Source organism: Acinetobacter sp. F9, assembly GCF_019195275.1.
Taxonomy (GTDB): Bacteria; Pseudomonadota; Gammaproteobacteria; order Pseudomonadales; family Moraxellaceae; genus Acinetobacter; species Acinetobacter pseudolwoffii.
The window spans coordinates 2,003,798-2,119,140 of sequence record NZ_CP078068.1; the positions used below are offsets into that span (position 1 = coordinate 2,003,798).

Consider the following 115,343-nt stretch of genomic DNA (forward strand, 5'->3'; position numbering starts at 1 on the left):
GAAACACCCCCCTGCATAAGCAGGGGGGTGTTTTTTTGTGCGTGAAGAAAGGCTTAGGTGATCACTCAGATGAAATCTCCACAGAAAAAATGAGCGAAAGGCGTATACTGGATCTATCTAAGGAGCGGATATGTCCTCAAATTCATCTTCTAGCCATATTGAATATGGTACTACCGCATTTAAAGCAGTACTTTTTTCCTTATTTCTTGCCGGCTTTGCCATTTTCTCATCTTTGTATTGCCTACAGCCGATGATGCCCATTTTGGCAGATTATTTTCAGGTCAGTCCGACTCAAAGTAGTTTTCCCTTATCACTTTCTACCCTTGCCTTAGCCATTGGTTTGCTATTTACCGGACTGATTTCAGACCGTTTCGGACGTAAACCGGTGATGGTCTGCTCCTTGGCATTGATTGCAATTTTGTTAATGCTCAGTTCGATACTATCTCTTTGGTCGGTATTCTTATTGATTCGGATCTTGATTGGTCTCTGTGTCAGTGGTGTGGCGGCAGTCGCCATGACTTATATCGGGGAAGAAATTGCCGGAAAAGATATCGGTTTCGCCATGGGCTTATATATTTCTGGCACGGCAATTGGCGGTATGGGAGGGCGTTTGATTGCCGGAGTTCTAGTTGATTTTATCTCCTGGCAATCTGCTACTCTGATAATTGGTATTTTAAATATCTGTATTGCAGGATTATTTTATTATCTATTGCCGGCATCGCAACATTTTAAGGCTTATCCGATCAAGTTTAATCGATTCAAAAACTCATTCAGGCATAATCTGGCCGATCCGAAACTTCGGATTTTATTTCTGCAAGGTTTTATCCTGATGGGCTGTTTTGTTTCGATATTTAATTATCTCAGCTATCGTTTGCTTCAGGCACCTTTTGAATTATCACAGGCCTGGATTGGTTTAATTTCGGTGACATATTTGGCTGGTATTTATAGCTCCCCCCGAGCAGCACATTGGGGTCGGCATTACGGTAAATTCAAGACATTGGTCGTCATGATGCTGATGATGCTCCTTGGATTAACGCTCATGCTGCTCAACCAGCTGGCTCTGGTCTTTATCGGATTACTAATCTTCACTTTTTCATTTTTTGCGGCGCACTCTACTGCAAGTAGCTGGGTGTCGATCCAGTCGCTACAATATCGGGCAGTCGGTTCTTCGCTATATTTATTCTGTTATTACCTCGGTTCCAGTGTGTTGGGCAGTTCGAGTGGACTGGTCTGGGAAAATTATGGTTGGAGTGGATTAACCGTATTTATTGCGCTACTGTTGCTGAGTGGTCTGGCATTCAGTTTCAAGCTCCGCTCAGATTAGAACATCGTATTTAGATTTTTCTCTATAAAATAAACCCTGTGCATTTATCTTGCGGATTATTTTGCTTTCAATTCTGATGATGACCAGGTTTTGATTTGCTTAGTTCCTGATTTTGTATAAATTATAATCAAGCAAGCTGGGCCTAATTCATGGTAAAATAATCGGCTTTCATCTTTGATCTTATTTTAGATCTCCTATCATCTGCCAGCCGAGAATTGCTAGCCATGTCTACTGCTTATACCATGCAGACTGCGCCAAAAGCGTTGTTTGATTACGACAAATATTGGGCGTCTTGTTTTGACCCTGCGCCTTTTTTGCCGATGTCACGCGAGGAAATGGATCAACTCGGCTGGGACAGCTGTGACTTTATTCTGGTCTGTGGCGATGCCTATATTGATCATCCGTCTTTCTGTTCAGGTATTATTGGCCGGGTATTAGAAGCCCAAGGCTTTCGTGTCGGTATTATTGCACAGCCAGACTGGACCAACGTGGATGCGTTCCGCGTTCTGGGTAAACCGAATATTGCTTGGGGGGTAACGGCAGGGAACATGGATTCCATGATCAACCGTTATACCGCCGACCGTAAAATCCGCTCGGATGATGCCTATTCCCCAGATAATCAGCCAAATAAACGTCCAGACCGTGCAGCAACTGTATATTGTCAGCGTGTCCGTGAAGCATATCCAGATGTGCCTGTATTATTAGGTGGAATTGAAGCTTCTCTGCGTCGTATTGCACATTATGATTACTGGTCAGATAAAGTCCGTCGTTCAGTGTTGATGGACTCAAAAGCCGATCTTTTGATGTACGGCAATGGCGAACGCTCAATTACCGAAATTATGCATCGTCTGGCGCGTGGCGAAAAAATTCACGAGATTACCGATGTTCGCGGTACTGCGTTCATTGTCAATAAACATAACCGTGCATCGAAAGCAAAGTTTGTCGAAATTGCCTCGAATGATGTTGATGCGATTGGCCGTGTCGATCCAATCATTAACCCTTATGTGATGACTGAAGATCTGGAAGGTTGTGAAATTGAAAAAGACAAAGATAGTCTGACTCAATATCAAGGTTTCCAGAAAGAGCCTGTCGCCAATCCGATTGTGCGGGCCGGCGATGAGCTAGATCCTGATACGCAAATTGTGCAATTACAACCTGCTTCAAAAGCAATTAAACATAAATTACCACCGCGTGAACTGGCTGTAATTCGCTTGCCTGCATTTGAAGAAGTGGCTGCAGATCCGGTGCTTTATGCCCATGCCAACCGAATTTTGCATTTAGAAACCAATCCGGGCAATGCCCGTGCCATGGTACAAAAGCATGGTGAACGTGATGTCTGGCTAAATGCGCCACCAATTCCGTTGACCACGGAAGAAATGGACTATGTGTTTGACCTGCCTTATGCACGTTTGCCACATCCTGCTTATGGTGAAGCGCGTTTTCCAGCGTTTGACATGATCAAGTTCTCTGTGAACATCATGCGTGGCTGTTTTGGTGGCTGTACCTTCTGTTCGATTACAGAACATGAGGGTCGTATTATCCAGAACCGTTCTGAAGAGTCGATTCTGCGTGAAGTGGAAAAAATCCGTGATACGGCGCCGGGCTTTACCGGGATTATTTCAGACCTAGGTGGCCCGACAGCCAACATGTACCGTCTGGCTTGTAAAGATCCAGAGATTGAAAAGAACTGCCGTAAACCGTCGTGTGTCTTCCCGGGCGTTTGTCAGAACCTGCATACCGATCATGCACCATTGACCCAGTTATACCGTAAAGCACGTTCTTTACCGGGTATTAAGAAGATCTTGATTGGTTCTGGTTTACGTTATGATTTAGCGGTTTTAAACCCTGAATATGTCAAAGAACTAGTAACCCATCACGTCGGTGGTTATTTAAAAATTGCACCGGAACATACCGAAAAAGGCCCACTCAATAAAATGATGAAGCCGGGGATCGGGACCTATGATCGTTTCAAACAGATGTTTGAACGTTATAGTAAGGAAGCCGGCAAGGAACAGTATCTGATTCCTTATTTCATCGCGGCGCATCCGGGTACGACCGATTACGACATGATGAACCTTGCGATTTGGTTGAAGAAGAACGGTTTTCGTGCTGACCAAGTGCAGACCTTCTATCCATCACCGATGGCAACGGCTACCACCATGTATTACACCGGTAAAAACCCGCTTGCCAAAGTGGCACGTTATACCGAGCAAGTAGATATTGTCAAAGGTGATAAACGTCGTCGTCTGCATAAAGCTTTCTTGCGTTACCATGATTCAAACAACTGGCCGTTGTTGCGTGAAGCTCTGAGAGAAATGGGTCGTCAGGATTTGATTGGTAACTCCAAACAGCATTTGATTCCGACTTATCAGCCTGCTGGCAGTGCAGAAGGTCAATACCAGTCTGCGCGCAAGAAAAACTCGACAGTGGCGGGTGATTCGCAGAAACGTACCGGTGAGCAGGGAAATCGTGGCAAGGCTGCACAAGCTCAGTCCCGTCCTTCAAATACCAAGAAGCGTCCTGAGCGTGGTCAAATCCTGACCCAGCACACAGGCCTACCGCCGCGTGAAACAGGGGATGCCAAAAAACCATTTGGTGGATCAAAGCCGAAAGCAAAGCCTAAATCACGTGCATAATTGAGTTAATAAAAAAGACACTTCGGTGTCTTTTTTTAGCACTTAGGTAAAGTAACGTAGCTTGAAACGAGGACTGAAAAATGTAAAAGGATGTATTATTTACATTAAGTCTGGCTTAAAAGTGATATAAAAATAACACTTTATCGGAATTGTTCTACAGTTGGGCAGATTTGTATTGCGATCAATTCTAGGGATGTTTTAGAGTGCATTATCAGTACTTTAAATCCACTTTCATTGACATAGGGAAAGATGTCATTTTAGGTAACGCAGAATCAGGTTTTGATACCGGTTGTATGGGTATCTAAGCAGATTAGTTGTAAGACCTATTTAAAATAAAGTGTGAGTTTATACTGCACCACAATAAAACAAAAATGATGATAAGAATGCAAGGATTGAGGCATGACCACCTATATTATGATTGGGAGTTTCCTGCTCTTCTGTGTCGTGCTCATGGCATGGAAAACGCTCGGAAATAATTCCAAACCACAAGACAGCGCGTTAAAGCAGCGTGCTATTTTTAACCTGAATGAGCAATTGACCTTCACGCGCTTGAAGGAAGTATTACCTGAATATATTGTTTTGGCCCATGTGTCCTATGACGCCTTAATGACCACCAAATTTAACCGGACGCGACATAAATATCGCAACCTGACTGCAGATTTTGTGATTATGGATCAACAGCATCAGATTATAGCCATTGTGGCTGTGGATGATCCTTTAATCTTGAAGCGTCCACAGCAGACTGGTTTTCAGGATGCCTTGTTGAGTATGGCCGGTTATCGGGTGATTCGCTACGATGATGTGCCGGAATATTACCAGTTGCGGCAAGATTTTCTGCAGGAGCAAGCGCAAATGAAGAAAATGCCCAAATATACGGTCAGCAATGATCTGAAAAAGTATTATTTATATTCAGATTTAGAGCGTAGTAAAATCAAAGCAGTAGGTTAAAATAAAAAAGCATGCCATGAGCATGCTTTTTTATGCATATCGATTTTGCCACATTATTCTGGTTTGACGGCCACGACTGTCATTTCAACCAAAACCCGTGGATCATAAAGTTTTGCCTCGACACAGGTACGAGGTAATGCTTCGATATCAGCCACCCATGCATCCCAGATTTCATTAAATGCCGCATAATCTTTTTCAATGTCTTTTAAATAGATGGTCACCGACATGATGTGACTTTTGTCTGTACCGGCATCTGCCAGAAACTGGTCGATAATATCTAAAGTTTGTTGGGTTTGACCTTTGATATCCAGCTCAACATCTGTGGCCAGTTGCCCGGCAAGATGTACCAGATTGCCCGTAATGGCAATTTCCGAAAAGCGTTTCGAGATATGTAAGCGTTCCACTGTCATATTATTCATCCTGCGTTTTGGGCATCAGGGCTGCGACCAGTGCAGTCAGCAAGCAACCCACTGCCAGATAGAGGGCAATATAATGCCATGAACCGTCTGCCCAAATCACCCATACTGCTGCAATAAATAGGGTAAAACTACCACCAATAGTACTGGCCATCTGATAGCCAACGCCGGCACCGCTGTAGCGATATTCGGTACCGAACAGGGAAGTGAAAATCGGTTGATGAACCTTGACCACCCTGTCGTATACAACATTTGCCAGTAAAATTGTACCAACAATGATCATTCAGGTGTTTTGTGCATCGAGTGCCATAAAGAATGAAAAGGCCGAGAGCGCACCAATCAAACCACCCCAGACACATATTTTTTGATGATGAAATGTATCCACCCGTCAGGCAAAAAAACGGAATGCTGAAACAGCGGATTGCACCGACCATCAAGGTGATATTCCAGAAGAACTGTTTGTCCATGCCAGATGACTGCTAAAAATTCCCATCAGGACGACGGTTAAGACCTGCATTTTCTTATGGCCAAGCTAGTGACCAAAGATCATGCCATCTAAGGGCAAAACAGAAAGCCAACACCAAAAGTGGCCAATGCCGCCAGAGTGTCCATATTCTCACCAATGCTGTGAAAACTGATCTTTAAAAATTAAGGTTGCAACAATGTCGTAAAGGAGAAAATCATATCAATCGACAACAGCACCCACAAAACTAGACAGCGCAGCTTTACGCGTGTTGTTTTTGAACTACAGAAGATTTACAGAAGACATGCAGGAAGGAAGTCCATGAGTTACATCAGAGTTGCCCTGTAATATTCGGATTTGATCGTCACGCCAATCACAGGACAGCATGCTGAAAGTAAAGGTGATTTTCAGCATCTCAGCATATACATGGATAATGCATTGCACAGATAGAGTACTCTAAAAAATCAAAATATAAAAATAAAGTTGCTGTATTTTTAAACTGATGTTCAAAACATGAACAAAAGTCGTTTAGAGCAGTAATAATTGGGTTTCAGTCTCGGGGGCGCTGAGTTGATAGACGCCGACACCGATCAGCCGGAATTGCATCTGCGGCGCGATATGCAGATCATCCAATAGTAAGTCCAAGGCTTGTGCTAATTCCTGCGGACTGCGCAAGAGCTGCTTAAAACTTTTACTGTGCTGCATCACCTGAAAATTCTTGAGCTTTAATTTGACCGTAACGCCGCGAGCTGAAAGCTGTTTTTTTTGCAAGCTTTGCCACAGTTGTGTAACTAAAGCTTCCCAATAGGGATGGCACTGATTTAAATAAAGATCATCATCAAAGGTGGTCTCTTTGGAAATCTGCTGGCGTTCCCGTTCTACTTCGACCGGTCGTTCATCAATGCCTTGCGCATATAAAAACAGCCGCCGTCCATATTTACCAAAATGCTGAATCAGGATGGCTTCATCCATCTGTTGTAAGTCACCCAAGGTATCCAGATTCAGGCTTTTCAGTTTTTCCTGGGTGACTTTACCCACCCCGGGAATTTTCTTCAGCGGCAGATTCTGAATAAAACGCTGCACCTGTGAGGGCTTGATCACACAGATGCCATTCGGTTTGTGCCAGTCCGAGGCAATTTTGGCCAGAAATTTATTCGGTGCCACGCCGGCAGAAGCAGTCAGTCCAGTCACTTGAACAATATCCTCCCGAATCCGCATGGCGACCTCGGTAGCACTCGGAATCTGTTGTAAATTTTCTGTGACATCCAGAAAGGCTTCATCTAGCGATAAAGGCTCAATCAGGGCGGTATATTGCTGGAAAATTTGATGGATCTGTGCAGAAACTTGACGGTATTTGGCAAAGTCCGGCTCAATTACGATGACCTGCGGACAGAGCTTGCGCGCCTGTCCCATCGACATGGCAGAACGTAGACCATATTCGCGTGCCGGATAGGAGGCAGCCGCAACCACCGCCCGGGGATGATGCGAGGCAATCACCACAGGCAGGTGTCTGAGTTCTGGACGTTCACGCAGCTCGACCGAGGCATAAAACGCATCCATATCGATATGAATAATTTTGCGCATAGCCGCTATCTTAAGGGGCTTTAATCGGATTGGGAAGCGACGGCTGAGTTGAGTAAATAGGGTTGCGGTCCGCTGAGCAGAACGACTTTTGTTCCTTGTGCCTCGGCGGCCTGAATCAGAAGATTCAAACTTTTTGGAGTGTCATCGGCAAGACGGGGTAAAAATTGTAGCGGCTGGCTTAAAGGCTGGAAAAAATCATCCCAATGTATCGGGATGACCACTTTGGGTTTGAGCGTTTGCAGGGTTTCAGCCAGATAGTGCCGCTGATAGTCATTGGATTGTCTGGAGAGCTGGGCAATACCCAAAAATAACGTATCGACCTGCAGGTTTTTAAATTGATCCGGGATAAATCCGGTACTGGCCTTGACCAGAATCTTGTGTCCTGAATGCTCAATCAGGTAATCAAAACTGCCGCCTTCCTTAAATTCGGAAAATTTGGCCGGCAGGGCTAAAGGTTGGAATAACTCTTCGCCTAGGTCATCATTTACCGCTGTGGCTGGCGTATGTTGTGAAGGAATTGCGGTTACTTGAAATTTGTTGACGTGCTGTATTTGCCTAGGCGTGACGGAGTGTAACTGCTGCGGACTTACTTTGGGATTTGCCCGGGCGATATTCAGGCTAGTGGGTGAACCGATGACAGCGGTTTCAGGAAGCATTTCCAGTAAAGCCGGTAGATCCAGAACATGATCATAATGCGAGTGACTGACCAGAATGGCTTTGGCCCGGTGCAGTTCATGCTCTTGAATTAGCTGCCTTAATAGCACGCTATCACTCTGAATTGGACCGCTAAGCACTTGCGACAACGACGGCCGGCTAAAGAAACCATCTATCAGGATCTGATCCTGACCATCATCCAGCAACAGGGTGGAAACACCGAAAAATTTAACGTTTAGTCCAGAACGAGAGGAACTGCTTTGCGGCTGCCAGTTCTGAAAGTCACTGAGCTTGCCTGAAGGTTGCAGTAGATAAGCCAGCGCACCCGCTATGAGCAGCAGAACAATCACCAGACTGAGTAAAATACCTTTAATCCATTTCAAGATTTTTATTTCCTTATTTTTCTACTTTTATAAAGCGCTTGTTTTCAAGCGATCGATTTTATTTGGCCTGATGAGTAGATGATGGTACTGCAATTGCATTCATTTTCAGAAAATCCAGCCACTGCTGTTCTGAGCCATAGAACACATTCAGATCCACAGTTGTACTAATGCCGGGAATTTTACCCTGATTGCTATGTTGCCAGAAGGTCCATTTGGGCTGGTTGTTTAAATCGGGCAGACCCTTATACTCGCGTACCCAGAGTGGCACTTCGGGAAAATATCCTGCCAGTACAATATTATAAAATGCTTTAGAAATATAGAAAATTGGCTGTTTGCCATAATGCTTTTGCAGGGCATCGTGCATGATCTGGATTTCGTTTAGAAGCTGCTCTTTGGAATAGGTATTGATGCAATTGCTGTCATATTCCAGATCAATCACCGGCGGTAAAGCATTGGCTTGCTTGGGGACGGAGTCGATAAAGTTCTGTGCCTGAATGCTGCCATCGCGACAAAGCCGATAGAAATGATAGGCACCGACCAGAAAGCCGCGTTCCCGCGCCTTGAGCCAGTTCTCTTGAAAACGCGTATCTTTAAAGTCACCACCTTCTGTGGCTTTCAGATAGACAAAACGGTATTTTTCCGGCGAAATCTGCTGCCATTGAATTTCTTGTTGATGGTGTGATACATCGAAACCCTGGATCGGATAATCTGCTGCATGCGCAGAAGGGGCTTTAATCAGGCAAAGATAAATCATGGCGATAATCATCACGGCGATCAGAATGCCAAGCCCGATGAAAAGCGGCTGTTTGAATCTGTTCAGAGCCAGATTTTTTTGCATTTTCAGTTCTTACCTGTATCTAAACCTGAGCTTAAAGGCTGCATTCGCCTGGCGTTAATATATCGTATTAAACAGGGGTGTTTTTAGGAATATGCCAGAAAATATAAGCCGCAATAATATTGATACAGCCTAAACAGATCAGTGACACATGAAAAGCAGCCACCAGATTGTCAGCGCCGTAATAGGCACTCAGCATGTTGACCAGGGTGCCTGCCAGCGCCACCCCAATACTCATTGACAGCATCATGATCATCGACAGGAAACTGTTGCCGCTACTGGCATCCTGCTGGCTTAAGTCCTTTAAAGTCAGGGTATTCATCGATACAAATTGTAGGGAATTTAAAATGCCGAAGATAAAGAAATGAATTGCACGCAGCCAGATCGGGGTGTCCGCCGTGGTCAGGGCAAAACTGGCAATACACAGACCCACCAATAAGGTATTGACCAGCAAAACCCGACGATAACCAAAACGCTGAATGATTTTTCGGATAATCGGTTTAGACGCCAGAGAGCCGAGTACGGTTGGAATCATCAATAGACCGGTAATAAAGGGCTCAAAACCAAAGGCGACTTGCAACATAAGGGGGAGTAAAAATGGAATCGAGTTACCGCCAAGACGGGCAAAAAAATTCCCCAGAATGCCAATCGCATAAATTTTATTTTTAAAGAGCCGACTGCGGAACAGGGCGTTGCTATGCGTATGCGAATGATAGGCATACATCAGGGCCGCCAAGATTCCGGCCAGAATCAGACTCAGACTCCACCACAGCGAATTTTGTGGACTGGCAAAATTTTCAATTCCCAGACAGAGTCCCACCATGGCCACAACCAGCAAGACAAAGCCCCAATAATCAAAGCGAGCGACCAGCGGTTCAATGACATTCGGCATGGCCTTAAAAGTAATCAGCGCTCCCAGTAAGCCAATCGGCAGATTGATCAGGAAAATCCATTGCCAGGACAGATATTCCACCATCCAGCCCCCAAGAGTTGGACCAATCAGGGGGCCAATCAGGCCGGCCAGACTCATCAGGCTCATGGCGGCCAGAAACTGGGTACGGGGAATGATCTTGAGCATGGCCAAACGGCCGACGGGGAGCAGTAAGGCGCCACCCATTCCTTGCAAGATCCGATAAGCCAGCAATTCATTCAGACTATCTGACCAGGCACAGCCCAAAGAGGCCAAAGAGAAAATAATAATTGCAGCAAAATAGATATTTCTGACGCCGAAACGGTCTGCCAGCCAGCCACTCAAGGGAATACAGGCTGCCACAGACAAGACATAAGCCACCACAACACTGTGCATGCGTAAAGGATCGGCCTGTAGGTTATGTGCAATCGCGGGCAGAGCTGTATTAATAATGGTGGTATCCAGCCCCTGCATAAAAAATCCGATCGATACCAACAAGACCAGCAGTCTGAATTCGGGATCTAAGGCTTGATGCATAGGCGTGGCATTCATAATTCTGGAAAACTGAAAATTTTGAATAGTTTAAAGGAAGAGTAAGGCACAGGTGTAGTGAATACGTGTGAACTTTTTTTCAAGATATAAATCAGTTATAAGTGTAAAACTCATAAGAAAGTGAGTATTTATCAGATCGGTGCCTCATATCTGTAAAGAGCGATAAAAATAAAATTAAAGCAGTACTTTTTGTTTATAAACAGCTTTCTCTGTCATTTTCATCTTTATCAAATGAAAATATGACAAAATTGTCATGAAAATGAAATAAAACCGTCATAATCTTGGGCCAACTTTTCAGCAATGCTGAAATCTCCTCGCGTATAGGTTTGTTTTTATGACAATCGAGATTTTGATGGTGATCGGCTTCTGTTTAGCCGCTTATTCTATTGTCGGAAATGATGTGCCTCAAACCTTAGGGACATTTATTTCTTCGAATGCACATCGTCCCTGGTGGGTGTTGTGGATTTATATCAGCTCAATTCTAATTGTCGTATTGGTCTATGGTTGGTATGCATCCGGGGTGGGTGATGCCTCATATGGCCGTTTAGAAACGATTCCTTTCCCTGAAGGTGGCATTACCTGGCTGTACATTGTGCCGCCTATTCTCCTGTTAATGCTCACCAAATACGGGATTCCAGTCAGTACCACCTTCCTGGTTCTTACGATTTTCTCTCCTGCCAGTCTAGGCTCGATGATGGTGAAATCGATGATGGGCTATGCGGTGGCCTTTGTGGTGGCGATTGTCATCTATCGTTTTGTGGTCAAGCAACTGGCACAACATTTTGCCAAGACACGTCATCAGGAGCACTCCAAGGTCTGGATGGGCTTGCAGTGGGTCTCTACCGGTTTCCTGTGGAGCCAATGGCTGATTCAGGATCTGGCCAACATCTTCGTGTATGTACCACGTCAGGTGCCGTTTGAATTCCTGATGTTTGCGATTATGGTATTCGTGGTCTTGCTGGGCGTGATTCTGTATCAACGTGGTGGGGCCATCCAGAACATTGTCGACACCAAAACTGGTGTCACCGATATTCGTGCTGCGACGATTATCGACTTCCTGTATGCCATTATCCTGTTGATCTTTAAAGAATGGAGCAACATTCCAATGAGTACCACCTGGGTGTTCCTCGGGTTACTCGCAGGTCGTGAATTTGCCATGTCGATGATTCTGGATGAAGTCAACAAACATCGTACTTCACGTAATGTCAGTGCAGATGCGATGAAACTGATGTTCGGTCTGGCCATGTCTGTGATTCTGGCAACAACTTTGCCGATGTTTTACGAGTTCGTGACGAATTATGGTCAATAAGTCCTGATATTAAAAATCCAATAAAAAAGCGAGCCAGGTGCTCGCTTTTTTATTAATTGGAACGGTTTAAACCACAAATCTTTGCGGATGGCCTAAATTGGTTAAAGTTGTATAAATTTCTTCTTCGTGTTCGCAAATGATCAGTTTGGCGCGATGCTGTGGTGGTAAAAAACCATCTTCGACTGCACGGTCCAGCTGCGCAATCAAGGCATCATAGAAACCATTCACGTTATACAGCATCATCGGTTTCTGGTGCTGGTTCAGCTGACCCCAGGTGGCAATTTCCAGAATTTCCTCAAACGTGCCCAGTCCGCCCGGTAGTGCCACAAAGGCACAGGCCCGCTCAGCCATCATAGCCTTACGTTGATGCATGCTGGTCACCACATGTAATTCAGTGAGCTGGTTATGGGCAATTTCATAATCCAGCATAAATTCGGGAATCACCCCAACGGCTTCACCGCCATGCTGGATCATGGCATCCGCGACCTGTCCCATCAGGCCAATACTGGCGCCACCATAGACTAGCCCGAAACCATGTTCTGCCAGTCCTTGCGAGAGATGAATGGCTTTTTCTAAATAAACCGGTTTGTTGCCTGCACGTGAACCACAATAGAGTGCCACTAGAGGGCGAGTTGTTTTTGGGGAGTTGTCTTTAAAATAATCTGTCATTTGAATTACGCTTTGCATTTATTTTCTTCACCTTATCATTTTTCTTTCTGGTGACTCTAGCTTAATTAATAAATATGACAATTCTGTGTGCGGCTACATTTTCACTGCAATAGGGCTCAGCAAAATTCATCGATAAACAGCCATGAAAACAGGTGAATTTCAAATTGATCTTGATATACTGAAAATTGGTTTCACAACAATAGAACGAAAATGGGTAGTGGTAGTTGGCCGTGTAACGCTATAAATCGCCATCAAATAATTGATATTATTCAATATCAAAAAGATTATGCTGTTTCATTTCAGCCTCAGTTCATTCAGTACAGCAGTCCTGAGTTTCAGGAGCCAAGCGTATGATCTTTGAATGGATGTCTGACCCCTCAGCCTGGGTCGGTTTACTCACATTAATTATTCTTGAGATTGTACTCGGGATCGATAATCTGGTTTTTATTGCCATTCTGGCGGAAAAACTCCCACCAGAACAACGTAATACCGCACGGGTTGTGGGCTTAATGCTGGCCCTGTTGATGCGTTTGATCTTGCTGGCTTCGATTGCCTGGGTGGTGACGCTCACCGATCCACTGTTCCAGATCTTTGATCATGCTTTCTCGGGCCGGGATCTGATTCTATTGTTTGGTGGGGTATTCCTGCTGTTCAAAGGCACCATGGAACTGCATGAGCGTCTGGAAGCCAAACCTGTCATTAAAGAAGAAAATCCGGTCCATGCGGTATTCTGGATGGTCATTGTCCAGATTGTGGTCCTGGATGCGGTATTCTCGCTCGACAGCGTGATTACTGCGGTGGGCATGGTCAAAGACCTGTCCGTGATGATGATTGCCGTGATTATTGCCATCGGGATTATGCTCTGGGCATCCAAAGCCTTGATGGATTTCGTCAATAAGCATCCGACCGTGGTGATTCTGTGTCTTGGCTTCCTGATGATGATTGGTTTCTCGCTGGTGGTAGAAGGCTTTGGTTTCCATATTCCAAAAGGTTACTTATACGCAGCGATTGGCTTCTCTGTCATTGTCGAATTTATTAACCAGACCATGAAACGCAATCAGGAAAAAATGGTGACCACCACGGATATGCGCTACCGAACTGCTTCTGCAGTGATGCGGATGCTCGGTGGTAAACCTGCTCAGGACAATGATTCTTCGGAGCCGGAAGATGTTCTGGCAACCCGTGCCTTTGCTGATGAAGTCTTTAATGATGACAACGGCATCTATCACAGTGTCATGGTGCAGGGAGTTTTGGGTCTGTCTGAACGTCCGGTAAAATCGGTGATGACGCCGCGTCCCGAACTGGAATGGATCGATCTGGACAATGATGCCGACAGCATCAAAGCACAATTGTTGCAGATGAGCCATTCGCGTTTGATCATCGCTCGCGGCGAACTGGACAATATTGCCGGTGTGGTGCTGACCCATAAAGTCCTGAATGAATATATTGAAACTGGGGTGCTGGACTTTGAAAAGCATTTACGTGAGCCAGTCATCGTGCATGAAAATGCTCAGGTACTGATGGTGATGGATCAATTGCGTCAAGCACCCTTACAGATGGCAATTGTGCTGAATGAATATGGCTCAATTGAAGGGATTGCCACGCCGATTGATATTCTTGAAGCGATTGCCGGTGAATTTCCAGATGAAGATGAGCTGCAAGTGGCAGCAGAAAGTCTGGATGATGGCAGCCTGATTCTGGACGGTTCCACCGATATTCGTCACGTTTCCTTGCTGCTGGATCGTGATCTGGTCAATGAAACTGAAGAATATTCGACCTTATCTGGCTATGTGTTATTCCATATGGCACGTTTACCGCACAGCGGTGAAAAGTTTGAAGCAGACGGGCATATCTTTGAGGTGGTGACCATGGACGGTCATAAGATCGATAAAGTGCATATCATTCCGCAGCTTCCTGCACAGGACTAGACTCTAGCCAGTGTTTGGCCTGTAAAGTTTGCTAAAATAGCCCGCATTGTCGGGCTATTTTTATGGAACTGAAATGTCAGAAGCATGTCCATGTGGACAAGGCGAATATCACAACTGTTGTCAGCCGCTGCATGCAGGACAACAGGTCGCAGAGACTGCACAGCAACTCATGCGTTCCCGTTATAGTGCCTTCGCCAAGCATGAAATCGATTACATCAAAACCACCACCGCGCTGGGTCAGCAACAGGCACTGGACCTGCAAGCGATTAGTGATTGGAGCAAGGCCAATCAGTGGTTAAAACTTGAAATTGTTCAAACCAATGAAAAACTAGATAAAAATCATGCCTTAGTCGAGTTTAAGGCGCATTTTCATGATGGTAAGCAGGCACAAGTGCATCATGAAGCTTCGCATTTTGTAAAATTTGAAGGCCACTGGTATTTTCTGGACCCGACCACGGAGCAGAAACTCAGCATGAAACAAGTTTGCATTTGTGGCTCGGGGAAAAAATTTAAGCAATGTTGTGCGGGATTTTTATAACTTTCACATAGATTTAGCTTAGAATAAGCGCCATCTCAAAGCCTCAGGTGGAAGCAGGGCGATGTTACTGACCGTCATCTATATTATTGCAATTACCGCTGAAGCGATGACCGGGGCACTGTCCGCTGGCCGGCGCAGCATGGACTGGTTTGGTGTCATGATCATTGCCTGTGTTACGGCACTGGGTGGTGGGTCGGTTCGTGATGTTCTGCTGGGACATTATCCTTTAACCTGGGTCAAACACCCCGAATATCTGGTGCTGACCTGTTGCGCTGCTTTCGTCACCATCCTGATTGCAAAATGGATGCGCCAGTTACGTAATGTCTTCCTGGTACTGGATGCCTTGGGTCTGATTGGTTTTACCATTATTGGCTGCCAGATTGCTCTGGAAATGGGACAGGGCTTTGTGGTCAGCGCCGTTGCCGGGGTCTTGACCGGCGTGTCTGGCGGGATTTTGCGTGACATTTTATGTAATGATGTACCTTTGGTTTTCCGTCGTGAACTGTATGCCAGTATTGCTTTTGTTTCAGTGATCTTTTACTGGCTCTGTAGCCATTACGGCTTGTCGCAGGACCTGACCATTCTTTCCACCCTGATTTTCGGCTTTAGCTTGCGTTTGATCGCCATCTATTTTGGACTGGAAATGCCAAAATTCATTTATAAAGAAGATGATGAACATTCGGCATCTTCCAAAGACGAATCCTGATTTGTAATCGTCATGAATGCGGCTATAAAAAATAGCCGCATTCAGCTTAATTCATAGTATAAAAAATACAAAGCAGCCTACCTGTTGAGAAAGCAGCATCTCCCGTTCCACCTGATCAGAGATTTTTGTTATGGATTTAGTTTCTCGCATACAACGCTTACCGATTGGTCGGTTTCATTACACCTTGCTGGTGGTGATTGGACTCGGTTGGATGTTTGATGCCATGGATACCGGATTGATTTCGTTTATTCTGGCAAAAATGGCTGAAGACTGGCAGATGACTGCGGATCAAAAAAGCTGGGTAGTGTCGATTGGTTTTGTTGGTATGGCAATCGGTGCAATCTGTTCAGGTGGTCTGGCAGACCGTTTCGGCCGTAAAACCGTATTCGCTGTGACACTGGTGATTTATAGCTTGGCTACAGCGGCCTGCGCTTTTGCACCGAATTTGACCTGGTTGTTGGTGTTTCGTTTTATCGTCGGTTTAGGTCTGGGTGGACAGTTACCCGTGGCAGTGACGCTGGTCAGTGAATATATTCCTGCGCATGTGCGTGGCCGTTTTATCGTATTGCTGGAAAGCTTCTGGGGACTGGGCTGGTTGGTTGCGGCTCTGGTATCGCGCTTTGTCATTCCGGATTTTGGCTGGCAAACCGCTTTCCTGATCGGTGGTCTGCCTGCGCTATATGCGATTGTGATCTGGAAAATGGTGCCGGAATCTATTCCATTTCTGATTAACCGTGGCCGTGTAGAAGAAGCTTCGGCACTGGTGAAAAAGATCGAGCGTCAATGCGGCGTTGAAGTTTATGAAATCTTTGAAGTGAAGCCGGTCGCAGAGAAACAGCATATTTCATTTACCCAGTTGTGGTCGGGTATCTTTGCACGTCGTACCCTCATGCTGTGGCTGATCTGGTTCGGTATTATATTTTCTTATTATGGCATCTTTACCTGGTTGCCAAGTTTGCTGGTCAAAGAAGGCTATAGCATCGTCCAGTCCTTTGAATACGTGCTGATTATGATTTTAGCGCAGTTGCCCGGTTATCTGGTGGCAGCATGGCTGGTCGAAAAACTCGGTCGTAAACCGACCTTGGCAGGTTTCATCGGCATGTGTGCCATCTCGGCATATTTCTTTGGCCAGTCGGGCAGTGTCACCGAAATTGTGATCTGGGGCTGTCTGATGTCCTTCTTTAATCTGGGTGCTTGGGGCGTGCTTTATACCTATACACCAGAACAATATCCAACCAATATCCGTGCTTTTGGTTCAGGCTGGGCTGGCGCAGTAGGCCGAATTGGGGGCATCGCAGCACCTTTTGCTGTCACCCATCTGATGGGCATGCCAAATGGTTTCAGTTATGTCTTCACCATGTTTACTGCGGTTCTGGTTGCCGTTGCAATCGTGATTCTGGTTTTGGGTGAAGAAACCAAAGGCAAGACCCTTGAGTCGATGGGCTTATAAACTTGATGAATTTTTAGTTGCTTAGGGTCTATAAAGTGGATATTTTTAGGCCATAAGACACAAATTGTCGCGCTGAGGCATTTGATGCTCTTGTGTCATCCCCAGCCGCGACATAGCATAAGAAACATTGATACAAAAACGAATTATTTAGGACTATAGGTTGTTATGACAAGCCTTGCGCATCATGCGACAGAAAACCGCTCCGTAGCAGAATTTACCGAACAAGCTTATCTGAATTACGCCATGTACGTGATTATGGATCGGGCATTACCGCACATCAGTGATGGCCTGAAACCGGTACAGCGCCGTATTGTCTATGCCATGAGTGAGCTGGGCCTGAAATGGACTAGCAAACCAAAGAAATCTGCACGTACCGTCGGTGACGTACTGGGTAAATATCATCCGCATGGTGACTCGGCCTGTTATGAAGCCATGGTGCTGATGGCACAGCCGTTTAGCTATCGTTATCCGTTTATTGAAGGACAGGGCAACTGGGGCTCACCCGATGATCCGAAGTCTTTTGCCGCAATGCGTTATACCGAAGCCAAACTGTCTCAGTACAGTGAACTGTTACTGTCTGAACTGGGTCAGGGTACCTGTGACTGGCAGGACAACTTTGACGGTTCGATGAAAGAGCCGGTGAACTTGCCGGCACGTGTACCGAATATTCTCTTAAATGGTACAACGGGAATCGCCGTCGGTATGGCCACCGACATTCCGCCGCATAACCTGCGTGAAGTGATTAAAGGCACCATTGCCCTGATTCGTAACCCGAATCTGACCGATGAAAAAATCTCAGAATATATTCCTGCGCCGGACTTGCCGACCAAAGCAGAAATTATTACCCCACCTGCTGAACTGTTAAAAATTCAGGTCACAGGTCGTGGTAGTTATCGTATGCGCGCGGTCTATACCGTCGATAAAAATGAAATTGTGATTACCGAACTGCCATATCAGGTCTCAGGCTCCAAAATCATCACCCAGATTGCCGACCAGATGCAGGCCAAGAAACTGCCTTTGGTCAGCGATGTACGGGATGAATCGGATCATGCCAATCCAACCCGTTTAGTGATTGTATTGCGTTCTAACCGGATTGATGCCGAAGCGGTGATGAGTCATTTATTTGCCACCACTGATCTGGAATCGAGCTACCGTGTCAACATGAATATGATTGGTGCCGATGGCCGTCCACAGGTGAAATCGATTCGTCGCATTTTACTGGAATGGATCGAGATCCGTAAAACCACGGTGACCCGTCGTCTGCAATATCATCTGAACAAAATCGAAAAACGCCTGCATATTCTGGGGGGGCTGATCATTGCCTACTTGAGTATCGATGAAGTGATTCAGATTATTCGTGAACAAGATCAGCCCAAGCCCGTGTTAATGGAACGCTTTGGCATTGATGAGATTCAGGCCGAAGCCATTCTGGAGCTGAAATTGCGTCATTTGGCCAAGCTTGAAGAAATGGAAATGCGCCGTGAGCAGGACGAGCTGGAAGCGAAGGCTGCGGTGATTCGTGAACAGCTGGCCAATCCGGAATCTTTAAAAGCGCTGATCATCAATGAACTGAAAGATGATGCCAAGAAATTTGGCGATGATCGCCGTTCGCCACTGGTGCAACGTGCCGAAGCTGCTGCGATTAATGAAAATGAAATGTTACCAGCCGATCCTGTGACCGTTATTTTGTCGGAAGCTGGCTGGATTCGCTGTGCCAAAGGCCATGATGTTGACGCTGAAAATCTGAATTTCCGTGCCGGTGATCAATATCTCAGCCATGCACAGGGCAAATCCAATCAGCGTGTCTATATATTAGATGAATCGGGACGTAGTTATGCCTTGCCAATCAATAACCTGCCGTCGGCGCGTGGTCTGGGTGAACCTTTAAGTTCAAAATTATCACCTGCCAGCGGCATCGGTTTTAAACAGGTCTTTGTTGCAGAGGATGAGACGGAAGTCCTGGCGCTGAGTAACAAGGGCTATGGTTTTAAAACGCAGGCCAAACAGCTGGATACCAATGCCAAAGCAGGGAAGGCCTTCCTGAACTTATCCGATGGGGCGCAAGTCATGAGCCTGCAGCCACTCGAAGATGCCACGCATGTTGCACTGCTCAGTTCAGCAGGACGCCTGTTGATTGTCGATTTGGCAGAATTGCCTGTATTGAACAAAGGTAAAGGAAATAAATTGATACAACTTGAAGGTGGTGATCAAATTTTGTCCATAACAATATTGAAGCTTGATGAAATAATTCAAGTGCTTGCAGGACAACAGCAGTTAAAATTAAAAGGGGATGATTTGCAGAAATATATCGGCAAGCGCGGTGCAAAAGGACAGCTTTTACCACGCGGATATCAAAAAGCAAATAAACTGTTGATTCAAAGATAAGACTAGCATCCATCCTGTAAAATACGTTATATATGAACAACGATTCAACAAGATGGATGCAATATTGCACATATACAAGTCTAAAAATGGCGTGTGATATTGAAAAAAACAGTTGAAAACACTAAGGATTATGATTGGAGAGATGGGCATTATGGAAAAAATTTGGTTGGCTGAATACCAAAAGACAGGGATTCCAGAAACAGTAGAATTACCGGCAGAGAATACTTCTCTAGTCGATGTTTTTGAACGTAATTTCCAAAAATTTGGTTCGCGTGATGCCTTTATCTTTATGGATAAGGCCATGACTTTCAATGATCTGGAAGAGGCGAGCCGTAAGTTTGCAACGTATTTACAAAGCTTGGGGTTGGCAAAAGGTTCACGTGTGGCGGTGATGATGCCAAACGTTCTTCAGTATCCGGTCGTGGCACTTGGGGTTTTCCGCGCAGGGTTGGTACTGGTCAACGTCAATCCACTTTATACTTCGCGTGAACTTGAGCATCAACTCAATGACTCAGGTTCCGAAGTTCTGGTGATTATTGAGAACTTTGCCTCTGTTTACCAAGCGATTCTGGGTAAAACCCCGGTAAAACATGTGGTTATTGCTTCTGTAGGCGATATGCTGGGTGCTTTGAAAGGAACTCTGGTGAACTTTGTCTTGCGTTCTGTGCGTAAGCAGATTCCAGCTTGGGACATTCCAGGCCACGTGAAATTCAATACGGCATTAAATAAAATTAGCCCGAGCAATTACAAACGTCCTGAGTTGAGCCTGAGCGATACTGCGGTTCTACAATATACTGGTGGTACTACCGGCGTATCGAAAGGGGCTGAACTGACACATCGTAACCTGGTTGCGAACATGTTGCAGTGTGACGGGATCTTCCAGAGTAAGTTTGGTGCACAAGATGGCCAGCCAGATGACCGTATTTTCTGTGCCTTGCCGCTTTATCATATCTTTGCATTCATGGTGTGCGCACTTTATGGCATGTATAAAGGTCAGGCCAACGTCCTGATTCCGAATCCGCGTGATCTTCCTGCGGTGATGAAGGAACTACGTAAATACCAGCCGACTTTCTTCCCGGCAGTGAATACACTATTCAATGCGCTGGTGAACAATGAAGAGTTCAAACAGCTTGATCATAGCAAGTTGAAAATGGCGATGGGCGGCGGTATGGCGGTACTTCCTTCTACAGCAGCAGCATGGAAAAAGCTCACTGGAACCAATATTGTTGAAGGTTATGGCTTGTCTGAAACCTCTCCGGTTGCAACGGCAAACCCGCCTGCTTCTGAAGAATTCAGTGGCACCATCGGTATTCCATTGCCATTAACTGAAGTGGCGATTCTGGATGATGACGGCAATGAAGTTGCACTGGGTGAGCAAGGTGAAATTTCAATCCGTGGTCCTCAGGTCATGAAAGGCTACTGGAACCGCCCAGACGAAACTGAAAAAGTCATGGTTAATGGCTTCTTCCGTACTGGTGATATCGGTGTCATGGATTCACGTGGTTATGTGAAAATCGTAGACCGTAAAAAAGACATGATTTTAGTGTCTGGTTTTAACGTGTATCCATCTGAGATTGAAGAAGTTGTTGCAACCCATCCAAAAGTACTGGAAGTGGCTGCGATTGGTGTGCCAGATGAAAAATCTGGTGAAGTACCGAAACTGTTTGTTGTGAAAAAAGATCCGTCTTTGACAACAGAAGAAGTCTTGGCCTTCGCTAAAGAAAATCTGACCGGTTATAAACGTCCACGCTATGTGGAGTTTATGGACGAATTACCGAAATCGAACGTGGGTAAAATCCTGCGTAAAGATTTACGTAAAACAGCTTAAACTCGATATTAAAAAAAGCGCCTGATGGCGCTTTTTTTATTTGCAGGTTTTTATTTTTTCATCAGCCAGCGGTCAAAATAAGGACGTCCTACACCGACTACTCCCAGAAAAATAAACATGGTGCCAAATTGGCGGGTAAATCCTGTCTGGTTAAAGTTGCCATAACTCAGAATATTGTCGACCACACAATAGACCAAAATGGCTACCATCCAGTGCCAGATTGGCATGCGCTTGATGCCGACGGCATAAAAGGCAATCCATAAAATGGCAAAGCTAAAGATCGGCGACCAGATATTCATATTGGCACAAATCACGGCCATCAAAAAAGCCACAATCGGCAGCACGATTTTTAATACGCGATCCACTTGACGTTGATGCTGGCGCTGTTTATCGAGGACATCGAACATTTCATTTTGCTCAGGCGCGACCATAGTGAATCCTTCTTAAGTAATAAAAAACACTCTATTTAACAAAATTTATTCACGAAACACCATGCTATGATAGATATAAAATTTTCATGAGAAAAAACAGATGCACAGCATTAGTGGGGTGATTTATCTCATTTTAGCCGCTTGTCTTTTGCCTTATGTATTTACTTTGATTGCAAAGAAATCGGCAGGCTTTAGCGCGAAAGACAATCAGAACCCACGAGAGTTTTTAGCAAAATCAACCGGGCTCTCGAGCCGTGCCAATGCGGTTCAACAAAATAGTTTTGAAAGTTTACCATTGTTTATTGCCGCTATTTTAATGGCTGAATATATGGTGGTCTCTCAAACCCTGGTCATGACCTTCGGGATAGCCTATCTGGTATTTCGTGTGTTGTACGGCATTTGTTATCTGGCCAATTGGGCGACTTTACGTTCGATCGTCTGGCTACTTTCAATCTTATGTCCTGTGGCTTTATTGCTGCTGATCATCAAGATCGTTTAAGCAATCAATTACAGTTCGCGGACATATTTACAGTTCGATATTTTAAAATCCAAACATTTCTTTAAAAACCGTTATAATTGTCGCGGTTTTTTAAAAGATATAACTTGTTAAAGAGTGATGCTATGAGCTACAGCAATATCCCAGCGGGTAAAGATGCGCCAAACGACATCTATGTCATTATCGAAATTCCTGCCAATGCAGCACCGATCAAATACGAAATTGATAAAGATTCTGATGCATTATTCGTAGACCGTTTCATGGGTACAGCAATGTTCTACCCAGCAAACTACGGTTATGTACCTAATACACTTTCTCTTGATGGTGATCCACTTGACGTATTGGTTGTAACGCCACACCCAGTAGAGCCAGGTTCTGTGATCCGTTGCCGTCCTGTTGGTAAACTGAACATGGAAGATGATGGTGGTGTTGATGCGAAACTGGTTGCAGTTCCACACGACAAATTGACTCCAATCTACAAAGATATTCAGGAATATACTGATCTTCCGCCATTGTTGATTAGCCAAATTGAACATTTCTTCCAGCACTACAAAGACTTAGAGCCTGGAAAATGGGTTAAGTTAAGCGGTTGGGAAGGTGCTGATGTTGCGAAACAAGAAGTATTGGACTCAATTGCTGCATATGCAGAAGCAAACAAATAATTGCTTTACGGTTTAGGTTTTAAATTTTTAAAGCCTAAAATAAAAAACCTGCACAATGTGCAGGTTTTTTTATGGCTTGAAATTCGAGTGAATTAGAATAATTTCACAGGAATGTCTAAGAATAAACGCCATTCGTTAGTATCTGGCATGTAAACATCATTATAGGCTTGGTCAGCACGGTAATATGAGTGACGTACACGAAGGCTCGCGTCTTTGGCAAAACCAGATTGAACGGTATATTTCACTTGGTTAAAGAATTCACGTTCTTGTGCATCATCAGTTGTAATAGTACGGCCAAGTAGAGCTGAATCACTATCATTTGGGTCTACACGAACAGCACGGCTTGCATCAATATCCCAGCCATATACAAATGCAGAAGTCCAAGATAGGCCAGGAACATTTATTGCACCAAAATCAAAAGTATATTGAAGTTGAACAGATTTTTCATCATTGCCTATGAAGTCAGATAGGTATGAGTTCGGCATATAAATAGTTTGATGACCATCACCTACACCTTGACCTAGACCGTAGTCATAACCTGTATTACCCGTATTTTGTTGGTAAGCAAGCATGACATTGTGTGGGCCTTTATTATAAGTTGTTGAAATCGCCCAGATTGAATTTTTGAATTTATCGTCTACAGAACCGATATATGAATAAAGACTATTATTAGCTTCACGATCCCAGTTCGTATGATAACCACTAAAGTCATGAGTTAAGGTGCTGTCATTAGCAAGTTTATAACTATAGTTGGCATTGACATAATGACGCTCTAGGCGGTCTTTAATGTCTGTACCGTAATAAGAAGCATTAACTGCATCATTAAATTTATATTTCGCACCCCAAACGATTGCGCGATCCAGTTCATTACCATCAGATTTGATCTGGCTTGAACGTTGATTTTCAGTAAATTTACCAGCAACTAAGTTTAAGTTTTCAATTTCATTGCTTTCAACTAACACACCTGTGAAGTATTCAGGAACCAAGCGTGCTGTATTACTTGCCAGCACAGGCAAGTCTAAAACTTGAGTACCATAAGTTGCAGTCGTGTTTGAAACACGTGCTTTTACATATGCGCCACCACGTGCCCAATGATCATAAGCATCTACACGACCTTGCGCATCTTGACCACCGTGTGTCGGGATCATGTCATTACCAGCATGTGCATTTTCACCTAGTTTGAAAGATGCATCGCCAATAATACCGGCACCAAAGCCTACGGTACCTTTGGTGAAGCCTGAGTCTAATTTTACAATTGCTGTCTGAGCAAATGAACTGCGATCTGAGCCAGGTGTAGTATCTTTATAGTCACGGCTGATATAACCGGTACGGAACAGTACAGAACCTTCAGCATCTTCTACAAAACCTTTCGATTCACTTTGCTCGCTAGCGAAAGCAGTAGAAACCAAAGCAGCCTGAATCAAAACTGCTAATGTTAATTTTTTTGAATTTTGCATTGGGAAGAGAGCCTTATACAAATTGATCGGAATTTTTTAGGAATTGTATAAGAAATGCTAAAAAAATGTCATTTTTTATTAGATATATTCCACTAAAGTTTAGATTTTTTTAACTCAATTAAACAATAGCAAGGATTTGAGGTGATTAATTTTTAAACTGTCGGTAAAAAGTGAGTAAAAACATAATTTTATTGGAAGATATAAATGATATTTCTGAAGGGGTGAAATGAACATAAGCAGCTTATTTATTTTAGAACGTGCAAAAAATGTGATCAAAAATTACGCACTATTTTTTAGCACAAATTTTAATCATTACAAAAATAGAATCAAAATGGGGCAAATTGTAAATGATTATGTATAAGTATTAAAAAATTGATGAAATACCCTTAACTACATTTATTTAAAAGAAAGCTTAGATAATTCATTTTTTCATAATTTTAATTTTTATTTAAAAACAATGGTTTAAATTTTATTTGTCTTTTTAGATTTATTATTTTGGTTCCTTTTATCCAGATTGGCATAGCTTTTGCAAAGTTTATCCCGAGTGCAATAAATGATCATAAAAACGTCTGAGGACGGTCTTGGGGAGCCATATAATGAAACTAATTTTAAAAGCCTTATCCGTTGCTGTGCTGGGTGCTGCATCTACTTTCACTTTTGCAGCTGAACCTGCATCGGAACATACATTCTCTGGAAATATTAGCGTACTTTCGAGCTATAACTTGCGTGGTATCACCAATGTACCTGAAAATAAAGGCGCGACATTACAAGGTGGACTCGATTATAACCATGCCTCTGGTTTTTATGCAGGATGGTGGGGTTCAACCCTAGATTATGGCAGCGATAATGGTAGCGAATTCGAAAATAACTTTTATGCAGGTTATAACGGTTCAATTAATGAAGATTTGGCTTATACCGTCGGTTTAACTTACTATTATTACTATGATGTCGGAAATACAGACTCGAATGGCTTTGAAACCATGTTAGGTCTGAGCTACAAAGATTTCGGTATAAGCGCTCAAACACTTTTGGAAGATACCGCTTGGGGCAATACTGGCGATACCTACATCAAAGGCAGCTATAGCTATGCCTTACCTCATGATTTTAGCCTGGATACCGCACTGGGTTTGTATATTTATAAAGAAAGTGGTGATTATATTCCTGACTCAACTGAAAGCTTTGGCTTCCGTCATTTTGATATCGGTTTAAGCAAGCCGCTTGCCGATACAGGCGTAACGGCAAGCATGAATTATATTCTGGGTGGTTATGATCGTAATGATGTAAAACAAAATAATAAAGTGGTCTTCGGGTTGGCTTACAGCTTCTAATTTCCTCCAGATAAAAAGCGACCTCAGGTCGCTTTTTATCTGTTGATTTAGATCTGTTGCTGTCCCCGATAAGACAAAGCTTCAGACAGATGCTGACTCTGGATTTCTGTGCTTTGATTTAAATCAGCAATGGTACGTGCCACCCGTAATACCCGATGATAGCCACGTGCGGATAAATTCAGTTTTTGTTGAGCCAGTTCAAGCATATTCTGGGCAGTCTGATCCAAGCCAGCATAATGTTCTAACTGTTTTGGACTCAAACTCATATTCAAGCTATTTTGCCGTTGCATCTGAATCTCATAAGCTGCTATCACGCGTTGTCTGACCGTTTCAGAGTCCTCTGTCGGCCGATTATCCTGTAACTCATACGCCTGTAAGGGCGGTACATCAATATGTAAATCAATCCGATCCAGCAGCGGCCCTGAAATCCGGTTCTGATAGCGCTTGATACTGTCAGGCGAACACTGGCAGCGAATATCCTGATTAAAAGCATAACCGCATGGGCAAGGATTCATGGCAGCCACCAGCTGAAAATTGGCTGGAAAAGTGATCTGACGTGATGCACGAGAAATCACAATTTCTTTGGCTTCCAGAGGCTGGCGCAAAACTTCCAGTACCTTTCGATCAAATTCAGGCAATTCATCCAGAAATAACACGCCCAAATGCGCCAGCGTAATTTCACCCGGTTTGGGGTGTGAGCCGCCACCGACCAGTGCAACAGCAGAAGCGGTATGATGCGGTGCTCGAAACGGCCGCTGGCCAAAAGGATGATTGGCATTGGCGACTGAATAAATACTGGCAACTTCCAGATTTTCCTGGGTTTTTAAAGGCGGTAAAATACTGGCTAATCGAGATGCGAGCAAGGTTTTTCCTGTCCCCGGTGGTCCTCGAAACAGCAGGGAATGGCCACCCGCTGCTGCAATTTCCAGTGCACGCCGTGGCCGCAATTGGCCTTTGACATCGGCAAGATCACATTTATAAAAATGGTTGGTATCGACTGGGATGGTTTGTATTTCTGCTAAGCACTGCGTCTGAGCAAGATGCTCACACACCTCTTTTAGATGATTGGCAGCAAAGACCTTAAAGTCCGGGAGTTGGCAGGCTTCTTGTGCATTCGGACCCGGCAGCATCAGTTGATGCTGATCATGTTGACAGGCAATCGCAATGCTCAGGATCCCTGTGACTGGGCGAAGTTGACCATCGAGAGCCAATTCTCCAATAAACTCAAGATCATCGGTGCAGTTTTCCGGAAGCTGTCCGGAGGCGACCAAAATACCTAAAGCAATCGGTAAATCCAGACGCGAACCATCTTTCGGTAGATCTGCTGGAGCCAGATTAATGGTCAGGCGTTTGGTCGGAAACTGAAAGCCACTATTTAAAATGGCAGAACGCACCCGGTCTTTACTTTCCCGGACTGCGGCTTCAGGAAGCCCCACAATCGTGAGTGAAGGCATGCCGGAACTGACATGAACCTCGACTTCAATTAAAGGCGCGTGCAGGCCAAGCAAGCCTCGCGTATAAATTTTGGCAAAAGACATTATTATTGTTCCAATTTAGTGCATTATTCTTATCGGTCTTAGGTCTTTTGTGCACTGTACTTGTGCTTATTTTTTATTCGAAATTTTATCTTCTAAGGCTTCAACCTGTTTCAGCAAATCATTGAGGCGATGATTGGCATTATCGAGGGCAGTACGTTGACGTTCAATTTCTTCTTTGGACACCAGATCCATTTTTGTCACAGCTTCATTTAATAGAGCACGAATATTCTGTTCCAGATCTTTTTTAGGTTGTTCAACTTGCTGCAAAATTGCTTGTAATAGGGTTTCAATCATTGTCTGATCCATCGCCATCGAAAGGAAGCGACAGTTTAGCATTGCTCGAATACAGACCCTAGTATTTCAGACAAAATATAGGCTTAATCGATAAGAGATATTGTAAAAATCCACATAAAAAATGTCGGTTTTTTAAAGATTCAAAACCTTTATAAGTATAAAATAAGGTATAAATAAACCGCATGCCGGGCTTTCTAATTTCCCCCGACCTTAGGAATCTTGGCATGAAATTTGAACGTAAAACCTTACTGGTGAAATAAGCCGAAGGAAAACAAACATGAAGCTCGTAACTGCAATCGTAAAACCTTTTAAATTGGATGATGTTCGTGAAGCATTGTCTGAAATTGGTGTTCAAGGCATCACTGTAACTGAAGTGAAAGGCTTTGGTCGTCAAAAAGGCCATACTGAACTCTATCGTGGTGCTGAATACGTTGTAGATTTCCTGCCGAAAGTCAAAATTGAAATCGCGATTAGCGATGACATGGTTGACTCCGTCATTGAATCTATTACGCGTGTTGCTAGCACTGGAAAAATTGGTGACGGAAAAATTTTCGTGACGAACTTAGAACAAGTCATCCGTATTCGTACAGGTGAAACAGGTGCAGACGCTGTTTAACTTGGCACGAAGTTTGCTGAGTACCTAAGAACTCACAAAAACTTGGTTGGGGGATACGAATGAAAAAAATGCTACTTGCGTTCGGCATGGCCGGCGCACTTTTTGGTGGTTCTGTTGCATGGGCTGAAAATGCTGCAACAGCAACACCACCCGCAGAAGACATTGTGCTTGTTGAAGAAACAGGCGAAATCACACTGAATAATACGGCAGATACTCCAGCAGCAATTGCTGAAGCAGCGCCAGTTGAAACAGCAGTACCTGCAGAAGAAGAAGCAACATTAGATACAGGTGATACTGCTTGGGTTTTAACGTCCACCGCATTAGTTTTACTCATGACCATTCCGGGTCTAGCACTCTTTTATGGCGGTATGGTCCGTAAGAAAAACGTCCTGGCGACCATGGCGCATAGCTTTATTGCCGCTGCAGTCGTCAGCATTGTCTGGGTGATTATCGGTTATACCCTGGCCTTCGGGGAAGGGAATGCCTTCATTGGTAGCTTGGACAAATTTATGTTGGCCGGTATTACCACAGAGGCGCTTTCAGGCACCATTCCTGAAATTCTGTTTGTCATTTTCCAAATGACTTTTGCCATCATTACTGTTGCAATTATTAGTGGTTCGATCGCAGAACGGATGAAATTTGGTGCTTTCGTTGCTTTCATTGCACTTTGGGTGGTGATTGTCTATGCGCCGATTACTCACTGGGTCTGGGGCGGCGGCTGGTTGGGTAATGACGGTGCGCTCGATTTTGCTGGTGGTACAGTGGTTCACATCAACTCGGGTGTTGCCGGTTTGGTAGCAGCGTATATGCTGGGCAAACGTATGGGCCTGGGCCGTGAATCGATGGCGCCACACAACTTGACCCTTACTGTGGTGGGTGCATCTTTACTTTGGGTGGGCTGGTTCGGTTTCAACGGTGGTTCTGCCCTGGGTGCGAACGGCTCTGCAGGTTATGCGCTGGTGGTGACTCAAGTGGCAGCGGCAGCGGCAGCGATCTCTTGGCTGATTACTGAAAAACTGGCACGTGGCAAAGCATCTGTATTAGGCGGCGTATCGGGTGCAGTTGCTGGTCTGGTGGTGATTACGCCAGCCGCAGGTTTCGTGACGGTCGGTGGTGCATTGGCGATGGGTTTGATCGGTGGTGTGGTGTGTTTCTGGGGAATCACTGCGCTGAAACGTGCCTTGAAAGCCGATGATTCTTTAGATGCGTTTGGCCTGCATGGTGTAGGTGGTGTGGTCGGTGCAATTTTAACCGCTTTTTTTGCCAGCGAATTCATTATGGGGGATGCTGCACCAGCCAACATGATGAGCCAGCTTTGGGTTCAGGTTGAAGGTGTACTGGCGACCATCGCTTACTCTGCCATCATGACGTTCATTATCCTGAAAGTGATTGACTTGATCATTGGTATCCGTGTCGCATCTGATGATGAGCGCATGGGTCTGGATTTGAGCCAGCATGGTGAACGTGTCGAATAATAATAAACACACAATAATCAATATATAGTGCAAAACAGCCCAAATGGGCTGTTTTTTTTCTATATGTTGCGTAAGACTCTACAAAGTTTGCAATTTTTGCTACACTCGGAATCCATCTGGATTTGTTCAATTAAACCGCTATGCATTGCCCATTTTGCAATACTGCAGACAGTAAAGTGATTGATTCACGCCTGGCAGCTGAAGGCTGTCAGATTCGTCGTCGCCGTGAATGTGTCAGTTGTAATGAACGTTTTACGACTTTTGAAAGTTATGAAGTGGTGATGCCGCGCGTGATTAAATCGGATGGCAAGAATGAACCCTTTGATGAAGCCAAATTACGTCGTTCCCTGATGCATGCCTTGCAGAAACGTCCGGTAACCCAAGAGCAGATTGAAACAGTTTTGAGCGATATCCAGTTACAGATTCGCCGTTTGGGTGAGCGTGATGTGAAATCGCGTACCATCGGTGAAATTGTCATGCAGTCTTTATTCGCACTCGATCACGTGGCCTATGTGCGTTTCGCTTCGGTTTATCAGGATTTCCAGGATGTTGAAGCTTTTCGTCATCAAATTGAACAGATGCAACAGCGAGAATCACAAGAATAAGCATGTCTGAACTGAATCAAGATCAAGTCTGGATGCGCCGCGCAATTCAGCTTGCCCAGCAAGGTCAATACTCGACCAAGCCCAATCCGAATGTCGGCTGTGTCATTGTCAAAGATGGCGTCATTATCGGTGAGGGTTTTCATCCTCAAGCAGGGCAGCCGCATGCTGAAGTATTCGCGCTGCGTCAGGCTAGTGAGCAGGCACGTGGTGCAACCGCGTATGTCACTTTGGAGCCGTGTGCGCATTATGGGCGAACGCCGCCATGTGCCAAGGGTCTGGTTGAAGCTGGTGTGGCTAAAGTGGTCGTGGCCTGTCCTGATCCAAATCCGCTGGTGGCGGGCAAGGGTGTACAGATTTTAAAAGATGCCGGTATCGATGTTGAAGTCGGGATTGGTCAGGAACAAGCGCATCAGCTGAATCAAGGTTTCCTGAAAGCCATGGCGACCGGCATGCCGTATGTGCGACTTAAAATTGCATCCAGTCTGGATGGCCGTACGGCGATGGCATCCGGTGAATCGAAATGGATTACCGGAGCCGAGGCGCGTCAGGACGTGCAGTATTGGCGGGCCATTTCCGGTGCAGTCATCACTGGGATTGAAACAGTTCTGGCCGATGACTGTCAGCTGAATGTGCGGCAACTCGATGGCATTGAAGATATTGAAACAGTAGTACAGCCCAAGCGTATCATTTTGGATCGTCAGGGGCGTTTGCCATTAACGGCGAAAATTCTAGCGCAAGCCGACACCGTGTTGGTGATGGGACCTTTTCGGCAAGAGCTGGCCGATCTGGGTGTGTTACAATTGCCGGTACAGCCTTTAAAACAATTATTGTCCCAGCTGGCTGAGCAGCATCAGATTTATGATGTCTTGGTGGAAGCAGGGGCGACCTTATCTACGGCATTTTTACAAGAACAATTGGTTGATGAACTGATCAGTTACGTTGCACCGACCTTATTGGGTCAGTCTGCACGTACTATGTTTAATGCAGAATTCAGCCTTATGGCAGAACAACTCCGATTTAAGCTGCGCGATGTGACCCGCTTGGGTGATGACGTGCGCTTCAGGTTAATTCCTTTTCAAGAGACACTATGAGTTCAGAGTCTACGGTTTATCATAAACGTCGCCATGCGGCACGTACCACCGATGAATATCTTTTCCATCAGCTGGTTCCTTATCTGGGCAACAAACGCCGTTTATTACATTTGATTCTGGAAGCACTTGAAATTACAGGAACTCTGAAGCGTGAAGATGGCCGTGCGCCGATTTTTGCTGATTTTTTTGCTGGTTCTGGTGTGGTATCACGCTTAGCCCGTCAAAATGGTTATCGCGTGATTGCCAATGACTGGGAACCCTATAGCCATGCATTGAATCATGCGGTGCTGGCCTGTACTGAAGCACCGGCGTTTAAAGAATTGGGTGGCTATCAGAAAGCCATTGATTATCTGAACCGTCTGCCGGAAGTGAAAGGCTGGGTCACGCATAACCTGTGTCCGCGCAATGATGAAATTTATGATCCCGCCCGTGACCGTTTGTTCTTTAAACGTCGTAACGGCATGCGTATTGATGCGATTCGTCAGCAGATTGCAGCTTGGCAGGCCCAAGGTGCCATTGACGATGTAGAGATGTCTGCCTTGCTGGCACCATTACTGTATTCAGCCAGTTTTGTCAGCAATACCTCGGGCGTTTTCAAGAGTTTCCACCACGGCTGGGGCGGAAAAACCCAAACGGCGCTGGAACGGATTGAATCTTTACTGTGGCTGACCCCAAGCCGCTTTTGCGAGTCGGATCAGAAGAAAGGTATGGCTGCCGAAATGTGGTGTGTCGATGCCCAGCATCTGGCCAATCAGATGAGCGGTTTTGAAGTAGATGTGGCTTATCTGGATCCACCGTATAATCAGCATGCCTATAGCAGTAATTACCATGTCCTGAATGCTTTGACCTTATGGGATCAGGCCGATTTACCGACGCCAGATACCAAGGGCTTCAAGAGCGGGATTGACCGGGCATGGCGCAAAGAGCGTCCGAGCCAGTACAACTCTTCCAAATATGCCAAAGAAGCCTATGAAAACTTGTTGGCGACCATCAATGCGCGTTTCATTCTGACCAGTTATTCAACGGATGGTAATATCAGCGCCACTGATTTATTGCAGGCCAACCTGAAACGTGGCCGGGTGACCTTGCTGACTCAGGATGTACCACGTTATCGGGTCAGCAAACAGCGCCAATCTGAACGTGCACGCGTACTGGAATTTATTGTGATTACCGATACCCATGCCAGGTCAGGTCCACCGATCCGTCAACTCCTCAGCCAGTTGCATCATTATGCAGAATTGGGCGGTGTGGATACCACTGGTGTCAGTACCCAGTTGGCACTCTGGTAAAAGAATAGAAAAGGAAATAAAAATGTTTACAGGTATTATCGAAAGCCTCGGCAAAGTAGACAGTCTGCGAATTGTGGGTGGTGATGTACGTTTACGTATCCAGACTGACCTGGACATGTCGGATGTACATCTGGGTGATTCTATTGCTACAAATGGCATCTGCCTGACAGTCATCGACTGGGGCGAAAACTGGTATGCAGCTGATGTGTCCCGTGAAAGTCTGAACCGGACGACACTGGGCAACTGGAAAGCCGGTCAACCTGTTAACGTCGAAAAAGCCATGTTGCCGACCACGCGTTTTGGCGGCCATATTGTTTCAGGTCATGTCGATGCAGTCGGCGAGATCACTTTGGTGCGTGCAGATGCACGCTCGATTTATTATGAAGTCACTGCACCGGCTGAAATTGCCAGATATCTGGCAGAAAAAGGTTCGGTCACAGTCGATGGTATTAGCCTGACCATTAATCACTTGCGTGGCTGTGTGATTAGTCTGAACTTGATTCCGCATACGGCTGAACGTACCAATATCGGTACCTGGAAAGTGGGTAGCAAGGTCAATCTGGAAGTGGATGTGTTGGCACGTTATATCGAGCGTTTATTGCTCGGTGATAAAGCCGCAGATACTACTGAACAGTCTAAGATCAGCATGGATTTTCTGGCTGAAAATGGCTTTTTAAAATAAGCGGAATGCTTAAATACTGAACAGTCTGATTGAAAAATTAGACTGTTTTTTTATTTTTCGGGATAATCAGCAATTCAATTTGCAAATATTGCCTTGGTGGACGGGTCGAATGCTCGATTTTTTACTCAACTTGGAACAGTCATTACCGCTATTGCTTGATCAATATGGGGTATGGATCTACGCGATCCTGTTTCTGGTGATTTTTGCGGAAACCGGCTCAGTATTTTTCTTTTTTCTGCCCGGTGACAGTTTATTGCTGGCTGTAGGAGCTTTATGTGCCAGCAGCGATATATTGACCCTGCATTCGATGGGATTACTGCTCTTTACTGCATCGGTACTCGGCTACACCGTGAATTATTACACTGGAAAAGTGCTGGGCCTAAAATATTTTAATCGGCATTCACGCTATTTCAAGCCAGAATATATGGTGAAAACCAATCACTATTTTATGAAACATGGCGGTAAAACCATTCTGATTGCGCGTTTTATTCCTTTTGTTCGTTCATTTGGCCCTTTTGCTGCCGGTTCAGCCCATATGAGTTTTGCCACATTCAGCTTTTATAATATTACGGGTGGTATTCTCTGGATTGGTACTTTATTAAGTATTGGCTATTTGCTTGGAAATGCTGCCTTTATGCTGGCCGATGTGCTCTAAAAGATCAAATTAAAAATCCGAATCAGCCGGATGCCAGTTAGTTAAGCAATTGACTGGCATTTTCTTTTTTAAATTCATGATTATATTTGATGGGTGGAAAAGTCATCCGCAACTGTTTGAGGCATGCGGTGTATTGCACCGCAAGATATCTTCCTTGCGAAGCTCTGCTTCTCATTTGGACAAAACCAAATTAACCAATGCTTTACAGATGTTTGATGTAAAACCTTAAGGTTTCGTCGTGAACGACTAAACAGTTAAAGGGTCTATTTCTAAACTCCTTAACTGATCAGCATTACCGAATGAGCGGGCTTTTTATATGAGTTGGGATTTTTAATCAGGTCTCACTTGCTCGGAAAATTCTGAATTTTTCAGTATATAGTCGATTTCTTCTTGGGCCGCCACACGCATTTGTTCTCTTAGTGCATTGATGGTCTGTTCAATCACCGTTTCTGCCTCCAGTTCCAGACGCAAACGCACACTCTCTAATTCAGATAAAATGGTGTGGTCTTGAATCTGGATACGACCTTGGGCAAAGTCAAAACTATGCTCAGGATTTTTCTGATAACGGGCAACATAGTGCTGCATTTCTGTCTCTAGACTGAGGTTTATGTCAGCGAGGGCTTGGGTCTGCTCAGTAAATTTACGCTGTTCATCCTGATATAACTGTGCAATCGCAGCCTGCTCTGCAGCACGTTTATCGGCCAAGGCCTGTTCGAGTGCCAGCTGTCTGCGAATACGTGCAGCCTCAATCAATTCAGCCTTGCGCTGCGCATAGGCTTCTTCAATCTTGCGTTCAGATTCCTGCTGTAAGCGCTGATCACGAATCTGCCATTCTTCTAAAGAGGTTTCAGGCTTTAAAATGTCACAGATCCGAGAGAGGTCATCGATAAAGGTCTGACGTACAGCTTCTGGCACATTTAACCAGCGCTGTTTAAAATCTGGACCTACATTTAATGCCACATGCCTCTCCTTGTGGGTGATATCGGTTAAAGCTTATGGGTGTTGGGCTCAATACCTAAACGACGATATTGTTTGAATTTTTCACGACCCAGCTGTTTAGCCGTTTCATGGTTTTCAATGATCTCAATAATGTGACTAAATTTTGCGTAAGGTTCAAGTGCTTCTGGATTAAAATTGAAAATAATCCAGTCGGACTGTTCAGGCAATGTTGCCGAAATACACACGCTAGCCTCAGGCTGATCAATACCATGCGGAATAAAACTCGCGCGATCAAAGCTCCACAGGCGTTCATCCAGCTGCTGTTGTAACGCTGCATCGGCACATAGTAACCAGATCCGCGCCGGCTGGCGCAGAATCTTGCGGCATAAACGACAAGCACTTTCGACTTGTCGTTCAGGACTTTTTTCAAATAAATAAAAGCTGACCTTAGCCATTCGTTTGAACGCGGTTGGCCAGGAACTGCATCAATAATGGCACTGGACGCCCGGTTGCACCTTTATTGGCACCTGAGTTCCATGCTGTACCTGCAACATCCAGATGTGCCCAGCGATATTCACGGGTAAAACGCTGCAAGAAGCAGGCTGCAGTGACAGAACCGGCTTTTGGGCCACCGATATTGCCAATATCGGCAAATGGTGAATCGAGTTGTTCCTGATAGTCATCTATGACCGGCATACGCCATACCCGGTCAAATGAATGCTGGCCGGCAGTTTCCAGTTCTGCTGCCAATTTATCATCTGGTGTGAACAGACCTGTCAGCACGGAACCCAAAGCCACCACACATGCACCGGTCAAGGTCGCAATATCAATCACCAGAGCAGGGTTGAAACGTTTCACATAGGTCAGGGTGTCACATAACACCAGACGACCTTCGGCATCGGTATTCAGGATTTCAACCGTTTGACCGCTCATCGTCGTGACGATGTCACCCGGACGAGTGGCTTTACCTGAAGGCATATTTTCTGCTGCGGCAATGGTTCCTACCACATGCAGAGCTAAGCGGGACTCACACAATGCACGCATGGTACCCAGTACAGAGGCTGCACCGCACATGTCGTATTTCATTTCATCCATACCTGCGCCAGGTTTGAGTGAAATACCACCGGTATCAAAGGTAATGCCTTTACCGACCAGTACCACTGGCGCTTCACTACGCTCTGATTGATATTCAATGCTGATAATACGACCCGGACGCTCTGAACCCTGGCTGACTGCAAGGAAGGCACCCATGCCTAAATCTGCCATCTGTTGTTCATCCAGTACCGTGACTTTCAGTAAATCCGGATATTCAGCAGCCAAGGCGATGGCCTGATCTGCCAGATATTCCGGGAAACAGATATTGCCCGGACGGTTGCCCAGATCACGTGCCAGGTTTTGCCCGCTCTGTACTGCTTGAACCAGTTGCAGCTGTTCTGTCGTTAAAACGCTATGCGTGGCAATCAGGTCGATCTGTTCAAGTACAAATTCATTCTTTTTCGACTTATATTCATCATAACCATAGCTGGCTTGAGTCAAAGCCAGAGCAAACAGATAATGCAATTCTTGTGGAAGTTGTGTCAGGTCTACAGAAATCTGTTTGAATTTTTTTTGAGTGGCCTGAATAATAGTCTGGGCAATTTTTGCGAGTTTTGCTGGTTGCAATTCAGCGACTTTGCCTAAACCGATCAGTGCTGCATGGCTGGACTGGCTGACTTGGCCAATCAGGCTCAGACTTTCAGCCAAAGCTGCTTTGAACTGAGATGCTTCAATTAATCTGTCTAAATTGTTGATTTGATAGGTTGAGGTGGTATTTTGAAGTTGTTCTGAGTCAACTAAAATCAACAAAGATTGACTTGATCCATTCTCTGGGAATGACGTATTAATTGTAAGTTTCATATTCTGTTTTCACGCCTGTCTAGATTTGTAAATCATTCAGTCATTGAACCATTTATCTGAATAGAGTTTCAATGGGTAGGGCCGTCTAGGTTTTATATTTTTGCTATTCGGGTAAACTAGCACTCGTTTTATAGACCTTATTTTGGAAGAATTAATTTGATTATTCGGCGTTATCTGGTCAAGCAAGTTGTCTCGACATCCTTGGTGGTGATTGCCTTATTGACCTTGATCATGATGGGTGGCCGACTGATCAAGTATTTTGGTGTCGCAGCGCAAGGCCGTCTGGATGCAGGCATTTTATTTAGCATCATTGGCTACCGTTTGCCTGAGTTTTTAACCTTAATTCTTCCGCTCGGTTTCTTTATTGGCCTGATGCTGGTATTTGGCCGTTTATATGTCGACCATGAAATGGCGGTGATGAATGGCAGTGGTGTCAGCCGGCATCAATTGGCGCGCCTTCTGGTGCCGATGACCTTGGTGTTTCTCATTGCCCAAGCCGGCTTGATGCTCTGGGCAGCGCCATGGGGAATCCGCCAGTTTGAAGCGCTGACCACCAGTCAGGCGGTACGCACCGGCTTTGATCTGGTACGACCCAAAGAATTTATTTCCTCTGGCCCCTATACCATTTATGCCGGTGATCTGTCTGAAGACCGTAAAAACTTAAAAGATATTTTCTTCTATCAGCGGGCAGAAAAACCCGGTAAACCGGATGTGATGATTCTGGCCCAGGAAGCCACCCGCATCGAGGTGCCAAATGATGCGGCCAATGTGGTCGATCTGGTTCAAGGTCGCCGTTATGAAATTTATCCGGGCACTCCGCAATATACCCAGGCTGAATTTGCAAGCTATCGTCTGCGTTTAGAAAATGATGAGGAAGCACAGTTTGCCAGTGCTGAAGTTGAAGCCCTGCCAACCTCGCAATTGTGGCAGAACCGTCAGGATCCTGTGGTGGCCAGTGAATTAGGCTGGCGGGTATTTGTACCATTTGCGATTCTGGTTGCTTTGATTCTGGCCGTGGCCTTGTCTGAAGTGAGTCCACGCCAAGGTCGTTATCTCAAGTTATTTCCGGCGCTCATGATTTTTGCCAGTCTGATTGTGGCGTTAATGGCCGTGAAAACCCGGATCAGTAAAGAGGAAATGGGGATCTGGGCTTATCCATTGATCCTGATTGCTTATGCGATTGCGGGTGCCTTGTTCTCACGTAAACAGAATTTGGCCCCGAAAATCAAGAAACAGATTCAGCGAGTGAGGTCTTAATAATGTTGGCACGTCGTATAGTTGCAAAACATGTGACCCAAACCACTGCGCTGGCGATGCTGGGTGCAACCGCTGTGTTGGCGGGTTTACAGGTGTTATTTACTTATCTGGGTGAGCTGGGTTCACTAAAAGAAGGTTATGGCGCCTGGGATGCCTTGAAATATGTGCTCTGGGGTGCTCCGAATTATCTTTATGAAATTCTGCCGATCTCGGCGCTGATCGGTGCGGTTTTAGGTTTGGGCACATTAGCCTCAAATAGTGAACTGATTGTGATGCGCTCGATCGGGATCAGTCTGTGGCGGATTGTTGGCTGGGTGATCCGTTCAGCATTACTGCTGGTGGTCTTGTCATTTGCCTTGAGCGAGTGGGTGATTCCTTATACCAATGAACAGGCCAAGAGCGTAAAAAGTTCGAGTAAAGCCGCGCAACTGGGCGAAGTGCGGGGTTACTGGACACGGGAAGGGCAGCGCTTTATTTATATTGATTATGCCAATTCGCAAGGTCAGCTGAAAAATGTGCAGATGCTGGATTTTGATGAAAATTATCGCTTACGCGGCACCTTGCAAGCGGATCAGGGCGAATTCGTCACAGATGGCTCCTGGACATTAAGCAATACCGAGCAGTTCGATATTCTGCAAAATGGTAGTGCTACCCTGATCAAGCAGGAACAGCAACCTTTGGCACTGGCATTACAGCCAAAATATGTGCATATGGTCACCATCGATCCTGAAGACTTGTCACCGAGCCAACTGGTCAGTTTCACAAGTTATATGCATGAATATAGTCAGGTGCCAAAAACCTATCAACTGGCTTTCTGGCAGAAACTCGGTTCTCCTTTTGCCCTGATTGCACTGGTGGTGATTGCCTGTTCATTTATTTTTGGGCCGCTGCGTCAGCAATCCATGGGTTTTCGTCTGGTGATTGCCTTATTTGCCGGTCTGGGCTTTTTCTATCTGCAGGATTTCCTCGGTTATGCCAGTCTGGTCTATGCACCATCTCCGGCATGGTTTGTCTTTATTCCGATTCTGATCATGTTCGGTATTGGGGGTTACCTGCTGTATCGGGCACGCTAAGACCCAGGAAAATAGAACAAATCAATCGCGATGAGTGGCTTAAACCATACTCTGGTCATGGCCTCTTTTTGCAAACTTCGCTAAAATAGAGCGATTAATTCGTAGACGAACAGAGTATTTCATTATGACGGATGCAACTGCTGGCAAAATCCCTCACGTTTTGGTGATTATGGATGGTGTGGGTCATCGCGAAGCGGTCGAAGACAACGCGTTTTTAGCAGCTAAACGACCAAATTTAACTGCAATGCAGGACAAGCATCCGCATGGTTTGATCTCGGGTTCAGGCGAAGATGTTGGTCTGCCAGATGGCCAGATGGGGAACTCGGAAGTCGGACATATGAACCTCGGTGCAGGTCGTGTGCTGTATCAGGATTTTACCCGGATTACCAAAGACATTCGTACCGGTGATTTCTTCAATCATGAAGTACTCGTCGATGCGGTGGAGAAAGCCAAAGCTTCAGGTGGTGCAGTGCATTTGCTCGGCCTTTTATCTCAAGGCGGTGTGCATTCGCATGAAGACCATATTGTTGCGATGGCTGAACTGGCACTCAAACGTGGTGTCAAAGTTTATTTGCATGCTTTCCTGGATGGTCGTGATACGCCGCCACGAAGTGCCCAGCCGTCATTGGAAAAACTGGATGCGCTGTTTGCACAATATCCAGGTCAGGGTCGTATTGCCAGCATGATTGGTCGTTACTTCGCGATGGATCGTGACAACCGTTGGGATCGCGTCGAACAGGCCTATCGTTTATTGACTGAAGGCGAAGCGGCCCGTACAGCTGCCACCGCAGTTCAAGGTCTGGAACAGGCTTATGCCGCAGATGAGTCGGATGAGTTTGTCAAAGCCACCCGCATTGGTGAGCTGGCAAAAATTCAGGATGGTGATAGCGTGGTCTTCATGAACTTCCGTGCTGACCGTGCCCGTGAAATTACCAAAGCCTTTGTTGAAAAGGACTTTGCTGGATTTGCACGTAAAGTGGTGCCGAACTTAGCCAAGTTTGTGATGTTGACGCGTTACCAAGCAACGATTGATGCGCCTGTGGCCTATATGCCAGAAGCGTTGGTCAACTCGATTGGTGAATACCTGTCAAATCTGGGTAAAACCCAATTGCGTATTGCTGAAACTGAAAAATATGCACACGTGACGTTCTTCTTTAGTGGCGGTCGTGAAGATGAATATCCGGGTGAAAAACGTATCCTGATTCCATCACCAAATGTAGCAACTTATGACCTCAAACCGGAAATGAGTGCTTATGAAGTGACTGATGAGCTGGTCGCTGCGATCAATTCAGGCGAATTTGACCTGCTGGTGGTGAACTATGCCAATGGTGATATGGTCGGTCATACCGGTGTTTTTGATGCCGCAGTGAAAGCGGTCGAAGCGGTCGATACCTGCTTAGGCCGGGTTTATGAGGCGGTGATGGCGCAAAAAGGTCATATGCTTATCACTGCCGATCATGGTAATGTAGAGCAGATGCAGGACTATCACAGTGGTCAGGTGCATACTCAACATACCACTGAATTGGTTCCATTTATTTATGTAGGTCCAACTCAGGCCACGATCGCAGAAGGTGGCGTATTGGCAGATGTCGCACCGACCTTATTAAGTCTGATGCAAGTTCCAGTCCCTGCGGAAATGCAAGGTCGCAACCTGATTGAACTGAATCAATAATTTTCGATAAGATTTTAAAGAAAGGTAAAAAATGGCAACAACACATTGGAAGTCTGTCGTTATACCATGCTTACTGATGTGTTTGAGTCATTCGGCCTGGGGTGCGGGCTCAAAAGAGCCGGTATTCGATGATATGGAAATGGATGGTCAGGTTTATACTGAAATTCCTGTGGCATCCATTCAAGAATTTGTACAAATTTACGGCATCGTCAAAGACAATTATATTCAAGACAAAAATGACGACGCCTTGTTCCAACAGGCAATCCAAGGGCTGGTCAGTGGCTTAGACCGCTATTCGCGTTATTTGTCTCCTGAAGATTATAAGCAGCTACGTGAATATACTGAAGGTGATCTGGCCAGCATTGATTTCGATCTGCAATTTAACTCGCAGATGAAGCAATGGATGGTGCAGGGATTGAGCGCCGATGCCGACTCTGCCAAGCAGGGACTGCGTAATGGTGTCACGGTCTATAAAATTGATGATCAGGTACTGAGTAGCCTGAATCAGGAGCAGGTGCGACAGTTATTGAGCGGGGCGGTCGGCTCTACGCTGAGCATACAGCTTTCCCCGCAAAGTCCGGTGGTTCGTCTGGTAAGGAATACCAAGCTTGATACTGAAATTAAATCCAGTCTGCACAATAATCAGGTACTGGTATTGCAGGTCAAAGTTTTCCAGCAAGATACAGCCAATGAAATCAAGCGCCTGATTGAAAGCTATTCTGACAGACGCTTAAAAGCGGTGATGTTTGATCTACGCAATAACCCGGGTGGCTTACTTTCTGCCGCAGTAGAATCGGCCGATTTATTTTTGAATCAGGGTGTGATTGTCTCGACCCAAAGCCGTTCGGAAGGCAATCAGCAATTTCAGGCGCTGCCAAGTTTTGAATTTCAGAATCTGAAAGTGGGCGTTCTGATTAATAACCGTTCAGCTTCGGCAGCTGAAGTCTTTACGGCAGCATTGAAAGAACATAGCCGGGCTTGGGTGGTCGGTGAGCAAAGCTATGGCAAAGGTGTGGTACAAAAGCTATTTCCACTGAGTAATGGTTCTGCTTTACAAATGACAGTGGCACAATACTTCAGTCCGAGTGGTCAGATGATTGAAGGGCGGGGCGTGCAGCCACATTTCAGTTATCCGTTTAAGCAGGAAATGCGTGAGGAGAGCTATCTGGAACACGTCACAGACCTGCTACTCCTGCAAAAATAATTATTCGTCTTCCTCAGTATCCAGTCCGAACTTTTTCAAACGATAACGTAGGGAGCGGAATGACATACCGAGCTTTTTCGCGGCCAGTGTGCGGTTCCAGTGCGTTAGATTCAGCGCATTGAGTAGAACTTCTTTTTCAATCTTTTCTAAATATAGCTCTAGGCCTTCTTCTGGGAGCTTTCTCGGGGCAATCAGGGTGTCAGTCGCAATAATCTCGCTCGTGAGCGTATTCATCTCCTGAGCGCTATTAAGAGCCTGACGTAACGGTGCACTTTGCAGGTGCTGAAGATCAATCCGCTCTTCATCACTCAAGGTAATTGCACGTTCCATAATATTACGCAATTCACGTACATTACCCGGATAATATTGTTCCAATAAAAATTCTTTACTGCGTTCTGTCAGTTTTTTATTGGCAATGCCCCATTCCTGGCAAATCTTCTGAATAAAATGTTCGGCGAGTAAGAGAATATCCTGACTCCGTTCACGCAGCGGCGGTAAAGTCAGATCCATCACATGAATACGGAAATATAAATCCTGACGGAATTTGCCTTGTTGTACCAAGGCTTCCAGATCCTGATGAGTGGCACTGATGACGCGGAAATCCACATCAATTTCAGTATCTGAACCGAGTGGACGAATACGCTTTTCCTGTACGGCACGTAACAGTTTGACCTGCATGGAAAGTGGCAGTTCTGCAATTTCATCCAGAAACAGGCTGCCACCATGTGCCGATTGAATCAGCCCCTGTTTGTCCTGAGCGGCGCCAGTAAAGCTGCCTTTCTTATGCCCAAACAGTTCGCTTTCCATCAGTTCAGTGGGAATCGCACCACAGTTAATTGCAATAAAAGGGCCTTCATTACGGTTGCTCAGGCGATGGACCAGATTGGCCACCACTTCCTTGCCAGTTCCCGATTCGCCAGTAATAAAAACCGGTGCCTGTGAGCGGGCAATTTTTTGTAAGGTAATACGTAAGTGCTGAATCGGTATCGATTGCCCAATCAGCATTTTATGTTCTAAAGCATCATTTGGATTATTATGGGAATAATCCACCGGTTTATTCAGTGCTTTTTGTAGCAGCTGTTCCAGATGTTTCTGATTGATCGGTTTGCTGACAAAGTCAAAGGCACCGGCCTTGAGTGCAGCAATCGCGATTTCCATGTTGCCATAGGCGGTCAGAACCGCGACCGGAAGTGCAGGGTAGAGATGGCCAATCCACTCCAGTAACTCCAAACCATTGCCATCGGGCAAGTTCAGGTCAGTTAAACAGGCATCATATTGATGATCTGCAAGACATTTTTTAGCATCTTGCAGACAATGTGCGATGTGCGTACGAATCCCCATCCGCAGCAACGACATTTGCATGAGGGTGCATAAATCTTCTTCATCATCCACCAAGAGCACCAGTGGCTGTTGTTCCACACTCATTTCCCTTAAACCCCTTTATACCGTAATACGTTGGCAGCTAATGCGAAAGCATGCGCCCTGTTCTTGTTGTATATAGTTTAATTGTGCCTGATTTGCTTCACAAAAACTATGTGATAAGTACAGTCCTAATCCGGTTCCACTAATCGAGGTGCTGAAAAAAGGTTGAAATAATAGGGCCTGGTCGTGTATGGCTACACCTGAGCCGAAATCCCGGATATCAATCCAGACCCGATGTTCATAGGGATGTATATTCAGCTGAATGTAATTGGCATCTGCTGAATTGTGACGGATGGCATTGCGAAGCAGGTTAATCAGGACTTGACGAAATTGTGCTTCATCGAACTGAATCAGCAGCGGCACATCAATATTAAATTGAATCTGATCGCAAATATCGGCCAAATCTTCCTGGATAAATAACGGGATAAATTCATTGAGATGAATCGGCACCGGATGGGTTTCTTTATTTTTGACCATATTCAGCGTGTCCTGAATAATCCGGTCGATCCGGGTCGCCTGTCGGCCAATCATCTGGTTGAGTACTTGTTGTTGTTCATTGTCAGAGTCAAGGTATAAATCATTGGCCTGCACAATAGCTGCCAATGGATTACGAATTTCATGCGCAATACTGGCTGAAAGCTGGCCCAGTGCAGCAAGCTTGAGTTGCTGCACCTGTTGATTGAGTTTTTTGGCATCCTGTAACACCAATAACATCAGGGTTTGATGCGGCACAATCAGCTTTTGTACCTGTACATGAATGTTATAGCGACTTTGCTGTGATTCAAATTGAAAACGCTCGCCATTTTCCAGCGTTTCAAACTGGATCAGTTCAAATAAATCTGGTTGTGACTGGTAGAGGGTAAATTTCTCATGCGCAAATTTTGCTTCGATCCCGAGCAGTGTACAGGCCGCAGGGTTACTCAGGACCACATGATAATTTTCATCCAGCACCAGATAGCCAGTTTCGATCTGTTCCAGAATATAACGGTTAATATTCTGTAAGCGATAAAGTTCCAGAGATTGCGAAAAGTTCAGGTTTTCCAGAATCTGAAAACGGCGTACCGCAATTTGCCCGGTTCCATAGACCACAAAGAACAAAAAGGCCAGCAGGGCACTATTACTGATATTGCTTAAGGAAGAAAATGCAAAAATACTGCCGATAAAATGTTGATATATGACACTAATCACAGCAATCAGCGTGACCACCAAAGCTTTTTTTGCATCCAGCAATAACGATGCGGAAAAGATGGTAATCACAAACAGCAAACCAATTTGCAGATTAGGCCCATCACTTGCCAAAGTCAGTAAACTTAAGACGCAGACATCGCTAAAAAAAATCATAATCAGCTGCGGCTGGATCAGGCGTCTGATCCATTTCAGTGCGAACAGCTGCGCTGTATTAATGGCAACACCGATTCCTAGCGCATAATAATACAGTTGTGGATATTGATAATCGCCGGTTAGCTCGGGGTAGGTCAGCAGAAAAATCAGCAGCAGGCCAGTGCTGATCAGCAGGCGATACGCACTATACCAGATCCCTAAATGATACTGATTGAGTTCAGAATAATTGGTTTTTTGTGCCATATGCAGCGCGACTCGCCAAAGGCTAAGGTTTAATCAGCCCATAGCGCATGGCCAGATGCGTCAGTTTGACATCACTATCAATATTCAGTTTTTCAAAAATACGATAACGATAAGTATTTACGGTTTTGACGCTGACAAAGAGCTTGTCAGCAATTTCCTGAGCGCTGATACAGTTCACCACCATCATCGCCACTTGCATTTCACGTTCTGACAGTGCATCAAAAGGCGATTGCTGTGTATCAGAAAGGTAAGAACTCGCTAACTGTTCTGCAATGTCGGCACTAAAATATTTACCGCCTTGCATGACTTTATTGATGGCGCGAACCATTTCTGAAATCGGCGCCCCTTTGGTAATATAACCTTTGGCTCCGGCTTTTAATAACAGCGAAGGATAGGGTTCTTCTGCCAGACCGCTGACAGCCAGTACTTTGGTTTCAGGGGCGCTCTGAAGCAGACGACGCGTGGTTTCTACGCCACCAATGCCCGGCATATTCACATCCAGTAAAACCACATTCGGATGATGCTGACGAACCAGAGAAATCGCTTCTTCACCAGATTCAGCCTGTCCAATCACCTGAACCTCCGCATGGTCTTCCAGCATTCTGCAAATTCCAGTACGTACTAATTCATGGTCGTCCACAACTAAAACTGTGATCACCTACGCTCTCCCTCTGTTAAAAAAATCATTTTTTTGTTACATAAAGCAAAATAAGCTTGCAATGAAAGTACAAAATTAGCAATCCTATTCGCAAGATAAAATCTGAAACTTATCACACAGTGTCAAGATCAAAAAATGTTCTGCAATGTGTTTAAATGTAAGGCATATTAGAGGTAATACGCAAATCAATCTTACCTCTGTTAGTTGAGTGAAGAAATAGTGAAGAAAATAAACAAGTCTTTAAGGCATGTATTGGGCCTGTCCGTGTTAGTCAGCATGAGTGCGACAAGTTTTGCTGAAATCATTATGAATTCTGGCACGACAGAGGGCGGATCCAGCATTAGTTGGTCTTCTGAGGAAGTCAATCAGCTGATGAGTGATGATTTCCGTGTGGCTGCTGATGAGCCTTCGCCACCCGGTTCAGCCACTGTGACCACGACCTTGCGTCAGAGTGTACCGAGCACCCAGCAGTCGGTCAGTGTTCAGCAACCAGCAAAAACAACACAGATTTTTGATACAAACATTTATAGCAATCAACCCTCTGTAAATGCCCGTGCTGCATTGGTTATGGATGCGCAAACCGGTGAGGTGCTGTTTAGCAAAAACACCAATACCGCTTTGCCGATTGCATCTATTACCAAATTAATGACAGCAGTGGTGATTTCCGATGCACGTTTAAACATGTCAGAAAAAATCACGCTGCAACAGGCTGATTTCTCTTGCGCAGGTTGTAAAAGCTCAAGCTCGACCTTACGTGCTGGCGATAGCATGAACCGTGCCGAAGCTTTATTGTTTGCTCTAATGAAGTCTGAAAACCCGGCAGCTGCAGCCTTGGCGCGAACGTATCCAGGTGGTCGCAGTGCATTTATTGCAGCGATGAACAGTAAGGCCAAGGCCTTAGGCATGAATTCATCCCGCTTTATGGAATCAACCGGCTTACACCCTGGAAATGTGGCATCAGCACGTGATTTGGGTATTTTAGTGAATACCGCTTCTCAATATGGTCTGATTCGTCAATTCTCGACCACACCAAGCTATGACTTTAACTTGGGTTATCGTGTACTGAAATCGAATAATACCAATGCACTGGTGCGTAACGGCGGCTGGAATATCAATATTTCTAAAACCGGTTTTATTAATGAAGCAGGGCGCTGTGTGGTGATGCATACGACCCTGAATAACCGTCCGGTGGCAGTGGTACTGTTAGGTGCAAATAGCTCACAGGCGCGTACCAATGATGCGACCCGTTTGATGAGCTGGGTGAGCCAGCAACCAAAACGAATCTAATCTCTGCGCTCATAAAAAACCCTGCAAATGCAGGGTTTTTTATTCTGGCTGAAATTACATGTTCGACAGAATAGAGTCTTTTACCTGAGCCATGGTTGCGTCGATAGACACCATCACCGCATCGGCACATTGTTTGATCGCGGTATCTGGATCTTTTAGACCATTACCGGTTACGGTACATACGATTACTGAACCTTCAGCGATTTTACCTGCTTTGATATCACGGATTGCACCGCCAACAGACGCAGCAGATGCAGGTTCTACGAATACACCTTCATACATCGACAGCAGACGTTGCGCTTCAAGAATCTCAGCATCCGTCAGTTCATCAAACCAGCCGTTTGAATCACGAACGACAGCTTTGGCATGATTGAAGCTTTGCGGATTACCAATACGAATTGCAGTTGCAACAGTTTCCGGATTTTCTACTGGACCACCACGCAGGAACGGAGCAGCACCAGACGCTTGGTAACCGGCCATGATTGGCAAGCCAGCCGGTTTAGGACCAGTGAAAGCATCGGTTTCAGCATCGTAAATCACTTGCTCAAATTCTTCTTTCGACTGATTGGCCACCGCTTCGGTATAGCCCATCCAGTGTGCAGTGATATTACCTGCGTTACCCACTGGCAGGCAGTGGTAATCCGGGGCACGACCTAAAGCTTCAACGATCTCGTAAGCAATGGTTTTTTGACCCTGCAGGCGGTACGGGTTGATTGAGTTTACAATCGTTACCGGTGCCTGATCAGCAACTTCCTTCACCAGACGCATGCCGTCATCGAAGTTACCACGAATTTGCATGGTGATTGCACCATACATCATCGCTTGGGCCATTTTACCCATGGCAATTTTGCCTTCCGGGATGAGCACGAATGCTTTGATACCGGCACGAGCAGCGTATGCAGCCGCAGCAGCAGAAGTATTACCAGTGGATGCACAGATGATGGCTTTAGAGCCTTCTTCAACGGCTTTGGTCACTGCCATAGTCATACCGCGGTCTTTAAATGAACCAGTCGGGTTTAAGCCCTCGTACTTCACATAAATTTCAACATCTTTACCAATAATGCGTGGAATATTCTCAAGCTTGATCAGTGGAGTATTACCCTCACCCAAAGAGATCGCACGAGTAGTTGCAGACACTGGTAAACGGTCGCGATAGCGGTCAACTAAACCAGTATAACGATTGGCATTCGACATGATGATGTTCCAATTGTGTGTAGAGCTTGGCAAGGGGAAATACTCCCCTTAACCCGATTAATTATCAAGCGATTCTAAACGAATTCGTACAATTTCGCCATGAATGACGGGTAATGCTTGAATTTGTGAGAGCGCTGCATCCATTTTTGATTCGACGATAGGATCGGTCAGAATCACGATCGGAATAAGGTCTTTTAAGCGAGGTTGCTGCATGATGGCATCAATACTGATTCCGGCACGACTGAGAATCGTGGTGACATCGGCAAGTACGCCCATTTGATCTTCGGCATTAATACGGATGTAATAGCCGGTGGTCATTTGTTCACGACTCAAGATCGGTAAATCGGTCAGGGCTTCAAAGGCCAGTTGCGGAATGGTTCCGGCACCGTCTTCGGTATAAATGATATCACGGACAATATCCACCACGTCTGCGACCACAGCAGAAGCCGTTGGGCCTGCACCCGCACCTGCGCCGTAGTAGAGCGTTGGGCCAACCGCATTGGCTTGTACCAGTACGGCATTTTTCACGCCATTGACGTTGGCAATCAGTTCTTCTTCAGGAATCAGGGTTGGATGAACACGGAGTTCAATCCCGGCATCGGTGCGGCGTGCAATTCCCAGGTGTTTGATACGGAAACCGAGGTCTTCTGCATATTTCACATCTTGTGCAGTGACTTTGCCAATGCCTTCAGTAAAGACTTTGTCAAACTGTAGCGGAATACCAAAGGCACATGAAGCCAGAATGGTCAGCTTATGTGCAGCATCAATACCTTCCACGTCAAAGGTTGGATCGGCTTCGGCATATCCGAGTTCTTGTGCTTCTTTGAGTACGTCTTCAAAAGTACGGCCTTTTTCACGCATTTCGCTGAGAATGAAGTTCCCCGTACCATTGATGATGCCCGCCAGCCATTCAATCTTGTTGGCCGCCAGACCTTCACGAATCACTTTAATAATGGGAATACCACCAGCCACTGCCGCTTCATAGGCAATCTGCACGGCGTTGTCTTCAGCCGCTTTAAACAGCTCATTCCCATGTTCAGCCAATAGCGCCTTGTTGGCAGTGACAATATGCTTGCCATGTTTCATGGCTTCCATAATAATTTCAAAAGCAGGATGAATCCCGCCCATGACTTCGACCACCACGTCTACGTCAGGTTGACGCACGATGTCCATCAAGTCTGCACTTTGTTTCACTGATGCAGGTAGGTCCAGATCAGGACGTGGACGACGGGTGCCTACATAGGTAATTTCAATTTCACGACCGGTGCGACGTTTAATCTCAGCAGCATTTTCTTTTAATAGTTTCAAGGCACCACCACCTACAGTACCAAGACCGAGGATAGCCAGACGAACTGGTTTCACGTCACACTCCAAATAAACAGTTTTTTACGAGAACCTAGATCATAGCTAAAAAAACGCCATGACTCTAGGGTCATTTCAGAATATCTTTATGTATAAAATAAAGTTAAATAACGTATTAAAATGAGTTATTTAAGTCGCTTCAATAATTCAGCGCTAGACAGATATCCGCCGAGGTAAACCCCTTCCGAACTATAAATGGCAGGGGTGCCATTGACGCCCATATTCAGGCCCATGTGATATTGATCTTGAACAGGATTTTCACATTTCTCTGCACTAATCTGTGCGCCGGCAATGGCCTGATCAAAAGCACTATGACGGTCAGCACTACACCAGATCGCTTCCATGGCCGGCATATGCTGTTCACCACGCGGCCAGGCGATATAACGGACCTCAATACCTTTACTATTCATTTCATCCATTTGTTCATGGAATTTATGGCAATACGGACAGCTGACATCGGTAAAGACATAGACCACATGCTTGGCCTTGCCTTTAGCCGGATAGATCAGCAGATCTTCTGCTTTCAGTTCGGCAAAGAGTTTATTGTTGATTCCGGCTTGCAGGTTTTCACTGACATTATGCAGCTGTTTATCACCGAGTCGGATCACGTCGCCCTGAATCAGGTATTTACCATCGCTGGTGACATAGACCGCAGACATACCTTCCAGACTGACCCAGAACAGGTTCGGTACTTCGGTGGTTTTAATATCGGTAATTTTGGCACTGATCCCCGCAGTTTTGAAATGCTTTTCCAAGGTAGAGACCAGACGCTGTTGTGCATTGCGTTCGGTCAGGGTAGAGGCTTCTCCCGTTGCTGGTGCACTTGCAGTCAGTGTATCTTGCTTTTTAGTGTTGTTATCGGAATTGGAACATGCGCTAAGCCCCAAACCAGCAGCAAGTGTACAAGCCATAAAAACTTTTGAGCGGGCAAATGTCATAAATAACCCTTTTCTTCTTGGACTAAAAACAGAGCATTAGCATAACAAAAAAAAATACAAACACGTCAAACTTCTCAGTTTATTCCATGTGTAGATATTTTAAGCCCGTGGATGATGCGCTGCATGCAGTTGCTGCATCCGCACTTGCGCCACATGGGTATAAATCTGGGTGGTCGACAGATCACTATGTCCAAGCAGCATCTGTACCACACGTAAATCTGCGCCATGATTGAGCAGATGCGTTGCAAAGGCATGCCGCAAGGTGTGCGGTGACAGCTCGGATGCAATTCCGGCCTGTAAAGCATAGCGTTTAATCGCATACCAGAAATTTTGCCGGCTCATGATGCCGCCATGCTGAGTCAAAAACAGATAATCGGTTGAGGTCTTATACAGTTGTGGACGGGCTTCATTCAGATATTTTTCCACCCATTCACAGGCCATGTGTCCCATCGGTACCAGCCGTTCTTTATTGCCTTTACCGACGATGCGTAAATAGCCCTGTTTTAAGTTAATCAGTTCCAGACGTAAGTTAATCAGTTCAGTGACACGTAAACCGCAAGCATACAGCACTTCAAACATGGCACGGTCACGCAGGCCTAAAGCAGTATTGATATCGGGGGCATCAATCAAGGCCTCAACATCGGCTTCAGACAGGTCTTTGGGCAAGGCACGGCCAAGCTTCGGGGTTTTATGCGCTGCCACCGGATTATCACTACGCAGCTTCTGTTCACGCAGAAATTTATAAAATGAACGCAAGGCTGACAGACAGCGGGCAATTGAGCGTGGGCTTTTTTGCTGTTTGGTCAGTGCAATCAATACATCGGAAATATCGTCATGGGTCCATTCTGGCAAAGGCTTGCTCAGACATTCTGCACATTGCAGCAAATCAGATAAATAGGCATTTCGGGTGTGTGGACTGACCGTTTGCGCAATCAGATAATCACGAAAACCCTGTAAATAGCTCAAGGCTTCAGGAATTTGAACCGGGGCGGGAATACGGGGTTTTTTATTCAGCATAGGGTGCAAGGATCTGATCTGAAAAAGCGATGAATTTAATAGGTATTCTCCACTGTAGTTTAATTTCACCAGACTGTCGATGTGATATAAAAACTAATTCAGCATGTAATCAATCTTATTTGTTAATTATTCTCATTTGTTTGTATACTGTACAAAATAGTTCAGGAATTTCACGGTGCGTTTGTCTGATTTAAAAGCAAAACAAATTGCCATCATTCGAAAAGTGAGTCGAACAACTGATGGTGAAAGTGCTCTACACGATGTCGTCGCGAGTCGTTTGGAAACTCTAGGCTTTGTGCCGGGTACGAAGGTACAGGTGATTACGAAAGGTATTTTTGGTGGAGATCCCATTTTGATTCAAGTTGGATTTACCCGTTTTGCTTTGCGTAAATCAGAAGCAGCCAAAATTGAAATCGAACAGGCGGTGTCGGCATGAGTGATACATTACGTATTGCCCTTGTCGGTAACCCTAATTGCGGTAAAACTTCATTATTCAACCATTTAACCGGAACACGCCAAAAAGTTGGTAACTATGCGGGGGTCACGGTTGAACGTAAAGTCGGTACGTTTCAGCTTGCTTCAGGCAAAGCGGTGCGGGTACTGGATTTGCCAGGAACTTATAGTCTGGATGCGACCAGTCCGGATGAAGAAATCACCCGTAATGTGGTGCAAGGTAAAATCGCAGAAGAACAGCAGCAGGATGCATTCTTATGTGTAGTAGATGCCACTAACCTGAAACTGCATCTGGGTCTGGTCCTAGAAATGATTGCTTTGGGTCGTCCGATTCTGGTTGTACTCAACATGATGGATGAAGCACGCCGTCGTGGGATGCAAATCAATACCCAGAAGCTGTCTGAACGTCTCGGCGTGCCCGTGGTGGAAACTGTAGCGGTACGCAGTTCAGGGATTGAAAACCTGAAGAATGCCCTGGATCAGGGAAAATTCTCGGTACCGCAGACTGAACTGAGTGGCTTAAAGGGTGACCCGCATCAGCAGGTAGAAGTCATTCTGAACGACGTGGTCAATTTCGTCGATCAGGAAGACAAACGTACTGATTTTCTCGACAGGATTTTTTTACATCCGGTACTGGGTCTACTCAGCCTGGCTGTAATGATGTTCGTGATTTTCCAAGCGGTATTTGCCTGGGCTGCGCCGTTTATGGATGGCATCGAAACCTTCTTTGGTTGGCTCGGTGAATTCCTCGGTGAATATATTGCTCATCCTTTACTGAATAGTCTGGTGGTGGACGGGATTATTGCTGGTGCCGGCGGGGTGGTGGTATTCCTGCCACAGATTCTGATTCTGTTCTTCTTTATTCTAGTCTTGGAAGAATCAGGTTATTTACCACGAGCAGCCTTCTTGCTCGATAAGCTGATGTTTAAAGCGGGCCTGTCAGGCCGTGCCTTTATTCCGTTATTGTCCAGCTTTGCCTGTGCCATTCCCGGCATCATGGCATCGCGTACCATCAGTGATCCGCGAGATCGTTTAACCACGATTTTTGTGGCACCATTGATGACCTGTTCAGCACGTTTGCCGGTATATGCCTTGCTGATTGCAGCTTTCATTCCACAGCAAACTGTCTGGGGTTTTATGAACCTGCAAGGTCTGGTGTTATTTGGCCTGTATATGGCGGGTATTGTCAGTGCTCTGGCGGTGTCTTTTGTACTGAAATTTTTCCATAAAGATAAATCCCAGCACATGCTGTTGATGGAGCTGCCAAGCTACCGTTTCCCGGATCTGAAAAACGTCTGGATCGGCTTGCTGGATCGCGGCAAAATCTTCTTGAAGCGGGTCGGCGGCATCATCTTTGCCTTATCGATTGTACTCTGGTTCCTGTGCACCTTCCCGCAACCCCCAGAAGGTGCGATTTTGCCGGCGATTGATTATTCACTGGCAGGTATGCTCGGTCATCTGATGCAGCCAATCTTTGCGCCGCTCGGCTTCAACTGGCAGATCTGTATTGCCTTGATTCCAGCTATGGCAGCACGTGAAGTGGTGGTTGCTGCATTGGGCACTGTCTATGCACTGTCTGCCGTAGATGACGATGCAATGTCCGAAGGTCTCTCTTCACTGATCAGTAGTGGCGGTGATCTGGGCTGGTCAGTGGCGACAGGTCTGTCTTTACTGGTGTGGTTTATTTATGCACCGCATTGTCTGGCAACTTTGGCGACAGTCAAACGTGAAACTGGTTCCTGGAAAACGGTCAGTATCATGACGGTTTACCTGTTTGGTTTGGCATATTTCATGTCATTCCTGACTTATCAAATTGCTTCATATTATTTGGGCTAATCTCAGGTTGGCCTCGGCCCGTTGAGCTTGCCTGAGTATATGCATGGGAGATTGAGATGATTGAAATTCTGATTGTGGCGGCACTGGTGCTGTGGAGTGCGCTGGTGGTATTTAAAAAGGTGTTTCCGAACACCTCTCACTCAGTCTTCCAGAAGCTGTCTGATGCCTGCGCAGCAAAAGGCTGGACGCGTCTGGCCAAATGGCTGCAACCGGCTATGGCTGCAGGCTGTGGTGGCAACTGTGCCTGTCCGGTGTCGGAGCAAAGTGCAAAGGAAAAGCCGGCCCAGCAAGCGGTCAAATGGAAATAAGTTCCTTTTTTGCTGTGATTCTAAAAACCGTCATGAGCATGACGGTTTTTTTACGCATGGACACAAAAAAAATATGCAGAAAGCTCAATCAGAAAAGGCATTCAAAACAGCAAAGTGCTACCATTTCGTCAGTTTCAAAATAGACCAAAATATGGGGCGAAAATGTTAATACAACGTGGTGGGTTAAAAGTCGTTGCAGGACTCGGAATATCAGGTGTTGCAGCAGTCAATTTCTTACATGACCAGGGCTACCGCGTTGCAGTAACGGATTCTAGAGCCACCCCCCCGGGACATGACCAGATTCCGGCCGAAGTCCAGACCAGTTTCGGCCAGTTTGATGCCGAGCTGTTGCTGTCTGCAGAAGAAATCGTGATCAGTCCGGGACTGGATCCAAAATTGCCAGAAATTCAGGCGGCGATGGCGCAGGGTATTCCTGTGGTGAGTGAAATCCAGATTTTACGCCGTGCTACGGATAAGCCCATTGTCGCGATTACCGGTTCCAATGCCAAAAGTACAGTGACCACTTTGATTGGCTTAATGGCAGCCGATGCTGGCAAAAAAGTCGCGGTCGGTGGCAATCTGGGACGTCCTGCACTGGATTTAACCAAAGATGATCCTGAGTTATATATCTTAGAATTATCCAGTTTTCAGCTGGAAACTACTTCAAATCTGGCGGCTGAAGTGGCGGTGGTACTGAACATGAGTGAAGATCATCTGGATCGGCATGGCGATATGATGGGCTATCACACCGCCAAGCACCGGATTTTTCAGGGTGTGAAAAAAGTGGTATATAACCGGGATGATTCTTTGACCCGTCCTTTGGTGCCAGATGTGACGCCGATGCAAAGTTTTGGCCTGAATGCACCCGATATGAACCAGTACGGGATTCTTAAAGATACCGATGGTGGCATCTGGTTGGCGCGTGGTCGTGAACGTCTGTTAAAAAGTACCGAGATGTATATGCAGGGCACGCATAATGTTGCCAATGCCCTGGCTTGTCTGGCACTCGGTGAAGCGATTGGTTTGCCATTGGACAGCATGCTAAACACTTTAAAAACCTTCAAAGGTCTGGAACATCGCTGCGAATTTGTCAAAGCAGTGCAGGGCGTACGTTATTATAACGACTCCAAAGGCACCAACATCGGTGCAACCTTGGCGGCTCTCGATGGTCTCGGTATGGCGATTGAAGCCCAAGGTGGCAAAGTTGCGATTATTCTCGGTGGACAGGGCAAAGGACAGGACTTTAAGGCTTTGCGTGAATCATTGAGTAAATATGCCAAGATTGCAGTGCTGATTGGTGAAGACCGTCCGATCATCGAAGCAGCGATTAGGGGCACGACTGAGCTGGTTCATGCAGAGAGTTTGCAGCAGGCCGTAGAAATCTGCCAAAAGCACACCCAGGCAGATGATGTCGTGCTATTGTCTCCTGCATGCGCAAGTTTTGATATGTTCTCGGGTTATCCTGAGCGTGGTCGCAAGTTTGTTGCGTATGTGAATGAACTCAATTAAGAATAACAAGGATTCGTGATATGGCTGGGTTTGCTCAGACTACGATCAATAAATTAAACCAATTTTATAGCCAGTGGGTACCCAAGCTCCCTGCTGAGCTAAATCCACGGAATGTACTAATTTTCTGTGTATTGGCTTTACTGTGTATTGGTTCGATCATGGTGGCATCAGCCTCGATGCCTTATGCTGAACGTATGCATGAAAATGCCTTTCATTATATTAGCCGCCATGGCATTTCGATTTTTGTGGCAGCGGTAGCCGCCTATCTAACCTATAAAATTCCCTTAAAAGTCTGGTTTAATAACACTTTCTTTTTGTGGATTATTACCATTGTACTGTTGGTGGCCGTGCTGGTGGTCGGGACTGAGGTTAATGGTTCCAAGCGCTGGATTCGGGTGGCCGGATTTACCTTGCAGGCCTCGGAAGTGGCGAAAGTGATGATGGCGATTTTTACCGCAGACTATGTGGTACGCCGTGCGGAAGAAGTCCGAAACAATATTAAAGGGTTGGTTCGTTTAAGTGCGATTATGGGTGTGACCGTCGGTTTGATTATTCTTGAGCCGGACTTGGGGGCAACCGTGGTGATTACCTTGACCATGCTTGGCGTGTTTTTCCTCGCGGGTGCGCCGTGGATTCAGTTTGGTGTGGCCTTTATGACCTTGGTCGGTGCATTTGCCGCAGCGATTTTATTAGAGCCTTATCGCTTGCAGCGTTTGATGTCTTTTTCAAATCCATGGGAAGATCCACTGGGTAGCGGCTACCAGCTCTCGAATGCACTAATGGCCTTCGGCCGTGGTGAGTGGGCCGGGGTTGGATTGGGGCACAGCATTCAGAAAATGTCCTATCTGCCTGAAGCGCATACTGATTTTATGCTGGCGATTTTAGGTGAGGAATTTGGCTTTTTAGGTATTGCCACCATCCTGATCCTGTCTTTTACCATGCTGGTCTGCTGTATCCGGATCGGACATCGTGCCTTGCAACATCAATATCTACGCGCCGGCTATCTGGCCTATGGGATCTGTATCATTTTCCTGTTACAGATTCTGGTGAATGCCGGTATGAATATGGGCGTGTTACCGACCAAAGGTTTGACCCTGCCATTTATTAGTTATGGGGGTTCATCATTGATTATCTGTGCGGTGATGATCAGTTTAGTGCTGAAAATTGATTCGACCACTCGGCAGGTCAATCCAAGCCGGGAAGAATCAAGCTTCTAGATTGGAGTTGGACCCGGGCTCCGGCTGAGCATGGTCAAGCACTGTGCTCGGCATTGCAGTTCCGCAATTGGAACAGGTCACAAAAGCAGTTTTAGGCTTGGAAAGTGGAATCAATGGAATAAAAAACAAAGAAAAATAATGACGTTGCTGTTTCAGCTCATAGCCTGTACGGGTTCGGCAGACTGGACACAGGAACTGGCTCTTTTCAATAGTTTTGGTTTTAGGGCCGAATCCAAAAATAAAAAACATCTGCTTTTCCTCTCTGATTTTAATTCTAGAATTCTAGCTTAAGCCAAAACAGGTTTTTATTGATAACAACCTTGTAGCGCTGTTGTATGTGGAATCCGTTCAATGTTCCATTGCGCAACCGCCTGTTGCAGCATGCGTTGTGGCGTATCCAGATCAACTTCAGCCTGATGCAAAGCATTAAGTGCCTGTTTTAAGAGTTGTGGGGCCTGACTTAAATCCAGTGCTTGGGCCAGATTCTGTTTTGAGAGTTTTTGTCCCTGATCATTCATCGCCAGGGGTAGATGCATATAATTCAGACGCGGATAACCGAGCAACTGCCCCAGATAGATTTGCCGTTCGGTATTGTCCAGCAGGTCAGCACCACGTACCACATGGGTCATGCCTTGCAGATAGTCATCGACCACTACCGCCAGCTGATAATTAATAATCCCGTCACGACGTTTTAAGACAAAGTCTCCCAGATCTTTCTTCAGCTTTGAGCAGTGTCGACCTTGTAATTGATCTTCAAAACAGATTTCGATATCTTCGACTTTTAAACGGATCGCTTGATTGTCGAATGCCAGAGCTAGGTCACGGCAGGTATCCTGATAGATATGATTGGAACCGAGCATTTTACGGGTACATTGACAGGCATAAACCAGACCCTGCTGACGTAATTGTTCGATCACATCTGCATAAATATCTAAACGGTCTTTCTGGAAAATGATTTCGCCGTCTGGCTCAAGCTGAAAGGCGTCCATGGCACGCAAAATATGCTCTTCACTGCCCGGATAAATACGCGGAATATCGGTATCTTCCACCCGAACCAGCCATGTGCCGTGGTTGGCTTTGGCATCGCAATAACTGGCAACTGCGGTAATGAGGGAGCCAAAATGCAAAGGGCCGGTTGGCGATGGCGCGAACCGACCCACATAAGCCATCCTATTGTCCCCCTCCTTTTTTAAAGGAGGGGTTAGGGGAGGATTATTCAACAGCATCATTAACCGTTATTTTGCTTCTCTTTGATTTCCGCCAGGGTTTTGCAGTCAATACATAAAGTAGCCGTTGGACGAGCTTCTAAACGACGCAAACCAATTTCGATGCCACAAGTTTCACAGAAACCATAGTCATCATTCTGGATCGCTTCGATTGACTGTTCGATTTTACGGATCAGTTTACGTTCACGGTCACGGGTACGCAGCTCAATTGCAAATTCTTCTTCCTGAGTGGCACGATCGTTGACATCAGGCAGGGCAGTATTCTCATCTTGCATCGTATTCAGCGTACGATCCACTTCTGACATCAACTCGGCTTTCCAGGCCAGCAAAATTTGGCGGAAATGCTGAAGCTGACCTTCAGACATGTATTCTTCATTTTTTTTAGGTTGATAAGGTTCAATACCAAATAAGCTAGCAGTAGAACCACCGTCAGTCGTTTTAGGCTTAGATTTGCGTACGCGCTTTGCAGCTTTCTCTTCTACAACATCAGTTTGATTGTCTAAGACTTGATTTTGGTTGTCATTCGCCATTTAGGGCATTCCTCATCATATGCGTATGATTGCTACGCAAAAAATATGGTGATATGCAATTTTTATCCACCCTGTAGAAGGATTATCCTCCTGTGGGGGCCGTCATCATATAGACTTTTTATGCTTATTGATAGTCTTTGATGTCTGGACTATGCATATCACATTTCCTTTGGTTGCAATAAAGTAATGCAAAAAAAACAAATTGAAAAGTTAATAACCTGAAATTTCAGTATTAATATTTTGCTGACTCAATGCCACCCGTTCAATATAGGTATCAAACTCACCATTTTGTTGCAAATGTAATACACGATAACCGGGCGCCGCCTGATCTAGCGCGAAATCCTGGCTTTTAGGTTTGAACTGCACACTGGTCGATGGCGTGGATAAAAAATAGATACCATGCCATTCATTACAGGAATCCTGATGCACATGACCAAACAAGACCAACTTTATATTCTGGTGCCGTGCCAGGACATCTTTTAAATCTTCAGCATTTTTCAGCCGGTGCTGATCAATCCAGTGCGATTTCATCGCAAAAGGGTGATGATGACAAGCGATGATGACATGCTGATGCTTAAACTCAAGCAATAATTGGTTCAATTGATCAAGCTGAGCTTGTTCCACCCAGCCATCAACCTTGCCTTGAACCGCACTATTCAACAAAATCATGGTCCAGCTACCAAAATGAATCGCATGTACCTGATTGGCATTCTGATGAAACGGAAAGATCCGGGTGTCATCATGATTACCCGGAATCTGATAATGCGGCACGTTTAAGGACTGGATAAAGTCTAAATAACGCTGATAAGTTCGTTCCACCGGCACCTGGGCCAGATCACCGGTATGAATCAGCGCATCCATTTTGCGAAAGCGCTGCTGAATCTGCTGCATCACTTCATGAAAACTCTGCTCCGGATTCATCCGGGCAAATTCCAGCTCTTCCCGATCCATCAAATGGGTATCAGAAATCTGGATAATGGTCCAGTCTGGCTGTTCGGTTGTATTTGACTGCGAAAAACTCATGTCTTTCCCCTTAGACATATCCCTGCAGTATGAATATGTTGTTGCAACCATTGCAAGGCCATAATGACCGGTGCATTCCTTAAGCGCCCATTGTTGAGTAGTGTGGAAATATCTGCATAATCCAGAATATGCAGCTGGATATTTTCACCTTCATCCGGCATGCCAAAAACACCGCCCTGTTCAGGCAATTTGGTCTGGGCCACATATAAATGAAACAGTTCGGAACATGCCCCGGCGGAAGGATAGAAGCTGAAAATGTGCTGTAGCTCATCCAGAGTACAGCCTGATTCTTCGAGTGCTTCGCGACGGATGCACGTTTCAGGCGCTTCATCGCCATCCAGAACGCCAGCAATCACTTCGAGTTGCCAAGGAGAACCGACATCGTCCAGTCCGCCAATCCGGAACTGTTCGATCAGACCGAATTTCTGCTGTTGATGGTTGTACATCAGCACACCTGCTGCTTCTGGCCGATGAATCAGCTCACGTTGCAAAATAGGGGTCGAGCTTTCCTGATTAAATAAACGGTGTTTCAGGCTGACTTTTTCTACCTGAATAAATCCCCGGTACAAGAACTCACGTGCCTCTACGCTAAAGTCTTTTTTATTATAAGAGGCCTGTTTAATAATATTCATATGCTCAGATAGAATGAATTGATTTATTTTCATCCTATCTGAGTTTTTTTTGAAGACAACTGTTTTTTTTACAGTTTTATAGTTTGTGGTATAAATTTTGACCAGAGTTATGGAAGCTGGCTTTCATCTGATCCATACCCGCTTCAATTTCGGCCTGAGAGCTTGCCGGCTGATCAGGATTGGCCTGTTGACTGGCATAATCACGAACATTCTGGCTAATCTTCATTGAACAGAACTTCGGTCCGCACATGGAACAAAAGTGCGCGGATTTATGCGCCGCTTTCGGCATGGTTTCATCATGCATGCTGCGTGCCGTGTCCGGATCCAGACTCAAGTTAAACTGATCTTCCCAGCGGAACTCAAAACGGGCTTTGGACAGGGCATTGTCCCGCGCTTGTGCGCCTGGATGACCTTTGGCCAGATCGGCAGCATGCGCGGCAATCTTGTAAGTAATAATGCCGTCTTTGACATCCTTTTTATTCGGCAAACCGAGATGCTCTTTCGGCGTGACATAACACAGCATCGCGGTACCGTACCAGCCAATCATTGCAGCGCCGATGGCTGAAGTAATGTGGTCATAACCCGGTGCGATATCGGTGGTTAAAGGCCCCAAGGTATAAAAGGGTGCTTCTTTACAGACCTCCAGTTGCAGGTCCATATTTTCCTTGATCATGTGCATTGGGACATGGCCCGGACCTTCAATCATCACCTGTACATCATGTTCCCAGGCACGGTGGGTCAGTTCACCCAAGGTTCGAAGTTCGGCAAACTGCGCTTCGTCATTGGCATCCTGCACACAGCCGGGACGTAAGCCATCGCCAAGACTGAAAGACACATCATAGGCTTTCATGATTTCGCAGATTTCATCGAAATGGGTATAGAGGAAGTTTTCCTGATGATGTGCCAGACACCACTGTGCCATAATCGAACCACCACGAGAGACAATGCCGGTCAAACGGTTGGCCGTCAGCGGTACATATCTCAAAAGCACACCAGCATGAATGGTGAAATAGTCCACGCCTTGTTCAGCCTGTTCAATCAGGGTGTCTTTAAAGATCTCCCAGGTCAGGTCTTCGGCCACACCATTGACTTTTTCCAGTGCCTGATAGATCGGTACGGTTCCAATTGGTACAGGAGAGTTGCGGATAATCCATTCACGGGTTTCATGAATATTCTGGCCGGTCGACAGATCCATAATCGTGTCTGCACCCCAGCGCGTCGCCCAGGTCATTTTCGAGACTTCTTCTTCGATACTTGAACCAAGTGCAGAATTACCGATATTGGCATTGATTTTCACCAGAAAATTACGCCCGATGATCATCGGTTCCAGTTCCGGATGATTGATATTGGCCGGAATAATCGCGCGTCCTGCGGCGACTTCCTGACGCACGAATTCTGGCGTAATTTCAGTTAGGTTTTTTGCACCGAAATTCTGGCCCGGATGCTGGCGCATATCGACACCATCGAGTTGACGCAGGTTTTCACGAATGGCGATGTATTCCATTTCCGGTGTGATGATGCCTTGCTTGGCATAATGCATCTGGGTGATGTTGCGGCCGCGTTTGGCTTTGCGAGGTTTTTGGATATGCGCGAAACGGATTGCGGCGGTACGGATATCGCGTAAACGCTGGCGGCCAAATTCAGAACTGAGCTGATCCAGAATTTCGCTATCATTGCGCTGTTCAATCCAGCTTTCACGAACATTCGGCAGACCTTTATTCAGGTCAATCGTCACATTGGGGTCGGTATACACACCAGACGTGTCATAGACCATCAACGGTGGATTATGTTCGCCACCCAGACTGGTCGGGGTTTCACTTAAGGAAATCTCCCGCATCGGTACCTGAATATCAGGACGCGAGCCTGGCAGATAGACTTTACGTGAAGCGGGTAGAATGCGCGTTAAATCACGTGCTTCCTGTTCATGAGCGGAGAGAGAAGTTTCAGAAGAAAGATTCGTTAACTGGTTCATGGCTATGATCCTTATGAATGACATCAACGAATCAAGCACGACCAAAAACGCGGGCAGATTTATCCTGAGCAGATAAAGCAGGGGCTGGGTTTTTAGCTGGCTTGATTCCTACGCAGGTATTAACCTGATCAGGTTCAACGGTACCCATGCTCAATTCCTGATAAAGATAAAAGGAATCACATGATCTCAGCGAGGGATTACTCGCGCTCCGTCAAGCGAGGCTAAAGCTTAGCTCAGTTTATGCCGAATAAACAGGTCTAAATCTCTCAACTTTAGCGATGGTCTCTTCAGGCAGGGGAAGCTGGACTCAAGCCAAATATTTCTAGCTAGATACAGAATGCATCCATAAAACAGTCTTTATCATATTTTTGTGAGGGTGGGCTGATCTTGGCATAATACAGAATCTGTTCAGCATCCGAACGGTTTCGATAGTCGGCAGGCAAGGCTTGCTGGCGCTGTTGTGGATTCATGTCCAGAAACTCCAGAAATTGGCGAGCCTGGGTCGAAAGCGTTGATTTCTGACCGCTGGATAGACCAATAATGGTTTCCAGATGACTGGTATCGACTGCATAACGGTCGCGATAATCCTCAGAAACGGGAGATGCTTCGGTGCCTCTAAACAAAAAATAGGTATATTGTTTCAGCAGGTATTCGGCATCCCGCTTATAGCTGCTCTCAGGATAGGTCTTGAGATAATCTTCCCAAAGCAGACTGCGGGCTGCAATGTCAGCCGCCTCAATTTGCAGGCGTTTTTCCACCAGTACCGGCTGCATATTCTGTTCAGCCAGATGTTCAATAAAAACTTTTTCAGCGTCGGGTAAATAAGGCGCAAAAATGCGGGCCAGATATTCCGGACTACGACGATAATGTAAGTTGCCATCGCCAAGATCCAGCAGTTCGACATAAGCCTGACCTTTGTGTTTTAACAGGTACTGGTCACGTGAGGTGAGCTGCTGAAAATGGGCTTGCTGAATGGTCGGATGCTGGGCCATTTCAAGCGCATACTGTTCAAAGGCGCGTTGCTGGAACTCGGTACGGTCGACGGCTAAAAAGCGCTGATACATTTCAGTAGAACGCAGCATCAGATGCTTCTGCTCCGCCAATTCCATCAGGGGCAGACACACTTTAAGATCCTGATTAACCTGTTCCAGCGCAAAAGTGGTGCGCTGGTCATTAATCTGGGACATATTTTTTTCAATATTCTTGCACATCAGGCTAAAGTCATTGACTGGACTTTGCTTCTGATTGGTCTCAGTCTGTTCAACCTGGATCTGTGGTTCTGACGGCTGCTGACAGCCTGCCAGAAACAGCAGACTGCCGGAAATTAGACAGGCTTTGAATATCGACGGGAATGGCATTAACACTATGTTTCAGGACTCTGTATAGGTGAATTCAGAAAATAACGGCCTTGCTGGGAGATATATTGTATAGATCAAATAAAAATACTATGTTTAGTATTGTGAATTGCTTTGTTACATTGCGGGTATAGATCTTGAAAATTGAATTAATCGTGGATAAAACCCGAGAGTTATATTAAAAAGTTAATAAAAATCATACGCAAAAATGCAAAAAATCTCTTTAGTATGGCTTAGCTTAAAGCGCCAGAATTTTTGATCTGAATGGCTGTTAGGGGTTAACACTATAAAATGAAACTAAAACTCAGTGTCATGGCCGGTTTATTGTGCAGTAGTCCGGCGATTTTTGCCCTGGATTTGCAACAAGCCTATGCGCGCGCCCAGCAAAACGATCCGAACTGGCAAGCGAATCTGTTGCAATATCAGGCCGATCAGCTCAATCTGGGGATTGCCAGCGGAAATTTACTGCCGACCGTGAGTCTTTCAGGAAATATCACCCGTAAAAACCAGTCTGTCAATAACTCGCAATCTGCAGGTTTGCCGCCTGAGTTTGGTGAGTTGCAAAGTTCCAGTACCACCAGCCGTCAGGTGGCTTTAACTGCACGCCAGCCTTTATTCCGCTGGGATGCCTGGCAGGGCTATAAACAGGTCAAAACTTCGGTCGAACTCAGCGAAGTCAACTTACGTCTGCAAAAACAGCAGCATATTTTACAGGTGGCAGAAGCCTATTTTAATGTCTTGCGTCAGCAGTCTTTGACCACGGCATATTTGCAGGAAGAACAGGCTCTATCTGAGCAGCTGCGCATGATGAATGCCAAACTAAAAGAAGGTCTGGTGGCACGTAGTGAGGTCAGTGAAGCCAATGCCCAGTATCAAAGTGCCCAAGCCAACCGGATTTCGACCCAAGTTCAGCTGGTTCTCGCTCAGGAGCAACTGGCTCAGCTGATCGGGCCTTATCAGGAAAATCTGGCGGTATTACGCAATGACTTCCAGTTTCAGAAACCGATTCCAAGTGACATGCAGTCCTGGACAGATTTGGCACAAAGCCAGAATCTGAACATTCTGCAAGCCCGTCTGCAAAAACGCTATTCTGAAGATGCCAAACGGGTTGAGCAGGCCGCTCTCTATCCGCAGGTTGAAGCGGTCGGCACCTATGGCTATCTGAAACAGACACCAGAAACGATTATGTCCAGCAATGGTGATTTCGACCAGATTGGGGTGGAAGTCAACTGGAACCTATTTAGTGGTGGCCGTACCCAGAAAAGTATTCGTCAGGCTGGGGTCAATGTACAAAAAAGTGCAGCCCAATTAGACGCTGCGATCCGCAAAGCCAATACCGATGTGAAGCAGTCCTTCATGCAGGTAGAAACCGATCAGGCCAAACTGAATGCGCGTAAAGCGGCGATGGAATCTTCGGAAATGGTTTCACAAGCCTCCAGAGCCCAATATCAGGAGGGCTTAAAGACCATGGTCGATGTGTTGCTGGCCCAGCGCAATGCTTTTTCTGCCAAAACGGATTATCTGAATGCCAAATATGATTATCTGCTGCATGTACTCCAGTTACAGGCTTCAGTCGGGCAGCTGACCGAAAAGGAGCTGGCAGAGCTGAATGCCTGGCTGATCGAATATGATTCACCTCAGCCCAGATGACGCTACGATTGTCATCAAACTTTCATCATAAATATGCTTTAATGTGCTTTATTATTGATCATCGCTATATGCCGTTTCAGGAGTAGACTTCCTTGTGTCCAAATAATCCTGTGTTAAGTCATCACATTTCTTCGCAATTTAATGAAGAGTTGCAGGACGTCAATACCAAATTCATGACCATGGGCGGACTGGTGGAACAGCAGGTGGCCAACGCCATTCATGCCTTACTGGATACCGATGTCGCCATGGCGATTGATGTGCAGTTTCAGGACAATGTTGTCAATCAGATGGAAAGAGACATTGATGAAGCACTGACCCTGATTCTGGCACGCCGTCATCCTGCTGCGATTGATTTACGGATGGTGCTTGCCATGTCCAAGGCCAATACCGATCTTGAGCGTATTGGTGATGAAGCGTCTAAAATAGGCCGGATTGCACAAAGCCTGAGCGAAGAGGGTAGCTCGCCGCGCGGTTATATGGAAACCCGGCATATTGGCAACCAGGTTCGGGTGATGATTCATGATGCACTGGATGCTTTTGCACGTCTGGATGTAGATCAGGCCTTAAAAGTGATGTTGGCAGATGCGGATATCGACCGTGAATACCAGTCAGCAACACGTACCCTCATGACCTATATGATTGAAGATCCGCGACATATTAGTCGTGTTATCAATGTACTATGGGTGCTTCGTTCACTCGAAAGAATTGGCGACCATGCCCGGAATATTTCTGAACAGGTGATCTATATGGTCAAAGGTTTTGACGTACGTCATACTAGCGTTGAAGAAATTGAGCAAAAAGTTCAGCGTTAAAAACAATTATCTCTCAATAAAAGACCTCCAGCTCGGAGGTTTTTTTATTGGCTTGGAAGAGGCTCTAACTATGGGTTTCTTCCTCGGCATCATCCTCAAAAGTCTTGGCGATTTTTTCAATATTCAGGCTCTTGGCCATGGCATCAAAAATTTCCTTATACACGCCTTGCTGATGATAAAGCTGAGCGTGCTCACCATGTTCGGCAATCCTTCCCTCTTTCATCACATAGGTATAATCCGCGTCAATAATTTGCGACAGGCTATGTGAAATGATAATCACGGTACGGCCTTGCTTGATTTGATCCAGACTTTGCTTGATCTGTTCGGTGGCGATGGCATCCAGACTCGCCGTCGGTTCATCCAGAAAAATAATCGGTGGGTTTTTCAGGAACATCCGCGCCAAGGCAATGCGTTGCTGCTGTCCGCCAGACAGCATGAGGGCATCACTATCATAGCCATCCGGTAACTGTAAAATCTGCGCATGAATCGAGGCTTTTTCTGCCGCCTCAATGATATCGTCCATCGAAGCTGTAGTTTTACCATAACGGATATTCTCAAAAATGGTGCCTTGAAAAATATGATTTTTCTGCAACACCAGACCAATATGATCACGCAAAAATTGGGTGTCATAGTCTTTCAGGTCAATGCCATCCAGTTTGATCTGGCCTTGCTGCGGCTCATAAAATTTATCTAGCAGGCTGATCAGGGTAGATTTCCCCGCACCGGATAAGCCGACCAAAGCCGTGATCTTATTCGGACGAATTTCCATCTCAATATTTTTCAGGGCGTGATGGCCATTCGGATAATAAAAATTCACCCCATTCAGTTCAAACTTACCTTGAACAGGCGGTTTTTGCTGGCCGCTTTGTTCAATTTCCTGATCCGCTTCCAGAATCTTAAAGAAGCTTTCTGAATAGATCATGGCATCATTTACTTCATCATAAATCCGGTGCAGTGAGCGAATCGGGGCGGAGACATTATTAAACAGCAGCACATGGAACATGATCATGCCGATACTCATCTGGCCATCCAGCACAAAGTAAGAGGTCAGAATAATAATCAGCACAATGCCGATCTGTTCCAGGAACGTTTTCAGACCATCAAACAGGAAACTGGTCTGGCGGGTTTTCATCTGGTTGTCGGTCAGTTCGCGTTGCAATCCTAACTGCTTTTCCGACTCAATCGCTTCCCGGTTAAAGGATTTGATCACGGTAATTGAATTAATAATACTGAGAATACCCTGACTCTTTTTCTCGCGGCCATCTCTTAAACTGCGGCGCCAACCACCGAGCTTTTGTGCCTGTTTATAGGTCAGCCAGAAATAGATCGGGACAATGGCGGTGGCCACCAGGCCGACATACATATTGGCGTAGTACATCAGGCCCAAAGCCACAATTGCGCTGGTAAATAACGGTAAAATATCAATAAAAAAGATCTGTACCAGACGGGTCAGTGAGCCGATACCACGATCAATACGGGTCTGTAATTTTCCGGCCTGATTATTTTCCTGATTAAAAAATTCCAGACGATATTTTAAGAATTTTTCAATAATTCCTTGGGCCAGATCCTGAGAAACAAAAATCCGTAGCTTTTCTCCATAGAACTTCTGGCCGAATTGGACAAAGGCATTGATAATCTCTTTACCGAGCAAGATCGCTGAAATCGTAATCAGAATATGCCAGCCTTGCTCCAGTCCCTGACCTTGTTCCAGCAGCGCATTGATACTATCGACTGCATATTGCAGGGTTAGCGCATTGACCTGTGCGGTAAAGGAACCGATCAGGGTCAAAATCAGCGTGGCAATGACCAGCACCCGATAGGGCTGAACAAAAGGACGAAGTTTCTGAAACAGCTGCCATAAGTTCATAAAGGATTATTTTTATTGTGAAAGTTAAATTCAGTTTAGGCAGGAACAGGACAAGTCACAAGAGCAAATCTTGTAGTCATTTGTGAAATTCGGTTGTACTTTTTCAAAGTCAATGTCAGTATTTTCAGTAAGATACTCGGTCTAATTGAGATGACTTTAGATTTATTTGTGCCCCAACCTGAAACGAATATCTTACCCTTTGATGGGGTGGTGGAGGACTATGGTCTGATTCTGGAGCAGGCACAAAGCCAGCAGTATTTGCAGTATTTTCTGAGCCAGTTGGCCTGGCAACATGATGAAGTACGGTTGTTCGGCAAGCACTATATCACAGCACGCAAGGTGGTCTGGTATGGCGATGCGCACTATCAATATCGCTATTCGGGGACGCTCAAGCAAGCTCAGTTGTGGCCCCCGGGATTATTGCGTTTAAAGCAGCATATTGAACAGCTGGTGGGTCATCCCTTTAATTCCTGTCTGGCCAATTTATATGAAGATGGTTCACAAGGCTTGGGTTGGCATAGCGATGATGAGCCTGCTTTATATACAGGAAGTTCTCGGGAAAATGTCATTGCTTCTCTGAGTCTGGGCGTGACCCGTAAAATGAGTTTTAAACATAAAACCCACGGGGATAAAGTCGAGTTGCTGTTACACAGTGGCCAACTGATTGTGATGCGCGGCCAGACCCAGCAGTACTGGAAACACAGCATTGGTAAAAGTAGCAAAGTTTTGACACCCAGAATTAATCTGACCTTTCGTTATTTTTATCCTTAAATCATGTTTTTAGGCATAAAAAAGCATCCCAAAGGATGCTGATTTTAAAATTTCATCAGCAGTTTAAGGGGTGATTCCGGCAGGATGGCGATACCAACTTTCAATCAATAAGGCTGCGGCGATACTATCAGCAGAAAGTTTCTTGCCGCGACCTTGCGCCTGATAATGATCCAGCTCATCGCGTGCTTCACGGGTGGTCAGACGCTCATCCACCATCAAGGTTGCAATATTGGTCTGGTGCCGTAAACGGCGCGCAAATTTACGTGCCCGTGTCGAAAGCTCCGATTCACTATCATCCATATTCAGTGGCAAACCGACCAGAAATAGATTCGGTTGATGGCTTTTTACTATTTTGAACAGTTCATCCCAGTTCGGAATACCATCTTTCATGGGAAATAAAGGTAGGGGACTGGCACTTGCAATCAGGGATTGTCCAACAGACATTCCCATTTTTTGTGTACCAAAATCAAACGCCATAATGGTTTGTGGCGTGTTTACATCAGGCATGTCCAATCTCGGAAGATAACCAGTTGCGGTCGACGCCCATCTTTTTATAGGCAGCATCCCAACGGTCGTTATAAGGTAAGTTAAAAATCAGATCCATATCAGAATCACAAATCAGCCAGTCACCACGGGCAATTTCCTGTTCTAGCTGGTGTTTGCCCCAACTGGCATAGCCGAGTGCGATCTGATAGCGACCCACACCTTCATTATGCGCAATTGCATCCAGAATATCTTTGGAGGTGGTGATACAGACATTTTCGCCCACCGCAATAGAGGAATGCCAGGTCGGCTGACCGGTATGCAGCACAAAGCCGGCCTCAGGGCGTAAAGGGCCACCTTGCAAGACTTCATGCGGATTGACATTGTCTGCTTCAATATCAAGATCATTCAGCAATTCTTTAATTTGAATACCGGCAGGGCGATTGATGATGATGCCTTGTGCACCATCTTCATCATGGCGAGCCAGATAGATCACCGTCTGGGCAAAAAAATCATCATCCGCATGTGGCGGCGCAATCAGACAACGATGTGTCAGAAACTGTTTGGTCACCTGAGCAGTTCTCCTTAAAATCAATTTCTTCGCAAAGAAATCGTATGATCCTAACCGCTACGTTACTCGAGCTTTATGGATTTACCAACTTTTATTTGTCTGGATTGTGATATTTAAACCTGCTGAAATTTCAACTGACGTAACTGACGGGCATGTTGTAAAGTCGTTTCACTGATTTCAACACCACCGGTCATGCGCGCGAGTTCATCAATACGTGCATCTTCTTGCAAACTCAGAATGGTGCTGCTGGCCGGGTCGGTTTGCTGCTTTTTCACGAGTAAATGCTGATCGGATTGTGCGGCCACTTGTGCCTGATGGGTAATACACAGAATCTGCACATGTTGGGCCAAACCTGCCAATAAACGCCCGACAATCTCTGCTGTACCACCACTGATCCCGACATCAATTTCGTCAAAGACCAGTACTTCGGCTTCGGTTTTTTCTGCATTCATGACCTGCATCACCAGTGCAATACGCGACAGCTCACCACCTGATGCCACGCGAGCCAGGGGTTGTGCCGGAATGCCTTTATTGGCAGTAAATAGGAGTTGAATAAAGCTGAGGCCTTCACTCGATGGCTGTTCCAAAGCTTCAAACTTAAACTCGAAATGGGCTTCTGGTAGTGCCAGTTGTTTAACCTGTTCTGTGAGCTGCTTGGCCAGAGGTGCTGCGGCTTCACGGCGAATCTGATCCAGATGTTGGGCTTTCTCCAGAAAATCCTGATAAGAGACTGCAACCTGTTCAGCCAGTGTTTCCGGGTCTTCCAGTTGATGCAGCTGTTCTAATTCGGTTTGCCAGGTTTCATATTCTGCCTTGAGCAATTCCGGTTGAGTACGATATTTACGAGCCAGACGGTGGAAAACCTCTAAAGTTGAATTCAGTTCTTCCATGCGTTCCGGGTCAAAACTCTGACGATCCATAAACTGACGTAAATTCGCCGCAGCATCTTCAAGTTCGCTTTGTGCATTTAATAAGGAATTATAAATTCCGGAAAGCTGCTCACTACGACCGGCATGCGATTCGACCCGACGCATAATTGATGCGAGTTCCTGGGTCATGTTCTGTTCAGCCTCATCGAGTACATTCAGGCTATAGACACAATCCTGCATGATCGCTTCATGATGGGAAAGCCGGTCAAATTCCTGCTCAATCTCCTGATAATCAGTCTGAACGATGTCTTCCAGTTCTTCCAGTTGCAGCTCAAGGGTTTCGATACGCTGTTTACGGGTGGCTTGTGCATCCAGTGCTGCCTGATGCTGGCGGATATTTTTCTGCCAGGTACTGTAAGCATCCCGTACCGCTTGCGCCGGCGCATAAAAATGATAATAACGATCCAGCCAATGCTTCGGATAAGGGGGTTCGAGTAGTTGTTGCTGACTGTGCTGGCTATAGAGTTGAACCAGTAAACGTCCAATTTCTTTTAGTTCGGACAGGCTGCTCGGTCGTCCATTGATCCAGGCTTTGCTGCGACCGGTGGCAAAAATTACCCGGCGTAAATGGATTTCACCTGATTCATCATCCAGCTCATGTTCTTTTAACCACGCGGCTTCAGGACTATGTTCCTGATAGCTAAAGCTTGCAGTCACATCGGCTTTTTCGGAACCATAACGCACATAATTGGTATCGGTTCGCTCACCCAGACAGGCAGACAAGGCATCTAACAAGAGGGATTTACCTGCACCGGTTTCACCGGTTAAAACGTTAAAACCTTTATCAATATCAATAGCAAGGTGCTCAGCTAAAGCAAAATTGATCAGAGTTAAATGTGTCAGCATAAACGCATCCGGGCTGCGAAAAGTTTGAGTGAAATAGCCTGATGTTGGATTGGGGTCACAACACGGCTGTGATTATAAATCAGGATGAATCAATTTCATTCTATCTTAAATTTTAGCGATTCATATATGCTTATTTCACTGTATTTTCGAAAGAAGCTGACTCAAAAGCCGGCAAATTCACTGCTTGTTTTCATAGTTTTGACATTGTCAAAGTTTAAGCTAGAAACCAAATCTGGCGGGCTGAATATACCATCAAGCCAGTAAACAAGCGGCCAGAATACCCCTTTCGCAACAGGCATTCAGGCGAGATAGAATATTTCACCGCTGCCGACAAACTTCGATTGATTAGTTGAGAGTGCACATTTAAACTACAGCAATCAAAATATTACAAAATGCTTTATCTGGAGAAATCGCATGTCAGCTCAGTTTGATCATGTATCTGTACTTAAAAAATCAAATGTATATTTCGGCGGTTTATGTATCAGCCATATTGTTCAATTTGAAGATGGCACCAAAAAGACTTTGGGGGTCATTTTACCATCAGAAAATGCCTTAACCTTTGAAACGCATGTGCCTGAGCGCATGGAAATTGTTTCAGGTGAATGTCGTGTTCAGATCGGAGATAGCGAAGAAAGTGAGCTGTTCCGTGCAGGCCAGTCCTTCTATGTGCCGGGTAATAGCCGTTTTAAAATCGAAACCGATGATGTGCTGGACTATGTCTGCCATTTTGAAGGTTAAGTACAGCGCAAGATCAGTGCAAACCGGGCAAGAAATTTCAGTGCGAATCGGTTAAACTAATCATTCTATAGAAATCCTGTGAAGTCAGCTTTACGGGATTTTTCTTTTATATATAAATTTAATTTAGAGGTCGTTCATGGCAAAACCTGAATATTTTTATGGCGTACATTCAGTGGAGTCATTGTTAGAGCTTGAGCCTGAACGTGTCTTGACATTATTCACTCTCAAAGGACGCGATGATCAGCGTTTAAAACGTGTACTGGAACTGGCTGAACCGTTTGGCATCAGTGTGCAGCAAGCCAGCCGTGACAAACTGGAAAAATTGGCCGGTCAACCCTTTCATCAGGGTGTTGTAGCAGCCGTTCGTGCCCATCCGGTCTTGAATGAAAAAGATCTTGAGACATTATTGAGCGCAAATCCGCAAGCCTTGTTATTGGCCCTTGATCATATTACCGATCCACACAACCTCGGAGCATGTGTGCGTACCGCCGCTGCGATGGGTGTTGAGGCGGTGATTGCACCACGTGATCGTTCTGCAAGCTTGACTCCGACTGCACGTAAAGTGGCTGCCGGTGGTGCTGACAAAGTCAAATTTATTCAGGTGACTAATCTGGCGCGTACCTTGGGGCAAATCAAAGAAGACTTTAATGTGCGAGTCGTCGGTACCATGCTGGATGAAAAAGCGCTGCCGATTCAGGAGTTTGATTTCACCGATACTGGTGTCTGTGTGGTGATGGGTGCGGAAGATACCGGTCTACGTCCAATTACACAAAGCCAATGCGATCAGACGGTGTATATCCCGATGGCGGGTAATCTGCAAAGCCTGAATGTCAGTGTGGCGACCGGTATGGCACTGTATGAAGCTTGCCGCCAGCGTAACCTATAATTGATGATGGCATTGTCAGATCGTACACAGGGCTATGTCTTTCTACTGACGACCATGTGTATCTGGGGCGGTTTTACTTTAACCGCCCGTCTGAATGCGCTTTGGAACATCAGTGCCTGGGATATCGTGGCTCTGCGGTTTTCTCTGGCTTTTCTGATTCTGATGCCGATCTTGCTCTATCGCAAAGAGGCGGCTTTTTTACTGAAAAAAGAACCCTTTATTCTGGCCATGATTGGCGGAGTAATTTACTGTCTGTTTGCCTATAGCGCCTTTCATTATGCGCCTACCGCCCATGCCGCGATTTTCTTGAATGGCTGTATTCCGATTTGTACTGCAATCATGGCTTTTTTCCTGATGGGGCAGGCTTTTGATAAGCATACCTGGGCCAGCCTGATTATTATGATTGCGGTGCTCTGTATCATGAGTCTGCTGATGTATCAGGAAACCGGGGTGGCATTCGGGGCAGGGGATGGGCTGTTTTTTATCAGTGCAATACTCTGGGCAATTTTTACCGTGTTATTGCGGAAATATCAGTTAACTGCATGGCAGGCAATGAGCGGTGTCGCGATCTGGTCAGCAGTGGTTTACGTACCTGTTTATCTGCTGTTTTTACCCAAAAATTTGAGTGTGCCAGAACCCCAGCATTTATTGTTTCAAACCATCTTTCATGGGGTTTTTGTGGTAATTATTGCCACTTTAAGCTATGTCGAAGCAATCAAGCGTCTCGGTGCATTTAAAGCCGGTAGTATTACCAATCTTGCACCATTTATTGCTGCGATTCTGGCGGTGCCTTTATTAAATGAAGTGCTGAGCCTGGCGATGATCTGTGGCTTGGTGGGGATGGCAATTGGGGCCTTACAGCCTTGGCGCTGGATTGGCCGTAAAGATAGTTTAGAAGCACAACTTGCAGCACAGAAAAAGCAGTCTTAATCGGACTGCTTTTTTTATACCTCAGGCAGCTGCCATGTTTAAATATTTTTCATGCAATGGGCGGAGATGGGCATAAAGATGATCCAGATGACCATCATTCAGCACAATATCATCAGCCATGGCCTGTTTCTGTTCACGTGACATTTGTGCGGCAATAATGTTTCGGATTTGCTCAATATTTTGACCATCACGTTGTGAGGCACGTTCAATTTGCAATTCGATTGTGGCATCAATCAGTAAGCGATGCTGAGTGAGCTCATGTTGATTGGTCTCAAACAGGAGCGGTGAAACCAGAATGGCATAGGAACTTTGCGCAGCATCTAACTGCTGAATAATCGAAGTGCGAATTGCTGGATGAGTAATATTTTCCAGGGTTTTACGTGCTTCAGGAGACTGGAAAATATATTCGCGCAAGGCACGACGATTCAGTGAACCATCTTCAAGCAGTACCCAATCCCCAAAAGCCTGCTGAATCTGGGCGAGTGCAGGCTGGCCAATCTCGACCACTTCACGCGCCACCACATCGGCATCCACAACGACAATGCCTTGTGCTTCAAACCATTGACTGGCCGCAGACTTGCCACTACCAATCCCGCCGGTTAATCCGAGTATAAATTTCACTTTATTGACCTAAATACACTTTCATAATCTGCTCGCCCCACAGAAAAGCAATCCAGCCGGCAATCGCGATATAGGGACCAAAGGCAAAAGGCTGATTTTCCTTACGGACTTTCAGCAGGATAATCCCGATAATCGCACCCACTAAAGAAGAAAGGAGCACAATTAATGGTAATAGCAAAGGCCCCATCCAGGCACCCAAGGCGGCAAGCAATTTAAAATCGCCATAGCCCATACCTTCCTTGCCAGTGACAATTTTAAAGACATAATACACCACCCACAAACACAGGAAGCCAATGATATAGCCCCAGATGGCAGAACTCGGTGAGGTATAGAGGGCATAACTATTGACGCCCAGACCCAGCGCGGCCAGGGGTAGGGTATAACGGTCCGGCAATAACTGGGTGTCAAAATCAATAAAGGTCAGTGCAATTAAGACATAAGTCAGAATCAGGCCAAATAACATCTGGACAGTCGGACCAAAAACAGCCACCACCATCAGCGCACAGGCCGCGGTCAGAAGCTCAATAAATGGATAGCGGGTACTGATGGGATTTTGACAGTTGCCGCACTTGCCGCGCAAGACCAGCCAGCTGATGACGGGAATATTCTGGTACCAGTGGATTGGCTGATGACATTTGGGGCAAGTCGAATCGGGTTTGCTTAAACTTAATTTGGTCTCATCAATAATTGGCTGTTCCGGATGCAGGAACATTTGGCAATCGGTACGCCATTCCTGCTCCATCATCTTGGGAGTGCGATAAATCACCACATTTAAGAAACTACCAATGCAGAGACTAAAAAGCCCAACTGCGCTATACAGCGCTGTTGGGTTTTGAATGAAATATTGAATAAGATCTTGCATTAAACCACAGAACCCATTTGGAAGATTGGAAGGTACATGGCAATCACCAGACCACCGACAAGTACACCGAGAACAGCCATGATCAAGGGCTCCATCATGGAAGTGAGACCGTCTACGGCATTGTCGACTTCATTTTCATAATGGGTAGCAACTTTATCCAGCATGGCATCTAACGCACCGGATTCCTCACCAATGGCGACCATTTGCACGGCCATAGATGGAAACTTGTTGGTCACCCGCATGGCAAACTGTAATTGCTGACCAGTGGCAACATCTTCGCGGATTTTCATGACGGCATCTTCATACACCACGTTATTGGTTGCGCCAGCAGTGGATTCCAGTGCATCAATCAAGGGTACACCGGCTGCAAAAGTGGTGGCCAAGGTACGGCTATAACGGGCAATAATCGCTTTATACACCAGATCACCGAAAATCGGTGCTTTAAGTGCTGCTTTATCCAGAAAATCACGGAATTTTTTACTGCGTTTTTTTGCTTCCAGAAAAGCCGTAATGATGGCCCCAATGGCAATAATGAGCAGGAACCAATATTTTTGCATCCATTCCGACATATTGACCACCATTTTGGTAAAAGCCGGTAAGTCAGCACCAAATGAAGAGAATAAATCCTGGAAAACCGGGACCACTTTTACCATTAGAATAATCGTGACAATCAGCGCGACCACGACCACCGCAGCCGGGTACTTCATGGCTTTTTTAATTTTTTGCTTGAGCAGTTCACTTTTTTCCTTGTAGATCGCGACCCGATCCAGCATGGTTTCTAGCGCACCGGATTGTTCACCCGATTCGACCAGTGAACAAAATAGTTTATCGAAGTATTGCGGGTATTTACGCAGTGCACCGGCAAAGGTATTACCACCTTCCACCTCACCTTTAATCCCCAGAACGACTTCACGCATGGCTGGATTCTCCAGACCCTCTGCAACAATTTCAAAGCCTTGTACTAAAGGTACGCCGGCTTTCATCATGGTCGCGAGCTGTCGGGTAAAAATCGTAATATCCAGTGTGCTGACACGTTTTTTCATTAAGCCTTCGAGAATGTTTTTTTTCTTTTCCCGAATGGTCTTGATGCTGATGCCCTGTTTTCTGAGCGTCACTTTGGCCAGTGCCATGTTGCGCGCCGGCAATTCCCCCTTGATCTTTGCCCCTTTACGATCAATTCCTTCATAGCTGAAGATCGGCATCATCTGGCCTTTCTTTACTGCTGCCATACCTTTATCCTTATTTTAGATCAGCGCACGATCATTCGCTGGTGACACGATTGACTTCCTGTAAAGAAGTCACCCCCTGCATCACCTTGATTAAACCTGATCGGCGTAAATTGTTAAAACCTGCACGGGCAGAAGCATCGGCAATTTCAAGTGCATTGCCATCTTCCATAATAATTCTAGAAATTTCAGGCGTCACTTTCATGACTTCATAAACACCTACACGACCCTTATAGCCTTCGCGACATTCATTGCAACCTACCGGCTCATAGATCTGGAACTCTGGTTGCTGGAGATCTGCTTCGGTAAAACCCATTTCCAATAAACTCTGCTGTGGAATGTCGGCAGGTTTTTTACATTGTGAACACAGGCGACGTGCTAGTCGTTGTGCAATAACCAGATTCACTGAAGTGGCAATATTAAAAGACGGCACGCCCATATTGCGTAAACGGGTCAGGGTCTCAGGCGCACTGTTGGTATGCAGCGTTGACATCACCATATGACCGGTCTGTGCCGCTTTAATGGCAATTTCTGCAGTTTCCAGATCCCGGATCTCACCGACCATCACGATATCTGGATCTTGGCGTAAGAATGACTTCAAGGCAGCAGAGAAGGTCAGGCCGACTTTATTGTTGACGTTGACCTGGTTAATTCCTTGCAGGTTGATCTCGACCGGATCTTCCGCGGTGGAAATATTGGTATCTTCACGATTCAGGATGTTCAAACCGGTATAAAGTGAAACCGTTTTACCAGAACCCGTTGGCCCGGTAATCAGCAGCATGCCTTGCGGTTTATCCAGCGCCTGCATAAACAGTTCTTTTTGTTCCGGTTCATAACCGAGTGCATCGATCCCCAGCATCGCGCTAGATGGATCTAGAATACGCAGTACCAGTTTTTCGCCAAACAGGGTCGGTAATGAGTTGACACGGAAATCAATGGCTTTGTTCTTTGAGAGTTTCAGCTTGATACGGCCATCCTGAGGAACACGTTTTTCAGAAATGTCCATTTGCGACATGACTTTTAAACGTGAAGACAGGCGGGTTGCCAACTGCAGCGGCGGTGTTGCAATTTGGCGCAGTACCCCATCGACCCGATAACGAACCCGGTAGATTTTTTCATAAGGTTCAAAATGCAGATCCGAAGCACCCATACGAATCGCATCGATTAATAATTTATTGATATATTTGACAATCGGTGCTTCTTCTTCACCTTTGTCTTTTTCATCTTCTTCTTTACTCGGATCAGATGAATCGAAATCTACATCCAGATCAAAGTCTTCATCAAACTCAAAGGTGCTTTCTTCAGTAAAATTCTGCTCGATCAGTTTTTCAAGCTTATTATGTTCAACAATAATGGTTTCAATATTGAGTTTAGTCGAAAAACGGACTGCATCAATTGCTTCGATATTGGTCGGGTTACTGGTTGCAACATACAAAATACTGGAATTTTTAAAAATCGGCAGGATGCGATGCTTGGTAATCAGCTTTTCATCAATCGCATCCCGCAAAATTTGGGCAGGATCATAGGCGCTGATATCAAACAGCGGTTCGCCAAATTCAACTGAAATCGTTTCAGCAATGACGGTCGGGGAAAGCTGTTGCTGGTTAATCAGCTCCGCGACAATATCGATTTTTTCTTGTTTGGCATGCGCCAATGCACTGCGCATATCTTCAGCCGAGATGACGCCTTCCTCGACCAAACGACGAATAAATCCGGTAAATCTCGGCGACCCCTGTAATGCTGTCATGCTATAAATGCCTACTCATTAAATTCTTTTAATTGCTATACTAAAATTATACGTTTGTTACGTAAAAATACCATAGCCAAGAGTGCTGCTAGCTTCTTCATCTCCAGTAAAAGCATGAACTGGTTGGAAGAAGTCCCCATTTTTTTAAGTGATAACAAAAAATAACCATTTTGGATAGTCTAAACCGAGAATGAGTGATAAGAAAACTATTCTTTTAATTTTCCAATTCCGTGTAGAATGTGCCCAATTCAAAATATGTAAATGAAATAGGTTAATTATGTCGGTTTCGACGATTACCCCTTGGGTGATAGGTAACTGGAAAATGAATCCGGTGCAGGCAGAGGCATTGAGCTTGGTGCGTGATATTAAGAATTTACTGGAAACTGCACCGATTGCCGAAGATCAATGTCATTTAGGTGTAGCACCAATTGCGATTGCCTTAAGCCGGATTCAGGCAGAACTGTCATCTGCAGTTCGTCCGATTTATACCGTAGCACAAGATGTTTCACGTATTTCTGGAACAGGCGCCTACACCGGTGAAGTCAGTGCTGAATTACTTGCAGACAGCCAAATCCAGTATGTACTGGTGGGTCATTCCGAGCGCCGTGAAATATTTGCAGAAAAGTCTGATATTTTAAATGCTAAAATCAAGAATGCTTTAAGTGCTGGTTTGACTGTAATCTATTGTGTCGGTGAAAGCCTGGAACAACGTGAAGCAGGGCAGGCAGAAGCTGTCGTATTGCAACAAATTTGTGATATCGCTGCTGTGGTTGAAGCGGAGCAATGGAAAAATGTCGTGATTGCCTATGAACCGATCTGGGCAATTGGAACCGGTAAAACTGCTTCTCCTGAAGATGCGCAGGCCATGCATGCACAAATCCGTCAAGGTTTAAGCCAGATTACGGGCTATGGCGAGAGTATGGCGATTTTATATGGTGGTAGTGTCAAGCCGGAAAATGCAGTAGAGTTAGCAGCCTGCCCGGATATCAACGGGGCATTGGTCGGTGGTGCATCACTCAATGCTGAGTCGTTCCATAAAATTGCTCATGCATTTGCAAATACACAATAATTAGGAGTTCAGCATGCAAACTTTTGTGCTGGTAGTACATATTATCTTAGCTGTTTTGATGATTGTCTTGATTTTGGTTCAGCATGGTAAAGGTGCAGATGCTGGTGCCTCTTTCGGTGGCGGTGGTGCGGCGACAGTATTCGGGGCATCGGGTTCCGGCAATTTTATGACCCGTTTGACTGCTATTTTAACGGCGCTATTTTTTGTGACCAGTTTGACTCTGGCTGTTTTGGCCAAGAAAGACAGCACAAATGCCTATAGTTTGGGAACGGTTCAATCTGCGCCGACCATGCCTGTGCAATCGAATGAAACTTCACCAACTGCACCAGAAACGACCGAATAGTTTTAATTAGTCCTTTCTTTTTTCCAGTGATGCGACTAGAATGCGTCACAGCTGCGGTGGTGGTGGAATTGGTAGACACGCTACCTTGAGGTGGTAGTGCTTTCGGGCGTGGGGGTTCAAGTCCCCCCTTCCGCACCAACTTATAATCCAGAAATTTAAGTTGGTGTATGCAGCTGAAAAAACTTCTGTTGATGCGGGATGGAGCAGTCTGGTAGCTCGTCGGGCTCATAACCCGAAGGTCGTTGGTTCAAATCCAGCTCCCGCTACCAATCAATCCTTTTTAAAGACGCAAACTTTTAAGAGGCAGTTTAATAAGTTATTAAGCTGAGAAATATAATTTGCATGTTGTTGCGGGATGGAGCAGTCTGGTAGCTCGTCGGGCTCATAACCCGAAGGTCGTTGGTTCAAATCCAGCTCCCGCTACCAATCTTTTAAAGATGCAAACTTTAAAAGCAGTTTAAGTTTTTTTAAGCTGAATGTTATTTGTACGCTGATGCGGGATGGAGCAGTCTGGTAGCTCGTCGGGCTCATAACCCGAAGGTCGTTGGTTCAAATCCAGCTCCCGCTACCATTTAAATAGTTTGGTAAACGTTATTTATAGATTTAGTTGATTGCTTGTCGGGCTCAACTCTCTATAATCTAGCGAAGGTCGTTGGTTCAAATCCAGCTCCCGCTACCATTTAAATGGTTTGGTAAACGTTATTTATGGATTTAGTTGATTGCTTGTCGGGCTCAACTCTCTATAAACTGGCGAAGGTTGTTGGTTTACATCCAGCACCCACTACCATTTTTTCAGTCACAGATGACAAATATGCAGAATGATGCAGTTTTGATTGAAAAGCTCTCATCTTTTGTATATAATTTTTGCACGTTGATGCGGGATGGAGCAGTCTGGTAGCTCGTCGGGCTCATAACCCGAAGGTCGTTGGTTCAAATCCAGCTCCCGCTACCAAGTTTCTAAAAAGAGGCTCACAACAAGGTGGGCCTTTTTGCACAGTGGGATTTGAAAAAAATCGCTATTGTGCTTAATTGGGGCGATTTACGCCCTTTTTTATTGGCTATCGTGTAGTGTCGACATTATTTGGTCACGTCTCCATGTTTCACTACTACTATAGTTTGTATTGGTTTGTAGTGGTCAAATAGATCATAAAATCGCACCAGATGACGAGAGTAAATGAAGCTATCAAATAAAACTCAAGCACTTCAGGACTTGATTGCACCGGCAGTTGAAGCCTGTAATGTAAACCTTTGGGGGATTGAGTTCCTGCCACAGGGTAAACGTTCGTTATTACGTATCTACATCGACAAACCGGTCGATGCAAGCGCTGAACCGGCCGTTAATGAAGACGGTGAAGAGGAACAGGGGCGTGGTATTGGTGTTCAGGATTGTGTGCGTGTAACGCAGCAAGTCGGCGCCATGCTGGATGTTCATGATCCGATCTCGGGTGAATATTCACTTGAAGTGTCTTCTCCAGGCTGGGATCGTCCATTCTTCCAGCTCGAACAGATGTCAGGCTATATTGGTCATAGCGTAGCATTACGTCTGATTAGTGCAGTAGATAACCGTCGTAAATTCCAGGCCAAACTAGTTGCAGTCGACCTAGACAATGAAATGATTCAAGTTGAAGTAGAAAAGCAACAGGTATTGGAGATCGACAGTCACAATATCGATAAAGCAAATTTGGTCTTCCAAGATTAATTGAATAAATAAAAATTTAACGAATAGGTGACGTATGGCACGTGAAATTCTGACCGTCGTTGAAACGGTTAGTAACGAAAAGGGTGTACCTCGTGAAGCAATTTTCGAAGCGCTTGAGCAAGCTTTAGTTGCGGCGACCAAGAAAAAATTCTACGAAGGAACTCGCTCTGAAGAAGCACGTTTACGTGTGGAAATTGATCGCAAAACAGGTGACTACCGTACTTTTCGTCAGTGGGAAGTAGTCGCTGACGAAGATCATGAAATGCCAGCGTGTCAGGATGCGATTTCTGATCTTGATCCTGCACAATGGTCAATTGGTGATATTCGTGAACTCGAAGTAGAATCGATTGATTTCGGTCGTATTGCAGCACAAATTGCCAAGCAAGTGATTGTACAGAAGATCCGTGAAGCAGAACGCGCACTTGTGGCCGATGCTTACGAATCCAAAGTCGGCGAGCTGATCTATGGTGAAGTGAAGAAACAAACCAAAGATGGCTTTATCATTGACTTGGGTGATAATGCTGAAGCATACCTTGCACGTGAAGAAATGATTCCGAAAGAAATTCTTCGTCCGAAGCAACGTATGAATGCGATTCTGTTCAATGTGAACCGTGAAGGTCGTGGTGCGCAACTCCAGTTGTCACGTGCCAAGCCGGATATGCTGATCGCATTGATGAAGAAAGAGATCCCTGAGATTTCTGAAGAAATTATTGAAATTAAAGCAGCAGCTCGTCAACCAGGCGTGCGTGCTAAAATTGCAGTAAAAACAAATGATCACCGTATTGATCCGGTTGGTGCATGTATTGGTATGCGTGGTACACGTATCCAGGCTGTTCAACAAGAATTGAACGGTGAGCGTATCGATGTCGTGGTATGGTCTGACGACCCTGCCCAGTACATCGCCAGCGCACTGGAACCAGCAGATGTATCGAGTATTGTCATCGATGAAGATGCCCGTACTGCAGACATCATCTTTGCAACGAGTGATCAATTGGCTCGTGCGATTGGTTCACAAGGTCAGAACGTTCGTCTGGCATCAGAATTGACTGGCTACAAGCTGGACATGATGCTGGAAGAGGAATACTACGCCCGTCAACAAAACGAAGCGCAACAGTATCTGGACATGTTTGTAACACGTCTGGATATCGCGGAAGATTTGGCGATGGCACTGGTAGAAATGGGCTTCACCTCGCTTGAAGAAATTGCTTATGTCCCTGCAGAAACGTTTGATGAAATCGAACTTGATGCTGAACTGGTTGAATTATTGCAAAGCCGTGCGAAAGAAATTGCACTTGCTGATGCATTACAACAGCAAGAGAATATACAAGCGCCAAGTGAAGAACTTGTTGCAATGGAAGGCATGACAGCAGAGATCGCGCAAGCTCTAGCAGCTCGTGGTGTGGTAACAGTTGACGATTTGGCAGATCAGGCGACCGACGATATCGAAGATATTGAAGGTTTGGGTGCTGAGAAAGCCGGTCAACTCATTATGAAAGCGCGCGAATCATGGTTTAACTAGGAGGTAGTATATGACGGACAAGTCGATTAAAGAGTTAGCCCTCAGCGTGGGTCGTCCAGTTGAGAAGCTCCTAGAGCAGGTTCGTGAGGCAGGTTTACCACAGCGTAAAGCTGACGATATTATTACCACCGAACAACAAGATAGCTTGATGAGCCATGTGAAGAAATCACAAGGTTCAGAAAGCCAAGCAGGGCAAATCACGTTGAAACGTAAAACAACCAGTACTGCAAAAGTTGCGAGTACTTCAGGTAAGGCGAAAACGATTAATGTAGAAGTTCGCAAGAAGCATACATTTGTTAAGCCTGATCCAGAACAGATCAAAGCAGAAGCATTGGCGAAAGCCAAGGCTGAACAACAGGCCAAAGCTGCGCCTGAGCAGAATACAGCACAAGCTGCTTCTTCTGCTGAAGCTCCGAAAACTGGCGTAAATAACGCGAGTAAAGCTCTAGAAGCGATGCGTGCTGCTGCAAAACAAACCAGCGACAAGCAAGAAGTTTCTAAAGCGGCAGTCGTGGTAAAACGCAAATCGACCAACAAGCCGATTGTAAAACAGGTTGTTAAACAAACTGAAACGGCTGAACAGAAAAAAGCACGTGAAGCTCAGGCAGCGCAATTAAAAGCGACTGAAGAAGCAGCACGTCGTAAAGCGGCTGAAGAAGCGCAGCAACGTACGCTTGAACAAATGCGTCAGATGGCGTCTAAGTACACCGCTGAAGATACAACAGCAACGATTCGTGTCGTAGATGATTCTCCGCTTGCTGCCGGTTTGGTAGGTCAGGCATATGAAGACTCATTTGCCAAAGAAGACCGCGAGATCAAACGTGGTACCAATACCCCAGCTGCACGTGCACCGAAAAAAGGTGGACGTCGTGGTCAGGAAGAACAGAGCTTCAGCAAACAGCCTAAACGCGGTTTGAAAACCAGCCAGGGCAATAAGCACGGCTTCGAAAAACCTGTGAAGAAACAGGTTTACGATGTTGAAATTGGTGAAACCATTGTTGTGGCTGACCTGGCTGCGAAAATGGCGATCAAGGTTCGTGAAGTTATTAAATCTCTCATGAAAATGGGTGAGCTGGTTACTCAGAACCAAGCCATTGATCAGGAAATTGCAGCGTTAATCGTAGAAGAAATGGGTCATAACCCGGTATTGGTTTCTGATACGCAAGCTGAAGATAACTTGCTTGAAGCAGCTGAAGAAGCACGTGGTGCACAAACAACGCGCGCACCAGTGGTTACCATCATGGGCCATGTTGACCATGGTAAAACATCGCTTCTTGACCGTATCCGCCGTGCCAAAGTGGCGCAAGGCGAAGCAGGCGGTATTACCCAGCATATCGGTGCTTACCACGTTACAACCGACAAAGGTATTATTACCTTCCTTGATACTCCGGGACACGCAGCGTTTACTGCAATGCGTTCACGTGGTGCCAAAGCAACGGATATCGTGGTACTGGTTGTTGCAGCAGATGATGGTGTTATGCCACAAACTGCAGAAGCAATCGACCATGCACGTGCTGCAGGTACACCAATCATTGTTGCAATCAACAAGATGGATAAAGAATCTGCTGATCCAGATCGCGTATTGAACGAATTGACCACCAAACAGATCGTACCTGAACAATGGGGCGGTGATGTACCGGTTGCCATGGTTTCGGCGCATTCTGGTCAAGGTATCGATGAACTTCTAGACCTGATTTCGATCCAGGCTGAATTGCTTGAATTGAAAGCATCGGAAGAAGGTGCTGCACAAGGTGTGGTGATTGAAGCACGTGTAGACAACAGCCGTGGTGCGGTCACGTCTATTCTGGTTCAAAACGGTACCTTGAAAGTGGGTGACCTGGTTCTTGCTGGTTCATCTTATGGTCGCGTTCGTGCAATGACCGATGAAAATGGTCAGCGTATCAAATCCGCAGGTCCTTCAATTCCAGTGGAAATTTTGGGTCTTCCAGAAGCGCCAATGGCAGGTGACGAAGTTCTTGTTGTTAGCGATGAGAAAAAAGCACGTGAAGTTGCCGATGCACGTATGGATCGTGAACGTCAAAAACGTCTTGAGCGTCAATCTGCAATGCGTCTTGAAAACATCATGGCGTCTATGGGCAAGAAAGATGTGCCTATCGTGAACGTGGTGCTGAAAACTGACGTACGCGGTACACTGGAAGCCTTGCATGTTGCACTTGCTGAACTTGCAACGGATGAAGTGAAAGTACGTATTATTGGTTCGGGCGTTGGTGCAATCACCGAGTCTGACGTAACACTGGCTGAATCTTCAGAAGCAGTTCTACTTGGCTTTAACGTTCGTGCGGACAACACTGCGCGTCAAAAAGCCGATGCAGACAGCATCGACATTCGTTACTACTCAATTATCTATCAATTGATTGATGATGTGAAAGCAGCAATGAGCGGTAAGCTGGCACCTGAACATCGTGAAACGATTCTGGGTGTTGCACAAGTACGTGAAGTATTCCACTCAAGTAAATTCGGTGCGGCTGCGGGCTGTATGGTTCTTGAAGGCGTATTGCATCGTAACAAACCGATTCGCGTACTCCGTGATGACGTGGTGGTATTCCAGGGCGAGCTTGAATCTCTTCGTCGCTATAAAGAAGTGGTTGAAGAAGTTCGTGCCGGTATGGAATGTGGTCTTGCGGTGAAAGGTTATAAAGACATCAAAGCACTGGATAAGATCGAAGTGTACGATGTTCAACTGATTAAACGGAGTCTTTAATGGCGGGTAGTCAACGTCTGAAGCGTATGGCGGATACAGTACAACGCGAGTTGTCAGAACTGATCCGTCAGGAGCTGAAAGATCCACGCTTAGGTGGTCTGGTGACCATCTCTGCCGTGAAGGTGAGCCCGGACTTGGGATATGCGGAAGTTTATGTCACTGTTATGGGACGTGAGCTGGGCGATGAACAAAGTGAAGCGGCGAATAAAGAAACTTTAGAGGTGTTAAACAAAGCCTCTGGTTTCCTGCGTCACGAACTGAGCCGTCGTATCAAAACCCGTATTACACCTCGTCTACGTTTCCATTACGACAAGACCAATGCCTATGGTAACTATATGTTTGGTCTAATTGCTGAAGCTGTGAAGGATTTACCTGAAGCTGAAGCAAAAAAAGATGATGAATAAGTCATAGGACAATAAAAAAGCCACCCGAAGGTGGCTTTTTTATAGCTGGCTTTATTGAAACTTTAAACATTAGAAGTGAATCGACCTATCTAAAAATAGTCCAAATCAAGTGAGATCATCATTTTTATGATTCATTTTTTTCTCATAAAAAGCACGGCGACGTGAACGTTGCCAAGGCAGGGGACGCTCTAGTGTTTCTGGAACCTCACCACTTAGTGAGCGTAAACGTAAATGCAATGCTGCCTGCGCCATCAGATTGGCCGATACTGGCGCAGTGATAAAGGCAAATAGGGTAATCAGCACTTCAGCAAAACCGAAACGGCCGTACATGGCAGAAAAAATAATCGCGGCAATCAGAAAACTGCCCAAGCCCAAGGTACTGGATTTGGTCGGTGCATGCAGCCGCATAAACAGATCGGGCAGGCGTACCATCCCAATCCCTCCGACCAGCATGAAGAAAGCACCAATCAATAAAAAAATCGAAACTAGTATTTCTAAAATTAACGGCATTTAAAAACTCCTAGTCGATGACATGGCCAGTGGTGAAATAACGCGCCAAGGCTGCTGTAGAGACAAAGCCGAGCATCGCCACCAGTAAAGCCTCTTCAAACAGAAAAGTGCTGCTCCAGTAAATTCCCAAAATGACAATCAGACAGGTGGCATTCAGGAACAGGGTATCGAGTGCCAGGAGGCGGTCAACGATAGAAGGGCCGGTAATGAGTCGGATCAGGCAGAGTAACATCGAGACAGTGACTGCACCCAAGCAAATCATTAATGCATAAGGCAGAATCGTCATATTTTTTCTCCTGTCTGTGCGCTGAAAATTTTAAGCAAGGGCTGTTCATAACGTTGTTTGATCAGCTCGATTTCAGCTGCTTCATCATCCGTGCTTAAAGCATGCACCAGAATATCACCACGATCCTGATCAATACCGGCAGTGACTGTGCCCGGTGTAGTGGTAATAATCATGGCCAGTAAGGTGTTGACTTCTTCATGCTCGGTTTCCAGAGGCACACGGAACCATTTGGGATGTAGGTTTTTGGTCGGCCCCAAGACCAGTTTTGCAACTTTAAGATTGGCCACCACAATGTCCCAGACCACGACAAAGAACAGACGCAGCGCAGGCCGCCACTGGATATTCGGGGTATAGTCAATAAACGGCGCGACCATTTTGGGAATGACAATCGCCAGAAGCAGGGCCACCAGCAAGGTTCCGGCTTCTGTGCTATGTGACAGTAAAGTCCAGCTGAGTCCCACGATTACAGAAACCAACGGGTGCGGGAACCAACGTTGCAGGAATGATTCAGCCATTAAGGTCCCTCCGCCGGTTTAAGTTGATTATCATCATGTTGGGTTTGTTCAATATGCTGCTGGTCAATCTGACGTTGTTTGAATTCAGAAATATTTTCACCTTCCAAAGTGGCTTCTGAAATCATATAAGGAATCAGATGTGCATTTGGATCCACCACCTCGCCACCATATTTGGTTTCTGGCAAATAACTTGGATCAAAGGGTTGCACACTAATAAATTGACCTTCTGCATCACGTTTTAACAGGGCAGCTTCATAGACCGGATTGTTTTTAATCTGTTCTGCCGTCTGATAGTTATATTGATAGATCGGTCCAGCAAATACAACATAAGCTGTTAAGCCGGCAAGTAGCAAATAGATCGTGTGATCATTACGTGCAGGTGCCTTACTGGGTAAAGCTTCATATTTGTGGAAATCGTCAGAATTCAAATCATCTTCAGGTTTGGTCGAGCGCCAGAACAGCATAAAGCCGACTCGAGTAAAAGCCAGAATACTGAGGAAACTCACCAGCAGAATGGTCAGGATAATGATCATCTGATGCTCTGAATTGGCAGAAGCCTGCAAAATAAAGACTTTGCCAAAGAAGCCGCTGAACGGTGGCAGACCGGCCATCATCAAGGCAATGATGAAATAGATAATCGAAACCAGCTTGTTCTGTTTCATCAGCGGTGCGATTTTAAAATGATCTTTGAACTCACCGCGCTGTGAGGTAATCCAGCCAGACAGGATATAAAATGCTGCAGCAATCAGGGTACTGTGTACCATATAGTACAGGGCGCCGGCCCAGGCTGCAGTCGTATTCATGCCAATCGCCACCAGAATCGTGCCGACTGAAGACAGCACCATAAAGCCGACAAAACGGCGCAGGCGTTCTGTACCAATCGCACAAATGACACCATAGACTGAAGTAATCAGACCGATCACCAGTAGACAGTTCATCAGAATCTGATGGCTGTATTCATCATCAAAAACAGTTCCATTGATTCGCAAAATCGCATAGATCCCGACTTTGGTCATGATGGTAAAGAGTGCGGCAACAGGGGTGGTGGCTACGGCATAGGTTTTGGGTAACCAGAAGCCCACCGGCAGCATTGCCGCCTTAATCCCGAAGACCACGAATAGCATGAGTCCACCGGCAACGGCCAGTTTATGCTGATCTGCTGCCAAGGTAGGCATTAAGCGCGCCACATCGGCCATGTTCAGACTGCCGACACTGCCATAAATCATGCCGAGTCCAATCAGGAACAGCGCAGAAGCCAGCAGGTTAATGGTGACGTAATGAATTCCCAGCTGGAAACGCGCCTTGCCCTGTCCATGCAATAGCAGCACATAGGACGCCATCAGCAAGATTTCAAAGAATACGAACAGGTTGAATAAGTCACCAGTCAGGAAGGCGCCGGTCAGGCCCATCAGCAGGAAATGCACCATGGTATGGAAATAACGGCCACGGGTATCCCATTCTTTACTGGCATACCAGACCACCGGTACTGCCAGGGCATAGGTCAACACCAGCATCATGGCAGAGAGTTGGTCCAGCACCAGCACGATCCCAAAAGGTGCCGCCCATTCGCCCAGTGTATATACACTGACTTGACCCTGACTGCTGTCAATTAAATAACTGACCGCAATGATCAGACCCAAGATACCCGAGATATGGCTGATACCACGACGCCAAGGCTGACGCCAGTCTGTGGTCAGGGAGCCAGAACCCGGATTGCCTAAAAGTACCAGACTAAAAGCGGTAAGGGCCGGTAAAAGAATACTGAAAATTGGCGTATGTTGAGACCAGAAGTGAAGAAGATCAGTCATTAAGGCTCATCCTCACGTGGGTCAATCTGAGGTGTTTCTTCTTTTGAATCAACGTGGTCTGTTCCTGATTCATAACGGCTACGCAGTGCCAGCTGAACAATAAAGGCAGTGGTGGCAAAGCCAATCACGATGGCGGTCAGCACCAGTGCCTGCGGAAGGGGATCGGTGACTCTGGAGGCCTCGGTCAATACGGCAGGCGAATTCATCTGGATCCGCCCCATGGCAAATAAAAACAGGTTGACCGCATAACCAATCATGGCCAAGCCCAGCACCACCGGAAAAGTACGCGCACGCAGAATCAGATAGATTCCGGTGGCGGCGAGTAGACCAATGGCGGAGGCTAATAAAAATTCTAAACTCATCATTCTATTATCCTCTTGGTACTGGGCCAGTCATACTGGAGTGACGTGAATCGCCCAGCACAGAAATCATCAGCATGGTCGCACCGACTACAGTGACATAGACACCGACATCAAACAGCGCCGCCGAAGCCAGATGCATTTCTCCAATCACGGGTGGCGAGACATAAATATGCGCACTGGTCAGGAATGGGCGTGACCAGAACCAGGCTGCAACCCCGGTCAAACCGGCAATGGTTAAACCCACGCCAATCCAGATTTCATACAAACGACCAGATTTGGCACCCAGCAACTGTTCAGTTTTATCCTGTCCCACTGCAATATATTGAATAATTAAGGCCAGTGAGGTGACTAATCCTGCAATGAATCCACCGCCCGGCAGGTTATGGCCACGCATAAAGATATACAGGCTGACTACCAGAGCTACAGGTAAAATCCATGATGCCGTGATACGTAACATCAAGGGGGAGGGATTAAATCGATAGGTCAAACCTTGGGTCATGGTGGTGCCATGCGCACGCATGCCATCCATCAGGCTAAGCACACCAATCGCGGCAATCCCGAGTACAGTAATTTCGCCGAAGGTATCGAAACCACGGAAGTCGACCAGAATCACATTGACCACATTGGTGCCGCCGCCGAGTGGAATTGACTGCTGCAGGAAGAACCATGAAATAGAATTATGATCACGGGTCATGATCAGCCAGGCGATGGTGGCAATACCGAGACCGCCGCCCAGCGCAATGATCGCATCGCGCCAGCGCCGGGTTGGACTGGATTCATAAGGGGTTAGCTGCGGTAGCAGAGATAAACTCATTAATAACAAGACGGTGGTTACCACATCGACTGTAATTTGGGTCAATGCCAGGTCAGGTGCCGAGAAGCCAATAAAGACCATGGTTACCACCAGACCCACTGCACCACTGATCAGTACCGCTTTAATCCGTTCATGATGGAACCATAGCAGCATCCAGCAGGCAGAAAATAGCAACATCCACAAGACAATGGCCAGGGCAGGGGCGTGGGTCAGCTCACGCGTACCGCTACCGATACCATTGGATAGCAATGGGAAACCAACCAGACCGATGGTAAAGATCACAATCCACAATAAATAGCTTTGTAATTTGCCAGTTTCAGTGGCACGGCGGAAACGACGTGAATTTAACAGCAGATTTTTCAGGAACAGGTCAAACAGGATCCGACCCTGTAAGCGGCCCAGTTTTGGATCCAGATCAATTTCACGTAAGGCACCACCTTTGGCCAGAGAAAAGTAAAACACTGCACCACCGGCCAAAGCAATCACACTCATTAATAATGGCAGATTAAACCCATGCCAGAGGGCCAGATGCGTACCTTCAAAAGCAAAATTTTGAGTCGTTGCCTGCGTGGTACTATTCACGATTTTTTCGACCAAAAGTGCTGGCAATAGACCCACTAAAATACATAGAAATGCCAGTAAAGTAGCGGGTGCGCGCATGCCAAATGGTGGCTCATGCGCATTTTTATTCGGGACTTGCTTGCCCAGTGGGCCGTCGAAAAATACCCCATGCACCAGACGAATCGAATAAGTGACTGCAAAAATTCCGGCTAATGTTGCCACAATGGCTGAACCGACCAGCACTGGCCCGCTTAAATTGGCCACCAGCTCAGTAAAGAACATCTCTTTGGAGAGGAAACCATTGGTCAATGGAACACCGGCCATAGAGGCCGCAGTGATCATGGTCAGCGTTGCAGTAAAGGGCAGCAGTTGCCATAGACCTGAAAGCTTACGTAAATCACGGGTGCCAGATTCATGATCGATAATACCGGCAATCATAAACAGGGCCGCTTTAAAGGTGGCATGGTTAATAATATGGAAAATTGCCGCTGCGACTGCCAGTGGAGAACCAATCCCGAGCAGACACATGATCAGACCCAGATGACTGATGGTTGAATAGGCCAACAAGCCTTTCAGATCTTCCTTAAAAATGGCAAAAAAGGCGGCCATGCACAGGGTAAACAGACCGACAAAGGTCACAATATTATGAAACAGTGCCGCGCCCGCAAAAATCGGGAGTAAACGTGCGACCAGAAACAGGCCGGCTTTGACCATGGTGGCCGAGTGTAAATAGGCAGAGACCGGTGTCGGTGCTGCCATGGCATTGGGTAACCAGAAATGGAAGGGGAACTGCGCACTCTTGGTAAAGGCACCGAGTAAAATCAGCAACAAAGTGGGAACAAATAGCGCATGTGACTGGATCTGTTCAGTCATCGTCAGGATTTGATCAATCTGATAAGTGCCGGTAATTTGACCCAGCAGGATGAAGCCACCAAGCATGGCCAAGCCACCCATGCCGGTAATGGTCAAGGCCATACGTGAGCCGCGCTGTGCGGCTTCGTAATTGCTCCAATAGCCCACCAGTAAAAATGATGAAATACTGGTAAGTTCCCAGAAAACCAGCAGGATCAGCAAGTTATTCGACAATGAAATTCCGAGCATGGCTGCCATAAACAGCATCAGCAAGAAATAAAGTTTGCTCAGCGAATTTTTAGGATTGAGATAATAATAGGCATAAATATAGATCAGGGTGCCTATGCCACTGATCAGCAAGGCAAACAGCAGGGCCAGAGAATCCAGACGGAAACTGAAATCGATCCCGAGCTGGGGCAGCCAGGACCAGGTCTGAATGATCACGGCACCATCAAAGATGGCAGGCGCCTGACTCAATAATAATAAGAAACTGCTGAGGCTGACACCAATTGCCCCTAAAGCCGTTACCCCGCGCGAAAATTGCTTCAGCCACGAGACAAGGGTTGTGCCTAATACTAACGGTAACAATATAATAATCGGCAGCACACTCGTATCCATTGTCGTGATTTAGGTTGTGACCAACCTAGGGTGAATCTTCATCTTTCAAGGACTACAGGATTACAAGGAGCAACCCAAACTTCTCAATCTTGAAAGCCAAAAGAATATTCAAAAAGAATATAAAAACAGTTGTATTGCGCAACTTATAAACGATAGCAAATTCCGATTTTACAATGAAATTCGCAAATAAAACCGATCATATTACAGGATAACAACAACATCAACGTTTTTATGTCGAACTTATAAATTATACGCGAGCAGGCTTTTGGCGTGGGGTGGATGCTTAAACAGATCATCCAGAAGTGACCGAAAATTAAGATTAAATTGCAAGCATTGATTGTAAATATGACTAAATGCAGTTTTACAATTGCAAAAAGACAGCACTAAAATGGTCTGGATAAATCTCGATACTCATCGAAACGATCATTACTGTTTTTCAACGTTGCTTAGAGCGATTGCGGTAGCGTCGGCTGATCCTGAGCAAGTAAACGTAACAATTCCTGCTGTTGTTCAGGACTCAACTGTTGCTGAATCCGCTGTAATACAGCAAGCGGTGTAGCCTGTTCCGTGACGGTTTCTATTAGCGCTTCTTCGGCAGGAATTGCGTCTGGATCAGTATGTAGACCCATTTCGGCATAGATCTGATCAAACTGGATTTTCATGCTTTCAAGATGAATTGGATGCAACTGTTTATTTTCGAGTCTTAAGCACTGAAAGGCCTGTGCATGTTCCAGTAACTCAGGTCGGTTGCCGGTGGCAATAATTTGCAAGTTAGGAAATGCCTGATGCAGACGTGGCAGAATCTCTGCTGCCAGATCCTGATCCAGCTGATGATCAATGGCATCAATCAACAACACTCCTGTACCTTCCTGACATGGAAATAAACTGTTCGGGTTGAGCAGACAAAGACGCCGTACGATATCGCCCACCAGTGCAATCCAGATGCGGACGCTATTGGGAAGCTGCTGAAAAGTAAAACGCTTGTCCTGATAGGTCAGCATCAGTTGCAGCTTGGGCTGGTATTTTAACTCAATCTGGCTGATGTCAGGCAATACCTGCGACAGGGCATTTTTTAAGGCCGTTAAATGCGGGGTATGGAGCTGTGCTTGCGCTTTTTCAATCTGCCGCGCTAGTTCATCTCCCTGAATATCTTCAGGTTGCTGCAAGGCACGTGCTAAAATCTGATCCATGATCTTGGCGCTTTGCGCATTTTCAATATCACTGACTTCACGCAACCATTCAAAGAAACGGGCAAAGGTCGTAAACGGAATCGCGCCAATGTCGTAAGCATACGCTGTATGGAAAATGGCTGGATTGTTTTTGCTGATCAGATTGACGTCATTGACAAAGCGGTCGGCAGGATAATAGGCAATCAGCGGCAAGCCGAGCAAAGGATCATTGAATCGGGCTTTCTGATAAAGCCCAAGCATGCTGTCCAGTTGCGCAGTTTCTGCTTTGCTAAAGCCGAGTCCCTGACTATTTAAAGTCTTATAGACTTGCCAGGAACAGCTCTGTTGCTGTACAGCTTCAGTCTGGCTGGATTCTGTAAGCGCTGAAACCTCTTCGGGAAAGCCAACCCGGATATCAATTTTGGATTGCAGCCGGTGTTGCATGATGTCCAGATCTTGCATCACCAGACCGGCAGCCCGGCTATCGCGATAACGCGCTGCAAACCAGGTCAGCGCCTGATAAGCACAGCGTAACAAAGTGGTTTTGCCAGTACCCTGATTGCCCAAAATTAAGGTAAGCGGATATTGTGAATAATCAAGCTGAAGCTGAATCTCTGGAAAATGCAGGGTGTGTTTCAGTTGAAGCGCTTCGATGTGCATAGGTCACCTGTACCATGATTTTACATCCATACCTTAACCGACGGCTTGACGAAGCGACTGCGGCATCTTGATCTTCAGTTGTTGAATCAGGTCATAAATGTGATGAATATTTAAGCTTACTTTAGCACGTGTACAGGCCACGTAAAGTAAACGTAGCTCTTCATCACTAATTTTATGATCTTTTTCATTCAGCTTAAACTGATAGTCATCTTCAATATGCACCCGTTCCCACTCCAAACCTTTGGCCTTATGGGCAGTGGAAATAATATAGTCCGCCTGTCCAATCGGGGTGATTTTGGCCAGGGCTTTTTTCAATGGATCGGTGCCATGTTCATCGACCAGTTTAACCAGCGGTTTGATGTCGCTACCTTCATTGGTTTCACAGTATTCATGCACATCATGCCAGGAATTAAACCAAGCCAGTTCCGGCACATCGACCACACGTTTGCCCTGTTTCAACATGGCAGCCGCATCGACAAAACGATTCAGTTTGACATGATCAGCTTGCAGGCTGACTTTATCACCACGCACCAGTCCGGCAAGTAACAGTTCCATGGCCCGGGCATTGGTCCGGCATAAAATTGCATCCCGCATTTTGGTATGCGGTTTATTCACGACTTTAGAATCTAACAACGGATTGCCAAGCAAAGGCACGGTTTCATTCAGTGCACCTAAAATGGCATTGGCATTTAACGCGATTTCAGGGCCAAAACGAAACGATGTGGTCAGGCGTGATTCGGGTAAAGGCAGTTGCTGCATGGCATTCACCGCACCGCGCCAAGCATAAATCTGCTGATGCGCATCACCGACATAAATCACCTGAGTATTCCGCTGTTTCAGCAAAATTCCGAGCATGAGTGGGTCGGCATCCTGCGCTTCATCAAACAGCACATAATCGGCCGGAATATTCGGTTCAGACAGCGCCCAGAGTTTCAGGTAAATATCATGGCCAATCCCGGCCTGATGATTGGGATCGATTGATTCTAGCCAGCGCCGTTCTACGGCCGGATAAAGTTTCTTTTGCAGGATCTCAATATCATCTGGATGTAACCAGCTCGGTGCCTGAATATGCCGCGGAGCAGGGTATTGCGAACTGGTCGAACAGAAATAGCCAACCGCATTGGCGACTAAACTCGCCAGACGCGAAGGCATCAAGACATATTTTTCATAACGCCCACCCATCATACGGCGCATGGTCATCGGTTCCAGACGGTATTCTTTGGCAATAAAGCTTGGGCTTAAACGGGGCAGACGCAGCTTGTCGGTGATTCCACGTGGAACACTGCGAAATGCCAGCGAGTGAAAAGTGCGGCAATCCACGCCACGATGAAATTTGGCTTGCGCTTCACTGGCAATGGCTTTGTTGAAAGCCAGATACATGCCACGCCGTTCAGGCATGGCATCACTGATCATTTGTAGTGTGGTGGTTTTACCTGTGCCGGCATAGGCAATCACTTTAAAGGAATTACCCAGACGGGCATTATCGATGGCAGTGGCCTGCTCATAAGTGGCCTTGGGTTTTTGCAGATCAGACACAGGCATATTCATCATTTAATGCTGACGGCTGGCTTTTTCAACTAGACCGGATAAGCCCTGACGACGTGCCAGCTCATTCAAGACCAGTTGCGGTTCGATATCGAAATAACCCAGCATCACAATGGTATGGAACCACAGATCAGCAACTTCATAGATCAGATCATTTTTATTGTCTTCAGAGACCTGAGCGTTGAAATCTTTGGCAGCCAGCACAGTTTCAAAGCTTTCTTCACCGACTTTTTCTAAAATCTTGTTCAGGCCTTTGTGATAGAGCTTGGCCACATAAGAGGAATCCGGATCGGCCTGTTTGCGTTCTGCCATCATCTGGCCCAGATAGGACAAGACTTCGACCTGTTCAGACTGGGCGCTTGACGCTTCCATCGCCAGCGTATGCGGATTTGTGGATTTTTCACCATAAATTGCAGACGGGTGTTTCAGCTGTGCATCGACAATTTCCCAGCCATTTGGCGTGAGTTTACGATAGAAACATGATTCACGACCAGTATGACAAGCGATGCCGCCATGCTGTTCAATTTGCAGCACAATTACATCGGCATCACAGTCCAGACGGATTTCATGTACGGTTTGAAAATGTCCTGATTCTTCGCCCTTATGCCATAATTTGCTGCGTGAACGGGAGAAATACACGGCTTGGTTTTTCTCAGCCGTCAGTGCCAGCGCTTCACGATTCATCCAGGCCACCATCAAGACACGACCAGTTTGATGATGCTGGGCAATGGCAGGGACTAATCCTTGTTCGTTAAATTTTACTTCATCGAGCCATTGCGCGTTGTTCATAAGGGTTTCCATCATTTCAATCAAAATATAAAAATACGGATAGGAAATATCCGCAGATAGTGTACGTGATCTCGCAGCATTTGCGGCAAAAATCTGTGTCGATAAAGACAGGCTATGTCGTGTGTGATCCAGATGAGCTTGCTTTCACCTAGAGATTTAAAACTGAGACATCAAAAAAGCCGCCCGGTCGGCGGCTCGTATTTTCAGGAAATTATCCCAGTAAAAATTACCAGTGTTCGCCCGGGAACAGCCGTGCATATGCTTTTTGCACCAAATTTAATTTTTGTGGTTGACCCACAGAGGCACTTGAACTTGGGAACAGGTTATAACCAATCGACATCAGAACATTGTTGATATCCGGAGCAATCGAATAAGTAATCGAGGCCAGACGACCCAAACCGGTGGCAACTTTCTTCGGACGTTTCACGATGGCATAGGCAATCAGGTCAGCTGCCTGTTCCGGAGAAAGTGTCGGGACGTATTTATAAATTTTGGTTGGTGCAATCATCGGAGTGCGTACCAAAGGCATATAGATCGAGGTGATGGCGATTTTATGCGAATGCACTTCGGCAGACAGACAGCGACTAAAGGCATCCAGTGCGGCTTTTGACGCGACATAGGCCGAAAAACGGGTGGCATTGGCCAGTACGCCAATCGAACTGATGTTAATGATATGACCCGCGCGACGGATCATCATTTGTGGCAAGATATTCATGACCAGACGCACGGCGCCGAAATAGTTCAGCTGCATGGTCCGTTCAAAATCATGGAAGCGGTCGACCGATTCATGCACGGCGCGGCGAATCGAACGCCCCGCATTATTGATCAGAATATCAATATGATCGACTGAGGCAATGATCTGTTTGGACACCTCATCAATCGCCTCCATATTGTTTAAATCGCATGGAAAGATTGAGGCTTTGCCGCCTTTGGCTTCAATGTCTGCTTTTACTTGTTCTAGGGTTTCTTGAGTACGGGCCACCAGTAAAACATGCGCACCTGCATCGGCCAGTTGATGTGCCGTCGTTAACCCAATACCGCTGGATGCGCCGGTGATCAGGACGGTTTTACCTGCAACAGATTTTTCCAGTTGTTTGTGTAGTCTAGTTTTCACATTTGTTATCCCTAATTTGAAGTCAGCGTTCAAATTATTTTTATTAAAGGTGTATGGCGCTCTAACAGGAGATGAGAGCGAAGGTGAGTACAGATATGATAACCAATTCTTCAGGAAAATCTATAAATTAAACTATTGAAATTAAAATAAAAATTAGAGTAATTGCTCTATTTGTGTTCGCTATTTCATTTAACTTTTACCATGAAAATAAAAAGCAAAGCAAGTGGCTGTTTTAGAATATAAATAAAAAAACTCCACCAGAAAGGGTGGAGTTTTGAGTCAGATGAAACACGCCTTTAAACGGTCGCTAGTGCCTGTTCCAGATCCGCGATCAAGTCATCAATATGTTCAATCCCAATCGAGAGTCGCACCATATCTTCACTGACACCTGCTGATTTTAACTCCTCGGCATTGAGTTGGCGATGTGTGGTGGTCGCCGGATGACAAGCGAGACTTTTGGCATCACCGATATTGACCAGACGGGTAAACAGTTGCAGCGCATCAATAAAACGTGTGCCGCCTTCAAGACCATGCTCTACGCCAAAGGTCAGAATCGCAGATGGTTTACCTTTTACATATTTTTGTGCCAAGGCATGTTGTGGATGATCTTTCAGACCAGCGTAATTGACCCATTTTACTTTAGGATGCTGCTGTAAATATTCCGCAATTTTAAGCGCATTTTCAGTATGACGCTCCATACGCAGACTTAAAGTTTCCAAACCTTGCAGGATCAGGAACACATTCTGCGGGCTGATCGCGGCCCCAGTATTGCGTAGTGGCACCACACGCGCTCGAGCGATATAAGCTGCTTCACCGAGAACTTCGACATAGTTTACGCCATGATAACTTGGATCGGGGGTATTCAGCGCGGGAAAGCGTTCAGGATATTTACCCCACGGGAATTTACCGCTATCGACAATGATGCCACCAATCGAATTGCCATGACCGCCGATATATTTGGTCAATGAATGCACGATAATGTCGGCACCAAAATCAAAAGATTTTTGTAGCACTGGCGTTGCCACCGTGTTGTCCACGACCACAGGCACACCGTACTCATGCGCGATTTTTGCAATCTCTTCCAGATCAATAATATTACCCAGTGGATTACCAATGGATTCCACAAAGACCAGTTTGGTCTTGTCATCAATTAAACTACGCAAGCTTTCCGGTTTTTCATAATCAAAGAAACGCACGTCAATACCTTGCTTCGGCAGGGTGTGTGCGAACAGGTTATAGGTGCCGCCATAGAGCGTAGATACGGATGCAATATTGTCACCGGCTTCAGCAATGGTCTGAATCGCATAGGTAATTGCAGCCATACCAGACGCTAAAGCAAGTGCGCCAATCCCGCCTTCAAGTGCGGCGATACGTTGCTCTAACACCGCCGTGGTCGGGTTCATGATCCGGGTATAGATATTGCCCTGTACCTTTAAATCGAACAAATCGGCCCCATGTTGAGTATTGTCAAAGGCATAAGACGTAGTTTGGTAAATTGGCACTGCAACTGCTTTGGTGGTGGCTTCAGGGCTATAACCTGCATGAATCGCAAGGGTTTCTGCTTTATAACTCATTATGACTGATCTTCTTGTGTTTAAGTTTATGACTTGAGTGTAACATTTTCATATATAAGTAAAAGTGCAATTTTACTGAAATAGATAGATGAAATAATCATATATAAATTGGGATTCGACGCACTTATTTGACTTAAATCAGCTGTTTGAAAAATCACCATAAATAAACTTGTAACAATGCATTGAAGTTCATGGCAATGGCTTATGTTTTCGCAGCTTTCTGCGTATAATAGCCGATTATTTTTTCGCTCTTTTTTGAGCTGGGGTGGTTGTTTTAACCCCATTTGGTTTTTCAGTTGAGGAGTCCTACGTGGCCCAATATATTTATACGATGAACCGAGTGTCTAAGATGGTGCCGCCGAAACGCGAAATCCTGAAAGATATCTCCTTATCATTTTTCCCGGGCGCAAAAATTGGTGTGCTTGGTCTAAACGGTGCAGGTAAATCGACCTTGCTTCGTATTATGGCGGGCGTAGATAAAGATTTCTCTGGTGAAGCACGTGCACAACCAGGTACTAAAATCGGTTATCTCGAGCAAGAGCCGCCTTTAGATGAAACTAAAGACGTGCGTGGCAACGTTGAAGATGGTCTGCGTGAGCCGCTGGATGCTTTGGCACGTCTTGACGAAGTATTTGCAGAATATGCAGCAGAAGATGCTGACTTTGATGCACTTGCAAAAGAGCAAGAAAAGCTCGAAGCCATTATCCATGCATGGGATGCACATAACCTTGCCAATCAGATGGATCAGGCAGCTGCTGCACTGAACCTTCCAGCTTGGGATGCCGATGTTAAACTGCTTTCAGGTGGTGAACGCCGCCGTGTGGCACTGTGCCGTTTGCTCTTGTCTAAGCCAGACATGTTGCTTCTTGACGAACCGACGAACCATTTAGATGCATCATCTGTTGCCTGGTTAGAACGTTTCTTGAAAGACTTCCCGGGTACCATCGTTGCGATTACGCATGACCGTTATTTCTTGGATAACGTGGCTGAGTGGATTCTTGAGCTTGACCGTGGCATGGGCATTCCATACCAAGGTAACTACTCTTCTTGGTTAGAGCAGAAAAATGCGCGTCTAGAGCAAGAGAACAAGCAAGAAGAATCTTTTGCTAAAGCATTGAAAAAAGAACTTGAATGGGTTCGCTCAAATGCCAAAGGCCAGCAAAAGAAAAACAAAGCGCGTATGGAGCGTTTTGAAGAGCTTAACTCGCGTGAATTCCAACAGCGTAACGAAACCTCTGAAATCTACATTCCACCTGGCCCACGTCTAGGCAACAAGGTTGTAGAAGTTGAAGGCATCAGCAAATCGTTTGGTGATCGTACCCTGTATAAAGATTTATCATTCGTTGTACCGCCTGCTGCGATCGTGGGTATCGTCGGTGAGAACGGTGCAGGTAAAACCACACTGTTCCGCATGATGACCGGTGAACAACAACCGGATACCGGTTCTGTGGTACTGGGTGAGTCGGTGAAAGTGGCTTATGTGGGTCAGATTCGTGACACGCTTGATGACAACAAAACGGTTTGGGAAGAAGTTTCTGGCGGTTTAGACATCTTGAAGATTGGCGAATACGAAATTGCATCTCGTGCATATATCGGTCGTTTTAACTTTAAAGGCCAGGATCAGCAAAAACGTGTCGGTCAATTGTCAGGTGGTGAGCGTAACCGTTTACAACTGGCTAAAATCCTGCAAATGGGCGCAAACGTAATCTTGCTCGATGAACCGTCAAACGACCTGGATATCGAAACCTTACGTGCGCTTGAGGATGCCATTCTGGTGTTCCCGGGTACTGTGATGGTGATCTCGCATGACCGTTGGTTCCTGGACCGTATTGCAACGCACATTTTGTCATTTGAAGGCGAAACACCTGAATTCTTCACCGGTAACTATGCTGAGTTTGAAGAATATCGCCGTAAGCGCGATGGTGATGATCTGGTTGCGAAGCGTCAAAAATACCGTAAAATTGGTGTTTAATCCCTGATTTTAAAATAAAAAACCAGCCTTCGGGCTGGTTTTTGTGCTTATAGGGTGGTGGGTAATGACTTAGATTTCCCACTCATGATTACATTCGCGACATTTCCATTTCTTTTGGGTCTGCATGAAGGCCTGCATGGAAATTTTAAAATCAGGCAAATCTTTATAGAATATAAAGCCTGCAATCAAAGAAAGAATAAAGACGATGACGGTTGCAGTCTGTAAAGTTGTACCTGCACCATCACCAAAGATCCACATCGCGATACTGATGATCACCAGCAATAATAATAGGAACAGGGCGGGCACCAGAAACATCAGGCTTTTAGGAACCACCGGACGTGGAGCTGCTTGACCTGGCTGGGCCACCGGCATGATTTTCGGGCTTTGACACTTAGGGCAACGATATTGCATTACAACTCCAAAATTCTAAATTACTGATTATTTTATCGGAAGATGCGAAGAAACCGAAATATTGCCCAACATAAAATATACAGGCAATAAAAAACCCAAGTCATAATGCTTGGGTTTTTTAAAAGACCACTTCAAAAGTAATCTTGAATATGGCGTCCCTACGGGGATTCGAACCCCGGTTACCGCCGTGAAAGGGCGATGTCCTAGGCCTCTAGACGATAGGGACAATTGAGGCATTACACAGCTAAAGCAAGACTTGATTTGGTGGAGTCAAGGAGGATCGAACTCCTGACCTCTACAATGCCATTGTAGCGCTCTACCAACTGAGCTATGACCCCAGTCTGTGTGAGCGCTATATTAGGGATATCGCGCTCACACGTCAACAAAAAAATTAATTAAGCTTGATCAACCGCTTCATTTTTCGGCAATTTTAAGCTTTCATTGAGTTTTTCCCAGACTTTTAGCTCTTTTTTGCTTGGGCCACCGACAATTTCCAGCGCATGACGTAAACGTGCGAAGGTTAAATCAGGGCCAATGGTGACCATAGTCTGCATCACCGGGGTAGATGCAGTTGAACCGGCAATGGCAATAAAGAAGGCCGGCATGAAGTCACGCAGTTTAATTTCCATTTGTGCTGCCAAATCCATCAAGGTTTGGCTGACCGTGTCGTTGTTCCAGGTGAACAGGCTTTCTAAACGCCAAATGGCAAACTGCAAGCTCTGACGTACCTGTTCGTCAGACAGTTTTTTGCTGACAAACTGCTCCTGAGTCAGTGTCGGGAAGTGGTTGAAGTAATGCGCAGACCAGTTCACTGCTTCAGACAGCAAGTTGATACGTGGTTGAATCGCAGCTGCGATTTCTTCTAATTTGGCACGGTCTGCTTTCCATGCTAGCAGCGTATCGAGCAATTCAGCAGGAGAAAGGGCTTTGATCCATTGACCATTGAGCCAGTTGAGTTTTTCAACATCAAAGATTGGACCACCGAGTGATACACGTTTAATATCAAAATGTTCAATCATTTCTACCAATGTGAATTTTTCACTTTCATCTGGCATTGACCAGCCCATACGACCCAAGTAGTTCAACAAGGCTTCAGGCAGTACACCGATATCTTTGTAATAGTTGATTGAAGTTGGGTTTTTACGCTTAGACAATTTTGATTTGTCCGGGTTGCGTAGCAGTGGCATGTGACACAGCACCGGCATCTCCCAACCGAAGTACTGGTACAGCAACTGATGCTTCGGTGCAGATGGAATCCATTCTTCACCACGAATCACATGCGTGATTTGCATTAAATGATCATCTACCACGTTGGCCAAATGATAGGTTGGCAAGCCGTCAGTTTTCAGCAGAATCTGCATGTCGACCTGCGCCCATGGAATCTCGACTTCACCACGCAGCATGTCATTAAATTTACAAATACCTTCAGTCGGTACTTTCATGCGAATCACATGTGCTTCGCCAGCAGCCAAACGACGCTCGACCTCTTCTTGAGAAAGGTTTAAGCCTCGACCGTCATAACGTGGAGATTCACCACGTGCTTGCTGTTCAGCACGCATTTGATCCAGTTCTTCGGCAGTGGCGAAACAGTAGAAGGCATGACCTTTTTCAACCAGTTCCAGCGCATAGTTTTTATAAATATCCATACGTTCTGACTGGCGGTACGGTGCATGTGGGCCACCCACATCTGGACCTTCAGACCAGTTGAGACCGAGCCAGCGCAATGAATCCAGGATCATTTTTTCAGATTCAGGTGTTGAGCGCAGTTGGTCGGTATCTTCAATACGAAGGATGAATTCACCCCCATGCTGTTTAGCAAAACATAAGTTAAACAAGGCAATATAGGCAGTACCTACATGAGGAAAACCTGTAGGAGAAGGTGCAATACGAGTACGAACAGTCATAGCCGGATATAATCTAGAATATAAATTTGGTTCTATTATAGCGAAAAAGCCACATCACTTAATGCTTTATTCAACATTCAGTGATGTGGCTTTAAATCCTGCTGTTATTCGAGTTGGTTAAAACTGATTAAGAATGATCGCTAGAAAATATGCTTTGTACGAAGCGGGTAAAGCGATAATTTTGTGCTGCAAAGAAATTTTGTGAAGGTGCGACTTTCAGCGCAGTTAAGACTTTAAGATTATCGTCTGTATGCAGGGTTTTTTCGCTTTTTTGTTGTTGAATTGCTTTTTCAATCGGCGATGTCTTGCTTTCAACAGTAGTGACTGAGGCCTTCTGCAAATCTGTCTTCACAACGACGGCATGACCCAGTTGAATCGAAAACAGCATGATCAGACTTAGGATGCTAGCTGTGAATAATTTAAATTTCATATCCAAACTTCCTCCTTGCTTCTGGTTGGTTTTATTCTGTTAAAAATGTTTTTTTAATACTCCGTCTACAATTTAATCACAGTTGATTATAAAGAAGTAGAACCAAGTCACATTTTTTACAAAAAATTAATATAACATCTATGGAAAATTACTAAAAATCGTAAATCTCTCTTTTGGCGGCCTATTTTTAACAGACAACTGTGAAGAGAACGTGAAGAACTGTCTTATATTGTAGCAGGAGATTAATTTTTTAGCAGAATATGTATCCAGGTTTAATTGTTAGCAGATATCTCAAAATCAGAAATAGATCATCAATATTATTATAAACACATGATTGTTATATTTATTTTTTATTTATACAGTGTGGTTATCTCAATAATGAGTCACATAACATGAAAAAAATAATAGCAACCGCAATCTTGACAATATTTACTGCAACCACCATGCAAAATGTAATGGCCAAAGATTTCCTGAATGTCTCCTATGATCCGACCCGTGAATTTTACCAAGAATATAATCAGGAGTTTGGCCAGTTCTGGAAGCAGGAAACCGGACAGACAATCAATTTTAAACAGTCACATGGCGGTTCAGGCAAGCAGGCACGTTCGGTCGTCGATGGTTTGCAGGCCGATGTGGTGACTTTGGCTTTGGCCAATGACATTGAGGAAATCGTCAATGCCGGTTTAATCGAGAAAGGCTGGCAAAAAGAGTTTTCAAATAATTCAGCACCTTATACATCGACAATCGTTTTTTTGGTGCGTAAGGCTAATCCCAAGCAAATCAAGGACTGGAATGATCTGACCAAACCGGGTGTCGAGATTATTACGCCTAACCCGAAAACTGGTGGAGCGCCACGTTGGATCTATCTGTCTGCTTGGGGCTATGCGCTGAAACAGCCCGGTGGCAATGATGCCAAAGCCCGAGATCTGGTCAAAAAGCTTTATCAAAATGTCAAAGTGTTGGATTCCGGTGCCCGTGGTTCACTGACGACTTTTGCCGAGCGCGGTATTGGCGATGTACTATTATCTTGGGAAAATGAAGCCTTGCTGGCAACGCAAGGTCTAGGTAAGGACAAGTACGATATCATCTATCCCTCTATTTCAATTCTGGCCGAGCCATCGGTGGCGATCGTTGATAAAAATGTGAATAAAAATGGCAATGCCAATCTGGCGAAAGGCTATTTGAATTATCTGTATTCCCTGAAAGGGCAGGAGTTGGCTGCGAAATATTTCTTCCGTCCACGCGATGCTAAAGTGGCTGCCAAATATTCCGCCCAATTTCCGAAAATTCAAACCTTTACCATTGATAAAGTCTTTGGTGGCTGGGAAAAAGCGCAAAAAACCCATTTTGTGAATGGGGCGATTTATGACCAGATTTATAATGAAAAGCGATAACAAGCTTGAATCTAAATTGAATGAAGAAAACGGATAAAGCGTTATCCGTTTTTTTTATATTTAATGCATAAAATTCTATATATTCGAAATAAGTGAAATGACTGGCTATATTTTGTTTTTAAAAACAGATGATTAAGAGCAAAAAACCTTTGATTATATCGTGTTGTGATGTTGTAGGTTGAATTGCGATAAATGATTTTATTTCATATAGTTATATCTATACAAGATAAACTCCCGTGCGCTCATGAAAAATCAATTAAAATCCTTATTTAGCGTTGCCTTATTGGCTACAGGTCTAGGCTTGACAGCGACTGTCTCACAGGCGGCTGATCGTCAATTTCTAAACGTGTCTTATGATGCAACCCGTGAATTCTATGATGAATTCAATAAATCATTTGGTGCTTACTGGAAAAACCGGACCGGTCTGGATGTGAACTTTAAACAGTCACATGGTGGTTCGGGCAAGCAGGCACGTTCGGTGGTCGATGGCCTAAAAGGCGATGTGGTGACTTTGGCGCTGGCCAATGACATCGAAGAAATCGTGAAATCTGGTCAGATTCAACCCGGCTGGCAAAAAGAGTTTCCGCATAATTCTGCACCTTATACCTCAACCATCGTGTTTATGGTGCGCAAGGGCAATCCGAAGGGCATCAAGGACTGGAGTGATCTGACCAAGCCAGGCGTAGAAATTATTACCCCCAACCCGAAAACCGGTGGTTTGCCACGTTGGGTATACCTGTCTGCCTGGGGCTATGCCGAGAAACAGCCGGGGGGTAATAAAGCCAAAGCACAGGACTTTGTCGGTAAACTCTATAAAAATGTCAAAGTGATGGACTCAGCAGCACGTGCTTCGATGACCACGTTTGCTGAGCGTGGCATTGGTGATGTATTGCTGACTTGGGAAAATGAAGCACTGGTTACCCAAAAGACTTTGGGTAAAGACAAGTTTGATATTATTTATCCGTCAATTACGATTTTGACCGAGCCATCGGTGGCCATTGTCGATCGTACCGTGGATAAAAATGGCAATAAATGGTTGGCAACAGGTTATATCAACTACCTGTACTCCCCATTGGGTCAGGAAATGGCAGCCAAACATTTCTACCGTCCGCGCAATGAGAAAGTATTAGCCAAATATTCAGCACAATTCCCGAAAATCAAAACCTTTACCATTGATGAAGTGTTTGGTGGCTGGGCCAATGCACAGAAAACCCATTTTGTGAATGGCGCGATTTTTGATCAGATCTATAACTCAAAACGTTAATCTGCTGATTTGAAGACGAATTATAGATAAACAGGCCTCCCTTGCGGAGGCTTTTTTATTGACGTCACTCAAATAAAAACGGTTTTCTCTATGGAAAGTAATATTTATCTACAAAAAGTCGTTTGGAGCTTTGCTGAAACAGGGTGATAATGTGCAGTTAAATTTTTCGCCCTATTGATTGAGTTTTTATGTCACATATTTCTGTATTACTTCACGAAACGATTGATGCCTTGTTGGCAGGTCGCAATACGGGAATTTATGTAGACGGTACTTTTGGTCGTGGCGGACATACCCGTTTATTGTTATCAAAATTAGATGAACATGCACGTGTGTATGGCTTTGATAAAGATCCTCAGGCCCTAGAGACGGCAGCAATCTTAGAACAAGAGGATCCACGTTTTAAAATTATTCATGCCAGCTTTGCCGATCTGAAAGACGCACTGGCTGAGCTTGGGATTGAGACCGTGGATGGGGTGATGGCAGATTTAGGCGTGTCTTCGCCGCAGCTGGATCAGGCCGAACGTGGTTTCAGTTTTATGAAAGATGGCCCGCTAGACATGCGCATGGACAATTCTCAAGGTCCAACTGCAGCAGAATGGCTGCTTGAAATTGAAGAAGAAGCACTGGCCAATATCATTTTTAAATACGGTGAAGAGCGTTATAGTCGCCGGATTGCCAAAGCCATCAAGGCGGCAGGGCAGATTGATACCACGGCTCAACTTGCGGAAATTGTGAAAGTCGCGCATCCAAAATGGGAAAAAAATAAGCATGCTGCGACGCGTACTTTCCAGGCGATTCGTATTGCTATTAATAAAGAATTAGAAGATATTGAAATCTTCTTGCCTCAAGCAGTTGAGATTTTAAAACCTGAGGCACGTTTGGCCGTAATTAGCTTTCACTCTCTGGAAGACCGTTTGATCAAACAATTTATTCAAAAAGAATCCACATTAGACGAAGATTTTGGCTGGGGAATGCCGGGGCAGCAAAAAGATACACGACGTTTAAAGAAGGTATCCCGCGTAAAAGCCAGTGACGAAGAAGTCAAAGCCAATCCTCGTTCACGTAGTGCATGGCTCCGGGTCGCAGAACGTTTAGCTTAATAGGCACATCATGAAAACTGAAGTGGTTGATAAAAAAACAGAAAAGTTGTGGCTTAAACAAGCCTGCATCTATCTCGTCTTGATACTGATGGTCTTCATCAGTGCAGTCTTTGTGGTATTTCAGGTGTTTGAATATCGTCAGGACACCAGAAAACTGAGCACTTATCTGCGTGAGCGTGATGACCTGAATGCAGATTGGGGGCGCTTGTTAATTGAACAGCAAACTTTTGGTGCAACTGCGCAGATTGGCACACGTGCTGTCACCCAGCTGCGCATGTATTCTCCCCCGGTTTCACAAAGTGTCGTCATTTCTTTACCACAAACTTCAGATGAGAAAAAATAAGGCTAGCGCTCGGACATGATAGACAAAAGAAAGAAGCAAGCGGTACGTAAAAAACAATCAGTTACCGACAAAAACGCCTCAAATGTGTATATCAATCGTTTCTATATCATGTGGGCGGTGGTGTTGCTGTGTTTTATTACACTGATTTGCCGTGCCTTCTATGTGCAGATTATCAATAAGGATTTTTTGCAAAATAAAGCCAATGCCAATATTTTAAGAACCAATACCATCAAGGCCATGCGTGGCGTAATTTATGACCGTAATGGGGTGCCGCTAGCGATCAGTACGCCGATCATGAAAATCGTGATTGATCCACGTGACTATTTTGACAATAAAAAACTCTATGACGAGACCATACTGGCACTAGAAAAAGAGCCAGATAGCCGCAAGCTGAAACGCCAGTTGCCGGATAAAAACCTGAATCTGGATGAACTGGCCGATGCAGTCGGTATGGATCGGGCAGAACTACGCAAAAAAATGCAAGAACGCCCGCGTTCTCGTTATCTGATCCTGAAAAAAGAAGTTCCGCCACAACAGGCTGAACTGATCATGAAGCGTAATTTTCAAGGCGTGTATACCGAGAAAAACTACAAACGTTATTATCCGCAGCCACAGCCCAATTCACAGATTATTGGTCTGACCAATAGTGAAGGCACCGGGATTGAAGGTCTGGAAATGCAGCTCAATACCCGTCTGGCAGGTGAAGATGGTGAGCAGCAGATTATCCGGGATAAAAAAGGCAACCGGGTTAAAGAGCCGGAAGTGATTAAAGAAGTCGAGCCGGGCGAGAATATCACCCTGAGTATCGACTCGCGTCTGCAATATATTATGTACCGTGAACTGACTGCGGCAGGTGTGGCCAATAATGCCCGTTCTGCGACTGCGATTGCGGTCGATGTAAAAACCGGAGAAATTCTGGCCTTGTCATCTTGGCCATCATATAACCCGAATGATAAAAATGGTCTGCTGAACAAGGATGCCATGCGTAACCGTGGTGCGGTGGATTCCTTCGAGCCGGGTTCGACCATGAAGCCCTTCACCGTGGCAATGGCTCTGGAAAGTGGTAAATATACGGCCAATTCAGTGGTCAACACTACACCGGGCAGTATGCGAATTGGCAATCACACCATTCGTGATACGCATAACTATGGTCAGTTAACACTGGGCGGTATTATCCAGAAATCTTCGAACGTGGGTGTCGCCAAACTGGCCTTGTCTTTGCCGTATGAAACTCTACCTACTTTCTATAAACGCTTGGGTTTTGGCTCACGCTCAGCAGTAAGATTCCCGGGTGAAAGTGCCGGTCTGATCTTGCCACCAAGTAAATGGAATGTGTCAGAAGTGGCAACCATGTCCTATGGTTATGGTCTGAATGCTACTGTGCTGCAAATGGCGGATGCCTATGCCATGCTGGCCAATAAGGGTGTGAGAATGCCGCTGAGCCTGTACAAGCTGGAAGAACAGCCGCAGGGTGAGCAAATGATTGATGCCAATATTGCAGATCAGGTCTTGCTTATGCTGGAAGTAGCAACTCTGCCTGGCGGTACCGCCACGCGCGCGACAATTCCGGGTTATCGTGTGGCAGGGAAAACCGGTACTGCGCATAAACTGCGTGCCGATCGTAAAGGCTATTCTACCAATGAATACCGGGCTTTGTTTGCTGGCGTAGCGCCCGTGAGTGATCCGCGTATTGCCATGGTGGTGGTGGTCGAAAATCCGCAAGGCACCTATTACGGCGGTACGGTATCGGCACCGGTATTTGCACGCGTGATGCAGGAATCCTTGCGTCTGCTAAATGTCCCTCTGGACAAACCTTTAGAATCTCCCAAAGTCCAGTAAATAGGTGATCAATGTCTATTACATTTAAAGATCTCTACGCCGTTCAGGATACTGCTGAATGGATGACCCAAGCCTTTCAGGGTTTCGAACTGGATAGCCGTAAAGTTAAGGCAGGGCAAATTTTTATTGCCTTGACCAGTCTGTCACAACCAGAAAAAACGGCAGTATTTGCACAAAAAGCTTTAGAGCAGGGTGCCTTAGCGGTGATTTCTGAAATCGAATTGGATATCTCACCCAATCTGGTGGTTGCTGATGTCCGACATTTGATGGGACAGTGGCAAAAACAATACTTACAAGCCAGCCAACCTGTTCAGGCTGCAGGTATTCTTGCAGTGACCGGCACCAATGGTAAAACCACGATTTCACGTTTGGTTGCGGAACTGTTCATGTTGCAAAGCAAAGCTTGTGCAGTGATGGGGACTACAGGTAACGGGATTTTGCCAAATCTGGAAGCCTCGTCGCATACCACGCTCGATGCTTTGCAATTGCAAAATGCTTTGCATGTTTATGCTCAAGCCGGTGCTAAATTTGCCTCGATTGAAGCCAGTTCGCATGGTCTGGAGCAAGGTCGCTTGAATGGCTGTGATATCGAGATTGCGGGCTATAGTAATTTAAGTCGCGATCATCTGGATTATCACGGGACGCTGCAAGCTTATGCAGAAGCCAAATCTGCTTTATTTAAATTTGAAAGTTTAAAAGTGGCTGTCATCAACCTGGATGATGCGCATGCTCATATCATGATTGATGCAGCGCGCAACAATCCCTCACAGCCAGAAATTTTGACCTATTCAACCCGTCAAGCTGCGGATTATCAGGTTCAGGATATTCAATACAGCATTTCAGGTGCGACCTTTAAGCTGAAAACTGCTTCTGCTGAATATGTTGTGAACAGTCCGCTGCTTGGACATTTCAATATTGAAAATTTGGTCGCCAGTCTGATCATGGCAGAGCAGGCCGGATTTGATTTAAGTAGCTTGATTGCGACTGTGCCACAGCTCAAAGGTGCACCAGGCCGGATGCAGGTGCTGCGTGATGGCGAGCGCCTATTTGTAGTGGATTATGCGCATACACCTGATGCCTTGACTCAGGTTCTCATCACTTTAAAACGTCATGTTGCGCAAAATCTCTGGGCCGTCTTTGGCTGTGGCGGCGATCGTGACCGCGGCAAGCGTCCACTGATGACCCAAGCAGCATTAGAAGGTTCGGATATTGCGGTCTTGACTTCCGATAACCCGCGAACCGAAGATCCTGCACAAATTTTTGCCGATATGAAAAATGGCATCGACTTTTTAGGCAAAAGCTACCATGAAATTCATGACCGTCGTGAAGCGATCAAGTTTGCCGTTAAACACGCGCAGGCAGGGGACATCGTGGTGATTGCAGGCAAAGGTCACGAAAATTATCAGGAAATTGATGGTGTACGTCACTGGTTTGATGATGTGGTCGAAGTGCAAGCCGCGATTGATGCCCAGCATCACAGCGCAGATTCAGCTTATCCAGCGTATTAGGATTCAGATATGCATACCTCAACAACCAGTACCGTGCCACTTGCACCTTGGACAGCAGAACAGCTTGAACAAGCGACTCAAGGCAATTGGCTCAATAATAAAAAACCGGCAGACGCCATCAAACGTATTCTGACCGATTCGCGTGATGCTGAACAAGGGGATGCTTTCCTTGCGCTGCAAGGCGAGCGCTTTGATGCCCATGATTTTGTGGCACAAGTAGCAGCAAGCGGCTGTCAGATTGCGATCGTCAGTCGACCGCTCGATATTGATATCTGCCAGCTTGTCGTAGACGATACCCGTTTGGCACTGGGGCGGTTGGGCGCATACCGTCGTCAGCAGAATCCTCAGCTCAAAGTCATTGCCTTGACCGGCAGCAGTGGCAAGACCACCACCAAGGAAATGCTGGGGAGCATCTTGTCTCGTCTTGCGCCGACACTGATCACGCGTGGCAACCTGAATAATGACCTCGGCGTACCGGTGATGTTGCTCGAATTACGTTCCGAACATCAGTATGCAGTGATGGAGCTGGGTGCCAGTCATCAGGGCGAAATTGATTACACCTCAAACATGGTACAGCCGCATGTGGCCGGGATCATTAATATCGGCACTGCGCATTTGGGTGAATTCGGTGGCCGTGATGGCATTTGTACTGCCAAATCTGAAATTTACGCGCATATTACAGAAACCTCGATTATTCCTGCCGCAGATGATTTTACTGAAACCATTCGTCAGGCGGTCAAAACTGAACAAAGCTTAAGTTTTGGTGCCGGCGGTGAGGTGTATGCCAGCGATGTCGTGCTTGATGCGCAATCTTCTACCTTTACCTTGAATACACCACAAGCTTCGAAAACAGTTCAGCTGCCCTTTGCCGGTGAGCATAATGTTGAAAATGCCACAGCAGCGGCTGCCTTTGCTTTGGCAATCGGGATTGGTCTGGATGATATTGTGACCGGTCTGGAGCAGGCTGTGGGTGCCAAAGGCCGTTTGAACTTTATTCAACACAAACAGTATTTGCTGATTGATGATACCTACAATGCCAATCCTGGTTCAATGCGTGCAGCAGCTGAAGTTTTGGCACAGCAGCAGGGTATCCGGGTCATGGTGACCGGTGATATCGGTGAGCTCGGTTCATCGGCTGCGATGGAACATTATAAGCTGGGTCGAGATCTGGTCTCGGTCAAAGGCATTAACTTTGTGGTGGCTGTGGGTGAATTTGCACCTGCCGCACAGGAAGGTGCACGTAGTACCCAATATGGCAAGAAAATGCAGGCTTTCCTGAATCAGGAGCAGGCATTGCCATTTTTAATTCATTTGATTGAAACACATCAACCTCAGCCGATGTCATTTCTGTTTAAAGGGTCGCGTTATACCCATATGGAAACATTGATGGCTGCATTGATGGAGAAACTCTAAATGCTGTTATGGCTCTTTGAACATTTGGCGGGCTTTGACAGCACGTTTCAGGTGGTTCGTTATTTAACTTTACGTGCGTTGCTCAGTGTCCTGACGGCATTGACCATTGGTCTGGTGCTGGGTCCTATCATGATTCGCAAGCTTCAGGCACTCAAATATGGTCAGGCGGTCAGCTCGTATGCCCCTGAAAACCATGCCAAGAAAATGGGTACACCGACCATGGGTGGGGTACTAATCTTGCTTTCAATCGGTATTTCGACCCTGCTTTGGGCGGATCTTTCCAATCCTTATGTCTGGATTGTACTGGCGGTGATGGTCATCTTCGGTGCCGTGGGTTGGGCGGATGACTGGATTAAAATTCGTTATAAAGACAATGCCGGTCTGCCTGCGAAGAAAAAATTCTTCTGGACTTCGGTCGGTGCATTGGGAGTCGGTATTGCCTTGTATGTGATTGCACAGCAGCAGACCAATCCGGTACATACCGCGAATATGCTGGATCTTTTGATTCCATTTTTTAAAGATTTGACGATTCCGTTGTCGGCTATTCCACTGGGGATTGGCTTCATTATTTTTACTTATTTTGTGATCAATGGTGCATCCAATGCGGTAAACCTCACCGATGGTCTGGATGGTCTGGCGATTATGCCAATTGTACTGGTTGCAGCAGGTCTGGGTGTATTTGCTTATCTGGCCGGAGACGTGCGTTTTGCCAATTACCTGCATATTCCCTATGTGAAATATTCCTCTGAACTGGTGGTGATCTGTGCGGCGATGATTGGTGCCGGTCTGGCATTCCTGTGGTATAACGCCCATCCTGCCCAAGTGTTTATGGGTGATGTCGGTGCTTTATCACTGGGTGCGATGTTGGGGACGATTGCCGTGATGGTACGTCAGGAAATCGTCTTTGCGATTATGGCGGGTGTATTCTTGGTCGAAGCGATTTCAGTATTTTTGCAGATTGGTTCATTAAGAATGCGCAATAAACGCGTGTTCCTGATGGCACCGCTGCATCATCATTATGAAAAGAAAGGCTGGCGTGAAACTCAAGTCGTCATTCGTTTCTGGATTATTACAATTATGCTGGTGGTTTTGGGTCTAATGACCTTAAAATTGCGCTAAGAGATGCATTGAAAAAAGTCGGCGCAGGCCGGCTTTTTTGTTTTGGAGAAAATGATGAATTTACTCATGTGCCCAGTCTGTCGCCAGCAGTTGAGCTTAAATGAAAGAACATGGCGATGTGAGAATCATCATAGCTACGATGTGGCCAAGCAAGGCTATGTGAACCTGCATGTGGTGCAACATAAACACAGTAAAAATCCTGGGGATACGCCTGAGTCCGTCCAGGCACGTCGTGCATTTTTGAGTGCGGGTCATTATGCGCCTTTGCAACAGGCCGTGGTGGAGAAGCTCCGAGAGCTGCGTATTGAAAATCTTTTAGATATTGGGTGTGGTGAAGGCTACTATACTGATGCCATGCAGGCTGAAGTGCTGCAATGCGTCGGGGTGGATATTGCCAAAAATGCCGTTCAGGTCGCGGCCAAGCTCAATAAAAATATCACCTGGGTCGTAGGAACCGGGGCGACTTTACCGGTGCTGGATGGGTCGATTGATATGTGTACCAGCCTGTTCAGCCCGATCCCAAAACAGGAAATTTTACGGGTTTTAAAAGCTGAAGGTTATTTAATGGTGGTGACACCTGCGCCACAGCATTTATATGCGATGCGTGAGGCACTTTTTGAAGAAGTGAAACCCCACGAACCGCAAAAGTTTGTTGAGCAACTGCAAGATGAATTTGATCTGCTCAGTGAGCAGGTGATTGATGCCCCGATGACTTTGCCACAGACAGATTTAAAAAACCTGATTGCTATGACGCCATATGCTTACAAGGCCAAACCTGAACGCCGTCTGGTACTTGAACAGCAGGATCAGTTTAAATTGCTGGCGCAATATCAGATCTATCTGTTTCAGAAAAAATAAAAATTCACCGATAAAAATGCCCTCATTGTTGAGTAATGCCAGTCAATTAAGGAATTGACTGGCATTTTATTTTTTAAATTCATGATCATACTTGATAGGTAGAAAAGTCATCCGCAACTGTTTGAGACATGAGGTGTATTGCACCGCAAGATTAAAAATGATTATTTCTGCGACAAATTTACTAGTCGATGGTGGCTGACGAGTTTTGCGGTGAG

General features: G+C 45.7%; 102 protein-coding genes, 7 tRNA genes and 1 riboswitch. Of the genes, 57 read left to right on the top strand and 52 right to left on the bottom strand.

Annotated features, from left to right (window positions below; genetic code table 11):
• Nucleotides 1-130: 130 nt before the first annotated feature.
• From KT990_RS09475 to KT990_RS09485, 3 genes are all read left to right on the top strand, one after another.
• The gene (locus KT990_RS09475; protein ID WP_218208697.1) at nucleotides 131-1,324 is read left to right on the top strand and encodes an MFS transporter; all 1,194 of its coding nucleotides are present in this window, start codon (nucleotides 131-133) and stop codon (nucleotides 1,322-1,324) included.
• 224 nt (nucleotides 1,325-1,548) lie between these two features.
• Nucleotides 1,549-3,960 (top strand): YgiQ family radical SAM protein, encoded by a 2,412-nt coding sequence (locus tag KT990_RS09480; RefSeq protein ID WP_005169087.1) that lies wholly within the window; start codon nucleotides 1,549-1,551, stop codon nucleotides 3,958-3,960.
• A 399-nt stretch (nucleotides 3,961-4,359) separates the two neighbouring features.
• Nucleotides 4,360-4,908, top strand: coding sequence for a DUF2726 domain-containing protein (locus tag KT990_RS09485; RefSeq protein ID WP_005169085.1), 549 nt, complete (start codon nucleotides 4,360-4,362; stop codon nucleotides 4,906-4,908).
• Between the two features lie 53 nt (nucleotides 4,909-4,961).
• On the opposite strand, the gene KT990_RS09490 is transcribed toward KT990_RS09485, so the two are convergent.
• The 6 genes from KT990_RS09490 to mdtD all read right to left on the bottom strand — a co-directional run bounded on the left by KT990_RS09490 (nucleotide 4,962) and on the right by mdtD (nucleotide 10,705).
• Nucleotides 4,962-5,318 carry a RidA family protein gene (locus KT990_RS09490; protein ID WP_100357798.1) on the bottom strand — a complete coding sequence of 119 codons (357 nt, stop codon included), beginning with the start codon at nucleotides 5,316-5,318 and terminating at the stop codon, nucleotides 4,962-4,964.
• Nucleotide 5,319: 1 nt separating this feature from the next.
• On the bottom strand, nucleotides 5,320-5,607 hold the full coding sequence (locus tag KT990_RS13670; RefSeq protein WP_228730803.1) for a hypothetical protein: 288 nt from the start codon (nucleotides 5,605-5,607) through the stop codon (nucleotides 5,320-5,322).
• Nucleotides 5,608-6,315: 708 nt separating this feature from the next.
• Nucleotides 6,316-7,371: a DNA polymerase IV gene (gene dinB / locus KT990_RS09500; protein WP_100355214.1), complete on the bottom strand. Its 1,056-nt coding sequence runs from the start codon at nucleotides 7,369-7,371 to the stop codon at nucleotides 6,316-6,318.
• 20 nt (nucleotides 7,372-7,391) lie between these two features.
• Nucleotides 7,392-8,408, bottom strand: coding sequence for an MBL fold metallo-hydrolase (locus KT990_RS09505; protein WP_180000952.1), 1,017 nt, complete (start codon nucleotides 8,406-8,408; stop codon nucleotides 7,392-7,394).
• A gap of 58 nt (nucleotides 8,409-8,466) precedes the next feature.
• Nucleotides 8,467-9,246, bottom strand: a complete 780-nt coding sequence (locus tag KT990_RS09510) for a GH25 family lysozyme (protein ID WP_159516357.1) — start codon at nucleotides 9,244-9,246, stop codon at nucleotides 8,467-8,469.
• 67 nt (nucleotides 9,247-9,313) lie between these two features.
• Nucleotides 9,314-10,705: a multidrug transporter subunit MdtD gene (gene mdtD, locus KT990_RS09515; RefSeq protein WP_218208698.1), complete on the bottom strand. Its 1,392-nt coding sequence runs from the start codon at nucleotides 10,703-10,705 to the stop codon at nucleotides 9,314-9,316.
• 334 nt (nucleotides 10,706-11,039) lie between these two features.
• Between mdtD and KT990_RS09520 the strand changes: the two genes are divergently transcribed.
• Complete coding sequence (locus tag KT990_RS09520) at nucleotides 11,040-12,014, top strand: hypothetical protein (protein ID WP_218208699.1); 975 nt, start codon at nucleotides 11,040-11,042, stop codon at nucleotides 12,012-12,014.
• Nucleotides 12,015-12,080: 66 nt separating this feature from the next.
• Here the strand turns inward: KT990_RS09520 and KT990_RS09525 are convergent, their stop codons facing one another.
• Nucleotides 12,081-12,701, bottom strand: coding sequence for a TIGR00730 family Rossman fold protein (locus KT990_RS09525; RefSeq protein WP_004732555.1), 621 nt, complete (start codon nucleotides 12,699-12,701; stop codon nucleotides 12,081-12,083).
• Between the two features lie 332 nt (nucleotides 12,702-13,033).
• On the opposite strand from KT990_RS09525, the gene KT990_RS09530 reads away from it, so the two are divergent.
• The 6 genes from KT990_RS09530 to KT990_RS09555 all read left to right on the top strand — a co-directional run bounded on the left by KT990_RS09530 (nucleotide 13,034) and on the right by KT990_RS09555 (nucleotide 21,518).
• Nucleotides 13,034-14,611 carry a TerC family protein gene (locus KT990_RS09530; RefSeq protein ID WP_218208700.1) on the top strand — a complete coding sequence of 526 codons (1,578 nt, stop codon included), beginning with the start codon at nucleotides 13,034-13,036 and terminating at the stop codon, nucleotides 14,609-14,611.
• Nucleotides 14,612-14,684: 73 nt separating this feature from the next.
• Complete coding sequence (locus KT990_RS09535; protein ID WP_218208701.1) at nucleotides 14,685-15,149, top strand: YchJ family protein; 465 nt, start codon at nucleotides 14,685-14,687, stop codon at nucleotides 15,147-15,149.
• A gap of 61 nt (nucleotides 15,150-15,210) precedes the next feature.
• The gene (locus tag KT990_RS09540; protein WP_218208702.1) at nucleotides 15,211-15,855 is read left to right on the top strand and encodes a trimeric intracellular cation channel family protein; all 645 of its coding nucleotides are present in this window, start codon (nucleotides 15,211-15,213) and stop codon (nucleotides 15,853-15,855) included.
• A 130-nt stretch (nucleotides 15,856-15,985) separates the two neighbouring features.
• Nucleotides 15,986-17,305, top strand: coding sequence for an MFS transporter (locus tag KT990_RS09545; protein WP_005169062.1), 1,320 nt, complete (start codon nucleotides 15,986-15,988; stop codon nucleotides 17,303-17,305).
• A 165-nt stretch (nucleotides 17,306-17,470) separates the two neighbouring features.
• On the top strand, nucleotides 17,471-19,690 hold the full coding sequence (gene parC, locus KT990_RS09550; RefSeq protein WP_218208703.1) for a DNA topoisomerase IV subunit A: 2,220 nt from the start codon (nucleotides 17,471-17,473) through the stop codon (nucleotides 19,688-19,690).
• A gap of 151 nt (nucleotides 19,691-19,841) precedes the next feature.
• The gene (locus KT990_RS09555; RefSeq protein ID WP_005094498.1) at nucleotides 19,842-21,518 is read left to right on the top strand and encodes a long-chain-fatty-acid--CoA ligase; all 1,677 of its coding nucleotides are present in this window, start codon (nucleotides 19,842-19,844) and stop codon (nucleotides 21,516-21,518) included.
• Nucleotides 21,519-21,568: 50 nt separating this feature from the next.
• Here KT990_RS09555 and KT990_RS09560 read toward each other — a convergent pair whose 3' ends face one another.
• Nucleotides 21,569-21,949 (bottom strand): hypothetical protein, encoded by a 381-nt coding sequence (locus KT990_RS09560; RefSeq protein WP_218208704.1) that lies wholly within the window; start codon nucleotides 21,947-21,949, stop codon nucleotides 21,569-21,571.
• A gap of 100 nt (nucleotides 21,950-22,049) precedes the next feature.
• Between KT990_RS09560 and KT990_RS09565 the strand changes: the two genes are divergently transcribed.
• Together KT990_RS09565 and ppa are read left to right on the top strand one after the other, a co-directional pair.
• Nucleotides 22,050-22,448 (top strand): MAPEG family protein, encoded by a 399-nt coding sequence (locus tag KT990_RS09565; protein ID WP_180000947.1) that lies wholly within the window; start codon nucleotides 22,050-22,052, stop codon nucleotides 22,446-22,448.
• 122 nt (nucleotides 22,449-22,570) lie between these two features.
• Entirely contained in the window at nucleotides 22,571-23,107 is a 537-nt protein-coding gene (gene ppa / locus KT990_RS09570) for an inorganic diphosphatase (protein ID WP_074383675.1), read from the top strand.
• A 92-nt stretch (nucleotides 23,108-23,199) separates the two neighbouring features.
• On the opposite strand, the gene KT990_RS09575 is transcribed toward ppa, so the two are convergent.
• On the bottom strand, nucleotides 23,200-24,564 hold the full coding sequence (locus KT990_RS09575; RefSeq protein ID WP_005263971.1) for an OprD family outer membrane porin: 1,365 nt from the start codon (nucleotides 24,562-24,564) through the stop codon (nucleotides 23,200-23,202).
• Nucleotides 24,565-25,160: 596 nt separating this feature from the next.
• Here KT990_RS09575 and KT990_RS09580 point away from each other — a divergent pair.
• A complete protein-coding gene (locus KT990_RS09580) occupies nucleotides 25,161-25,892 on the top strand; it encodes a TorF family putative porin (RefSeq protein ID WP_180040935.1) in 732 nt (243 codons plus the stop codon).
• A gap of 47 nt (nucleotides 25,893-25,939) precedes the next feature.
• Here the strand turns inward: KT990_RS09580 and KT990_RS09585 are convergent, their stop codons facing one another.
• Both KT990_RS09585 and KT990_RS09590 read right to left on the bottom strand, forming a co-directional pair.
• Nucleotides 25,940-27,430, bottom strand: a complete 1,491-nt coding sequence (locus KT990_RS09585; RefSeq protein ID WP_218208705.1) for a YifB family Mg chelatase-like AAA ATPase — start codon at nucleotides 27,428-27,430, stop codon at nucleotides 25,940-25,942.
• Between the two features lie 66 nt (nucleotides 27,431-27,496).
• Nucleotides 27,497-27,724 (bottom strand): accessory factor UbiK family protein, encoded by a 228-nt coding sequence (locus tag KT990_RS09590; protein WP_005094487.1) that lies wholly within the window; start codon nucleotides 27,722-27,724, stop codon nucleotides 27,497-27,499.
• 277 nt (nucleotides 27,725-28,001) lie between these two features.
• On the opposite strand from KT990_RS09590, the gene glnK reads away from it, so the two are divergent.
• The 7 genes from glnK to KT990_RS09625 all read left to right on the top strand — a co-directional run bounded on the left by glnK (nucleotide 28,002) and on the right by KT990_RS09625 (nucleotide 34,137).
• Nucleotides 28,002-28,340: a P-II family nitrogen regulator gene (gene glnK, locus KT990_RS09595; protein WP_005094485.1), complete on the top strand. Its 339-nt coding sequence runs from the start codon at nucleotides 28,002-28,004 to the stop codon at nucleotides 28,338-28,340.
• A 59-nt stretch (nucleotides 28,341-28,399) separates the two neighbouring features.
• Entirely contained in the window at nucleotides 28,400-29,815 is a 1,416-nt protein-coding gene (locus tag KT990_RS09600) for an ammonium transporter (RefSeq protein ID WP_180191236.1), read from the top strand.
• A 140-nt stretch (nucleotides 29,816-29,955) separates the two neighbouring features.
• Nucleotides 29,956-30,420, top strand: a complete 465-nt coding sequence (gene nrdR / locus KT990_RS09605) for a transcriptional regulator NrdR (protein WP_005094481.1) — start codon at nucleotides 29,956-29,958, stop codon at nucleotides 30,418-30,420.
• A gap of 2 nt (nucleotides 30,421-30,422) precedes the next feature.
• Nucleotides 30,423-31,511 carry a bifunctional diaminohydroxyphosphoribosylaminopyrimidine deaminase/5-amino-6-(5-phosphoribosylamino)uracil reductase RibD gene (ribD, locus tag KT990_RS09610; RefSeq protein ID WP_005169044.1) on the top strand — a complete coding sequence of 363 codons (1,089 nt, stop codon included), beginning with the start codon at nucleotides 30,423-30,425 and terminating at the stop codon, nucleotides 31,509-31,511.
• Nucleotides 31,508-32,800, top strand: coding sequence for a DNA adenine methylase (locus tag KT990_RS09615; protein WP_005094477.1), 1,293 nt, complete (start codon nucleotides 31,508-31,510; stop codon nucleotides 32,798-32,800). The genes ribD and KT990_RS09615 overlap by 4 nt, the downstream gene beginning before the upstream one ends.
• A gap of 22 nt (nucleotides 32,801-32,822) precedes the next feature.
• Nucleotides 32,823-33,482, top strand: coding sequence for a riboflavin synthase (locus KT990_RS09620; protein ID WP_100329432.1), 660 nt, complete (start codon nucleotides 32,823-32,825; stop codon nucleotides 33,480-33,482).
• A gap of 109 nt (nucleotides 33,483-33,591) precedes the next feature.
• Complete coding sequence (locus KT990_RS09625; RefSeq protein WP_005094471.1) at nucleotides 33,592-34,137, top strand: VTT domain-containing protein; 546 nt, start codon at nucleotides 33,592-33,594, stop codon at nucleotides 34,135-34,137.
• Between the two features lie 330 nt (nucleotides 34,138-34,467).
• Here the strand turns inward: KT990_RS09625 and KT990_RS09630 are convergent, their stop codons facing one another.
• Genes KT990_RS09630 through KT990_RS09640 form a run of 3 tightly spaced genes read right to left on the bottom strand, consistent with a single transcriptional unit; the run spans nucleotide 34,468 to nucleotide 36,972 of the window.
• Nucleotides 34,468-35,097, bottom strand: a complete 630-nt coding sequence (locus tag KT990_RS09630; protein WP_005094469.1) for a hypothetical protein — start codon at nucleotides 35,095-35,097, stop codon at nucleotides 34,468-34,470.
• A gap of 26 nt (nucleotides 35,098-35,123) precedes the next feature.
• The gene (locus KT990_RS09635) at nucleotides 35,124-35,531 is read right to left on the bottom strand and encodes a DNA polymerase III subunit chi (protein ID WP_005094466.1); all 408 of its coding nucleotides are present in this window, start codon (nucleotides 35,529-35,531) and stop codon (nucleotides 35,124-35,126) included.
• Nucleotides 35,524-36,972, bottom strand: a complete 1,449-nt coding sequence (locus tag KT990_RS09640) for a leucyl aminopeptidase (RefSeq protein WP_005094464.1) — start codon at nucleotides 36,970-36,972, stop codon at nucleotides 35,524-35,526. The genes KT990_RS09635 and KT990_RS09640 overlap by 8 nt, the downstream gene beginning before the upstream one ends.
• Nucleotides 36,973-37,128: 156 nt before the next feature.
• Between KT990_RS09640 and lptF the strand changes: the two genes are divergently transcribed.
• From lptF to KT990_RS09660, 4 genes are all read left to right on the top strand, one after another.
• Nucleotides 37,129-38,229, top strand: coding sequence for an LPS export ABC transporter permease LptF (lptF, locus tag KT990_RS09645; RefSeq protein ID WP_218208706.1), 1,101 nt, complete (start codon nucleotides 37,129-37,131; stop codon nucleotides 38,227-38,229).
• Nucleotides 38,230-38,231: 2 nt separating this feature from the next.
• Complete coding sequence (gene lptG / locus KT990_RS09650) at nucleotides 38,232-39,302, top strand: LPS export ABC transporter permease LptG (protein WP_218208707.1); 1,071 nt, start codon at nucleotides 38,232-38,234, stop codon at nucleotides 39,300-39,302.
• 124 nt (nucleotides 39,303-39,426) lie between these two features.
• The gene (gene gpmI / locus KT990_RS09655) at nucleotides 39,427-40,974 is read left to right on the top strand and encodes a 2,3-bisphosphoglycerate-independent phosphoglycerate mutase (RefSeq protein ID WP_005094458.1); all 1,548 of its coding nucleotides are present in this window, start codon (nucleotides 39,427-39,429) and stop codon (nucleotides 40,972-40,974) included.
• A 31-nt stretch (nucleotides 40,975-41,005) separates the two neighbouring features.
• On the top strand, nucleotides 41,006-42,178 hold the full coding sequence (locus KT990_RS09660; RefSeq protein ID WP_180049954.1) for a S41 family peptidase: 1,173 nt from the start codon (nucleotides 41,006-41,008) through the stop codon (nucleotides 42,176-42,178).
• Here the strand turns inward: KT990_RS09660 and KT990_RS09665 are convergent, their stop codons facing one another.
• The 3 genes from KT990_RS09665 to KT990_RS09675 are packed head-to-tail and all read right to left on the bottom strand — an operon-like array spanning nucleotide 42,179 to nucleotide 45,842.
• Nucleotides 42,179-43,603: a sigma-54-dependent transcriptional regulator gene (locus KT990_RS09665; protein WP_005094453.1), complete on the bottom strand. Its 1,425-nt coding sequence runs from the start codon at nucleotides 43,601-43,603 to the stop codon at nucleotides 42,179-42,181.
• A gap of 15 nt (nucleotides 43,604-43,618) precedes the next feature.
• Nucleotides 43,619-45,184, bottom strand: a complete 1,566-nt coding sequence (locus KT990_RS09670) for a sensor histidine kinase (protein WP_005169018.1) — start codon at nucleotides 45,182-45,184, stop codon at nucleotides 43,619-43,621.
• A gap of 22 nt (nucleotides 45,185-45,206) precedes the next feature.
• Nucleotides 45,207-45,842, bottom strand: coding sequence for a response regulator (locus tag KT990_RS09675; protein WP_005108454.1), 636 nt, complete (start codon nucleotides 45,840-45,842; stop codon nucleotides 45,207-45,209).
• A 219-nt stretch (nucleotides 45,843-46,061) separates the two neighbouring features.
• On the opposite strand from KT990_RS09675, the gene KT990_RS09680 reads away from it, so the two are divergent.
• Nucleotides 46,062-47,129, top strand: a complete 1,068-nt coding sequence (locus tag KT990_RS09680; protein WP_180000940.1) for a serine hydrolase — start codon at nucleotides 46,062-46,064, stop codon at nucleotides 47,127-47,129.
• 54 nt (nucleotides 47,130-47,183) lie between these two features.
• On the opposite strand, the gene thrC is transcribed toward KT990_RS09680, so the two are convergent.
• The 4 genes from thrC to xerD all read right to left on the bottom strand — a co-directional run bounded on the left by thrC (nucleotide 47,184) and on the right by xerD (nucleotide 51,640).
• Nucleotides 47,184-48,323, bottom strand: coding sequence for a threonine synthase (gene thrC, locus KT990_RS09685; protein ID WP_218208708.1), 1,140 nt, complete (start codon nucleotides 48,321-48,323; stop codon nucleotides 47,184-47,186).
• A gap of 57 nt (nucleotides 48,324-48,380) precedes the next feature.
• Complete coding sequence (locus KT990_RS09690) at nucleotides 48,381-49,685, bottom strand: homoserine dehydrogenase (RefSeq protein WP_005094444.1); 1,305 nt, start codon at nucleotides 49,683-49,685, stop codon at nucleotides 48,381-48,383.
• A gap of 125 nt (nucleotides 49,686-49,810) precedes the next feature.
• Nucleotides 49,811-50,623 (bottom strand): DsbC family protein, encoded by an 813-nt coding sequence (locus KT990_RS09695; protein WP_005169007.1) that lies wholly within the window; start codon nucleotides 50,621-50,623, stop codon nucleotides 49,811-49,813.
• Nucleotides 50,624-50,722: 99 nt separating this feature from the next.
• Nucleotides 50,723-51,640, bottom strand: a complete 918-nt coding sequence (gene xerD / locus KT990_RS09700) for a site-specific tyrosine recombinase XerD (protein ID WP_005094442.1) — start codon at nucleotides 51,638-51,640, stop codon at nucleotides 50,723-50,725.
• 175 nt (nucleotides 51,641-51,815) lie between these two features.
• On the opposite strand from xerD, the gene KT990_RS09705 reads away from it, so the two are divergent.
• From KT990_RS09705 to ftsW, 5 genes are all read left to right on the top strand, one after another.
• Nucleotides 51,816-52,076, top strand: coding sequence for a FeoA family protein (locus KT990_RS09705; protein ID WP_004281065.1), 261 nt, complete (start codon nucleotides 51,816-51,818; stop codon nucleotides 52,074-52,076).
• Nucleotides 52,073-53,929, top strand: coding sequence for a ferrous iron transporter B (gene feoB, locus KT990_RS09710; protein WP_218208709.1), 1,857 nt, complete (start codon nucleotides 52,073-52,075; stop codon nucleotides 53,927-53,929). Before KT990_RS09705 ends, feoB begins: the two co-directional genes overlap by 4 nt.
• A gap of 56 nt (nucleotides 53,930-53,985) precedes the next feature.
• Nucleotides 53,986-54,237: a DUF6587 family protein gene (locus tag KT990_RS09715; RefSeq protein ID WP_100355195.1), complete on the top strand. Its 252-nt coding sequence runs from the start codon at nucleotides 53,986-53,988 to the stop codon at nucleotides 54,235-54,237.
• Between the two features lie 162 nt (nucleotides 54,238-54,399).
• Nucleotides 54,400-55,746, top strand: a complete 1,347-nt coding sequence (gene murD, locus KT990_RS09720) for a UDP-N-acetylmuramoyl-L-alanine--D-glutamate ligase (protein ID WP_159516341.1) — start codon at nucleotides 54,400-54,402, stop codon at nucleotides 55,744-55,746.
• A 20-nt stretch (nucleotides 55,747-55,766) separates the two neighbouring features.
• On the top strand, nucleotides 55,767-56,963 hold the full coding sequence (ftsW, locus tag KT990_RS09725; protein ID WP_005094435.1) for a putative lipid II flippase FtsW: 1,197 nt from the start codon (nucleotides 55,767-55,769) through the stop codon (nucleotides 56,961-56,963).
• On the opposite strand, the gene KT990_RS09730 is transcribed toward ftsW, so the two are convergent.
• The 7 genes from KT990_RS09730 to KT990_RS09760 form a co-directional block, all read right to left on the bottom strand.
• Complete coding sequence (locus KT990_RS09730) at nucleotides 56,952-57,212, bottom strand: zinc ribbon domain-containing protein (protein ID WP_005094432.1); 261 nt, start codon at nucleotides 57,210-57,212, stop codon at nucleotides 56,952-56,954. The genes ftsW and KT990_RS09730 overlap by 12 nt on opposite strands.
• Before the next feature lie 56 nt (nucleotides 57,213-57,268).
• Nucleotides 57,269-58,189 (bottom strand): tRNA glutamyl-Q(34) synthetase GluQRS, encoded by a 921-nt coding sequence (gene gluQRS, locus KT990_RS09735; RefSeq protein ID WP_225553535.1) that lies wholly within the window; start codon nucleotides 58,187-58,189, stop codon nucleotides 57,269-57,271.
• A gap of 2 nt (nucleotides 58,190-58,191) precedes the next feature.
• Entirely contained in the window at nucleotides 58,192-58,719 is a 528-nt protein-coding gene (dksA, locus tag KT990_RS09740) for an RNA polymerase-binding protein DksA (protein WP_004281072.1), read from the bottom strand.
• A gap of 210 nt (nucleotides 58,720-58,929) precedes the next feature.
• On the bottom strand, nucleotides 58,930-59,742 hold the full coding sequence (cpdA, locus tag KT990_RS09745) for a 3',5'-cyclic-AMP phosphodiesterase (protein WP_100357775.1): 813 nt from the start codon (nucleotides 59,740-59,742) through the stop codon (nucleotides 58,930-58,932).
• Nucleotides 59,739-60,374 carry an NUDIX domain-containing protein gene (locus tag KT990_RS09750; protein WP_218208710.1) on the bottom strand — a complete coding sequence of 212 codons (636 nt, stop codon included), beginning with the start codon at nucleotides 60,372-60,374 and terminating at the stop codon, nucleotides 59,739-59,741. Before KT990_RS09750 ends, cpdA begins: the two co-directional genes overlap by 4 nt.
• Before the next feature lie 76 nt (nucleotides 60,375-60,450).
• A complete protein-coding gene (gene thiC / locus KT990_RS09755) occupies nucleotides 60,451-62,346 on the bottom strand; it encodes a phosphomethylpyrimidine synthase ThiC (protein ID WP_218208711.1) in 1,896 nt (631 codons plus the stop codon).
• 88 nt (nucleotides 62,347-62,434) lie between these two features.
• Nucleotides 62,435-62,567: riboswitch (TPP riboswitch) on the bottom strand.
• A 105-nt stretch (nucleotides 62,568-62,672) separates the two neighbouring features.
• Complete coding sequence (locus tag KT990_RS09760; RefSeq protein ID WP_180049962.1) at nucleotides 62,673-63,704, bottom strand: hypothetical protein; 1,032 nt, start codon at nucleotides 63,702-63,704, stop codon at nucleotides 62,673-62,675.
• 288 nt (nucleotides 63,705-63,992) lie between these two features.
• Here KT990_RS09760 and KT990_RS09765 point away from each other — a divergent pair, with 288 nt between their 5' ends.
• Both KT990_RS09765 and phoU read left to right on the top strand, forming a co-directional pair.
• Nucleotides 63,993-65,351 (top strand): TolC family outer membrane protein, encoded by a 1,359-nt coding sequence (locus KT990_RS09765; protein WP_005094414.1) that lies wholly within the window; start codon nucleotides 63,993-63,995, stop codon nucleotides 65,349-65,351.
• 92 nt (nucleotides 65,352-65,443) lie between these two features.
• Nucleotides 65,444-66,163: a phosphate signaling complex protein PhoU gene (gene phoU / locus KT990_RS09770; RefSeq protein ID WP_005094412.1), complete on the top strand. Its 720-nt coding sequence runs from the start codon at nucleotides 65,444-65,446 to the stop codon at nucleotides 66,161-66,163.
• Nucleotides 66,164-66,227: 64 nt separating this feature from the next.
• On the opposite strand, the gene KT990_RS09775 is transcribed toward phoU, so the two are convergent.
• A complete protein-coding gene (locus KT990_RS09775; protein ID WP_218208712.1) occupies nucleotides 66,228-68,030 on the bottom strand; it encodes an ABC transporter ATP-binding protein in 1,803 nt (600 codons plus the stop codon).
• Between the two features lie 150 nt (nucleotides 68,031-68,180).
• On the opposite strand from KT990_RS09775, the gene KT990_RS09780 reads away from it, so the two are divergent.
• Nucleotides 68,181-68,801 (top strand): alpha-ketoglutarate-dependent dioxygenase AlkB family protein, encoded by a 621-nt coding sequence (locus KT990_RS09780; protein ID WP_218208713.1) that lies wholly within the window; start codon nucleotides 68,181-68,183, stop codon nucleotides 68,799-68,801.
• Between the two features lie 63 nt (nucleotides 68,802-68,864).
• Here KT990_RS09780 and ruvX read toward each other — a convergent pair whose 3' ends face one another.
• The 3 genes from ruvX to recN all read right to left on the bottom strand — a co-directional run bounded on the left by ruvX (nucleotide 68,865) and on the right by recN (nucleotide 71,630).
• Nucleotides 68,865-69,308 (bottom strand): Holliday junction resolvase RuvX, encoded by a 444-nt coding sequence (gene ruvX, locus KT990_RS09785; RefSeq protein WP_218208714.1) that lies wholly within the window; start codon nucleotides 69,306-69,308, stop codon nucleotides 68,865-68,867.
• Nucleotides 69,301-69,855 carry a YqgE/AlgH family protein gene (locus KT990_RS09790; protein WP_005094405.1) on the bottom strand — a complete coding sequence of 185 codons (555 nt, stop codon included), beginning with the start codon at nucleotides 69,853-69,855 and terminating at the stop codon, nucleotides 69,301-69,303. The genes ruvX and KT990_RS09790 overlap by 8 nt, the downstream gene beginning before the upstream one ends.
• Nucleotides 69,856-69,968: 113 nt before the next feature.
• On the bottom strand, nucleotides 69,969-71,630 hold the full coding sequence (gene recN, locus KT990_RS09795; RefSeq protein WP_100329416.1) for a DNA repair protein RecN: 1,662 nt from the start codon (nucleotides 71,628-71,630) through the stop codon (nucleotides 69,969-69,971).
• Nucleotides 71,631-72,044: 414 nt separating this feature from the next.
• On the opposite strand from recN, the gene KT990_RS09800 reads away from it, so the two are divergent.
• The 3 genes from KT990_RS09800 to KT990_RS09810 all read left to right on the top strand — a co-directional run bounded on the left by KT990_RS09800 (nucleotide 72,045) and on the right by KT990_RS09810 (nucleotide 74,184).
• A complete protein-coding gene (locus KT990_RS09800; RefSeq protein ID WP_004281089.1) occupies nucleotides 72,045-72,368 on the top strand; it encodes a pyrimidine/purine nucleoside phosphorylase in 324 nt (107 codons plus the stop codon).
• A 136-nt stretch (nucleotides 72,369-72,504) separates the two neighbouring features.
• Nucleotides 72,505-73,254 carry a 23S rRNA (guanosine(2251)-2'-O)-methyltransferase RlmB gene (gene rlmB, locus KT990_RS09805; RefSeq protein ID WP_218208715.1) on the top strand — a complete coding sequence of 250 codons (750 nt, stop codon included), beginning with the start codon at nucleotides 72,505-72,507 and terminating at the stop codon, nucleotides 73,252-73,254.
• 6 nt (nucleotides 73,255-73,260) lie between these two features.
• Entirely contained in the window at nucleotides 73,261-74,184 is a 924-nt protein-coding gene (locus KT990_RS09810) for a DMT family transporter (RefSeq protein WP_416378408.1), read from the top strand.
• Nucleotides 74,185-74,205: 21 nt separating this feature from the next.
• On the opposite strand, the gene coaE is transcribed toward KT990_RS09810, so the two are convergent.
• From coaE to pilB, 4 genes are read right to left on the bottom strand one after another with little or no spacing between them, the layout of a single operon-like run.
• On the bottom strand, nucleotides 74,206-74,805 hold the full coding sequence (coaE, locus tag KT990_RS09815; protein WP_074383651.1) for a dephospho-CoA kinase: 600 nt from the start codon (nucleotides 74,803-74,805) through the stop codon (nucleotides 74,206-74,208).
• A gap of 1 nt (nucleotide 74,806) precedes the next feature.
• Complete coding sequence (locus tag KT990_RS13615; RefSeq protein ID WP_218208717.1) at nucleotides 74,807-75,667, bottom strand: prepilin peptidase; 861 nt, start codon at nucleotides 75,665-75,667, stop codon at nucleotides 74,807-74,809.
• Nucleotides 75,667-76,896 carry a type II secretion system F family protein gene (locus KT990_RS09825; RefSeq protein WP_100329414.1) on the bottom strand — a complete coding sequence of 410 codons (1,230 nt, stop codon included), beginning with the start codon at nucleotides 76,894-76,896 and terminating at the stop codon, nucleotides 75,667-75,669. Before KT990_RS09825 ends, KT990_RS13615 begins: the two co-directional genes overlap by 1 nt.
• 31 nt (nucleotides 76,897-76,927) lie before the next feature.
• Nucleotides 76,928-78,640: a type IV-A pilus assembly ATPase PilB gene (pilB, locus tag KT990_RS09830; RefSeq protein WP_218208718.1), complete on the bottom strand. Its 1,713-nt coding sequence runs from the start codon at nucleotides 78,638-78,640 to the stop codon at nucleotides 76,928-76,930.
• 277 nt (nucleotides 78,641-78,917) lie between these two features.
• Between pilB and tpiA the strand changes: the two genes are divergently transcribed.
• The 11 genes from tpiA to KT990_RS09885 all read left to right on the top strand — a co-directional run bounded on the left by tpiA (nucleotide 78,918) and on the right by KT990_RS09885 (nucleotide 86,396).
• On the top strand, nucleotides 78,918-79,709 hold the full coding sequence (tpiA, locus tag KT990_RS09835; protein WP_218208719.1) for a triose-phosphate isomerase: 792 nt from the start codon (nucleotides 78,918-78,920) through the stop codon (nucleotides 79,707-79,709).
• 13 nt (nucleotides 79,710-79,722) lie between these two features.
• Nucleotides 79,723-80,052, top strand: coding sequence for a preprotein translocase subunit SecG (secG, locus tag KT990_RS09840; protein ID WP_005094388.1), 330 nt, complete (start codon nucleotides 79,723-79,725; stop codon nucleotides 80,050-80,052).
• A gap of 53 nt (nucleotides 80,053-80,105) precedes the next feature.
• Nucleotides 80,106-80,190 (top strand) — tRNA-Leu (locus KT990_RS09845).
• 54 nt (nucleotides 80,191-80,244) lie between these two features.
• Nucleotides 80,245-80,321, top strand: a tRNA-Met gene (locus KT990_RS09850).
• 80 nt (nucleotides 80,322-80,401) lie between these two features.
• Nucleotides 80,402-80,478: transfer RNA gene (locus KT990_RS09855), tRNA-Met, on the top strand.
• Nucleotides 80,479-80,546: 68 nt separating this feature from the next.
• Nucleotides 80,547-80,623 (top strand) — tRNA-Met (locus KT990_RS09860).
• Between the two features lie 304 nt (nucleotides 80,624-80,927).
• Nucleotides 80,928-81,004: transfer RNA gene (locus KT990_RS09865), tRNA-Met, on the top strand.
• 222 nt (nucleotides 81,005-81,226) lie between these two features.
• Nucleotides 81,227-81,751, top strand: a complete 525-nt coding sequence (rimP, locus tag KT990_RS09870; RefSeq protein WP_005094386.1) for a ribosome maturation factor RimP — start codon at nucleotides 81,227-81,229, stop codon at nucleotides 81,749-81,751.
• Nucleotides 81,752-81,785: 34 nt separating this feature from the next.
• Nucleotides 81,786-83,270, top strand: a complete 1,485-nt coding sequence (gene nusA, locus KT990_RS09875; protein ID WP_005094384.1) for a transcription termination factor NusA — start codon at nucleotides 81,786-81,788, stop codon at nucleotides 83,268-83,270.
• Nucleotides 83,271-83,280: 10 nt separating this feature from the next.
• Entirely contained in the window at nucleotides 83,281-85,992 is a 2,712-nt protein-coding gene (gene infB / locus KT990_RS09880) for a translation initiation factor IF-2 (protein WP_005094383.1), read from the top strand.
• Nucleotides 85,992-86,396 carry a ribosome-binding factor A gene (locus KT990_RS09885; protein WP_005094380.1) on the top strand — a complete coding sequence of 135 codons (405 nt, stop codon included), beginning with the start codon at nucleotides 85,992-85,994 and terminating at the stop codon, nucleotides 86,394-86,396. Before infB ends, KT990_RS09885 begins: the two co-directional genes overlap by 1 nt.
• A 105-nt stretch (nucleotides 86,397-86,501) precedes the next feature.
• Here the strand turns inward: KT990_RS09885 and KT990_RS09890 are convergent, their stop codons facing one another.
• The 11 genes from KT990_RS09890 to KT990_RS09940 form a co-directional block, all read right to left on the bottom strand.
• On the bottom strand, nucleotides 86,502-86,906 hold the full coding sequence (locus tag KT990_RS09890) for a Na+/H+ antiporter subunit G (RefSeq protein ID WP_005094378.1): 405 nt from the start codon (nucleotides 86,904-86,906) through the stop codon (nucleotides 86,502-86,504).
• Nucleotides 86,907-86,916: 10 nt separating this feature from the next.
• The gene (locus tag KT990_RS09895; protein WP_005094376.1) at nucleotides 86,917-87,192 is read right to left on the bottom strand and encodes a monovalent cation/H+ antiporter subunit F; all 276 of its coding nucleotides are present in this window, start codon (nucleotides 87,190-87,192) and stop codon (nucleotides 86,917-86,919) included.
• Nucleotides 87,189-87,707: a Na+/H+ antiporter subunit E gene (locus tag KT990_RS09900; protein WP_005094373.1), complete on the bottom strand. Its 519-nt coding sequence runs from the start codon at nucleotides 87,705-87,707 to the stop codon at nucleotides 87,189-87,191. Before KT990_RS09900 ends, KT990_RS09895 begins: the two co-directional genes overlap by 4 nt.
• Complete coding sequence (locus KT990_RS09905; RefSeq protein WP_180076080.1) at nucleotides 87,707-89,515, bottom strand: monovalent cation/H+ antiporter subunit D; 1,809 nt, start codon at nucleotides 89,513-89,515, stop codon at nucleotides 87,707-87,709. The genes KT990_RS09900 and KT990_RS09905 overlap by 1 nt, the downstream gene beginning before the upstream one ends.
• Complete coding sequence (locus KT990_RS09910; protein WP_005168933.1) at nucleotides 89,515-89,880, bottom strand: Na+/H+ antiporter subunit C; 366 nt, start codon at nucleotides 89,878-89,880, stop codon at nucleotides 89,515-89,517. The genes KT990_RS09905 and KT990_RS09910 overlap by 1 nt, the downstream gene beginning before the upstream one ends.
• 4 nt (nucleotides 89,881-89,884) lie before the next feature.
• Nucleotides 89,885-92,722, bottom strand: coding sequence for a monovalent cation/H+ antiporter subunit A (locus tag KT990_RS09915; protein WP_074383643.1), 2,838 nt, complete (start codon nucleotides 92,720-92,722; stop codon nucleotides 89,885-89,887).
• A 446-nt stretch (nucleotides 92,723-93,168) separates the two neighbouring features.
• On the bottom strand, nucleotides 93,169-94,551 hold the full coding sequence (locus KT990_RS09920; RefSeq protein WP_218208720.1) for an AAA family ATPase: 1,383 nt from the start codon (nucleotides 94,549-94,551) through the stop codon (nucleotides 93,169-93,171).
• A 33-nt stretch (nucleotides 94,552-94,584) separates the two neighbouring features.
• The gene (locus KT990_RS09925) at nucleotides 94,585-96,087 is read right to left on the bottom strand and encodes a UvrD-helicase domain-containing protein (RefSeq protein ID WP_034608364.1); all 1,503 of its coding nucleotides are present in this window, start codon (nucleotides 96,085-96,087) and stop codon (nucleotides 94,585-94,587) included.
• 15 nt (nucleotides 96,088-96,102) lie between these two features.
• Nucleotides 96,103-96,885: a bifunctional phosphoribosyl-AMP cyclohydrolase/phosphoribosyl-ATP diphosphatase HisIE gene (gene hisIE / locus KT990_RS09930; protein WP_159138540.1), complete on the bottom strand. Its 783-nt coding sequence runs from the start codon at nucleotides 96,883-96,885 to the stop codon at nucleotides 96,103-96,105.
• Nucleotides 96,886-97,111: 226 nt separating this feature from the next.
• Nucleotides 97,112-97,999, bottom strand: a complete 888-nt coding sequence (locus KT990_RS09935; RefSeq protein WP_044108999.1) for an SDR family NAD(P)-dependent oxidoreductase — start codon at nucleotides 97,997-97,999, stop codon at nucleotides 97,112-97,114.
• Between the two features lie 296 nt (nucleotides 98,000-98,295).
• Nucleotides 98,296-99,573 carry an O-acetylhomoserine aminocarboxypropyltransferase/cysteine synthase family protein gene (locus KT990_RS09940; RefSeq protein WP_005168919.1) on the bottom strand — a complete coding sequence of 426 codons (1,278 nt, stop codon included), beginning with the start codon at nucleotides 99,571-99,573 and terminating at the stop codon, nucleotides 98,296-98,298.
• Between the two features lie 310 nt (nucleotides 99,574-99,883).
• Between KT990_RS09940 and ettA the strand changes: the two genes are divergently transcribed.
• Nucleotides 99,884-101,545, top strand: a complete 1,662-nt coding sequence (ettA, locus tag KT990_RS09945) for an energy-dependent translational throttle protein EttA (RefSeq protein ID WP_005168915.1) — start codon at nucleotides 99,884-99,886, stop codon at nucleotides 101,543-101,545.
• A gap of 69 nt (nucleotides 101,546-101,614) precedes the next feature.
• Here ettA and KT990_RS09950 read toward each other — a convergent pair whose 3' ends face one another.
• The 5 genes from KT990_RS09950 to KT990_RS09970 form a co-directional block, all read right to left on the bottom strand.
• Entirely contained in the window at nucleotides 101,615-101,956 is a 342-nt protein-coding gene (locus tag KT990_RS09950; RefSeq protein WP_074383638.1) for a hypothetical protein, read from the bottom strand.
• 150 nt (nucleotides 101,957-102,106) lie between these two features.
• Nucleotides 102,107-102,182: transfer RNA gene (locus tag KT990_RS09955), tRNA-Glu, on the bottom strand.
• A gap of 36 nt (nucleotides 102,183-102,218) precedes the next feature.
• Nucleotides 102,219-102,294: transfer RNA gene (locus KT990_RS09960), tRNA-Ala, on the bottom strand.
• 57 nt (nucleotides 102,295-102,351) lie between these two features.
• Entirely contained in the window at nucleotides 102,352-103,860 is a 1,509-nt protein-coding gene (gltX, locus tag KT990_RS09965; RefSeq protein ID WP_218208721.1) for a glutamate--tRNA ligase, read from the bottom strand.
• Nucleotides 103,861-103,987: 127 nt separating this feature from the next.
• Nucleotides 103,988-104,290 (bottom strand): hypothetical protein, encoded by a 303-nt coding sequence (locus KT990_RS09970; RefSeq protein WP_005094351.1) that lies wholly within the window; start codon nucleotides 104,288-104,290, stop codon nucleotides 103,988-103,990.
• A gap of 392 nt (nucleotides 104,291-104,682) precedes the next feature.
• On the opposite strand from KT990_RS09970, the gene KT990_RS09975 reads away from it, so the two are divergent.
• The 9 genes from KT990_RS09975 to KT990_RS10015 all read left to right on the top strand — a co-directional run bounded on the left by KT990_RS09975 (nucleotide 104,683) and on the right by KT990_RS10015 (nucleotide 115,128).
• Nucleotides 104,683-105,684 (top strand): sulfate ABC transporter substrate-binding protein, encoded by a 1,002-nt coding sequence (locus KT990_RS09975; RefSeq protein ID WP_218208722.1) that lies wholly within the window; start codon nucleotides 104,683-104,685, stop codon nucleotides 105,682-105,684.
• 244 nt (nucleotides 105,685-105,928) lie between these two features.
• A complete protein-coding gene (locus KT990_RS09980) occupies nucleotides 105,929-106,948 on the top strand; it encodes a sulfate ABC transporter substrate-binding protein (RefSeq protein ID WP_005094348.1) in 1,020 nt (339 codons plus the stop codon).
• Between the two features lie 188 nt (nucleotides 106,949-107,136).
• Nucleotides 107,137-108,048: a 16S rRNA (cytosine(1402)-N(4))-methyltransferase RsmH gene (gene rsmH / locus KT990_RS09985; protein ID WP_005168904.1), complete on the top strand. Its 912-nt coding sequence runs from the start codon at nucleotides 107,137-107,139 to the stop codon at nucleotides 108,046-108,048.
• A 10-nt stretch (nucleotides 108,049-108,058) separates the two neighbouring features.
• Nucleotides 108,059-108,391, top strand: coding sequence for a cell division protein FtsL (gene ftsL, locus KT990_RS09990; RefSeq protein WP_005094344.1), 333 nt, complete (start codon nucleotides 108,059-108,061; stop codon nucleotides 108,389-108,391).
• Between the two features lie 15 nt (nucleotides 108,392-108,406).
• Nucleotides 108,407-110,230 (top strand): penicillin-binding protein PBP3, encoded by a 1,824-nt coding sequence (gene ftsI / locus KT990_RS09995; RefSeq protein WP_074383637.1) that lies wholly within the window; start codon nucleotides 108,407-108,409, stop codon nucleotides 110,228-110,230.
• An 11-nt stretch (nucleotides 110,231-110,241) separates the two neighbouring features.
• Nucleotides 110,242-111,738, top strand: coding sequence for a UDP-N-acetylmuramoyl-L-alanyl-D-glutamate--2,6-diaminopimelate ligase (locus tag KT990_RS10000; protein ID WP_100355178.1), 1,497 nt, complete (start codon nucleotides 110,242-110,244; stop codon nucleotides 111,736-111,738).
• 9 nt (nucleotides 111,739-111,747) lie between these two features.
• Nucleotides 111,748-113,151: a UDP-N-acetylmuramoyl-tripeptide--D-alanyl-D-alanine ligase gene (locus KT990_RS10005; RefSeq protein WP_100355177.1), complete on the top strand. Its 1,404-nt coding sequence runs from the start codon at nucleotides 111,748-111,750 to the stop codon at nucleotides 113,149-113,151.
• Complete coding sequence (gene mraY / locus KT990_RS10010) at nucleotides 113,152-114,270, top strand: phospho-N-acetylmuramoyl-pentapeptide-transferase (protein WP_005094334.1); 1,119 nt, start codon at nucleotides 113,152-113,154, stop codon at nucleotides 114,268-114,270.
• A gap of 54 nt (nucleotides 114,271-114,324) precedes the next feature.
• A complete protein-coding gene (locus KT990_RS10015) occupies nucleotides 114,325-115,128 on the top strand; it encodes a putative RNA methyltransferase (protein ID WP_218208723.1) in 804 nt (267 codons plus the stop codon).
• The last annotated feature ends 215 nt before the right edge of the window (nucleotides 115,129-115,343 follow it).

Coding starts and splice junctions, on each gene's coding strand:
- KT990_RS09775 (WP_218208712.1), bottom strand. CDS start 68,030: ATGAACTTATGGCAGCTGTTTCAGAAACTTCGTCCTTTTGTTCAGCCC.
- gltX (WP_218208721.1), bottom strand. CDS start 103,860: ATGACTGTTCGTACTCGTATTGCACCTTCTCCTACAGGTTTTCCTCAT.
- KT990_RS09665 (WP_005094453.1), bottom strand. CDS start 43,603: ATGAGTGTGGAACAACAGCCACTGGTGCTCTTGGTGGATGATGAAGAA.
- KT990_RS09810 (WP_416378408.1), top strand. CDS start 73,261: ATGGCATTGTCAGATCGTACACAGGGCTATGTCTTTCTACTGACGACC.
- rimP (WP_005094386.1), top strand. CDS start 81,227: ATGAAGCTATCAAATAAAACTCAAGCACTTCAGGACTTGATTGCACCG.
- KT990_RS09575 (WP_005263971.1), bottom strand. CDS start 24,564: ATGCAAAATTCAAAAAAATTAACATTAGCAGTTTTGATTCAGGCTGCT.
- ppa (WP_074383675.1), top strand. CDS start 22,571: ATGAGCTACAGCAATATCCCAGCGGGTAAAGATGCGCCAAACGACATC.
- ftsI (WP_074383637.1), top strand. CDS start 108,407: ATGATAGACAAAAGAAAGAAGCAAGCGGTACGTAAAAAACAATCAGTT.
- KT990_RS09480 (WP_005169087.1), top strand. CDS start 1,549: ATGTCTACTGCTTATACCATGCAGACTGCGCCAAAAGCGTTGTTTGAT.
- KT990_RS09975 (WP_218208722.1), top strand. CDS start 104,683: ATGAAAAAAATAATAGCAACCGCAATCTTGACAATATTTACTGCAACC.
- KT990_RS09540 (WP_218208702.1), top strand. CDS start 15,211: ATGTTACTGACCGTCATCTATATTATTGCAATTACCGCTGAAGCGATG.
- rlmB (WP_218208715.1), top strand. CDS start 72,505: ATGGCAAAACCTGAATATTTTTATGGCGTACATTCAGTGGAGTCATTG.
- feoB (WP_218208709.1), top strand. CDS start 52,073: ATGAGTGATACATTACGTATTGCCCTTGTCGGTAACCCTAATTGCGGT.
- KT990_RS09730 (WP_005094432.1), bottom strand. CDS start 57,212: ATGTTTTTTATTTTTGGATTCGGCCCTAAAACCAAAACTATTGAAAAG.
- KT990_RS10015 (WP_218208723.1), top strand. CDS start 114,325: ATGAATTTACTCATGTGCCCAGTCTGTCGCCAGCAGTTGAGCTTAAAT.
- KT990_RS09525 (WP_004732555.1), bottom strand. CDS start 12,701: ATGCAAAGCGTAATTCAAATGACAGATTATTTTAAAGACAACTCCCCA.
- KT990_RS09555 (WP_005094498.1), top strand. CDS start 19,842: ATGGAAAAAATTTGGTTGGCTGAATACCAAAAGACAGGGATTCCAGAA.
- murD (WP_159516341.1), top strand. CDS start 54,400: ATGTTAATACAACGTGGTGGGTTAAAAGTCGTTGCAGGACTCGGAATA.
- gpmI (WP_005094458.1), top strand. CDS start 39,427: ATGACGGATGCAACTGCTGGCAAAATCCCTCACGTTTTGGTGATTATG.
- KT990_RS09905 (WP_180076080.1), bottom strand. CDS start 89,515: ATGACTGATCTTCTTCACTTCTGGTCTCAACATACGCCAATTTTCAGT.
- ftsW (WP_005094435.1), top strand. CDS start 55,767: ATGGCTGGGTTTGCTCAGACTACGATCAATAAATTAAACCAATTTTAT.
- KT990_RS09585 (WP_218208705.1), bottom strand. CDS start 27,430: ATGTCTTTTGCCAAAATTTATACGCGAGGCTTGCTTGGCCTGCACGCG.
- KT990_RS10005 (WP_100355177.1), top strand. CDS start 111,748: ATGCATACCTCAACAACCAGTACCGTGCCACTTGCACCTTGGACAGCA.
- mraY (WP_005094334.1), top strand. CDS start 113,152: ATGCTGTTATGGCTCTTTGAACATTTGGCGGGCTTTGACAGCACGTTT.
- ftsL (WP_005094344.1), top strand. CDS start 108,059: ATGAAAACTGAAGTGGTTGATAAAAAAACAGAAAAGTTGTGGCTTAAA.
- KT990_RS09530 (WP_218208700.1), top strand. CDS start 13,034: ATGATCTTTGAATGGATGTCTGACCCCTCAGCCTGGGTCGGTTTACTC.
- KT990_RS09590 (WP_005094487.1), bottom strand. CDS start 27,724: ATGATTGAAACCCTATTACAAGCAATTTTGCAGCAAGTTGAACAACCT.
- KT990_RS09640 (WP_005094464.1), bottom strand. CDS start 36,972: ATGAAACTTACAATTAATACGTCATTCCCAGAGAATGGATCAAGTCAA.
- KT990_RS09885 (WP_005094380.1), top strand. CDS start 85,992: ATGGCGGGTAGTCAACGTCTGAAGCGTATGGCGGATACAGTACAACGC.
- KT990_RS09565 (WP_180000947.1), top strand. CDS start 22,050: ATGCACAGCATTAGTGGGGTGATTTATCTCATTTTAGCCGCTTGTCTT.
- KT990_RS09750 (WP_218208710.1), bottom strand. CDS start 60,374: ATGAATATTATTAAACAGGCCTCTTATAATAAAAAAGACTTTAGCGTA.
- KT990_RS09485 (WP_005169085.1), top strand. CDS start 4,360: ATGACCACCTATATTATGATTGGGAGTTTCCTGCTCTTCTGTGTCGTG.
- KT990_RS09780 (WP_218208713.1), top strand. CDS start 68,181: ATGACTTTAGATTTATTTGTGCCCCAACCTGAAACGAATATCTTACCC.
- tpiA (WP_218208719.1), top strand. CDS start 78,918: ATGTCGGTTTCGACGATTACCCCTTGGGTGATAGGTAACTGGAAAATG.
- KT990_RS09545 (WP_005169062.1), top strand. CDS start 15,986: ATGGATTTAGTTTCTCGCATACAACGCTTACCGATTGGTCGGTTTCAT.
- KT990_RS09490 (WP_100357798.1), bottom strand. CDS start 5,318: ATGACAGTGGAACGCTTACATATCTCGAAACGCTTTTCGGAAATTGCC.
- KT990_RS10000 (WP_100355178.1), top strand. CDS start 110,242: ATGTCTATTACATTTAAAGATCTCTACGCCGTTCAGGATACTGCTGAA.
- KT990_RS09825 (WP_100329414.1), bottom strand. CDS start 76,896: ATGGCAGCAGTAAAGAAAGGCCAGATGATGCCGATCTTCAGCTATGAA.
- infB (WP_005094383.1), top strand. CDS start 83,281: ATGACGGACAAGTCGATTAAAGAGTTAGCCCTCAGCGTGGGTCGTCCA.
- dksA (WP_004281072.1), bottom strand. CDS start 58,719: ATGGCGAATGACAACCAAAATCAAGTCTTAGACAATCAAACTGATGTT.
- ribD (WP_005169044.1), top strand. CDS start 30,423: ATGTCTGAACTGAATCAAGATCAAGTCTGGATGCGCCGCGCAATTCAG.
- pilB (WP_218208718.1), bottom strand. CDS start 78,640: ATGACAGCATTACAGGGGTCGCCGAGATTTACCGGATTTATTCGTCGT.
- KT990_RS09535 (WP_218208701.1), top strand. CDS start 14,685: ATGTCAGAAGCATGTCCATGTGGACAAGGCGAATATCACAACTGTTGT.
- KT990_RS13615 (WP_218208717.1), bottom strand. CDS start 75,667: ATGCAAGATCTTATTCAATATTTCATTCAAAACCCAACAGCGCTGTAT.
- rsmH (WP_005168904.1), top strand. CDS start 107,137: ATGTCACATATTTCTGTATTACTTCACGAAACGATTGATGCCTTGTTG.
- KT990_RS09920 (WP_218208720.1), bottom strand. CDS start 94,551: ATGCACATCGAAGCGCTTCAACTGAAACACACCCTGCATTTTCCAGAG.
- KT990_RS09625 (WP_005094471.1), top strand. CDS start 33,592: ATGCTCGATTTTTTACTCAACTTGGAACAGTCATTACCGCTATTGCTT.
- KT990_RS09620 (WP_100329432.1), top strand. CDS start 32,823: ATGTTTACAGGTATTATCGAAAGCCTCGGCAAAGTAGACAGTCTGCGA.
- gluQRS (WP_225553535.1), bottom strand. CDS start 58,189: ATGCTGTTGAATAATCCTCCCCTAACCCCTCCTTTAAAAAAGGAGGGG.
- KT990_RS09510 (WP_159516357.1), bottom strand. CDS start 9,246: ATGCAAAAAAATCTGGCTCTGAACAGATTCAAACAGCCGCTTTTCATC.
- thrC (WP_218208708.1), bottom strand. CDS start 48,323: ATGTCGAATGCCAATCGTTATACTGGTTTAGTTGACCGCTATCGCGAC.
- KT990_RS09560 (WP_218208704.1), bottom strand. CDS start 21,949: ATGGTCGCGCCTGAGCAAAATGAAATGTTCGATGTCCTCGATAAACAG.
- KT990_RS09715 (WP_100355195.1), top strand. CDS start 53,986: ATGATTGAAATTCTGATTGTGGCGGCACTGGTGCTGTGGAGTGCGCTG.
- secG (WP_005094388.1), top strand. CDS start 79,723: ATGCAAACTTTTGTGCTGGTAGTACATATTATCTTAGCTGTTTTGATG.
- KT990_RS09580 (WP_180040935.1), top strand. CDS start 25,161: ATGAAACTAATTTTAAAAGCCTTATCCGTTGCTGTGCTGGGTGCTGCA.
- KT990_RS09800 (WP_004281089.1), top strand. CDS start 72,045: ATGTCAGCTCAGTTTGATCATGTATCTGTACTTAAAAAATCAAATGTA.
- cpdA (WP_100357775.1), bottom strand. CDS start 59,742: ATGAGTTTTTCGCAGTCAAATACAACCGAACAGCCAGACTGGACCATT.
- KT990_RS09520 (WP_218208699.1), top strand. CDS start 11,040: ATGACAATCGAGATTTTGATGGTGATCGGCTTCTGTTTAGCCGCTTAT.
- KT990_RS09900 (WP_005094373.1), bottom strand. CDS start 87,707: ATGGCTGAATCATTCCTGCAACGTTGGTTCCCGCACCCGTTGGTTTCT.
- KT990_RS09890 (WP_005094378.1), bottom strand. CDS start 86,906: ATGCCGTTAATTTTAGAAATACTAGTTTCGATTTTTTTATTGATTGGT.
- hisIE (WP_159138540.1), bottom strand. CDS start 96,885: ATGAACAACGCGCAATGGCTCGATGAAGTAAAATTTAACGAACAAGGA.
- KT990_RS09950 (WP_074383638.1), bottom strand. CDS start 101,956: ATGCAATATCGTTGCCCTAAGTGTCAAAGCCCGAAAATCATGCCGGTG.
- KT990_RS09660 (WP_180049954.1), top strand. CDS start 41,006: ATGGCAACAACACATTGGAAGTCTGTCGTTATACCATGCTTACTGATG.
- KT990_RS09760 (WP_180049962.1), bottom strand. CDS start 63,704: ATGCCATTCCCGTCGATATTCAAAGCCTGTCTAATTTCCGGCAGTCTG.
- glnK (WP_005094485.1), top strand. CDS start 28,002: ATGAAGCTCGTAACTGCAATCGTAAAACCTTTTAAATTGGATGATGTT.
- KT990_RS09970 (WP_005094351.1), bottom strand. CDS start 104,290: ATGAAATTTAAATTATTCACAGCTAGCATCCTAAGTCTGATCATGCTG.
- lptG (WP_218208707.1), top strand. CDS start 38,232: ATGTTGGCACGTCGTATAGTTGCAAAACATGTGACCCAAACCACTGCG.
- ruvX (WP_218208714.1), bottom strand. CDS start 69,308: ATGCCTGATGTAAACACGCCACAAACCATTATGGCGTTTGATTTTGGT.
- KT990_RS09600 (WP_180191236.1), top strand. CDS start 28,400: ATGAAAAAAATGCTACTTGCGTTCGGCATGGCCGGCGCACTTTTTGGT.
- KT990_RS09615 (WP_005094477.1), top strand. CDS start 31,508: ATGAGTTCAGAGTCTACGGTTTATCATAAACGTCGCCATGCGGCACGT.
- KT990_RS09980 (WP_005094348.1), top strand. CDS start 105,929: ATGAAAAATCAATTAAAATCCTTATTTAGCGTTGCCTTATTGGCTACA.
- nrdR (WP_005094481.1), top strand. CDS start 29,956: ATGCATTGCCCATTTTGCAATACTGCAGACAGTAAAGTGATTGATTCA.
- KT990_RS09940 (WP_005168919.1), bottom strand. CDS start 99,573: ATGAGTTATAAAGCAGAAACCCTTGCGATTCATGCAGGTTATAGCCCT.
- KT990_RS09695 (WP_005169007.1), bottom strand. CDS start 50,623: ATGACATTTGCCCGCTCAAAAGTTTTTATGGCTTGTACACTTGCTGCT.
- recN (WP_100329416.1), bottom strand. CDS start 71,630: ATGCTGACACATTTAACTCTGATCAATTTTGCTTTAGCTGAGCACCTT.
- mdtD (WP_218208698.1), bottom strand. CDS start 10,705: ATGAATGCCACGCCTATGCATCAAGCCTTAGATCCCGAATTCAGACTG.
- xerD (WP_005094442.1), bottom strand. CDS start 51,640: ATGCTGAATAAAAAACCCCGTATTCCCGCCCCGGTTCAAATTCCTGAA.
- parC (WP_218208703.1), top strand. CDS start 17,471: ATGACAAGCCTTGCGCATCATGCGACAGAAAACCGCTCCGTAGCAGAA.
- KT990_RS09475 (WP_218208697.1), top strand. CDS start 131: ATGTCCTCAAATTCATCTTCTAGCCATATTGAATATGGTACTACCGCA.
- KT990_RS09910 (WP_005168933.1), bottom strand. CDS start 89,880: ATGATGAGTTTAGAATTTTTATTAGCCTCCGCCATTGGTCTACTCGCC.
- KT990_RS13670 (WP_228730803.1), bottom strand. CDS start 5,607: ATGATCATTGTTGGTACAATTTTACTGGCAAATGTTGTATACGACAGG.
- KT990_RS09895 (WP_005094376.1), bottom strand. CDS start 87,192: ATGACGATTCTGCCTTATGCATTAATGATTTGCTTGGGTGCAGTCACT.
- KT990_RS09635 (WP_005094466.1), bottom strand. CDS start 35,531: ATGGCTAAGGTCAGCTTTTATTTATTTGAAAAAAGTCCTGAACGACAA.
- thiC (WP_218208711.1), bottom strand. CDS start 62,346: ATGAACCAGTTAACGAATCTTTCTTCTGAAACTTCTCTCTCCGCTCAT.
- KT990_RS09915 (WP_074383643.1), bottom strand. CDS start 92,722: ATGGATACGAGTGTGCTGCCGATTATTATATTGTTACCGTTAGTATTA.
- KT990_RS09765 (WP_005094414.1), top strand. CDS start 63,993: ATGAAACTAAAACTCAGTGTCATGGCCGGTTTATTGTGCAGTAGTCCG.
- nusA (WP_005094384.1), top strand. CDS start 81,786: ATGGCACGTGAAATTCTGACCGTCGTTGAAACGGTTAGTAACGAAAAG.
- dinB (WP_100355214.1), bottom strand. CDS start 7,371: ATGCGCAAAATTATTCATATCGATATGGATGCGTTTTATGCCTCGGTC.
- KT990_RS09670 (WP_005169018.1), bottom strand. CDS start 45,184: ATGGCACAAAAAACCAATTATTCTGAACTCAATCAGTATCATTTAGGG.